This is a genomic window from Cronobacter sp. HA18006, from assembly GCF_011605445.1.
Classification (GTDB): domain Bacteria; phylum Pseudomonadota; class Gammaproteobacteria; order Enterobacterales; family Enterobacteriaceae; genus Cronobacter; species Cronobacter sakazakii.
In genome coordinates, this window is sequence record NZ_JAANQB010000021.1 from 114,773 (window position 1) to 228,133 (window position 113,361).

A 113,361-nucleotide genomic window follows, 5' to 3' on the forward strand; every position below is an offset into this window, starting at 1 on the left:
GCAAAATGCTGTTAACAAAGTGAGCCTTTTCTTATGACTGCAGCGCCATCCCGGCGAGCCTGCGCCAGTACCCGTTGCAGTCGCTGTGTGCGGCGAGCGGCAGCGGCGCGGTGCCGTTTTCGTTGGCCCGGAACGCGTCGAGCATCTCCAGTGTTTCGGGGCCCATCGGCGAGAGACGCACCATATCCACCAGCCCTGCCATCGACGACAGCTCATTGCCGAGGTTATAGACATAACCGCTCATGGTCTGAATGCCGTTCAGCACAAATACCTGGCTGTTCTCCTGCGAGAGCATGCTGCGCCCGTTGGGGTATTTGATGCAGCAGGTTTCGCACTCGTCTTTCGGCCGGTCTTCTGAACGCGCGGTAAAGCAGCGGGCGGAGTAAGCGAGCGGCAGATGACCATAGCTCAGCACTTCCACTTCAAACTGATGGCGGATACCCAACGCGTCGCACTGATCGAGCAGATTCACCAGCCAGTCGCGGGACAGCTCCACCGGCATACACCAGCGCGTCATGCCGTCTTTCAGCAGCAGACGCAGCGTAACGGCGTTGTAGCAGTTCAGCGCATGGCCCGCGACGAACGGCAGCTTGCGCTCGGCCGCCAGCCCCACCGCGCCAAAATCGTTGGCCTCAATCAGAAACTCGCCGTTATCAATATAGCGCTTCAGCTCGGTCAGCTCCGAGGGTGCCTGCACGAGCGCCAGCGTTGAGATAACCACCTGTTTGCCGCTGGCCGCGAGCGTTCTGGCAAGCGCCAGCCAGTCGGCGGCTTTAGTCTCGCGCCGTTTGCTGCACACCGCCTCGCCGAGATAAATCACATCGGCGCTGCTCTGCGCCGCAGCTTCGTAAAAGCTCTCAAGCGTCGCTTTCGGCCAGTAGTACAGCACCGGCCCTAATGCGTATTTCATTCTGCTCTCCTTACTGCCATTTGCGGTGGTACGCGCCGAGCGTTGTCTGGGTGCCTTCAGCCATCGCGCCGAGCGCGTCCATCCAGGCCGGTTGCGGCGCAAAGCGCTGCGGGTCGGCTTTACAACGGTCGATAGCCTGACGCCAGACTTTCGCCACCTGGCTGACATAAGCCGGGCTGCGCTGGCGGCCTTCGATTTTCACCGAGGCGATATTGGCCGCCAGCAACTCCGGCAGCAGCTCCAGCGTATTCAGGCTGGTGGGCTCTTCGAGCGCGTGATAACGCTGCCCGTCCACCAGATACCGGCCTTTGCAGAGCGTCGGATATCCGGCGTTTTCGCCTTCCTGGTAGCGGTCAATCAGCACATCGTTCAGGCGCGATTCCAGCCCCTGTTCCGTCTGCTGCCAGCGCACGAAGCGCGCAGGCGAACAGGCGCCTACGGTATTGGGCGATTCACCGGTGAGGTAAGAGGAGAGATAGCAACGGCCTTCCGCCATGATGCACAGGCTACCGAAGGCGAACACTTCCAGCGGCACCGGCGTCACGCGCGCCAGTTGTTTCACCTGATGAATGGATAACACGCGCGGCAGCACCACGCGGGCCACGTCGAAATGGCGCTGGTAAAAGCGAATGGCAGCTTCGTTGGTGGCGGACGCCTGGACCGACACATGACGCTCCACGTGCGGATAGCGGGTAGTGGCGTACTCCAGCATCGCGACATCGGCCAGGATCAGCGCGTCGGCGCCGAGCTGGGCGGCCATATCCACCGCGCGTTCCCAGCGTTCATAGCCGTCAGGGTGCGCGAAGGTATTAATGGCGATGTGCAGTTTACGGCCGTGCTGATGCACATAACTGACCGCTTCCTGCAATTTCTTCTCGGTAAAGTTGAGGCCAGCGAAGTGGCGGGCGTTGGTATCGTCTTTCAGACCGATATAGACCGCATCCGCGCCATTATCGATGGCCGCCTTCAGAGCCGGAAGGTTACCGGCCGGGCAAAGCAACTCCATAGCGTGTCCTGAAAATAAAAGCAGGCCGAATGCGGCCTGGCGCGCTGCATAAAGGCAGCGAAATTGTTAACGAACGGCGATTTTAGTTAACCCGTCCGCGACAATTTTTGATTTAAGGCAGCTAATGTCGTATTGATGGCATCTATAAAGGGGTACCTGCGAAGGCGCAAAGCTTGATTTGAGCCGCTATCTCGCCTGGCCGATATGGCACAATAACGGCCATTGTGATCTGGCAAGGAGAAAAGCCCGTGTTGAATAATCTGCGTTCCTGTCTGGTACATCTTGGCCCTTCGCTTCTGAAAACGCCGGTGGCGCTCGCGCCGTTTGCGCTCAAGCGCCAGGTGCTGGAGCAACTGCTCGGCTGGCAATTCCGTCAGGCGCTGGCGGATGACGAACTGGCGTTTCTGGAAGGCCGCTGGCTTGGCATTGAGGTGCGCGATATTGGCCTGCGCTGGTTCACGTCGGTTGAGAATGACAAGCTCATTGTGCGCGAACAGGCCGAGGCTGATGTCACCTTCCGCGCGGACGCCGCCGATCTGCTGATGATCGCCGCGCGCAAGCAGGATCCCGATACGCTTTTCTTCCAGCGTCGTCTGGTGATTGAAGGCGATACTGAATTAGGGTTATATGTGAAGAATCTGATGGACGCCATTGAGCTCGACGCGATGCCAAAACCGCTGCGCGTCATGTTGCTGCAACTGGCGGACTTCGTTGAAGCGGGGCTTGCCGTCTCGCCGCTAACCAAAGCAACCTCCATAGGTGAACCATGCTGATTCGTGTAGAAATCCCCATTGATGCGCCGGGCATCGACGCGTTACTTCGCCGGGCGTTCGGTCGCGCCGACGAGGCGGAGCTGGTGCACGCGCTCCGTGAAGACGGACTGCTGACGCTGGGGCTGGTCGCAACGGATGATGAAGGGCAGGTGGTCGGTTATGTCGCATTCAGCCCCGTCACCGTGGCGGGCGAAGAGCGTCAGTGGCTGGGGCTTGCGCCGCTCGCGGTCGACGAAGAGTGGCGCGGGCAGGGGATTGGCCGTCAGCTCGTGTACGAAGGGCTCGATTCGCTCAATGAGTTCGGTTACGCGGCGGTCGTCACGCTGGGCGCGCCGGAGTTTTACAACCGTCTGGGCTTTGAGCCCGCCGCCCGTTACGATCTGCACTGCCGCTGGCCTGGCGCTGAAGCGGCGTTCCAGGTACACCGTCTCGCTGATGACGCCCTGAACGGCGTGCACGGCCCCGTGGACTACCACGAACATTTTAACCGTTTCTGATCTCAGGGCGTTTGCGGTGCGCTTTTCATCGCCTCAAACGCCAGCTCGCCTGCGACCAGTTGCTCTTTCTGCCGTTTCGTCAGCTGCTTGATGCGGTATTCGGCGCGCAACGCCTCGGAGCGATTGCCCGCGGGCGCGCTGAAAACCAGCGTCAGCTCGCCTTTACCGCGCAGCGCTTTGGCGCCCTTGCCGCGCTGATGCTGGGCGAAGCGGCGCGCCACATCAGTGGTGATGCCGGTATAAAGCCGGTTATCGGGGCAACGGATCAGATAAAGAAACCATTCTTCCATAATGAATATCAGCGGCAGTCACATCTGGCCGCACCTTACCATGATTATCCCCGACAGGAGAAACAATGGACGCTCTCGACGCCATCAGCAAATGGCTCGCTAAACAGCATGTCGTCACGTATTGCGTCGGCAATGGAGAAGCGCTCTGGTGCGCGAACGCGTTTTACCTTTACGATCGTGAACGGGTGGCGTTTTATCTGTTAAGCGATACCGAAAGCCGACACGGCAAAATGGCAGGCAAGCTGGCGCCTGTCGCGGGTACGGTTAACGGGCAGACCAAAACCGTAGCGCTTATCCGCGGCGTGCAGTTCTCGGGAGAATTACGGCTGGTGGAAGAGCCGGAAAGCGAGGCCTTGCGCGAGCGCTATAACCGCCGCTTTCCGGTGGCCAGGGTGATGTCCTCCCCGCTGTGGGAGATCCGTCTTGATGAGATCAAATTTACTGACAACACCCTGGGGTTTGGTAAAAAACTCGTCTGGTTACGCGCCGAGCAGGCGTAACGCCTCACGGTTAAACGCAGGCAAGTCTTCCGGCGTGCGGCTGGTTACCAGCTGGTCTTTATCGACGACCACTTCCTGATCGTGGAACTCCGCCCCGGCGTTTTTCACGTCAATCACGATAGGCTTAACGGCGGTCAGCTTACGTCCGCGGATCACATCGGCGCTGATTAACAGCTGCGGTCCGTGGCAGATAGCGAACACCGGTTTGCCGGTATTGACGAAATCGCGGGTAAAGGTGACAAAACGGTCATCGCCGCGCAGGCTGTCCGGCGAATGGCCGCCAGGCAGCAGCAGGGCGTCAAAATCTGCCGGGCTTACCTCGTCGATCGCCTTATCAATGGTGACTTTCGCTTCGCCCTGTTTACCGGTGACGGTTTTACCGGCCTCTTTCTCGATGGTGATCACTTCATGTCCGGCTTTGCGGTACTCAGCCGCCGGGGATGTGAATTCGGAATCTTCAAACTCATCAGTGATTAAGACTGCAATCTTCTTGCTCATTACGCCTCCCTTGGTGTCTTTAACAGAACGGTGATGTGCAGTAATGGCTTTTGCCAGAAATGGTAAATACTTAAACCACACAGACTATTAAGCCTGGTTCAGGGTGCTGACATTGCAAGGCAGAAGATTCTGCAAAGGAGCGATCATGAGTCGAGTATTGATAACGGGTGCCAGCGGTCTCGTGGGCAGTCATCTGCTGCGGATGCTGGTTGATGAGCCGCGCGTGACGTCGATTATCGCACCAACGCGCCGCCCGCTGCGCGTGCCGATGCATAAAGTGGAAAACCCGTGCGACCCGCAGCTCTCCGATGTGCTGACGCAGCTCAGCGCGCCGCTGGATATCGTTTTTTGCTGTCTTGGCACCACGCGGCGCGAGGCGGGCAGCAAAGAGGCGTTTATTCTGGCTGATTACACGCTGGTAGTGGACACCTCGCTCGCCGGGCTGCGCCTTGGCGCAAAGCATATGCTGGTGGTCAGCGCGCTCGGCGCGAACCCTAATTCGCCGTTTTTCTATAACCGGGTGAAGGGCGAGATGGAAACGGCGCTGAAGGCGCAGGGCTGGCCGCGGCTGACGATCGCGCGCCCATCGCTGCTCATCGGCGATCGCGAAAAGCGCCGCGCCGGGGAATCTTTTATGGCGCCGCTGTTTCGCCTGCTGCCAGGTAAGTGGAAAGCCATTGAGGCGCAGACCGTGGCGCAGGCCATGATGAATGCGGCGCTGTCGCCTGCACAAGAAGATGTCGCGGTGCTTGATTCAGCGCAATTGCGCGAAATAGCCGCACAAACGGCGCGCTGAACCGCGTTTCAAAACGCGCCCGGCGGGCGTACTATTGACCGGCAAAAATTTACCCCCTGTTTTCCAGAGGAATGTTATGGCTGGTCAGTCTTCATCTCTGGCGCCGAAATCCCCCGCATGGTGGAAACCCGCGCTGTTTTTTCTCGTCCTGTTTATTGGCCTGTGGTACGTCAAATGGCAGCCCTATTACGGCAAAGCCTTTACCGCGGCACAAACGCACAGCATCGGCAATTCTATTCTCGCGAATGCGCAGGATAACCCGCTGCGCGCGGCGCTCGATTACGCCGGTATCTATTTTCTCGCCGTCTGGAAAGCCGCCGTGCTCGGCGTGCTGCTGGGCTCGCTGATTCAGGTGCTGATCCCGCGCGACTGGCTGGTGCGCACGCTGGGCCAGCCGCGTTTTCGCGGTACGCTGCTTGGCACGCTGTTTTCACTGCCGGGCATGATGTGTACCTGCTGCGCCGCGCCGGTTGCCGCCGGGATGCGCCGTCAGTCGGTGTCGATGGGCGGCGCGCTGGCGTTCTGGCTCGGCAACCCGCTGCTGAACCCGGCAACGCTGGTGTTTATGGGCTTCGTGCTGGGCTGGGAATTTACGCTTATCCGCGTGGCGGTGGGGCTGGTGATGGTGATTGGCATCGCGTCGCTGGTGCAGCGGTTCGTGGCCGATACGCCAGCGCCTGCGCTGCCAGAGGCGGTTCAGCCCGCAGAAGCGCCGCAGGGCAGCTTTATGGCGCGCTGGTTCCGGGCGCTCTGGACGCTCTTCTGGAATACGATCCCGGTCTATTTGCTGGCGGTGCTCGTGCTGGGTGCCGCGCGCGTCTGGCTGTTCCCGCACGCCGATGGCGCGGTGGGCAATACGCTGTTCTGGGTGCTGGCAATGGCGATTGCCGGTTGTCTGTTCGTGATCCCGACCGCCGCGGAAATCCCGATTGTGCAGACGATGATGATGGCGGGCATGGGCGTTGCGCCGGGGCTGGCGCTGCTGGTGACGCTGCCGGCGGTAAGTCTGCCTTCGCTTATCATGCTGCGTAAGGCCTTCCCGGCGAAAGCGCTATGGCTGACCGGCGGGATGGTGATGCTGGCGGGCGCGGTGACAGGCGCGCTGGCGCTGGTTTTTTAATACTGGAAAGGTGGGTGCGCTTCGCTTACCCACCCTACAAAAGCAAAAAGCATCCCCTTACTGTAGGGCGGGTAAGCGAAGCGCACCCGCCATCGTCATAAGTGTAAGGATGTTACAGAAGCCCTCTCCCCGGCGGAGAGAGGGCGGGATGAGGGAATTACTTAATGTAGGTAAACGCGGTCGTCACGTGTTTCACGCCGCTTACGCGGCTTGCGGTATCCGCTGCCGCGCGGCCTTCACGCTCGGTCACCAGACCCAGCAGGAACACTTCGCCGTTCTCGGTCGTCACCTTCACGTTAGACGATTTCACCTGATCGCTGCCAAGCAGCTGGGAGCGCACTTTGGTGGTTATCCAGGTATCCGACGACGCGGTGCCCAACCCAATCGGCTGACCGTTGCGGATCTCGTTAAACACTTCCGTCGCACCTTCCACGCCCATCGCTATCTGTTTCGCGCGGGATGCCAGTTCCGGGTTCGGCGACTGACCGGTCAGCAACACTTTACCCTGATAGGCGGTCACGTTAATCCGCGCTTCTTTCTTCAGCTGTTGATCTTTGCCAAGCGCGGTATTCACGCGCAGCTCCAGCGTCCCGTCATCAACCTGAGTACCCACACTGCGCGGATCGGTGGCGGCCTTGGTGCCGACGGCCGCGGTTCCGACGACGGCTGCCGCAACGCAGCCCTGTAGCACTAGCGCGGTCATCACCACCGCAAGGGGTTTAATGGCCTTCATGAGCACTCCTTAATCATCCTGGTGTGGAAACAATGTGTTATCGATAAGATCACACAGGCAGTTGACCGTCAGCATATGCATCTCGTGAATACGCGCGCTGCGATGGGAAGGAATACGGATCTCCACATCCTGCGGCCCCAGCAGGCCCGCCAGCTCACCGCCGTCGTAGCCCGTCAGCGCCACGATAGTCATATCGCGGGTGACGGCCGCTTCTACGGCTTTCACGATGTCGCGGCTGTTACCACGGGTAGAAATAGCCAGCAGGACATCCCCGGCGTGACCCAGCGCGCGTACCTGTTTGGCATACACTTCTTCATGCAGCCTGTCGTTGGTTATCGCCGTTAAGACCACATTATCGGTATTTAGTGCAATGGCAGGTAAACCGGGCCGTTCGGTTTCATAACGATTGATCATGCTGGCCGCGAAATGCTGCGCGTTGGCGCCGGACGTGCCGTTGCCGCAGCAGAGGATTTTGTTGCCGTTAAGGAGAGACTGAACCAGGGTCATGGCCGCACGTGAAATCGCATCCGGGAGTGCTTCCGCCGCCGCAATCTGGGTTTGAATGCTTTCCGTAAAGCAGACTTTGATTCTTTCTAGCACGATTATCCTTTGAGCGTTACGTCAGTTCAGGCGTGGAGCGAAAAGGCGTTCGCTATCCACTCGGTTTCATTGCCGGTGAAGGCTAACACATCGAACCGGCAATCCACAGTATCAAAGCTCCCATTGTGGCGCGCGAGCCACAATCGGGCGGTGTGTAACAATTTTTGTTGTTTGCTGCGGGTGACGCTGGCGGCCGCGCCGCCATACAGACTGGCGCGGCGGTAGCGCACTTCGACGAACACCGTCACGCCCCGGTCATCCATGATGAGATCGATTTCGCCGCCGCGCTCATGCACATTGGCGGCGATAAAGCGCAGTCCCTTACGCTCAAGAAAGGCGCGCGCCTGGGCTTCCCAGGCGGCACCGGTCTCTTTGCGGCTTAGTTGGCCGGAACCAACTGTCCTTGCTGGTATTTGAGCCACGTTAACTTCCTGTTAATGACGCAGTCCTGTGTTGCGCTAAGCGCGCCGGTATTACCGCTGAGCTGGAAGCCCGGCACCTGACGCATCTGGGAGAAATGGTTCGCCAGCGACCAGGCATCCACGCCCATCGCATACAGACGCGCCAGCGAATAGTCGTTATTCACCGCCGCGAGCGCCTGCTGCATCAGCGCCGGGTTGCTGCCGGTAAGCATCGGGATATCGCTGAACTCCAGGCCTTCCATTTCGAGACGGAAATCCGGGCCGGAGCCGCCCTGAGCGCTGCGCGAGCTGGCATACAACGTCGCCCCGCTGTGGCTGCCCGCGCGCATGGCGATCATTGGCTTGATCAGCGCAATTTCAGACGGCGTGGCGAGAATGTAAACGGCGTCGACATTGCCGCTGGTGCCTGCGGTAATTTGCGCGTCGGTCGGCGGTGCCGGAATGGAGAGGCCGCCAATGGTCACAGGCTGCTGCTGCGGCAGGCTGGCCGCGACAGGCGAACCTGTCAGCGCAATACCCGTACCGCCGTTGATGTTCATTTTCAGCTCGTTGACGGAGCCAAATTTCTGCTGCAACACCGTACCGCCGCCAAGCTGCGTCCAGCGGTCAGCGAAGGCTTTCGTCACGCGATCGCCGAGCGCGCTGTAAGGCACCAGCAGCAGCGGTGCGCGTTTGCCTTCCTGCCAGATATGGGCAGCGGCGTCAGCGGCTTCATCTTCCGGCGACAGCGCGAAATAGCAGACGTTCGGGCGGTTCTGCACCGTCTCCGGCTGGTTAAGCGCGAGCACGTTCAGCGGCGTGCCGCTTTTCAGTACGCCGTCCACGCTCTCTTTCAGGAGCGGGCCGACGACCAGGCTTGCGCCATCCTGCTGTGCCTGCGCCAGGATCTGCGTGATGGACTGCGAGCTGGTGTCATAGATTTTAATTTCCGCGGCAGGGTTCGCGGGGGCCGCGGCGACAGGCTGGGCATCAACCGGTTGCTGTGCGGGCTGGGTGTTTTGCGGCGCGTCCGGCTGTGCGGCCAGATCGTCGACCGGCGCGGCAGCGGGGCTTGCCACGCCATCGGTCGGCTGAGGCTGGGTGCTGTCCGTAGGCAGCGCGGCGTTATCCGCCTGTGCGGGCGCTGGCGTTGACGACTGCGCCGCGACCGGGCTGGTGCCCGCGTTTTTCGCCGCTTCAAAACCCTGCTGAATGGCGCGGCCAAACACGGCCGCCTGGCCATTTAACGGCAGCAGCAGCGCGATTTTATCGGCAGAGGCAGGCTTGTAGTTTTGCAGGTTGGCAAGCTGCGACGGCAGCATTTTCGCGCCCGGATTCTGCGGGTAGCGCGTCTGCCAGTCTTTCACGCCTGCCTGAAGCATTTTCGGATCGTTGCGGTTGTCGAGCCAGACGCGCTGGAGATCAAGCCAGCCCTGGAGCGTGTTTTCATCGGCGTTGATAACCAGCGCTTTTGCCTGATCCGCAGACATCTGCGACAGCGCCTGCCAGGTGGCGTCGATATTTTTCTGCTTCGCAGCGCCCTGTAACAGCGGCTCCTGGGCGATCAGAGCACGCAGCAGTTCCAGCGACGGGCGGCCCTGACTTGCATCGATTTTCGCCTGCCAGTAACGGGCTTTCTGTTCGTCGTTCAGATCCGTCGGGCTGATTTTATCGAGCAGCGCGGCGGCGCCCTGATAATCCTGCTGCGCCAGTTTGATTTGCGCCTCCAGCAGCGACGCTTCGCGACGCTGGATGTCCGTCAGGTTTTGCGGCAGCTCGCCGTAGAGCGTGATGGCGCGCTCGCGTTTGCCTTCACTGAGCAGTGCACGTATGGCGAGTAATTGCCAGTTGGTCTTGCTATCATCACGGCTTTGTTCCATCTGGTGCAGATAAAAGCCGGAGTCCGCTTTGGCTTCGCCCTGCAGATGCGCAGTGCTTTGATCAGGCGTCTGCGTGCCGCAGCCTGCGAAAAACAGGGCTGCCAGCAGGACAGGCAGACAACGCGCGGCTTTAGAGCCGGAAAATTTTGAAGGTACCATACTGTATCCAGTGGTTTTTTCTGGTGAATGTTCAATTTTAAATCGGCAATACGGACGAAACAATGAAACAAAACGATTCGGCGCAGAATTCTCAGGGCCAGCTCTATATCGTCCCGACGCCTATCGGCAATCTCGGCGACATCACGCAACGCGCCCTGACAGTATTGCAGTCCGTCGATCTTATCGCCGCTGAGGATACCCGTCATACCGGTCTGCTGCTGCAACATTTTGCTATCAGCGCCCGGCTTTTTGCGCTGCACGACCATAACGAACAGCAAAAAGCGGAAACCCTGATAGCCAAACTGCGCGAAGGGCAGAACATCGCGCTGGTCTCCGACGCCGGTACGCCGCTGATTAACGACCCTGGCTATCACCTGGTGCGCGCCTGCCGCGAAGCCGGGCTGCGCGTGGTGCCGCTGCCGGGGCCGTGCGCCGCTATCGCTGCGCTTTCCGCCGCGGGTTTGCCCTCTGACCGTTTCTGCTATGAAGGTTTTTTACCGGCCAAATCCAAAGGCCGCCGCGACGCGCTGAAGGCGCTGGAGCAGGAGCCGCGCACGCTGATTTTTTATGAGTCTACTCATCGCCTGCTGGAAAGCCTGGAAGATATGGTGGCCGTCTGGGGCGAATCCCGTTACGTGCTGCTGGCGCGCGAGCTGACCAAAACCTGGGAAACTATTTACGGCGCGCCGGTGGGCGAGCTGCTCGCCTGGGTGAAAGACGATGAAAACCGCCGCAAGGGCGAAATGGTGCTGATTGTCGAAGGGCATAAAGCGCAGGAAGACGCGCTGCCGCCTGACGCGCTTCGCACGCTCGCGTTGCTGCAGGCCGAGCTGCCGCTCAAAAAAGCGGCAGCGCTGGCGGCGGAAATCCACGGCGTGAAGAAGAACGCGCTTTATAAATATGCGCTGGAACAGCAGGACTGACGGCGCGATAAACCGTGATCGGGCGTGACAGCGGCGGGCAAACCCTCTATACTCCGCGCCGAAGCTGACCAGACAGTCGCCGCTTCGTCGTCGTCCTTTCGGGGAGACGGACGGAGGGGAGGAAAGTCCGGGCTCCATAGGGCAGGGTGCCAGGTAACGCCTGGGGGGCGCAAGCCTACGACCAGTGCAACAGAGAGCAAACCGCCGATGGCCCACGCAAGTGGGATCAGGTAAGGGTGAAAGGGTGCGGTAAGAGCGCACCGCGCGTCTGGCAACAGTTCGCGGCACGGTAAACTCCACCCGGAGCAAGGCCAAATAGGGGTTCACAAGGTACGGCCCGTACTGAACCCGGGTAGGCTGCTTGAGCCAGTGAGCGATTGCTGGCCTAGATGAATGACTGTCCACGACAGAACCCGGCTTACCGGTCAGCTTCACACATTAGAAAACCCCGCTCCGGCGGGGTTTTTGCTTTTTGGGGCGGGATGAAGATGAATGACTGTCCACGACGCTTTCCATGAAAAGAACGCGGCTTACCGGCAAGCTTCACACATTAGAAAACCCCGCTCCGGCGGGGTTTTTGCTTTATGGGCGGGGTAAAGATGAATGACTGTCCACGACGCTTTCCATGAAAAGAACGCGGCTTACCGGCAAGCTTCACACATTAGAAAACCCCGCTCCGGCGGGGTTTTTGCTTTATGGGTGGGGCAAAGAGGAATGATTGTCCACGACGCCTTCTATGAAAAGAACGCGGCTTACCGGCAAGCTTTACATTTTAGAAAAACCCCGCTTCGGCGGGGTTTTTGTTTTATGGGCGGGATGAAGATGAATGACCGTCCACGACGCTTTCTATGAAAAGAACGCGGCTTGATGTTCGGTATCAACGGGGATGTGAAAAACAAACGCAGACAGGCAAATACAGATGCAGAGAAAGGCGAGCCATCCGGCCCGCCCGGTGAGCGTACGTCAGGCGGCATCTTCCTCGGCCAGGCGCACTTCGGCTTCAGCGATAATGGCTTCCAGCTCGCTGAGCATGCAATCGTAGGTAAATTCTTGTTGCGCTCCGGCGCGTGTATGCGCTTCCTGCAGGGCGGGTGAAGCAGTCAACTGCGTGACTTTATTTTGCTGTGTGATGGTACTCATTTTATGACTCCTGATGCAGCGTTCTGCATCTTCTGTTACACCGGCAAATCTACCAGCAAAGCGCGCAGCGGCGAATCCGCAATAAGGGTTATGTTAGCCTCGTCACGAATAAACGCGCCGTCTCCGCAGGTTAATGCCTCTTTGTCTTCCGTTTCGGTCTTCACGTGGACCGTGCCGTGGATCGACTGTAAATAGGCGCGTGGCCCGTTAAGGGGCATACTGACCGATTCCCCTTCATTCAGCGCGATATGCCACAACCACACCTGCTGGCGCAGTTGCAGGCTGCCATCCGCGCCATCCGGCGAGGCGAGAAGCTGGCGCGCCTGCGGGCCGACCGCGATTTTCTGCACCGTCGGGTTTTCCCGCTCCGGGCAGGCGTCGAGCCAGAGCTGCATCCGCGTCAGCGAATGGTCTTTGCTCAGGTTATGCTCGCTATAGCTCACGCCCGGCTGGGTCGCGAGCAGCAGCGCGTCGCCCGTTTTCGCGCGCAGGTGATTGCCGTCGCTGTCGCGGTATTCCGCTTCGCCGTCGAGAATCAGGTTCAGGATATCGACTTTCGGATAGGTACGCGGCTGGAACGCGGCGCCGGGCGCCAGCACTTCCTGGTTCAGTACGCGCAGTGAGGCGTAGCCCAGCAGTTTCGGATCGAAGTAGTGGCCAAAGGAAAAGGTATAGCGAGCCTGCAGCCATCCATAGTCAGCTTGCCCACACTGTTTGGCTGTTCTCGTAATAATCATAATTTTACCTCTCTTGACAGGCTTTTATGTTAAGGGTGTGGACGCTGCATTGTTAGCCAGTTAATCTGCTGGGTATATTCAAATTTCCTGAACGAGAACCTGATGGCTAAAGAAAGGGCATTGACGCTTGAGGCGCTGCGCGTGATGGACGCTATCGACCGGCGCGGCAGTTTCGCCGCCGCGGCCGACGAACTGGGCCGCGTGCCGTCTGCATTGAGCTACACCATGCAGAAGCTGGAAGAAGAGCTGGATGTGGTGCTGTTTGACCGCTCCGGGCACCGCACTAAATTCACCAATGTCGGGCGCATGCTGCTGGAGCGTGGACGCGTACTACTGGAGGCGGCGGATAAGCTCACCACGGACGCCGAAGCGCTGGCGCGCGGCTGGGAGACGCACCTGACTATCGTCGCCGAGGCGCTGGTGCCTACGCCGTGCCTGTTCCCGCTGGTGGATAAACTCGCCGCCAAAGCCAACACGCAGCTCTCGTTCATTACCGAAGTGCTGGCGGGTGCCTGGGAGCGGCTGGAGCAGGGGCGCGCCGATATTGTCATCGCGCCGGATATGCACTTTCGCTCGTCGTCGGAGATCAACTCCCGCAAGCTGTATACGCTGATGAATGTCTATGTAGCCGCGCCGGATCACCCGATTCACGACGAGCCGGAGCCGCTGTCAGAGGTGACGCGCGTGAAGTATCGGGGCGTGGCGGTGGCGGACACCGCGCGCGAACGCCCGGTGCTGACGGTGCAGTTGCTGGATAAACAGCCGAGGCTTACGGTGACGTCCATCGAAGATAAGCGCCAGGCGCTCCTTGCCGGGCTTGGCGTGGCGACGATGCCGTATCCGCTGGTGGAAAAAGATATCGCCGAAGGGCGGCTGCGCGTTGTCAGCCCGGAATCCACCAGCGAAGTGGACATTATCATGGCCTGGCGTCGCGACAGCATGGGCGAGGCGAAAGCCTGGTGCCTGCGCGAAATCCCCAAACTCTTTAACGTGAAGCGTTAATCCGCCGGATGACGCCATTGCAGCGTGGCCGGAAGGTAACGCTGCAGCGGCGTCGGTTCTTTGTCATCCACCAGTTGGGTGATCATCTCAAAGCAGTCCAGCGCCAGCTGGCGGCAATCCTGCTGCACGGTGTCGATGCGCACCGACAGCGAATCATAGAGATAGTGATCGTCAAAGCTCGCCAGATGGATATCGCTTTCCAGCAGGCGATGCTGGCTCATGTAGCGCAGCACCCCTTCCAGCAGGCCGCAGGCGGCGGTAAACAGCGCTTTCGGCGGGCGTCCCAGCCGGGCGCAGAGCGCGGCGAACATCTCATAGCCGCTGCTCGGATGATAATTGCCGTGAATGATCCACTCCGGGCGTAACTCAACGCCCGCCCGCGCCAGCCCTTGTTTGAAACCTTCCAGACGATCGCGGGTCGGCGAAAGACGCGGCTGGCCACCGAGAAAATAGAACTCGTCCGGGTGCTGGCGGGCGATGCGCTCCACCAGATCGGCGGTTGGCGTAATGGAATCGGTGATGACCAGCGGCAGTTGGGTGTCGTTCATATGGCGGTCGAACAGCACCACCGGGAGCTGTTCGCTGAGCTTCACATAGTCGCTGTCGCTCAGCATGCTGGAGGCGACGATAAGCCCGTCCACCTGGCGTGATACCAGGTTATTCACCACCACCGTCTCCTGACCCGGATTTTCATCGGTACAGGAGATAAGCAGCTGTAGCCCCGCCTCGCGGCACAAGGTTTCCAGCTCGTAAGAAAACACCGCGAAACCGTAGTTGGTTATCTCCGGCACCACCAGGCCCAGCGTATGGCTGCGGTTGTCGCGCAGCAGACGGGCGTGGATGCTCGGCTGATAATGATGCTGCTGGGCGATAGCCAGAACGCGCTCGCGCGTCTCCTGCGCCACGCGCAGCTCTTTGCCTCGTCCATTGAGCACCAGGCTGGCGGTGGCTTTGGAAACCCCCGCCAGGGCGGCGATATCACTGATGGTAACGCGTTTGGTTTTTCGCACGGCTTCGGTTCGGTGAGTGGTCAAACCTTCATTCTACCATGCAGGCGCGTAACGACCAGTAGCGCAGCCGGAGATGCGCGTCGCCTTCAAAACCAAGCGTCACGTTGGCCGCCGGGAAATAGCGGCTGCTCATCACGCCTTCGCCGTCGTTAATGAATATCTCAACGCTGGAACGGTCGCACAGAATATGCAGGCGGCGGGCGTCGCCCTGCCAGTAGCGATACTGCCATTCGCCGGTGGCGAGGCTCCGGCGTGAAAGCCGCAGGCCGTCGCGCGTCCACTCAAGACGCAGGGTGGCGGCGAAATCGAGCGTGACGTCGCCCTGCGCCTCCAGCATCAGCTCCAGGCTTTCCGCCGCGAGCGGCGAGAGCGTGGCGGCCACGCCCTCCAGGCGCTGTTCCTCGCCGCGCAGCGCGGCAAGTTCGCGTACCGGCTGCTGGCTGAGTTTGCCGTCGCGAAGCGAGAGTTCGCGCGGGCAGGTCATCTGATGGATCCAGCCCTGCGCCACCGTTGGCTGCAACATCTCTTCGCCGTCCGGCACGCCCATCCAGCCGATGAGTAACCGGCGGCCATCGTCGGCGAGCGTGGTTTGCGGCGCGTAAAACTCAAAGCCGGCGTCCAGCTCTGTCAGCGTGCCGTGACGAAATTCCGGCGTGTCGTAATCGAGATCGCCGCACAGGTACGCGCTCGGATAGGTGTTGAGATAGCGCTTTTCTTCGCGCGTTACGCCCTGCGGGCAGGCGATCAGAATCGCTTTGCCGTCCAGCATGAAAAGGTCCGGGCACTCCCACATGTAACCCGACTCGCCAAGCCCGCCGAGCGTGCTGCCGGCGATCTCGCCCAGGTTTTCCCAGTTCCACAGATTGTCGGAGCGCAGCAGCAGCACTTTGCCCTGCAATTCCAGATCCTGCGCGCCCAGCACCATGTACCAGTGCTCGCCGTGACGCCAGACTTTCGGGTCGCGCACATGGCCGGTATAGCCGCCGGGCAGCGGCATCACCGGGCCGAGCTTGTCGAAACCGCCATCCGCGTTCTGCACCGCCAGACACTGCCAGGCGGTGCGGGTGCCGTCGTCAAATTTCACGTTGCCGGTATAGCAGAGCGTCAGTCGCCCGTTGTCATCCACCGCGCTGCCGGAATAACAGCCGTTTCGGTCATACTCTTCATCCGGCATCAGCGCCAGCGGCTCGTGTTGCCAGTGCGTCAGATCCGCCGAGCTCCAGTGCCCCCAGCATTTATGCTGATGCGCACAGCCCAGCGGGTTCCACTGATAAAACAGGTGGTAGCGCCCCTGAAAATGGATAAAACCGTTCGGGTCGTTCATCAGGCCCGTCACCGGGGCCAGGTGCCAGCGCGGGTAGTGGCGATCGCCAAGCGCGACCGGCTGGCCTTTCATCACAGCCTGTAAAATGGCAGGCAGCAGCGTGCGGGTGGTCATTATTCAGCGTCCGTTTTGTATTTCCACAGGTAAGAGACCGCAAAGGCGATACAGAAGGCGATCGCCATGCCGATGACATAATTCAGCAGCGAGCTGGCCTGAACAATCGCCATACCGGGAATCCCGGTCAGGCCGACCGCCGTCATGCCGACATGGGTGGAGACAACCCACGCGCCGCCCGCCGCACCGCCGATAAGCCCGGAGATAAACGGCTTCACGAAGCGCAGGTTGACCCCGAAAATGGCCGCCTCGGTAATGCCGAGCAGCGCCGAAAAACCCGACGGCAGCGTAATGGCTTTGACTTTGGCATCTTTGGTTTTAAACCACACCGCCAGACACGCGCCGCCCTGCGCCACGTTCGCCATCGCCCAGATGGGCAGCAGGAAATTAACGCCAATAGACGGGTTGCCAAGCAGCCCGGCTTCAATCGCATGGAAGCTGTGATGCACGCCGGTAATTACAATCACCGAGTAAAGCCCGCCGAACAGCAGCCCCGCGAGCCAGCCCGCGTGGGTAATCAGCGTGCTTAACACCAGCGAGATACCGTCGCCCAGCGCGCGGCCCGCCGGGCCAATCACCAGCAGCGCCACGAAACCGGAAATAATCACGGTAAAGAAGGGGGTCAGGATCAGATCCAGCGCGTCCGGGATAATCCGGCGCAGCTGTTTTTCCAGAATACTCATAAACCACACCGCCAGCAGGACCGGGAAAACCGTGCCCTGGTAGCCAATCATCGCGACTTCTATCCCGAAGAAATTCATGGTGTGGAAGCCTGCGGCCACGCCCCAGGCGTTGGTGAGCGCCGGGTGGGTGAGGATGCCGCCAAGCGTCGCGCCCAGATACGGGTTGCCGCCAAATTCCCGCGCGGCGGTAAAACCAATCAGGATAGGGAGAATGATAAACGCCGCCGAGCTGCACATATCCAGCATGATATAGAGCGCGTTATCCGGGCTGACCCAGCCATAGGTTTTCACCATGCCGAGCAGGCCCATCAGCAGGCCGGACGCCACAATCGCCGGAATGATCGGCACAAAGATATTAGAGAGCAGGCGGGCGATGCGCTGGAACGGGTTCAGCTTGCGTGCCGCCACGCTTGCGGCTTCCGATTTGCTCGATTCGCTGATCCCGGCGACTGTGATAAACGCGGCATAGACTTTATTGACCACGCCCGTGCCGAAAATAATTTGCAGCTGGCCTGCGTTGCGAAAACAGCCTTTCACGCCCTCGACATTGCCGATGGCGGCGGTGTCGGCTTTGGCGTCATCTACCAGCACCAGCCGCAGGCGCGTGGCGCAGTGGGCGGCGCTGGCGATATTCTCTTTGCCGCCGAGCAGCGGCAGGAGCGAGCGGGCAATCTGTTCAAAATCCATAACAACCTCAGTCTTGTGGTTTTTTATGTTGTCAGCAATACGCAGGCCCCCGCGCAGCAGGGGCCGTTTTATCAGAACCAGGTTTCCATCTGTACGCCGAAGTTCCATTCGCCGCCGGCGGTAAAGCCGGTGCTGCCGAAGGCATCATTACTGGCGTAGTTATCCAGGCGATGATCCCAGTCCATCCAGGTGGCGAACAGGCGCAGTTCAGGACGCTTGAGGAATTCGCCCACGTCGCCCGCTTTCAGCGTCGGCGCAAAGGTCAGCTTATAGAAGTTGCCGCTGACCGCGTTGCGGTCGTTGTAACCTTTCGGGCGCAGATCCATGTACTGATAGCTGCCCTCATACTGCAGCTCAAAGTTCTGGTTAATCTCCTGAATGAGGCGCAGGTTGGCGGTCGCCCACTGGTAGCTGTCGCCTTTGACGTAGCGATCTTTACTGCTCTGCGCCAGCACTGCCGGTGCGATATGCCAGCCACCGCCGAGCGGTGTCATGCCGTAGGTCGCGAGACGCCAGGTATCGGCCTGCGGCAGCAGCGCGCCATCGGAGCCGATGGATTTCACTTCCGCGCCCAGGCCATGGCCATACAGCAGTGCGGTTTTCGAGGAGCCGTCGCTCAGACCGTAGAAGCTGTCGTTATGCAGGCCGAGCAGCGCATGCACGCCATCTTCCGCCGCGTCTTTCTTCACGCGATTACCCTCGATATCCACGCGGTCTTCGTTATCTTTGGCACGCATCCCGCTCACCATCAGCTGTACCGGCCCGACGTAGTTATTAAGCGTCAGGATATAGTTCTGCGCGGTGTTTTCGCTGTTCTCGATATCGCCGAAGGTGCGGCCATACAGCGAGAAGTTACTGCGGGCGTTATCGCTCCAGCGCATGTCGTAGATACCCGCACCCGTACCGGCGAGGAACACCACGTCGGAGTCAATCCAGTGGATATCGAAGTTATCACGATCGAAGCGTTTACCGGCCCAGACGGTGGCATCTTTAAACGCGCCGGTGAAGGTTGGCAGGTGACCGAGTTCGGTAAACGCCTGGCGCACGTTGAGATCGCTGGTGGAAGCCGTCCAGTCGTTATAGCTGCGCTGACCGTCAGCGACCATCACTTTAAAGCGCGTGGTGGCGCCGTTCGCCAGCGTCTGTTTGTGCTCCAGGTTCATCTCAAGGTAAGTGTCCGGCTCATTGCCGAGACGCCCGACGTGACCGCCGGTTTCACCTGCTGGCGTAAAGGACGGGCCGCCCTGCGTTTTCGCGGCGGAATCGTTCATCAGCAGGCCCGAGCGGGCGTAGCCGTGGAATTCAAACCCGCTGTTATCCGCCGTTTGCGTGGAGGGCTGCGGTGCAGGTTGCGCGGCGACAGGCTGAACCGGCGGCTGCGCTTTTTGCTGCGCGGCAAGCGCCTGTGCCTGACGCTCTGCGGCTTCAGCGCGGGTTTCCGCCGCGCTGGCGCGCTGTTCAGCCGCCTGAAGACGTTGTTCCAGCGCGGCGAGACGCGCCTCAATGCTGGACATATCGCTGTCGGCAAAGGCGGCGGGAGTACCGGCCATTAAGCCAAGGGTAAGGGCAAGCGTACTTTTTTTAATCATGGTATGGCATCCCTGAGAAGGCGTTATCATCATTATGCAGACTTGCTAAACCGGTTTAGGCGGCAATCATAATCACGGCTTATTTTTACTGGCAATGAAATTAGCTAAACCGGTTTAGTGATTGTGATGAGGTTCGCAAAACGAGCCGCGGCAGCGGCTCAGAGGATCAGGCGAGGTGTGGTTGTAGATCGATAAGGCGGGGCAGGGCGGTCATCGCGCCTTTGGCAGTGGTCGCGAGCGCGCCGCAGGCCTGGGCTGCAGCAATCACGGGCGCAAGCTGAGCGACGGTCTGTGGCAGGCCTTGCGCGGCAAGGCTCCAGAGCATCCCGGCAACGAAAGCGTCGCCCGCGCCGGTGGTATCGACGCACTCGACCGGCACCGCCGGGTAGTGGTGGTGTTCGCCGTTAAAGCAGGCATCGACGCCTTCTGCGCCGCGGGTGATCAGCAGCAGCGGGATCGCGTGGCGGCGTGCCAGCGCCAGGGCGCTTTCTTCGTCATCCGCTCCGGCAATAAACGCCAGCTCTTGCAGTGAGAGTTTCACCACATCTGCCAGTGCCAGCGCGCGCTCAATGCATTCACGCAGCTGCGCGGTATCCGGCCAGAGATCTTCACGGATATTCGGATCGAAACTGACAAACCCGCCCGCACGCTTAATGCGCGCCATCGCCTCAAAGGCAGTATCGCGCGACGGCTGGGCGCACAGCGCAATCGAGCAGACGTGCAGCCACTCGCCAGCGCCGAACGGCGGTAAGTCGTCGGCGGTAAGAAACAGATCGGCGGACGGGCGCACCATAAAGGTAAACGAGCGTTCACCGCGGTCATCCAGTGCCACCACTACCGTCGAGGTGCGGTGCGCCGGGTCCTGATGCATGGCGCAGGTATCGACATTTTCCTCTTTCAGCGTCTGCGTCATAAATGCCCCAAACGGGTCGTGCCCGACGCGACCGATAAATCCGCTCGCGCCGCCAAGCCGCGCCACGCCGACCACGACGTTGGCAGGGGCACCGCCAGGGCATTGCAGTAAACGGCCGTGGCCGTCGGGCAGCAGATCCACCACGGCATCTCCAAGCGCCCATACTTTTGCTGACATGCGTATCTCCTTCGATTCATCCTGCGCTAAACAATAGTTAAACCGGTTTAGCTAATCAACACTCTTTATGCGCTTAGGGGGCGGCGATGTGGAAGAAGAGCAGAAACGTGCCGCGCCGGAACGCGGCCAGAGGATCAGTGATGATGTTTCGGGTCTGGGCCGAAGCGGTTTTCGCCGTGGGTGCCTTCCTGGGTGTTGAAGGCAAGGATCATCAGCCAGCCGATAACCGGGATCAGCAGGACGAACAGCCACCGCGCGGTGCGGTCTGTATCATGCAGGCGGCGGAACTGTACCGCCAGCGCGGGCAGCAACACGGCCAGCCCATAAATCAGCGTGAGCAGCCCTTGTTCGCCGATAACGCGCAGCCCAAGTATGGTATCGAGCGCCACCATGACGCCCGCCAGAATGAGATTTACCAGGGTGAACATCCAGTACTCTTTACGACGCGCCCGGCCGGTAAACCCGAGGTAATTTCTAAACGCTTTTATGTACCAGTACATCTGTTCTCGCCTCCCTTGCCATCAATCACTTGTTTTTAAAGCGATCGCTTAACTAAATGCTAGCTGTCGGAAAGGGAAACGGCCTGAGGGAAAATGCAAAGTGTGAGCGCCGTCGGAACGGCGCATTTTTCAGAAGAGGCTTAGGGCGAAGCGGATTAGCGGAAGCGCTCATCGCGCCCGTGCGGCTCATTAAGATCCTGCCAAGGGCCGATGGAGATAATACCGGTCGGGTTAATGGTTTTGTGGCTGCAAAAATAGTGGTGGCGGATATGCCCGAAATCCACGGTTTCCGCGATGCCCGGCATCTGGTAAATCTCGCGCAGGAAGCCATGCAGGTTCAGATAATCGCTGATGCGATGCTTGTCGCATTTGAAATGCGTCACGTAGACCGGGTCAAAACGCACAAGCGTCGTCCACAGGCGAATATCGGCTTCGGTGAGCTGGTCGCCTGCGAGATAACGCTGCTGACCGAGGATCTGCTCAAGCCGGGACAGCGAGGCGAACACCTGTTCCACCGCTTCGTCATACGCCTGCTGGCTGGTGGCGAAGCCCGCTTTATAGACGCCGTTATTCACCGTGTCGTAAATCCAGCCGTTCAGCTCGTCGATTTCTGCGCGCAGGGCCTGCGGATAGTAATCGCCCGCACGTGCGCCGAGTGCGTCAAAGGCGCTATTGAACATACGAATGATATCGGCGGATTCGTTACTGACGATGGTCTGACGCTCTTTATCCCACAGCACCGGCACGGTGACGCGCCCGGTGTAGTGCGGATCGGCCTGGAGATAAAGCTGATAGAGAAAATCGTGCTGATACAGTGTGTCGCCGGTCGCTGCCGGGAAATCGTCGCCGAAGGTCCAGCCGTTTTCCAGCATCAGCGGGTGCACGACCGAGACGGAGATAAACGACTCCAGCCCTTTCAGCGCGCGCAGAATTAACGTGCGGTGCGCCCACGGGCAGGCGAGTGAGACGTAAAGATGGTAGCGATCTTTCTGCGCCGTAAAGCCGCCTTCGCCTGTCGGGCCTGGTTCGCCGTCCGGAGTGACCCAGTTGCGGTACGCCGCCGAGGAGCGCTTAAAGCGGCCGCCGGTGGATGTGGTGTCATACCAGGTGTCGTGCCAGACGCCGTCAATCAGTTGTCCCATGATGCTCTCCTGTCAGAATGCTTTCCTCAGTATGGCAAAAAGGCAGGCGGTGAGGGCCGCCTGCCGTGAAATCAGTTACCAGTTTTTCTTCAGCAGACGATCCAGGCTGTACGCGCCAGGACCCATCAGCGCCAGCAGCAGATAGCCACCCGCGATAGAAAAGTTCTTCATAAACATAATCGAGTTAACGCCTTCCGCGAAGTTACTGTGGAACAGGAATGCGGTGAGCAGCGTAAACACAGCGGTAATCAGCGCCGTGGTACGGGTCAGAAAACCGAAGAGAATCGCCAGACCGCCGCCGAACTCAAGCAGGATAACCAGCGGCAGAATAAAGCCCGGCACGCCCATCGCTTCCATATACTGCTGCGTGCCCGCATAGCCGGTAATTTTGCCAAAGCCGGAGACGATAAACAGAATCGGCATCAGAATACGTGCCACCAGTACGCCAACATCTTCGAATTTTTTCATTTTACTCTCCAGAAATCCCGCTTCATCACGCAAGGGTAATTGTCTTTAAAAGGTTGCATTCCGCGGGGTTATCCGCGTTCCGCCGTTGATGGAAAGCATCATAGGGTGGGCGTAGTGGGAATGTAAGCAAGGAAAACTGGCAGATTTGTTCAAAAATTTTGATTTCAGTGTAAAGCGATCACGTTTTGGATAGCTTTATTATTTAACAAGATTAACCACAAATTGATAACGATAAATTAAGATAACTCCTTCAGTATTTCTAAAGGAATAATTTAGATGTAATTACTTTATAAATATAAAGTCGACAATTATTATTTCTATGAATTCATAAAAAGAAATCTTTTTTTAGAAAACTATGACCATCTTGGGGTTTAAAGTCTTTTTATTAAGAGATGTCTTAAATAAGACAGACTTTTTTATGACTTCAATAGGTGTGTGTCGGTAAAATATCATTCATTGATCGTTTAAAGTGATCAATTGAAAGCGATGAATTTACAGACTTTCATCTGTTTTTTTGATGCACATCGTAAACTACCTGTTTACGATAATTTAACCCTAGTAGCTTTCTTGTCCGGCACGTCTCTGTACCGGGAACTAAATAATGGATGGAATAATGAAAAAGACTCTTCTGGCGGTCGTGCTGGCTGGTATCACATGTCATGCAATGGCGGCGGATTCAACGGATTTAACAGTTAAAGGAGTACTGGTTAATGCTGCATGTACACCAACCCTGGATAAAAGCGAAGTGAACTTCGGTCATATTCCTGTAGCCAGTCTTGATGCGACCAATGCAAACCAGCTGGGCTCCAAAGACGTCACGCTGACTATCACTTGCGATAGCGCCATGGTGATGGGCTGGACTACCGTCGATGGCCGTACCGATTCCCTGCAGTCGCTGAGCCTTACCAGCGCTGGCGCGGACGACAGCAGCGTGGCGGATGCCACTACAGAGTATGGTCTGGGTAAAGCGGGCACCGTCAACATGGGCGCGTATGCTATTGCCGCTAAAACGACGGGCGTCACTTATGACGGCACCGCGGGTGATCTGCTGGAAGCCGATAATGTCGGTAACGGCAATGCGACGGCCTGGAAGAAAAGCACTACGGGCGTAACGAAACCGGGTGCGCGTACTTTTACCACCGCAGTGACTGGCGAAGTCGCGCCGAAAGCGTTCAAAGTGGGCGTATTCCCGCTGAAAGTGACCGCTGCGGTACAGGGTACCGATATTCTGAAGATTACCGACGATACTGACCTGGATGGTCTGGCGACGATTTCGCTTAGCTATATCTAATCCAAAAGCTGGCGGATAAATACAGATGTTAAACCGCAATGTATTGTCCTAAGGGTAAATACTTTAAAAACGCCAGAATACCCTGGCGTTTTCTAAGGCTGTATTAATACGTAATAGGCAAGGAAATTAACAGTGTTTAATAAGACATTATTAATTGGGGCTGGCCTGATGGCAATGGTTAGCGCAGCGCACGCAACCGACTCTACGGATTTAAAAGTCACCGGTAAACTAATTAATGGATCCTGCACGCCATCACTGGAAAATGGGGGCGTGGTCGATTTTGGTAATATTCCGTTGGGCAATCTTAATACCACGCAAACTAACCAGCTAGGTACGAAGACAACTCATCTGAGCATCCAGTGCACCAATGCGATGCAGGTGGCCTGGGTGATAACTGATAACCACAATGATTCGGTTGCCAGTGTTGATATTTCTGATGCTCAGGGAACAGTCACGCAAGCTAATCAAAAGTTTGGTTTGGGGAAAACGCTCGATAACATCAATCTCGGTGCCTGGTTTGTGCGTGTAAGCGGCGTTCAGCAATACGATGGTATTAATGGAGACACGTTATATATTGACGGTATTCAAAATTATGTACCTGATAGCGCCTGGGCAACGACAACTTCAGGTGTACCTTATAACGATGGGAGCCGGGGTTATACGCTAGGCGAAAAAGGAACAAAAGAGCCGGCCGCTGCAACTCTCTTTTCTTATACATTAAATATTTCTGCTGCTATTCAGGGCACCGATACGCTAGCTATTAGCGATAAAACGAACCTTGACGGAGCAGCCACAATTTCTCTGGTTTATCTGTAAGGTAATGCCGCGTCATTTTATTAATGCCGCACATCGTCATGCCATTTACGGCGTTTATGGAGTAAACAATGTTTAATAAAGCGATTTTGACAAGCGCCGTAATCATGGCGCTGGCAGGCACTGCTCAGGCAGCGGATTCGGTTGATCTTAATGTGAAAGGTACGCTGGTGAATGGCAGCTGTACGCCATCGCTGGAAAATGGTGGCGTGGTTGATTTTGGGCATATTCCGCTGGGTAATCTTTCTAAAACCGACACCAATCGCCTGGGGCAAAAAAACATTGTATTGACGATTACTTGCGATACTGAAATGCCTGTGGCTTTCGACGTAAAGGATAACCGTAGCGAGTCTACCGTTGATCTGACCGTTAACAATGCGTTTTATGATGGCAGTAGCTGTAGCGCGTCCTTAAATAAATTTGGTCTGGGAAAAACCGCAGAGAATGTAAACATTGGCGCTTACTGCGTAGGTGTCAACGTTCCTGAAGCGACTATCGATGGCACGTCTGGCGATGTCATTTATAAAAACCTGGGTAATGCCGCAAATGATTGGAGCAAAACGGGAGATGGGTCTGTGCGTAACTTTTCCCCTAATGACCGTTATTTGACGATTGCTGACGCGGGTACCGTTATTCCTAAAGCGGGTAAAAACTTTACTTTCCCGTTAATCGTGACCGCTGCTATTCAGGGCACGGATGTCCTTGCGATTACAGATAACACCAACCTGGATGGCTCTGCCACTATTTCCCTGGTGTATATCTAAATAATGACTGCGCCATTTATGAGTGGCGCAATTGTATCAATCTGTTGTTAGTGTTTATGGAAAAAACCATGATTAACAAAATAGTTCTGGCAGGCGTCGTAATGACAGCGCTGGCAGGTGCTGCGCATGCGGCAGATTCTGTCGAGCTAAAAGTAAAAGGTACGCTGGTCAACGCCGCGTGCGATATTTCACTCGATAAAAATGAGATTAACGTAGGCACCATTCCGGTAAAAAATTTGACGTATAGCGAAAGCGAAAATGCTTACTGGACGCAGCACTATGGTGCAACGCTGTCGATTACCTGTGGCGCGGCGATGCCTGTTGCCTTTATGACAACGGATAATAATCCGGATTCCAGAATTTCGGTGAATAGCGCGGTCGGTGTTTTTGGCCTGGGTAAAACCGAGGCGGGTGACAATATAGGTGTCTACACGGTTTTTGCTAACAAGAAACCGGCGTCGGTCAACGGTGAAGAGGCCTCGGTGCTTTATTCTACCAATAGCGGCTCTACCTGGAATGGCGGCACTACCGGGCTGACTGCATCGCCTAATGATTATTATACCGTGGCGAAAAAAGGCGCATCCACGCCTGAGCCGCTGACCACGGCGACAATTCCGCTGGATGTTCAGGTAGCGTTCTCAAAAGCGATGGCAGACAAAATTAGCGACTCACAGGCTTTTTCTGGTTCAACAACCTTTACGTTGAGATATATCTAAAAGCGGGATGTGATTCAATTTCGCTGTAGTCATTATTAAATTAACAGACGCGCAGTTAAATTGCGCGTCTGTTAGCCTGCTCGCTATGTCATATTATCGCAGAGGGAAAAACATGTTCAAATTTATTACGCTGCTGGCGGGCTTTTTGTCTGTGCTATCCGGCGTGTCATATGCCAGCGATAGCGTGGATCTTAAAGTTACCGCGACGCTTGAGGCGGCAGCCTGTACACCCACATTATCCGATGGCGGCGAAGCGAAATTTGGCCATATCCCGGTGGGAAATTTAAGTGAAACGCAAACGAATCAGTTAGGCTCCCGGTTTCTGACGTTAACTATTGCCTGTTCTGAATCTACGCCCGTTGGCTGGTTTATTACGGATAATAAAAAAGACAGTGTGCAGGCGCTAACTATCACAAATCCAAAATTTAATGGCGAAGATTTATCCGATGCCAGTTACGAGTTTGGCTTAGGAAAGACGGCTGCGGGCGTGAATATCGGGGCTTACGCCATTTATGTCGATAAAAGTAACGTAACAGCGGATGGCAATAAAATCAGCATGTTATATAAGCCAGGGTCTGGCAGTTGGTATGCTTCGGGGGCGGGTGAAATCAAAAACGACAGCAGCTATATCTATGCCGCAGAAGCGAGCGGAGCAACGGATGCCACTATCGTCAGCGCTCAGACCTTTGTCTGGCCTTTAAAGATCACTGCTGCCGTTCAGGCCACCAATACGCTGAACATTAGCGATGACACCTCACTCACTGGCTCTGCAACGATCACGGTAATGTATCTGTAATCTGCTGTTTTTGATGGGCTTAATTAATAAATATCATGAATGAATAAAGCTTAAAGCGTATTTAAATTTTCTGAAATTGTGGCGGCGACACAATCCGGTAATCATGTCAGCAACTTAAGCGGGACGTGCTGAGCGTCTTTGGGTTTAATATTACATAAAGGTGATTCATGAAACTGCAAAAAGGCTTGTTCTTATTATCCATCGTCGCAATGGCGCTTGGCCACGCCGCTACTTCTCAGGCAGCCGGAATGGTACCTGAAACGTCGTTGTTAATTATTAATGAAGCCGATCAGGGCGGCAGTATTAATATTAAAAATACCGATGATAAACCAGAGTTGCTGTATACCAATATTGTTGACCTGCCTGACGATAAAGAAGGCCATCTGGTCGTCACTCAACCGGTAATTCGTGTCGAAGGCGGACAAACACAGCATTTGCGTTTTATTCTCCAGACCGCCTCGCCGATGAAAACGGAACATCTCAAACGTGTTACGTTTGAAGGTATTCCTCAAAAAATGCCAGGCAAAAATAAAGTTGGTTTTAATATTCGTCAGGATATTCCTGTGCTTATTCATCCAGCGAATCTGCCAGTGGTAAAAGATGCCTGGACTCTGCTGGAATGGAGTGCGAGCGGGAATAATGTGACCGTTAAAAACCCAAGCCCGTATGTCGTACGCCTGGCGCCACAGATTGAATTGCTGCCAGGGCATGTGCCAGCGTTGCTGAAGAAAAGCTATATTCTGCCGGGCGAATCTATCACCGTGGCAGCCAAAAGTAGCGCTTCAGGAAATAACCAGGTGCGATTTGTTCCTGCAAGCCGTTACGGTATTCAGGTTGAAAGTTACAACGCGCCATTAAATAACCATTAATTTCTACTCTGAGTTTAGAAGATGCCTATTCGCATTAAGCGGGTTTCCGCTCTTGTCAGCCTTTGTCTGGCTCAGGCGGCGTTTTGCCCTTTGATGGCCCTAGGCCAGGAGGCGCAATTCGATATGGATATATTAAAAAACCGTGGACTGGACACAACGCTTGGTAATTATTTTGCCGACGCAGCGAAATTCCTCCCAGGACGCAGACCGGTTTCATTAACCATTAACGGTAAAGAAAAAGGTACGGTAACGGCCCGTTTCGGCGATAAAGGGCAACTTTGTGTCGACCGCGCTTTTTTACAGAGCGCGGGGTTACAGGTGCCGTCTGCATTGCGGGGCGATAAAACGGATGAGTCCGGTTGTTATGATTATCAGAAAGATTATCCGTCTACGGTTATCACGCCGTTGCCTGGTGAAGAAAGCCTCTCCATCGTTGTGCCGCAGGAGGCATTATCTAACGATATCGTGATGCCGGAAAATATGACGCATGGCGGTACGGCCGCGATGCTGAACTATTCGCTGATTTCATCACAGTATCGCTACGGAGATGGCTCAAGCCGCTACGATCAATTGTCGCTTGAGAACGGTTTTAACTTTCATGACTGGCTGTTGCGCAGCCGTCAGTCGCTTTCACGCACTGACGGCAACACGCAAAACGATGTGCTCTATACCTACGTTCAGCATACGTTCGAAAGTAAGAAAACTTTAATGCAGGCGGGGCAGATCAACATCAGCAATACGCTGTTTTCCGGCGCGTCGATAAGTGGCGTGCAGTTTATTCCGGAGAGCAGTCTTGCTGGTACATCTGGCAGTGGCGTGACGGTAACCGGCATGGCGCACTCGGCGCAGGCGCGCGTAGAGATTAAGCAGAATGGTCGCGTCATTCACTCCACGCTGGTTCCCGCCGGGCCGTTTACGCTTGATGACGTTCAGGTGATTTCTGGTACGTCGCCGCTTGATGTCACAGTGACTGAAACCGACGGCTCACAAAGCCATTACACCATCGCCGCCGACGCGCTGCGTGGTAATACGCTTTCGCGTCCGCAGGGTTTGGCCATCGCGATGGGACGCACGCGAGACAAAGGCGATAACGATCGCCAGCCCTGGCTTGCGACCGTATCAGACGGATGGCACCTGAAGCCGTGGATGAATCTGAGCGCTGGCGCAATGACCGCGCAGCAGTATAACGCACTGGCGACGCAGCTTGATGTTCAGGCGCTGCCTGGCCTGATGGCTTCCGCAACCCTGCGTGCATCGCAGGATAGCTACGGCGATAACAAAGGGCACAGCACGACGCTTAATATTGGTTATAGCGCGGCGAATAACCTGTCATTCTCCGCGTCCGCCACGCGTTACAGCGAGGGCTATCGTGAATTAACCGATACGCTGGATGACGATTTCAGCCAGTACGCGGGGCAATACAGTGTGAACACGTCGTGGAGCCACCCGTGGTTAGGCTCTTTCTCGTTGGGTTATAGCCTCGATAAAGGGGCGGATGGCGATCGTGATTCCCGTTATGTCAATGCCTCCTGGGGGAAAACCTTCCGCTGGGCGACCGTATCCGTGAACTGGCAAAACTTGCTTAATCCGGCTCACGATGACAGCCATCGCGATAACCAGAACTATGGCGACATGCTGTACGTCAATGTCTCTGTACCGTTGGGCTCTCAGCGTATTTCGGCCTATACCCACCAGCGTGATGACGAAACGCGCAACGGCCTGAACCTCTCCGGGGATCTTTCCCGTAATACCTATTATTCCGTCTCCGTGGAGCGGGATAAGGAAGAAAGCCAAAACAGCTTTAACGGCTCGGTGAACAGCAACCTGCACTACACCCAGCTCGGTCTGAGCGCCGGCAAAGATGGCACGGACAACACCAATACCAGCGTAACGCTCAATGGCGGCATCGTAGCGCACAGCAACGGCGTGACGTTCTCGCCGTATGCCATCCAGGACACGTTTGGTATCGCTTCCGTTAACGATCACGTCAGCGGCGTTGAGATTGAAACGCCGGATGGTCCGGTCTGGACTGACCATTGGGGGCAGGCGGTCGTGCCTTCGCTGCCGGCGTATCAGCCTGCGCGGGTCGAAATGAACACAGAAACGTTGCCGAAAAATATCGATGTGAACAACGGCATCTCGATGGCGGCTGCCGGACATGGCGCGGTGAGCAATATTAGCTTCAGCGTGCTGAATGTTCGTCGCGCCATGCTGAATGTCACGATGAGTGATGGTCGCCCCGTACCGAAGAACGGCACGCTGGTTGATGGTGAAGGCAACTATGTGACCACGGTTGTTGATGACGGACTGGTATTCCTTAATGACGTCGACAGCATCAAGTCATTGATTCTTGTGAACGAAGACGGGCAGCGCCAGTGCGAGATCCATTATCACCTGGCGGAAAAAGGGCATCAGAACGAGCTCTATGAACAAACGAAAGGGGTATGTCAGTGAAACGGTTAACCGGCGCGCTTATTTTCGGGCTCTTTTGCGCAGGGCTCGCCCACGCGGAGTGCCAGCTTACGCTTTCCCGCCCGGAGTTGAATTACGGCAAGGTGCATGAAAAAGATTTTTCAGGCCAACATAAACGCTGGAAAACGCTGCATGAGCGGGAAGTGCGGATCACCGCGCTTTGCGACGCGCCGACCAAAATGGCCATTTTCGGGCAGGGCGGGGCGAATGATGACGGGTTCCGCATGGCGTCTGACAGCCTGATGCTGGTGAAAGCCTCGGATGCTTCGCTCGACGGAAAACCGGTGCTGCTGGGTAAAACTCACAGCCATTCGGCGTTTGTTCCCGAAGGCAGCGGCAGCGATAAAAAACTCTGGCGCGATAACGAAGGCCTGCTGCCCATGAGCGGTGCGGGCGTGGCGGAAGGGAAAGAATTTTCGATGACCCTGACGATACTCCCGGCATTAAGCACGCGCGATACGCAAGTCACCGATAAAACGACGCTGGAAAGTAACCTGCATTTTACGGTCGAAACCCAGCAGTAATACACCATCCCCGCCTTGCTGTGAAGATACACAGTAACGGGGAATGACGGAGCTACGGAGACGGTTGCCCGCCAGAGTATCGGGGATATTGACTTTTTATTAAGGAACATACAGATGAAAAAACTTGCATTAGCCAGTGCACTATTAATGGCTGCGGGTATGAATGTTTATGCCAGCGACAGCGTCGATTTAAAAGTGACCGGCACGCTGACATTAACCGCCTGTAATCCAACGTTTGAAAATGGTGGCGTGATTAATCTTGGTCATATTCCTATTGGTAATATGACCACTACCGATAATGACAAGGCCTATGAGGCTGTTTCTGTCCAGCATAAGAAAGTGGATTTAACCATTACCTGTACTGCAGACACTGCGCTTGGTTTTACCATTACGGATAATAAAGAAGGCACCATTCCTGCTTCATTGGTTTCGGACTACGGCGGTGCTTATGGTTTTGGTAATACAGCAGATAACAAAGCCATTGGCTTATACCAACTGTACGAGAACGCAGAAACTATCGACGGTGCGGCTGCTTCTCTGATTTATTCTACAAACGGTGGCGAAGGCTGGAGCAAGGCCCGCGCATTGAACCATATTAATGTTATCTATTCTTTTGCCAATAAGGATGAAGTTGTTCCTAAGAGCGGCAAAGAATTTACATTAAAATTTGATACAGCTTATTACTTTGAAAAGTCTGTTGTAGAAAGCGTAGTAGATGAAATGGATTTCCAGGGCTCGGCAACGTTCTCTCTGGTTTATCTGTAATTTTATTAAGGAGTAAAAAATGAAAAAGTTAGTCTTAGCCAGTGCGCTGATGATGGCTTTTGGTATGAATGCCTATGCCAGCGACAGTGTCGATTTAAAAGTAACGGGCACGCTGACATTAACCGCCTGTAATCCGACGTTTGAAAATGGTGGCGTGATTGATCTTGGTCATATTCCTATTGGCAATATGACCACCACAGATAATGATAAAGCCTATGAAGCGATTTCTGTTCAGCATAAGAAAATAGATTTAACCATTACCTGTACTGCAGACACGGCGGTTGGTTTTACCATTACCGATAATAAAGAAGGCACCATTCCTGCTTCATTGGTTTCGGATTACGGCGGTGCTTATGGTTTTGGTAATACAGCAGATAACAAAGCCATTGGCTTATACCAACTGTACGAGAACGCAGAAACTATCGACGGTGCGGCTGCTTCTCTGATTTATTCTACAAACGGTGGCGAAGGCTGGAGCAAGGCCCGCGCATTGAACCATATTAATATTATCTATTCTTTTGCCAATAAGGATGAGGTTGTTCCTAAGAGCGGCAAAGAATTTACATTAAAATTAGACACGACTTACTATTTTGAGAAAACAGTTGTAGAAAGCGTGACAGATCAACTGGATTTCCAGGGCTCGGCAACGTTCTCTCTGGTTTACCTGTAATCAACGGTATTTGCCAGTCGCTCTGCGCATGCTGGCCTGTGATGACTACACAAAATAAAACACCCTGTCGTCTTTAGCGCGGCAGGGTGTTTTACGTTTAGCGCGGCCAGAAACTGCGAACCATTCAGGGGAGCGGATGTTTCATGGTGGTTTTAATCAACCGCCAGGTGCTCCACGCGGCGAAACCGCGTTTAGCCCAGCGCAGCAGGAAATTAGGGTTCCTGATGCTCCAGATAGCCATCGCGCTACTGCCGACCAGCGCCCAGGAGCGCAGGCTCAGCAACGTGTTCCAGCCGCGGTCATAAGAGCCGGTTGCGGCAAGCCAGTCGCGACGACTCGCGGCCATATCCAGCCGCTGCTGCTGGATTTGACTGAGCAGCAGCGCTTTGCGCCTTTCGCGCTCGGCTTTGCTCATGCTCATGACTTGTCATCCTCCAGCAACTGACGATCGTTAGACAGCTCATGACGCGTGTGACGCAGCAGCGTCGACTGGCGCGATTTCCTGAGCGTCCAGATGCCGCCAATCAGCGCCAGCACAAACAGCGTGACGGTCGTGCCAATCATGACGTTAAGGCGATACTGCGGATCGACTGCCCAGATAAGCAGCACCATCAGACTCATCAGTCCAAAGGCGGCAAACAGCATCGTCAGGCCAGTCATCAGCAGCAGCTGAAAGAGATTCGCTTTCTCCTCTTCCAGCTCCACGACAGCGAGCCGTAAACGGGTTTCCACCATCTCTACAAGCACGGTGACGATACGTTGTCCGATGCCGAGAACGCTTTTACCCGGCCCTTGCGCGTGACGAGGCTCCGTCATAATCAGCGCCGCGTCAGGAGCACGCCCAGCACGACGCCAATGGCCGCACCAATACCCACGCCGGTCCACGGATTTTCACGCACATAATCTTCGGCACGCGCCGCGGCTTCGCGGGTCTGTTTGGCAATCACATCACCGGTTTCGGTTAAGTGATAACGGGTGTCTTTCAGCGCGCGCTCTGCTTTATTGCGCAGTTTGCTCATCTCTTCCTTCGATTTGTCCCCGGAGGCGGTCAGCACCTCTTCCAGCGTATCGGCAAGCGATTTCAACTCAGCGCGCAGGTGGTCGGTATTTTCTTTTGACATAATGCTCTCCTGATAAGTGAGGGTTATCCATAAGCTCAGTAATCTTGAGCTTTCAGCGCCTTAAGCTCTTGCTCGGCTTCTGCGAGCTTGTGGCGACGTTTGGCAATTTTTTCAGCATCGCCTTTCTGCGACGCTTCATGCAATTCGGCGCGGCGCTCGGCCACTTCCGCCTGTTTCTTCGCCACTTTCTGCCGGTGCTCGGCGAGCACATCGCCGTCACGGCAGTTGGCTCGTACCTGACTTAGCGCTTTTTTCAGCCCGTCGATGCGCCCCTGATTATGGTGCTGCTCGGCGTAGCGGATCTCCTTTTCAATCTCCTGCGCTTTTTCTTCGCAAGGGGAGGCGGCAAGCGCTGCGGCATTCCAGGAAAAAAGGGCTAAGGCCAGTACTGTGCGGTAATTCATGATTAAACCTTCCATTGTGTTGCGTAAGGCCACAGGCGATACGCGATTCCGGTTGTGTTGCGCGGACAGAACAATGGGTTGCGCTTACTCAAGCATAGTAAGTAATAACGCAAACCCCAAAGTCCGTGAAAAGATTCAGATTCCTGGAAGGGTTAACCCAGGCGTTGAATGTCATGACGCAGGCGAGTGAGCCAGGCGGGGGTGAGGCTTTTTTCTTCCTGCTGGGCGATAACAAAACCGCGCGGCAGCGAGCGATAGAGCACTTTGCGGGCTGCTTCGCTCTGATCGCTGGTATCGAACTTGATAAGCAGAATGTCATCCTGCGGCGTAATGCTTTTAAAACGGATACCGTTGGCATCGAGATGGTGCCAGACGGAAAAACCATCCGGGATAGTCGCACCCTGCGACACCGCGCGTATCTCAAGCGTGGTTTCATGTTTTTGTAGCGCGGCCCAGCAAAGCAGCATGGCGGCCAGCAGCGCGCCTGCCGAAAGCATTAGCGTAAGACGACGAGAAAGCGCGCGTGTGAAAGCCATCCTTTAGCTCCGGTTTCCATGTTTTTTCTTCCATAACACCACGAGCGATCCTATCAGGCCGATAACCAGCAGCACGACCGGCAGCAGCATCAGACAGGACATCAGGGCGTCTTCATATTTAAGAAACACCGGCGTTTTGCCAAGTAAATAGCCAAGCGTGGTGAGAATGACGACCCAAAGCAGGCCGCTCATCCAGTTAAAGAACTGGAAACGGGCGTTATTGAGGCCAGAAAGCCCGGCGATGGTCGGCAGCAGCGTACGCACAAAGGCGATAAAGCGGCCCAGCAGCAGCGCGGACAACCCATGTTTATGAAACAGATGATGCGCCCGCTGATGGTAATGCGCGGGCAGATGCGACAGCCAGTTCTGTACGATGCGCGTATTGCCGAGCCAGCGCCCCTGGATATAGCTCACCCAGCAGCCGAGGCTTGCGGCCGCGGTCAGCAGCAGCACCGTTTGCGGATACCCCAGCGCGCCTTTGGCGATAAGCACGCCCACCAGCACCAGAAGGCTGTCGCCCGGCAGAAACGCGGCGGGCAGCAGGCCGTTTTCCAGAAACAGGATCATAAACAGCACAAAATAGAGCATGCCAATCATGCCGGGGTTGGCCAGCGTTTCGAAGTCCTGGCTCCAGAGCGCAGTAAGTAATTGTGTCAAAAGTTCCATTCAGTGATCCTGGCACATCGGTTAAAGCCAATGGGGTAGAACAGATAGCATTGCGACATTTCTGCGGTATGAAGGACGTCAACAGCGCTCTGTGCGTTCCTGGCGCTGGCACGGCTCCGTGTGCAATGAGAGAAGTAAGCAAGCGCTAACTTTTCACCAGGAAATGCGTCTAATTGTAACAAAGCTCTGCCTGATGCGTCACAGAAATCGTGCTTTGTTGAAGGTTGATTTTGCTTTCCGGGAATAAGGCTGGCGAGGGTATTTACACACGCTGACACTATATATGGTTTGCTTACCCTCGCGGTAAGAAGAGTATTACTTTCCGCCGTTTGCCGCCGCGTCGAGATGGACCACCGGATTTTCGGCAAAAAGATAGCGGTCGGCGTTAAATTCAAAGTCGTCGCTGGTTTCGTTAAACAGCATCTGTTTGGTGTTCTCCAGGTGCTGCCACATGGCGAGCTTCGCCCCGTGTGGATCTTTGCGAATCAGTGCCTTAAGGATTTTGTCGTGATCGTCGCACCAGTTATCGACGGTACGCGCGTCGATATGCTCATGCAGCTTTTTCCAGTACGGGTTATGCACGCGCTGGGTCCACATTTTTTCGACTATCGCGGCAAGCGCGCTGTTTTGCGTGGCGAGTGCGACCTGCACGTGAAACTGTAAATCCCATTCGGAGTCGCGGAAGAATTTCTCGTTGCGCGCTTTCTCCTGAATTTCCATCAGTTTAATGATGTCTTGCTTGGTTACCTGGGTGGCGGCGAACTCGGCGATATTACTCTCGATAAGCTGGCGGGCCTGTAGCAGCTCGAAGGGGCCGTAGCTTGCGAATTCATATTCCTGCTCAGGGGCCGGGGCGTGATGTTTTGCCTGGTTGGCGATGACATGGATACCGGAACCTTTGCGCACTTCAACATAGCCTTCGACTTCCAGCATGATGATGGCTTCACGCACGACCGTGCGGCTGACGTTTTTCTCGTCGGCGATAAAGCGCTCGGCAGGGAGCTTTTCTCCCACCTGGTAAACGCCTTCTTCAATGCGTTGCTTAAGCTCAGCGGCCAGTTGTTGATACAGACGGCGCGGTTCTGCGATTTCCATGTATGACTCCAGTGAACACAATACTGCTTAGATTTGTTATACCACTTTTCGGGGGAGCCCTCCACTCGACGCCCATGAAAAAGCCGCCCGCAGGCGGCTTTCAGGATAAGCGATCAGTGTTGTGTGACGGGCGCGCCACTTCGCGTCTCTCGCTCCAGTTCGCTGGCCGGTTTGTTTTTCAGCACCGTCCAGATAACCAGCGCGCCCAGCAGGTCGAACACGGCCAGCACAGCGAACAGCGGGCTGAAGCCAATGGTGTCGGCCAGCGCGCCGACCACCAGAGCGAACAGCGTGCTCGCGGTCCAGGCCGCCATACCAGTCAGGCCGTTGGCGGTCGCCACTTCATTACGACCAAACACATCAGAGGAGAGCGTAATCAGCGCGCCGGAGAGCGACTGGTGCGCGAACCCGCCGATGCACAGCAGGGCAATCGCCACATAGGGGCTGGTGAACAGGCCAATCATGCCAGGGCCAATCATCAGTACCGCGCCCAGCGTCACCACCATTTTACGGGAAACGATAAGATTCACGCCAAACCAGCGCTGGAACAGCGGTGGCAGATAACCGCCGACGATACAGCCGAGATCCGCGAACAGCATCGGCATCCAGGCGAACATCGCGATCTCTTTCAGGTTAAAGCCGTACACTTTGAACATAAACAGCGGGATCCAGGCGTTAAACGTACCCCAGGCCGGTTCCGCCAGAAAGCGCGGCAGCGCGATGCCCCAGAACTGACGGGTGCGCAGGATCTGCCACGGCGACATTTTTTTACCGTTATTGGTCTGATGCTGCGCCTCCTGGCCGCCAATAATGTAATCGCGTTCTTCTTCGGTCAGTTTTTTCTGGTCGCGCGGATGTTTGTAGAAAATCAGCCAGGCCATCGCCCAGGCGAAGCTCAGCACGCCGGAAATAATAAACGCCAGTTCCCAGCTATGCATGACAATAGCCCATACCACCAGCGGCGGGGCTATCATGGCACCGATAGACGAGCCCACGTTGAAATAGCCTACGGCGATGGAACGCTCTTTCGCCGGGAACCACTCGGAGCTGGCTTTAAGACCCGCCGGGATCATCGCCGCTTCCGCAGCACCCACGGCGCCACGTGCCAGCGCCAGGCCGCCCCAGCTGCCTGCCAGCGCCGTTGCGCCGCAGAACACCGCCCATGTCACGGCAAAGAAGGCGTAACCGATTTTCGTGCCGAGAATATCCAGCACGTAGCCTGCCACCGGCTGCATGACGGTATAAGCCGCGGAATAGGCGGCGATAATATAAGAATATTGCTGGGTGGAGATGTGCAACTCTTCCATCAGGGTGGGCGCTGCGGCCGCTACGGTGTTACGGGTCAGGTAGCCCAGCACGGTGCCCAGCGTCACCAGCGCAATCATGTACCATCGTAACCCTTTAATTTTACGCATTGGAAACCTCATCGTTTAATCGTTCGCCGCGCAGGCAGGCATGTTGCCAGGCTTGCGCGATGCTCATTCAGTAACGGGAGGCGCGCCGGAGGTCTTGTCGGTGCCGTCCACGCCCTGCCATACCGTGTTTATGGGACAGGCCGGTATCCGTTCCGGCTGATGGGGTGAATCACACCCTCTAAAACATTCCGTGGGTTTATATGTTGCGACGGCAGAACGATAACTTGTCATACAGCTTTAAAAGTTGAATGCCATCACAAAAGCATTTTTATTTGTAAGGTTACGTCAGGGGCGACACGAAGCCAGACGTGGCGCGGGCTGGCGCGGCGTTTACTTCGGAACGGGGTGATTATTTGTGTGCTTTTATTGATCTGACTCACGAAAATAGCTTCGGTCGCTGGAAATTGGTGTGATAACTTTGACAGCATCATGCTAACGCATCTGAAATACTGGCTCAGAGGAAGCATAAAATGACCCCGTTCATGACCGAAGATTTCCTGCTCGACACCGAATTCGCCCGCCGCCTGTACCACGACTACGGTAAAGACCAGCCGATTTTCGACTATCACTGCCACCTTCCGCCGCAGCAGATTGCCGAAAATTACCGCTTTAAAAACCTGTATGACATCTGGCTGAAAGGCGACCACTACAAATGGCGCGCGATGCGCACCAACGGCGTGCCGGAGCGTTTGTGTACCGGCGATGCGAGCGACCGCGAGAAGTTTGACGCGTGGGCGGCGACCGTGCCGCATACCATCGGCAACCCGCTGTACCACTGGACGCATCTGGAGCTGCGCCGTCCGTTTGGCATTACCGGCAAACTGCTGTCGCCGAAAACCGCGGATGAGATCTGGAACCAGTGCAACGATCTGCTGGCGCAGGATGCGTTCAGCGCCCGCGGCATCATGCAGCAGATGAATGTCAAAATGGTGGGCACCACCGACGATCCGATCGATTCCCTGGAGCATCACGCGACCATCGCGAAAGACAGCGCCTTCACCGTCAAAGTGCTGCCGAGCTGGCGCCCGGACAAAGCCTTCAACATTGAACAGCCGACCTTTGCCGACTACATGGCGAAGCTTGCGGAAGTCTCCGATACCGATATCCGCCGCTTTAGCGATCTGCAAACGGCGCTGACCAAACGTCTGGATCACTTTGCGGCTCACGGCTGTAAAGTGTCGGATCACGCGCTGGATGTGGTGCTGTTTGCCGAGGCGAGCGAAAGTGAGCTTGATGGCATTCTGGCGCGCCGTCTGGCGGGCGAGGCGCTCAGCAGCCATGAAATCGCGCAGTTCAAAACGGCGGTGCTGGTCTGGCTTGGCGCAGAATACGCGCGTCGCGGCTGGGTGCAGCAGTACCACATCGGCGCGCTGCGTAATAACAACCAGCGCCAGTTCAGACTGCTCGGGCCGGATGTCGGTTTCGACTCCATCAACGACCGCCCGCTCGCGGAAGAGCTTTCAAAATTGCTCAGCAAACAGAACGAAGAAAATCTGCTGCCGAAAACCATTCTCTACTGTCTGAACCCGCGCGATAACGAAGTGCTGGGCACTATGATCGGCAACTTCCAGGGCGAAGGGATGCCAGGCAAGATGCAGTTCGGCTCCGGCTGGTGGTTTAACGATCAGAAAGACGGCATGGAACGTCAGATGACCCAGCTCGCGCAGCTCGGCCTGCTGAGCCGTTTTGTGGGGATGCTGACCGACAGCCGCAGCTTCCTCTCTTATACCCGTCATGAATACTTCCGCCGCATTCTGTGCCAGATGATTGGCCGCTGGGTGGAAGCCGGCGAAGCGCCGGGGGATATCGATCTGTTAGGCGAGATGGTCAAAAACATCTGCTTTAACAACGCCCGCGACTACTTCGCCATTGAACTCCACTAAGGCCCTTTGAGGTTGATATGCAATACATCAGGATCCATTCGCAGGATAACGTTGCGGTAGCGCTGGCGGATCTGCCTGAAGGCACGGTGATCGCCATTGACGGGCTGTCCGTCATGCTGTTGCAGCCGGTGGCGCGCGGGCATAAGTTCGCACTGCGCGCCATCGCTCAGGGAGAGAACGTGGTGAAATATGGCCTGCCGATAGGCCATGCGCTGGCGGATATCGCGCCGGGCGAACATATTCACTCCCACAATACCCGCACCAATCTCAGCGATCTGGATGAGTACAGCTATCAACCCGAAGCGCCGTTTACCGGCGAGCAGATGGGCGATCGCGAGGTGCAGATCTACCGTCGCGCCAGCGGCGAGGTGGGGATCCGCAATGAACTCTGGATCCTGCCGACCGTCGGCTGTGTCAACGGGATCGCGCGCCAGATCCAGAACCGTTTCCTGAAAGAGACGAACGACGCCGAAGGCACCGACGGCGTGTTTCTCTTCAGCCACACCTACGGCTGCTCGCAGCTCGGCGATGACCACATCAACACCCGCACCATGCTGCAAAACATGGTGCGCCACCCGAACGCCGGGGCGGTGTTGGTGATTGGTCTTGGCTGTGAGAACAACCAGGTGGACGCGTTTCGCGAGACGCTCGGCGATTTCGACCCGGCACGCGTACATTTTATGGTGTGCCAGCATCAGGATGATGAAGTGGAAGCGGGGCTTGAGCATCTGCACGCGCTTTATGACGTCATGCGCCACGACAAACGCGAGCCGGGCAAACTCAGCGAGCTGAAATTCGGGCTGGAGTGTGGCGGTTCAGACGGGCTTTCCGGTATTACCGCCAACCCGATGCTTGGCCGTTTCTCGGATTATGTCATCGCCAACGGCGGCACCACGGTACTGACCGAAGTGCCGGAGATGTTTGGCGCAGAGCGCATTCTCATGAGCCACTGCCGCGACGAAGCGACGTTTGAAAAAACCGTCACCATGGTGAACGACTTCAAACAGTACTTCATCGCGCACAATCAGCCGATTTACGAAAACCCGTCGCCGGGCAACAAAGCGGGCGGCATCACCACGCTTGAAGAGAAATCGCTCGGCTGCACGCAGAAAGCGGGCGCAAGCCAGGTTGTCGACGTGCTGCGCTATGGCGAGCGCCTGCATACGCCTGGCCTTAACCTGCTGAGCGCGCCGGGTAACGACGCTGTCGCCACCAGCGCGCTGGCGGGCGCGGGCTGCCATATGGTGCTGTTCAGCACCGGGCGCGGCACGCCCTACGGCGGTTTCGTACCGACGGTGAAAATCGCCACCAACAGCGAGCTGGCAGCGAAAAAACCGCACTGGATAGACTTCGACGCCGGTCAGCTGCTGCACGGCACCGCGATGCCGCAACTGCTGGAAATGTTTGTCGATAAGATTGTGGAAATCGCCTCCGGCAAACAGACCTGCAATGAGAAAAACGATTTCCGCGAGCTGGCCATCTTTAAGAGCGGCGTGACGCTGTAGGCCCCGGACAACGTCATCATCAGACGGCGTTTCATTTATGAAGCGCCGTTTCTTTTTGAGAGGGACGCTTTATGACCGCGTATTGGCTGGCCCAGGGCGTTGGGGTCATCGCCTTTCTGATTGGCATCACCACCTTTTTCAACCGCGACGAGCGGCGCTTTAAGCTGCAACTGGCGCTTTACAGCGCCGTCATCGGCGGGCACTTTTTCCTGATGGGCGCGACGCCTGCGGGCATGAGCGCGGAGCTCAACGCGCTGCGCACGGTGATTTCGCTACGCACCCGCAGCCTGTGGATTATGACGCTGTTTATCGTGCTCACGCTGGCGCTCGGGCTGGTGAAGCTGCATCACGCCATTGAGCTGCTACCGATTATCGGCACCGTCGCCAGCACCTGGGCGCTGTTTCGCTGCACGGGGCTTACCACCCGCTGCGTGATGTGGTGCTCCACCGCCTGCTGGGTCACGCATAATTTCTGGATTGGCTCGATAGGCGGGACGCTGATTGAAGGCAGTTTTCTCATCATCAACGGGTATAACATTCTTCGTTTCTGGCGGATGCAACAACGCGGCATCGATCCGTTTAAGGTCGAAAAAGAGATAGTGCAGAAGCGATAAAAAACGGCGGCCCGCAGACCGCCGGAGAGGGATTAATTACGCAGCGCGTGGCTCGCAAGACGCGCATCTTCCGCCTGGCACGCCGCCGCGGTGAAGAGCACGTCGGTGGAGGAGTTCAGCGCGGTTTCGCAGGAGTCCTGCAACACGCCGATGATAAAGCCCACCGCCACCACCTGCATGGCGATATCGTTCGGGATACCGAACATATTGCACGCGAGTGGAATCAGCAGCAGCGAACCGCCCGCCACGCCCGACGCGCCGCAGGCGCACAGCGACGCCACCACGCTCAGCAGCAGCGCGGTCGGCACATCCACCGCGATCCCGAGCGTATGGACCGCCGCCAGCGTCAGCACCGTAATGGTGATCGCCGCACCCGCCATGTTGATGGTCGCACCGAGCGGGATAGACACCGAGTACGTATCGCGGTCCAGATTCAGCTTCTCGCACAGCGCCATATTGACCGGAATATTCGCCGCCGAGCTGCGGGTAAAGAACGCGGTCACGCCGCTTTCGCGCAGGCAGGCGAACACCAGCGGGTACGGGTTACGACGGATTTTCGCAAACACAATCAGCGGGTTTATCACCAGCGCCACCAGCAGCATACAACCGACCAGCACGACCAGCAGTTGCGCGTAGCCCCACAGGGTATCGAAACCGGTAGTGGCGAGGGTGGACGCGACCAGGCCGAAAATCCCGATGGGCGCGAAGCGGATCACCAGTTTCACCATAAAGGTGACGGCATCCGACATATCATTCACCAGATTTTTGGTGGTGTCGTTGCCGTGACGCAGCGCGAAACCGAGACCCACAGCCCAGACCAGAATGCCAATGTAATTGCCTTTCAACAGCGCATCAATCGGGTTCGCGACCATGCTGAGCAGCAGGTCGCGCAGCACGCCGACAATGCCGGTCGGCGGCGTAATATCCGTCGCGCCTGCAACCAGATGCAGCGTGGAAGGAAAGAGAAAGCTGAACAGCACGGCGGTCAGCGCCGCGGAAAACGTGCCCAGCAGATAGAGCCAGAGAATGGGGCGGATATTGGTTTTCTGCCCGTGTTTATGGTTGGCGATAGAGGCCATTACCAGCATCAGCACCAGTACCGGCGCCACGGCTTTCAGCGCGCCGACGAACAGCGTGCCGAGCAGCCCGACCGCGATAGCCGCGGGTTTGGAAAGCCAGGCCAGCAGAATACCGAGCACCAGTCCCACCAGAATCTGTTTTACCAGACTGCCCTGTGCCAGGCGGTGTAGCAGGCCGCCGCCCTGAGATTGCGTAGTCATACTATTTCCTTCAGAAGTGATGTGGTTGCATCCCGCGCCATGTTCTGTGCCACGTTGCGTCAGGATGTAACAAAAGTTTGCACAGATGAGTATAAGGATTTGGCTACGCGGAGAAAGGGGATAGTGCTGGATTTTCTGAATTGCTCCCGTTTTTTAACTATCTCTTAACGTTATTGTGACAATATCGGCAATTCCGTCATCGGGCGCGTTGCAAAAGCGCGGGGAGCGAATAACCCATAAAAAAACGCCGCCCGCAGGAGCACGGGCGGCGTCAAAGCCATGACGGCAAAATCCTTATTCCGCCAGCTTTCTCTTGTCGTTGCGGTGGTTAACCCAGGCGTTAATCACAAGCGTTGTCACCAGAATTCCGCCGACCATGCCAAGCGAAATGGCGATTGGAATATGATAGAAATCGACAATCAGCATCTTGATACCGATAAATACCAGGATCACCGATAGCCCATATTTCAGCATCGAGAAACGCTCCGCCACGCCCGCCAGCAGGAAGTACATGGCGCGCAGACCGAGGATCGCGAAGAGGTTAGAGGTCAGCACGATAAACGGGTCGGTGGTGACGGCGAAAATCGCCGGGATGCTGTCCACCGCGAAAATCACGTCGCTCAGCTCCACCATAATCAGTACCAGCAGCAGCGGGGTGGCGTACAGCAGGCCGTTTTTACGCACGAAAAAGTGCTCGCTCTCGATGCTGTCCGTCATGCGCAGATGCCCGCGCAGCCAGCGCACCAGCGGTTTATCGCCGATCCCGCCTTCATCTTCTTTCGCGAGCGCCATCTTCACGCCGGTAAAGAGCAGGAACGCGCCGAACACATACAGCAGCCATTCAAACTGCGTAATAAGCCAGCTACCGGCGAAAATCATAATGGTGCGCAGCACGATAGCGCCCAGCACGCCGTAAATCAGTACCCGGCGCTGGAGCGCCGGCGGTACGGCGAAATAGCTAAAGAGCATCAGCCAGACGAAGACGTTATCGACCGCGAGCGCTTTTTCGATGAGATAACCGGTCAGGAAGGCGAGCGCCTGGGTATCCGCCACTTCACGCCCGGCGGTGCCGGTGAGATACCACCAGAAGGCCGCGTTAAACAGCAGGGACAGCGAAACCCAGACGATGGACCAGGCGGCCGCCTGCTTCATGGTCATCGCGTGCGCGCCGCGTCGCCCCTGAAGCAGAAGGTCGATAGCCAGCATAATCACCACGATGACGGCGAAGCCGCCCCACAGCAAGGGAGTGCCGACAGTATTCATAAGCGAAATCCTCTAAACAAAAACGGCTAACGTCAGAAGACGTCAGCCGCTTTGCTTAAGAGCACCGCACAGACCTCGCCTTCCGGCAAGGTCTCACTTACAGCCGCCGCGTTATCATGTAGATAACAGGCTGACTGCCCGACGACCGGATGCATGGCATCGTAATGACGACCGTCGGCGTTAGAAGTTACTCCCCTTTGCAAGTAACAAACTATTACAAAGCATTTATGCGGTCAATAACTCACCGTAGCGCTTTTACAAAGCTTTACGCCGGAAGCGGCGTGCTCACGTCATCTGCCGGGAATGTCACGCCCGTCTGGGCGCGGATCTCAGTGAGCAATTTCGCCGTCGTGCGGCTGACCGCGAGGCCCGGATGATTCACTTCGTTTGCCTCGACCAGGCGCGCAAAGGTGTCCGCTTCATAGAGCATCGTATTGATGTGCTGCGGCAGCGTCAGCTCCTGCGGTTTGCCGCCGCGCGGGATAAACGTGATGCGCTGGCACTCGGAGAGCTTTTCAATCACCAGCGAGCCCGCCTCGCCCTGAATTTCGCTCGGAAGCGTTGAGTCGCTCACTTTGGAGTGCAGCAGCGTGACGTCGAAATCGCCATAATTCATCTCAACCACGCCGTGCGCGTCCACGCCGCTTGCCAGCAGGCTGGCGGTGGCTTTCACTTCATGCGGCTCGCCCCACAGCGCAACGGCGCTGGCGAGCGTATAAAAGCCGATGTCCATAATCGAGCCGTTGGAGAACGCCGGATTAAACGTATTCGGGTTCTCGCCGTTGAGGTAACGCGGGTAGCGCGACGAATACTGGCAGTAGTTAAACAGCACTTTGCGAAGCGTGCCCACTTTCGGCAGCGCCTGTTGCAGCGCGATAAAATTCGGCAGGCTGGCGGTTTTAAACGCCTCGAACAGCACCACCTGATTTTCACGCGCGCAGGCGATCGCCGCTTCCACTTCGCGCAGGTTAGAGGCCAGCGGCTTTTCGCAAATCACATGCTTTTTATGGTTCATAAACAGGCAGGACTGGGAAAAGTGCAGGGCGTTGGGGCTTGCGATATAGACCGCGTCGATGGCGTCGCTTTCGGCCAGCGCCTCCAGCGACGTGAAGAGATGCTCCACCGGGTAGTCGCTCGCGAACGCCTGCGCCTGTTCAAGGCTGCGGGAGTAGATCGCGGTCAGGGTAAATTTGCCCGTCTCGTGGGCGGCATCGACAAACTGGCGCGTAATCCAGTTTGTTCCAACAACGGCGAAACGTATCATAAAGGCGTGTCTTCTCCGACAGTGAATATCTTTTCAGAGTAACACGCGAAAATGACAAAACCAGTGCGCGCGGGCGCAGATTGTTATGGTGTTGGGGCGTAAATGTTGCAGCCGCGCGGCGCGTCTTTTGGGCCGATTTTCACCTGAGGCCCAAGAAAGTGCGGTTCGCGGCGAAGCAGACGCGCATCAAGCAGCGCCCGTACGCGGGCGAATCGTTTGCGCAACAGCGTATATTGCGTATGACGCAAGGCCGGATCTTCGGCGTTAAACCCGATGGCGTCGATGCCATAATGTTGCGCCAGGTAGATGGCGCGCTGATTATGAAACGCCTGCGAGATAATGGTAATGCGGTTTTCCTGAAAGACTTCCCGCGCGCGCACGACGGAATCGAGCGTTGAAAACCCCGCGTAGTCACAGAAAATCGCGGCAGCGGGTACGCCGCGGCGGTTAAGCGCTTCGGCCATTGCCGTCGGCTCATCGTAATCAGCGCGGCTGTTATCGCCGCTCACCAACAGCCAGGAGACTTTCCCGGCGTGATAAAGCCCGGCGGCGGCCTCGATACGGCGGTTGAAGAAGCGGTTGTCAGGGCGTGCGCCGAGCACCAGCCCCACTTTGCGGGCAGGAATATTGTCGACCGTGTCATACAAGCGGCCAGCCGCGGCGTGCGTAACCGCGCGGTCGGCACCGATAATGGCCATCACCGACACCAACGCGCCAGTCAGGATAATCACGGCGGCGAGAGTTAAGCCGCGTTTTGAGCGAGAGGAAAATTTCACGTTGCGTCCTTGCAAAAGCGGAGGTTAAGCCGTCTGCCCGCCATTTTGCGTCAGCGCAAGCTGGGTCAGCCACAGGCGGGTGTCGAATTCGAGCTGATGATACTGCGGTTCCATATGGCAGCACAGCTGATAAAAGGCTTTGTTGTGTTCCTTTTCTTTAATATGCGCCAGCTCATGCACCACGATCATCCGCAGGAAATCTTCCGGCGCCTGGCGAAACACCGTGGCGACGCGAATCTCCGCCTTGGCTTTCAGCTTGCCGCCCTGCACGCGGGAGATTGCGGTATGCAGCCCGAGCGCGTGCTTCATCACATGGATTTTATTGTCATAGGCCACTTTATTGAGCGGCGGGGCGCTGCGCAGATAGCGGTTTTTCAGCGCCTGCGCATAGTCATAAAGCGCTTTATCGGTGGTTATCAGATGCTTGTGCGGATAGCGCTTCTCAAGGACGTCGCCGAGGCGGTTCTGGTCAATCAGCGTGCGCACCTGGACAAGCAGCGATTCCGGGTAGCCCTGGAGATACGTCAGTGTGGTCATCACGGCCTCAGCGGGTGAAAAAAAGGTTTACTCAGGGGTGTAATTAAGGGATAAAACGCGCGGATTTTACCATTCGGGAGGGCCGATGAGCCAGGTGGAGTTACTTAATCAAACACTGACGCTGCAGCGTTTTCCGCCGATGCCGGAAGAGACGCCGCTGCAGGCCTGGGAGGCAGCGGATGAATACCTGCTGCAACAGGTCGAACAGCCCTCCGGCCCGGTACTGATTTTCAACGACAGTTTCGGCGCGCTCGCCTGTGCGCTGGCGGATGTACGTCCGGTCAGCGTTAACGATTCGTTCATCGCCCATCAGGCCACGCGCCACAACCTGCGCCTGAACGATATCGACGACGCTCTCGTGACGATGCAGGACAGCCTTAGCCCGCTGCCCGACGCACCCGAGCTGGTGCTGATGAAAATCCCGAAACAGCTCGCGCTGCTGGAGCAGCAGCTGCGCGCGCTGCGAAAAGTAGTAACGCCGCAGACGCGCATTATCGCCGGTGCCAAAGCGCGCGATATTCACACCTCAACGCTTACGTTGTTTGAGAAAATTTTAGGGCCGACCACCACGACGCTCGCCTGGAAAAAGGCGCGCCTGATTCACTGCGCCTTCAGCGCCCCGGCGCTTGCCGACGCGCCTGAAACCTTAAGCTGGAAGCTCGACGGCACGCCGTGGACGATTCACAACCACGCCAGCGTGTTTTCCCGCACGAGTCTCGACATCGGCGCGCGCTTCTTTATGCAGCATCTGCCGGAAGCGGTGGAAGGCGAGATGGTCGATCTCGGCTGCGGCAATGGCGTGATCGGCCTGACGCTGCTGGCGCAAAACCCGCAGGCGAAGGTGCGGTTTGTCGACGAGTCTTATATGGCGGTGGCTTCGAGCCGTCTGAACGTTGAAACCAATCTGCCGGAGGCGATGGAGCGCTGCGAGTTTCAGGTGAATAACGCGCTGACGGGCGTGGAGCCGGAAAGCTTTCACGCGGTGCTTTGCAACCCGCCGTTCCACCAGCAGCATGCGATTACCGATCATATCGCCTGGCAGATGTTCCAGGACGCCCGCCGCTGCCTGAAATGGGGCGGCGAGCTGCGCATCGTTGGCAATCGCCATCTCGATTATTTCCGCAAGCTGAAGAAGATTTTCGGCAACTGTACGACCGTCGCGACCAACAATAAATTTGTGGTGTTGAAGGCGGTGAAGTTGCGCAAGAGCCGCTGAGAAGGGCGGTTAACGCGAAGTTTGCGGGGCGGTGGGTGCGCTTCGCTTACCCACCCTACATAATTTGAGGGTGTCTCAATCGTAGGACGGGTAAGCGCAGCGCACCCGCCATCACAGAACGTAAAAGGACCGGTGAGGCAGGGTAAATATATCAGGGTAGGGAACGCGTTCCGTTCGCCATACTGTCTTTTTTATATGGACGCTTTCCTCACGCGAACGTGCAAAGGGGGCTCGCCGCCGCCCCCTTTGCAATCCCGGCTCCCGGCGGAAATCGGCCCTCATGGGCCGATTTTTTTTAGCCGGAGTAAAACCATCCACCTTGCCGTCCGCGTTGTGGCCGGGGAAAAACGGTGGGTGCGCTTCGCTTACCCACCCTACACGTATGTTGCTGGTTTGCGGGGCGGTGGGTGCGCTACGCTTACCCACCCTACACGTATGTTGCTGGTTTGCGGGGTGGTGGGTGCGCAACGCTTACCCACCCTACATAATTTGAGGGTGTCTCAATCGTAGGGCGGGTAAGCGAAGCGCACCCGCCATCACCATCGCACCCGCCATATGCCTTAAATTGCCAGCGCCAGCTGCGTTCCCTGGGCGATGGCGCGGCGGGCGTCGAGCTCCAGCGCCACGTCGCAGCCGCCAATCAAATGCACCGGCTTGCCCATCGCGCGCAGCGGCGCCGCGAGCGCCTGTTGCGGCTCCTGGCCCGCGCAAATAATCACGTTATCTACTTCCAGCACCTGCGGTTCGCCGTTGATCAACACATGCAAACCACGATCGTCGATACGCTGATAACTCACCGCCGGGATCATCTTCACGCCGCGCGCCAGCAGCGTCGCGCGATGGATCCACCCGGTCGTTTTGCCAAGCCCGTCGCCCGGTTTCCCGGCGCGGCGTTGCAGCATCACTATCTGGCGCGGGCTCTTCGGCAACACCGGCCCTTCGGGGCGCAGGCCGCCCGGCGCGTTAAGGCTGGTGTCGATGCCCCATTCCACGCAAAACTCCGCGATATTCTGGCTGGTGGCTTCTCCCGGCTGGCTTAAATACATCGCGGTATCAAAGCCGATGCCGCCGCAGCCGATAATCGCCACGCGCTGCCCGACCGGCGCTTTATCGCGCAGTACGTCGAGATAGGTCAGCACGCTCGGATGATCGATGCCTTCGATATCCGGCACGCGCGGCACAATGCCCGTCGCGAGCGCCACCTCGTCAAACGCCGCCAGCATCGCGGCCTCGACGCGCGTGTTAAGCGCGAGCGTCACGCCGGTCACTGCCAGCATCCGGCGGAAATAGCGCAGCGTCTCGTAAAACTCCTCCTTGCCAGGGATCTGTTTGGCGATAGTAAACTGCCCGCCAATCTCCGCGCTGGCGTCAAACAGCGTCACCACGTGCCCGCGCTGTGCGGCATTCACCGCAAACGAAAGCCCCGCGGGGCCCGCGCCTACCACCGCCAGCTTTTTCGGCATGCGGGCAGGCACAGAGACCATTTCGGTTTCATGGCAGGCGCGCGGGTTCACCAGACATGACGTAATTTTGCCCGCGAAAATCTGATCGAGGCACGCCTGGTTGCAGCCGATGCAGGTATTAATTTCCGCCTCGCGCCCGCTCGCGGCTTTGGATAGCAGCTCGGCATCGGCCAGAAACGGCCGCGCCATCGAAACCATATCGGCATCGCCCGCGGCGAGAATCGCCTCCGCCACATGCGGGTCGTTAATGCGGTTGGTCGTCACCAGCGGCAGACGAGTCAGCCCGCGAAGTTTACGCGTCACCCAGGTAAACGCGCCGCGCGGCACCGGTGTGGCAATCGTCGGAATACGCGCCTCGTGCCAGCCAATGCCGGTATTCAGCAGCGTCGCGCCCGCCGCCTCAATGGCGCGGGCAAGCTGCACGGTTTCATCGAAGGTCGAGCCGCCCTCAACGAGATCCAGCATCGAGAGACGATAAATAATGATAAAGTCCTGGCCCACGCGCTCACGCACCGCGCGCACAACGTCAACGGCGAAGCGCATCCGGCGGGCGTAATCGCCGCCCCATTCGTCCTCGCGATGGTTGGTGCGCGCCGCCAGAAACTGGTTTATCAGATAACCTTCCGAGCCCATGATCTCCACGCCATCATAGCCAGCCTCGCGCGCCAGCGACGCGCACCGCGCGAAATCTTCAATCAGCGCGAGTATTTCGTCATGGGTCAGTTCATGGGGCGCAAAGCGGTTGATCGGCGCCTGTAAGGGCGACGGCGCGACCGGGTGCGGCTGATAGCTGTAGCGCCCGGTATGCAAAATCTGCAGCGCGATTTTGCCGCCTTCGCGATGCACGGCGTCGGTAATGACACGATGATGGGGCAGGTGATGCGCGTCATTGAGCACCGCGCCGCCCTGAATTGCCACGCCGGAGGGCGACGGCGCCACGCCGCCGGTGACAATCAGCGCCACGCCATGTCGGGCGCGCTCGGCGTAAAAGGCCGCCAGTCGCCGCGCGCCGTCCGGGTGCTCCTCAAGCCCGGTATGCATCGAGCCCATCAGGACGCGGTTTTTCAGCGTGGTAAAGCCAAGATCGAGCGGGGCGAACAGCGACGGGTAGCTCATGATTGCACTCATCCAGTGTAAAATAATTGTTATGTGGTCGGATGAGTTAATGATTAAGCGATCGACGGCCAAAAGGGAAAGAGACAATCCGCTGATTGTGATGGCAATCAAATTTCAGACGCGGGGGAAAAGGCGACGCGCCTTCGCCGGATGAGAACGAAGACGCGCGGCCTGAGGGTTAGCTTTCGGTGGCGACCGCCGTTGTGCTCTGGGCGGTGCTGAGGGTTTCAAGCGCCTTGCGTGCGGCAGTGAGCACCTGCTCGCACTGCTCAATGGTCAGCGTCAGCGGCGGCTCAATGCGGATCGTTTTGGCGTTGTTGAGCGTGCCCGCCACCAGCACACGCTGGCGGAACATCTCGCTTGCGAAGCGGTAGCCGGTTTCGTTATCGACAAACTCAATAGCCATCAACATCCCGCGTCCGCGCGCCTCCTGCACCAGATGCGGGTATTCACGCGCCAGTTGACGGAAGCCGTCCAGCAGCATGTCGCCTTTCTGCTCCGCCTGGGCGGGCAGGTTTTCTTCCAGCAGGACATGAATAGTGGCGAGCGCCGCCGCGCAGGCGAGCGGGTTGCCGCCAAACGTGGTGGTATGCAGGAACGGGTTGTCGAACAACACCGAGAACACCTCTTCTGTCGCCACCGTCGCGCCAATCGGCATGACGCCGCCGCCAAGCGCTTTGGCAAGACAGAGAATATCCGGCTGCACGTTTTCATGCTCACAGGCAAACATCTTGCCGGTGCGGCCCATGCCGGTCTGCACTTCGTCGAGGATAAGCAGCGCGCCGTACTCATCGCACAGCTTGCGCACCGCCGGCAGATACCCCGGCGGCGGCAGAATAACGCCGCCTTCGCCCTGAATCGGCTCCAGGATCACCGCCGCCACGTCATCGCCGGTTTTCTTGCACTCGCCAAGCAGCTCGCGCAGCGCGTCGATATTGCCGAACGGCACATGACGAAAGCCGGGCAGCAGCGGCATAAACGGTTTGCGAAACGCCGCTTTGGCAGTGGCGGAGAGCGCGCCGAGCGATTTACCGTGGAAAGCGCCGCTCGCGGCCACAAAGGTGAATTTGCCGCGCGGCGATTGGTACGCTTTGGCGAGCTTAATCGCCGCTTCGACCGATTCCGTTCCGCTGTTGCAAAAGAAGCTGTATTTGAGTTTGCCGGGCGTCAGCGCGGCGAGGGTTTTGGCGAGCATCGCTCTTAGCGGGTCGAGCAGCTCCTGGCTGTGCAGAGGCTGTTTCGCGAGCTGATTTTCTACGGCGGATACAACAACTGGATTACGGTGCCCCACGTTAAAAATGCCAAACCCACCCAGGCAATCAAGGAACTCCTGTCCCTGGGTGTCGACAAGCGTATTAAGACCTCCCGCCTGCCACTCTACGGCTCCGTAATCCCCGCCAGCGGTGACTGATTTTCGATACTCTAAGAACCCTGGATTGACATGCTGCTGGAAGTAGTCGTGGACCTCCCGGTTAAGTGCTTTCATCTCCTCATGCGTCAGCGTGCGCTTTTCGATGAGATTCAGTGCGTGCGCGGTACAGGCAAGAGCCGAGGCGCTGTTAGGTAACCTGTTCAAAATGTGCCCCTTTGGATCGCGTATCACATGATACCGATGTTAAGTATTGCAGCCTTTACGCCACATCGGTGAGGGGCATGAAAATCGGGATAAACCGCTGTGAAGCCGCGGGGGGGGCGGCACGAAATCATTCTTAAAAAGGCATAGCGGCGCTAAATGCTACCGCCGCGCAAAGCGTCGGGGCGGGCCTGACGACGCGTTGCACCATAACAGGGCGGGTGTGCGCGGCGGCGGCGCATCTGCGAGCAGTTATTTCATCGAATGTGTTTCTGTATATAATTCACAAAAAATATATTTTACCGGCGTTATTACGCGATTTACTGATTTGCCGCCAGGTTATTTTTCACGCGCCTCTTTATTCTTGCGCGTATTCCTGATAGCCAGGGCGGTTATTGTTTTATGAGGTTAGCATGGATTTGCAACAGATAGATTTATCGTTAAAAGAATTAAACCACGCCGTTAAATTACACTATGAGTGGAGCGGCAAATTTTTAGAACTCGTATTATTAGGCAGCGAACCTGATAACACCTTTATACATCCGCAGTCTCATCTTTATTGCCGTTTTCACCATTGGGTTGTCTCGTGCGATAATATTCCTTCCCGCTACGCTCGCTTTATTGGGAATATTAGCGAAACGCATAAAGCGATGCATGACTATGCGCGCACGTTAATTCAGTCGATTGCCAGTAAACGGGTGGATTCTGATGAACTCTATGCTTACCACGACGCACAGCAGCAGTTCGTGGCAAGCGTTGATGACTATCGCCAGCAGCTGATCTCACTACGCAACCGTCATGACACGCTTACCGGGTTGCCGCTGCGCCAGTTAATGTATGAAGATTTCGCTTTCCTGCACGCCCATGCGCGCGAACAGACGCTATGGCTGCTGATAATTGATATTGACCGCTTTAAAAAGGTCAATGATACGTATGGGCATAACGCGGGCGATGACGTGCTGCGTGAGGTGGCGCAGCGGTTAAAGACCGAAGCGCGCAGCGGCGAGCGGGTGTATCGCTTTGGCGGAGAAGAGTTCATCGTGCTGCTTGACGCACATACGTCGCAAGCCGCGCGTGAGGCGGGGTTACGGTTCTGCGGCTCTCCTGGTCGGCGTCCGCTGAGGCTCAATGGCGAGACGCTAACGGTGACGGTTACAGGCGGCCTGACATGCGTACGACCGGATGAAACATTGCATGAGGCAATTGGTCGTGCGGACGATGCCATGTATTTCGGGAAAAATAATGGACGTAACCGCTGTATTCTGACGCTCGACGGGCTGATGCGGGAAACGCTGAAATAACCCAGGTGTATTATTCACTGTGGTAAATAATCGCGGATATAAATTATCGGCAGCGTGCATAAAAAAATGACCGCGAAATGTTTAATTTGCGAGCTGAATCGTATTTAACAGCTAAAGATAATTTATATATCGCCGACATAACAAGGCAGAAAAAAGATTAACAATTGGATAACCTGCCTAAGGACGCCGTTATGTCTTCTCCGCCGTTCGTGACGCAGCGTGAAGTTACGCTTGCTAACGACACTACGCTTATGTCTACCACCGATCTGCAAAGCTATATCACCCATGCCAACGACGCTTTTATCGAGGTAAGCGGATATACCTCAGAGGAACTGACCGGCAGCCCGCACAATCTGGTGCGTCACCCCGATATGCCCAAAGCGGCTTTCGCCGATATGTGGTACACGCTGAAGCAGGGCGAGCCCTGGACCGGCATTGTTAAAAACCGCTGTAAAAACGGCGATCACTACTGGGTGCGTGCCAACGTGGCACCGATGGTGCGCGGCGGAAAAATAACCGGTTTTATGTCGATTCGTACCCGAGCCAGCGCGGAAGAGATTGCGGCGGTAGAGCCGCTTTATAAAGCGCTGCGTGAAGGGCGTAAACCGCGCCGTCTGTTCAAAGGGCTGGTGCTGCGCAACGCCTGGTGGGGCAAACTCCCGGCGGTTCCATTGCGCTGGCGTCTGCGCGGTGTGATGGCGGCGCTGTTTGTGGCCTGGATGGCAGTGATGGCCTGTACGGGCGCACCAATGCTGATTCCGGCGCTCGCGGCGGCGGTGATGTTGCTTCTCGGCGGCGCGGCGCTGGAGTGGCAGATTGTGCGCCCGGTTGAAAATGTGGCGCGCCAGGCGCTGCGCATCGCGACCGGCGAATCGCAAAGTATTACGCATATTAACCGCGTTGATGAGGTCGGCGTGACGCTGCGCGCGGTCGGCCAACTGGGGCTGATGTGCCGCTGGCTGATGAATGATGTCTCAGGGCAGGTCAGCAGCGTGCGCAGCGGCAGCGAGACGCTGGCGCGCGGCAATGACGATCTTAACGAACGTACCCGCCAGACAGTGGTGAATGTGCAGCAAACCGTCACCACCATGAATCAAATGGCGGCGTCGGTGCAGAACAACTCCGCCACCGCGGCGGCGGCCGATAAACTCTCCAGCGAGGCGAGCGACGCGGCGCGTCTCGGCGGTCAGACGATGGAAACCGTGGTCAATACGATGGACGAAATCGCCGACAGCACGCAGCGTATCGGCTCCATCACGGCGCTGATTAACGATATCGCCTTTCAGACTAACATCCTGGCGCTTAACGCCGCTGTGGAAGCGGCGCGGGCAGGCGAGCAGGGTAAAGGTTTTGCCGTCGTGGCGGGCGAAGTGCGTCATCTGGCCAACCGCAGCGCGAACGCGGCCAACGATATCCGCAAGCTGATTGACGCCAGCGCCAGTAAAGTGGCGTCCGGTACGGTGCAGGTGCATGAAGCGGGGCGCACCATGCAGGATATCGTCAACCAGGTGGAAAACGTGACGCGTCTACTGGGGCAGATAAGCCAGGCCACCACCGAGCAGGCCGACGGCCTTTCGGATCTCACCCGTGCGGTAGCCGAACTGGACGCCATCACTCGCAAGAACGCGGCGCTGGTGGAAGAGAGTGCGCAGGTTTCGTCGATGGTGAAACACCGCGCTGGACGCCTGCAGGATGCCGTCACGGTACTGCATTAATTTTGGTTAAAGGCGGCGCAATGCCGCCTTTTTCTTGCTGGATGACGCTGTAAAATTTGTCAATTTGTGCCCTTTTTACGGTGTGTTATATTGTTGGGTTAATGTTAAAAATAAATTAAATAAATGTATTTAATATAAACCCTTCATTTTAAATTGTTTTTCCCATCTTCCTGAACCCACACATAAAAACGTTTCCGCTTCGTTGTAATTAATTGCGCGATTAAGTGATCTGGCGCACATTTGGCCGATCAATCGCCGCTTATTAATAGCCAATGACTATTGTTTTAATGGTTTCTAAAAGAGAAAAACGATCAAACTCATAAAGTTACAAAACGGCCGGACGATAACGACCTTTGTCGATCCCCGCAGGTTCGGCGGATCACGTTATCCATCGCTGCGATTTCCGTTTCGTCAGCGCAAAATAACCCGTTCAACGGAGTGAATATGTCCATCCGCGATATTAAAATCCGCACAAAGCTTATTTTCGCTTTTGCTTTTTTTATTGTTTTATTACTTATCAGCGCCGGTTTATCACTCGGTAGTCTGAGCCAGGCCAATAATAATATTCAGCAGGTTATCGCTGAGGATTATCCCACGACCGTAAAAGCCAATCAGCTTATTGAAAATTTCCAGAGCTTCGTCAGTACGCAGCAATTAATGCTGATGGACGAAAACCAGCGCTGGACGCAGCAGTCAGAAGCGCAGCTCAGCGCCATTAGCGGGCGTATTGGCGCGCTGCTGGCCGATCTCAATAAAACGCTGACCGATGACGCTTCGCGTCAGGCGCTGGCGCAGATAGCCGAGGTGCGTAAGCAGTACCTGGCGTCGCGGTTTCGCATTCTCGATGCGGTAAAACGCAACGATCGTAATGCGGCGCTGGAGGAGATGATGTCCACCACGGTGGCGCTCCAGAACGAGTACAAATCGCGGGTTCAGGCGCTGATTAAAATTCAGGATAATCATATGCGCGAGGCAGGCGTGACGGTGGCGAAGGATTTCAGTAGCAACCGTGCGCTGACAATTGGCCTGACGCTGTTATGCGTGGTGCTGGGTTCTCTGATGGGCTGGCTTATCGTGCGTGCCATTACGCGCCCGCTCGAGCAGGCGGTGCGCTTTGCCGGCGCGATTGCCGAGGGCGATCTCACTCGTTCGGTGGACGTGCAGTCGCGCGATGAAACCGGCGTGTTGCTGAATGCGCTGATGGATATGAAGCAGCGTTTGCAGGCCATTGTGCAGGAGGTGCAGTACAGCGCCGAAAGTATCTCCAGCGCGGCGTCGCAGATTGTCGCGGGTAACCAGGATCTGGCCGCGCGCACCGAAGAGCAGGCAAGTTCCGTTGAGCAGACTGCCGCCTCGATGGAGCAGATCACCTCGACCGTGAAAAACACCGCGGATAACACCAGCGAGGCGACGAAACTGTCATCCGAGGCTGCCGATGTGGTGAAACGCAACGGCGAAATGATGCAGCAGGTGACGGACAAAATGCGCGTCATTCGCGGCACGTCGGATCGTATGTCAGACATCATCAACCTGATCGACTCCATCGCGTTCCAGACCAACATCCTGGCGCTGAACGCCGCCGTCGAGGCAGCGCGCGCGGGCGAGCATGGCCGTGGTTTCGCAGTGGTGGCGGGCGAAGTGCGCCAGCTGGCGCAGAAGAGCGCGTCATCGGCAAGCGAGATCCGCGCGCTTATCGAGGACTCCACAGGCCAGACCCGTGAAGGTATGGAACTGGTGGAAAAAGCGAGCGGCCTGCTGAATGGCATGGTGGCGAACGTCGGAGAAATGGACACGATCCTGCGAGAAATCGCGCAGGCCAGCCGTGAACAGACCGACGGCATTTCGCAGATCAACAGCGCCATTGGCATGATTGACACCACCACGCAGCAGAACTCCGCGCTGGTGGAAGAATCGGTCGCGGCGGCCTCGTCGCTCAATGACCAGGCGCATAACTTAAAAGAGATGATTAAAGTGTTCCGTCTCAGCGCCTGATAAACCGCGGCGGTGGCCTGCCACCGCCGTTATTGCTAGTCGAGCTGGGAAATTTCCAGCGCCGCGCGATCGATAATCCCGATAATCTGTTTTAACGTCTCCGGGCTGATTTCCGCCTGATTCACTTTCAAATCCAGCACCGCTTTCATGTTATCAAGCGCCCGTTTCATCTGCGGATCTTTACGCAGCTTATGCCCGATGGCGCGCGCCCGCATCCGCGCCTGAATATGATCCAGCGCCTCGCGGTTCTCCCCAAGCCACGCGCGGCCCGCGTCGGTAATCGCGATTTTCTTCCGGCCATTTTCTTCGTCGTGCAACACTACAAACCCCTGCGCCTCCAGCGCGTCGAGCGTCGGATAGACCACGCCGGGGCTTGGCGCGTAGTGGCCTGCGGTCAGCGTTTCGATGGCTTTGATAAGTTCATAACCGTGGCTCTCGCCGGCGCACAGGATATCCAGCATCACCAGGCGCAGTTCGCCGTTGCCGAAAAAGCGCGGGCGGCGATGGCCGTCCGGTCCGTGTCGGCCTTCACGGCGTGGGGATGAAGCGTGGCGGTCGTCTGAGCGCATGGGTAATCTCCGGTTTAAAACGATATATCTTAACTATATCTTTTTTGCTTAAAAATGTCGTTATTAAAACGCCATTAAACTTAAGTTAATGTTTAATAAATAATAAAAATAGACCTTTTACGTGTAGTGCGGTTTTTGCTCAGTCTATCGAAAAAGTGCTTGCCATTTCTGTTGTTGGCAATCATTATCATTTACGACAATTTAGATATATCGAATTTACCGTTTACGTTGGCAGGTTGATGATGAATCAGAAAACTCCATTCCCGCAGCGCGTACGCAACGAACTGCGTTTTCGTGAAATTACCGTGCTTAAAAGCGAGCGCGTCAGCGGTTTTCAGCGCATCGTGTTTGGCGGCGACGCGCTGGCGGGCTTTAGCTCGCGCGGCTTCGACGACCATATCAAAGTGTTTTTCCCGCAGGACGGCGCGCCTTTCGTGCCGCCTGAAGTGACCGATGAAGGCATCGTCTGGGCAGGCGACGTGCGCCCGCCGTCGCGTGACTACACGCCGCTGTTTGACGAGGCGAGCCAGCAGTTGACTATCGATTTTTACGTGCATGAGGCTGGTGTGGCAAGCGACTGGGCCGTGGCGGCTAAACCCGGCGACACGCTCTGCATCGGCGGGCCACGCGGCTCGTTAGTGGTGCCGGAAGATTACGCCTGGCAGCTCTATGTGTGCGATGAATCCGGGATGCCCGCGCTGCGCCGCCGCCTGGAGGCGCTCCGCGCGCAGGCGAAACCGGTGCAGGTAGAGGCTATCGTGACGGTGGCGGATGAAGCGCTGAAAGGGTATCTGGCGCACCTCGGCGAATTTAAGATCCAGTGGGTCATCGGCCACGACGCGCAGGCGGTGGAAGCGAAACTGGCGGCGCTGACGGTGCCCGAGGACGATTACTACCTCTGGATAACCGGCGAAGGCAAAGTCGTTAAGCGCTTAAGCGAGCCGTTTGAAGGGCGTGTGGATCCCCAGCTGATGCGCGCCGCGGCGTACTGGCACCGCAAGTAATCATGGCGTGTGCGGGAAAGGGCGCTGGCGCTTTTTTCCGCAGAATAACCCTTCTTTTTTTGTTGCTTCCGGACGTATAATCGCCGCCCTTTGTCGATTCTTTTGCCTTTTTCCGGAAGCACTATGAGTTCCCTGAGCCTGATCCAGCCGGATCGCGATCTGTTCTCCTGGCCCCAGTACTGGGCCGCCTGTTTTGGGCCTGCGCCCTTTTTACCGATGTCGCGCGAGGAGATGGACCAGCTCGGCTGGGACAGCTGCGACATTATTCTCGTTACCGGCGACGCCTACGTCGATCACCCGAGCTTCGGCATGGCCATTTGTGGCCGCATGCTGGAGGCGCAGGGTTTTCGCGTCGGGATCATCGCGCAACCGGACTGGACGACCAAAGACGACTTTATGCGGCTTGGTAAACCGAACCTGTTTTTCGGCGTCACCGCCGGGAATATGGATTCGATGATCAACCGCTACACGGCGGATCGCAAACTACGCCATGACGACGCCTACACGCCGGATAACGAAGCCGGGAAACGCCCGGATCGCGCATCCCTGGTCTATACCCAGCGCTGCAAAGAAGCCTGGCGCGACGTGCCGGTGGTTCTGGGCGGTATTGAGGCGAGCCTGCGCCGCACCGCGCATTACGATTACTGGTCTGATACCGTGCGCCGCTCGGTACTGGTGGATGCCAAAGCCGACATGCTGATTTTCGGCAACGGCGAGCGTCCGCTGGTGGAAGTGGCGCACCGTCTGGCGATGGGTGAGCCCATTACGTCTATCCGCGATGTACGTAACACCGCGATTATGGTGAAAGAGGCGCTGCCAGGCTGGGCGGGTGTGGATTCCACGCGTCTCGACACGCCGGGGCGCATCGATCCTATCCCGCATCCGTATGGCGACGATCTGCCGTGCGCCGATGGCAACACTCCGGAAAAACCGACGGCGAAAGCCGTTACCGTTCAGCCGCCGCGCCCGAAGCCGTGGGAGAAAACCTACGTCCTGCTGCCGTCGTATGAAAAAGTGAAGAGCGACAAAGTGCTGTATGCGCACGCCTCGCGCATTCTGCATCACGAAACCAACCCCGGTTGCGCCCGCGCGCTGATGCAAAAGCATGGCGACCGTTATATCTGGATCAATCCGCCTGCGATCCCGCTCTCCACCGAAGAGATGGACAGCGTTTTTGCGCTGCCGTACCAGCGCGTGCCGCACCCGGCTTACGGCACAAAACGCATTCCCGCTTATGAGATGATCCGCTTTTCGGTGAACATTATGCGCGGCTGCTTTGGCGGCTGTTCGTTCTGCTCTATTACCGAGCACGAAGGGCGCATTATCCAGAGCCGCTCGGAAGAGTCGATCATTAATGAGATAGAAGCGATCCGCGATTCAGTGCCCGGCTTTACCGGCATTATCTCCGATCTCGGCGGGCCGACGGCCAATATGTATATGCTGCGCTGCACGTCGCCGCGCGCCGAGCAGACCTGCCGCCGCCTGTCGTGCGTTTACCCGGAGATCTGCCCGCATATGGATACCGATCATACGCCGACGATCAATCTCTACCGGCGTGCGCGGGATCTCAAAGGCATCAGGAAGATCCTGATCGCCTCCGGGGTGCGCTACGATCTGGCGGTGGAAGATCCGCGTTATATCAAAGAGCTGGCGACGCACCACGTTGGCGGTTATCTGAAAATTGCCCCGGAGCATACCGAAGAGGGGCCGCTGTCAAAAATGATGAAGCCCGGTATGGGCAGCTATGACCGCTTTAAAGCACTGTTCGACACCTATTCAAAGCAGGCGGGTAAAGAGCAGTATTTGATCCCTTATTTTATCTCCGCGCATCCCGGCACGCGTGATGAAGACATGGTGAATCTGGCGCTGTGGCTCAAGCGCCACCGTTTCCGGCTCGATCAGGTGCAGAACTTCTATCCGTCGCCGCTCGCCAGTTCAACCACGATGTATTACACCGGCAAAAACCCGCTCGGGAAAATCGGCTACAAAAGTGAAGATGTGGTGGTGCCGAGAGGCGATCGCCAGCGCCGCCTGCATAAGGCGCTGCTGCGCTATCACGATCCGGCCAACTGGCCAGTTATTCGCGAGGCGCTGGAGGCGATGGGCAAAAAGCATCTGATTGGTTCGCGCCGCGATTGCTTAGTGCCTGCGCCGACGATTGAAGAGATGCGCGCGGCGAAGCGTCACTACCGCAACACGCAGCCCGCGCTGACCAAACACACGCCAGTGAACGTTTCGCGCCAGAGCCCACCCAAAGCGAAGAAAACGGCGCGCTGAGCCCATAAAAAAGCACCGCTCGCGGTGCTTTTCTTTTACGTCAGACGCGATTAGCGACGTACGGCGATCGCTTCGATTTCGATTTTCACATCTTTCGGCAGACGCGCCACTTCCACGCAGGAGCGTGCCGGGAAGGTCGCGTTGTGTTCGGTGAAAAACGCTTCGTAAGTGGCGTTAACGGTCGCGAAATCGTTCAGATCTTTGACGAATACCGTGGTTTTCACGATATCACCGACTTTAAGGCCTGCGGCTTCGATAATCGCTTTCACGTTATCCAGCGACTGACGCGCCTGGGCGGCGATGTCGTCCGGCACGCTGCCGGATTTTGGGTCAACCGGGATCTGACCGGAGGTGATAACCATGTTGCCCAGATCGACGGCCTGAACGTAAGGGCCGATAGCGGCAGGGGCATTTTCCGTGGCGATAGTGCGGGACATAATTTCTCCTGAAGTTAACAGCGGTAAGGCTCCCGCTCATTATAGGGAGCCGTAAGGCCATTGCCAGCCACAATTAATCCGCCAGCACGACGTGACGGGCGAACTCTTTCTCGCAATATTTGCACTTGAGCTGCACCGCGTCGCCGCGCGTTTTCACGGCAAAGCTGGAGGAAACCGGCTCGATACGGCTGATGCAGTTACCGTTCGGGCAGACCAGCACGTTCTCGATGCGATCCGGCAGGCTTGGTTTGCTTTTGCCTACCACTTCATAATCGTCGATGCGGTTCACCGTCGCCTGCGGCGCATACAGCGCGAGCTGGTTCACCTGCTCGTCGGTCAGGAAGGTGTTTTCAATCTTGATCAAATCTTTGCGGCCCATTTCGCCGGAAGGCAGGTTCAGGCCGATGGTGATACGCTGATCCGTTTCGGTAAGCTTAAACAGGGAAAGCAGTTTGAAGCCGACCTGCGCCGGAATATGATCAATCACCGTACCGCGACGGATGGCTTCTACCTGAAGTTTATTATCATGGGTCATGGGCTTCTCCTTACAGCGCTAAATCGCGATTCAGTACCAGTGCCAGCAGCGCCTGACGGGCGAAAATGCCGTTGCCCGCCTGCTGGAAATACCAGGCGTGCGGCGTTTTATCCACATCGGTTGTGATCTCATCAATGCGCGGCAGCGGGTGCAGCACTTTCATATTCTCGCGCGCGCCCTGCAAATCGGCGGCGCGCAGCACAAACTGGGCCTTCACGTTGGCATATTCCGACGGGTCGAGACGCTCTTTCTGCACGCGGGTCATATAGAGGATATCCACCTCCTGCACCACGTCTTCAATGGCGCTGTGCAGGCTCCACGGAATGCCTTTCTCATCCAGCATATCGAGGATGTACTGCGGCATCGCCAGCGCGTCGGGGGCGATAAAGCAGAAGCGGTTGCCGTTGAATTTCGCCAGCGCCTGCGCCAGTGAGTGCACCGTACGGCCATATTTCAGGTCGCCGACCATTGCGATGGTGAGGTTCTCAAGACGCCCCTGAGTCTCCTGGATGGTAAAGAGATCCAGCAGCGTTTGCGTCGGGTGCTGGTTGGCGCCGTCGCCTGCGTTCAGCACCGGCACGCCGCCGGAAAACTCAGTCGCCAGACGCGCCGCGCCTTCCTGCGGATGGCGCATCACAATGGCGTCCACATAGGTGCTGATAACCGAAATGGTATCCGCCAGCGTTTCGCCTTTTTTGCCAAGCGAGGTGTTGCTGCTGTCGGAGAAGCCGACCACCGCCGCGCCGAGGCGGTGCATGGAGGTTTCAAACGACAGGCGGGTGCGGGTCGAGGCTTCAAAAAAGCAGCTGGCGATCACTTTGTGCTTCAGAAGTTCTGGCTGCGGGTTCGCTTTCAGCTTCGCCGCCGTCTCCAGCACCAGCTCTAACTCGGCGCGGCTGAGATCGTTGATGGAAATAATATGTTTTTGATAAAGCGGATTAGCCATTTTTGTCTCCTCTTCAGGCCGGCGGACAAACGCTGGACAAAAAAAAGCCCCTCATTGAGGGGCTTTTAACAGCAATTCTGGAACGGAAAGAGCAACGGTCTGGCCGTCAGCTTTCTGACGACGCGGTAAGACAAACTGTCGAACATACTGGACCATGCTTCCTCCGGCAAATTGTCCGGCATTATACGCATGTGCGGTTAGCTGACAAGCAGGAAATGCACACTTTCGCCACGGGAATCGATTGCTGTGAATATTAATGCATTTGAAGTAAATAATTAATGCGCTTGTGTACCAGCGCGGTGCGCTTCACATCGCGCGGCGCTATCCAGACGATGCTGCTGCCCGCCACCACGCCTAAGATCTCCGGCAGGGCGTGATAATCCAGCACTTTCGCCACCGCGCGGCCATATCCGGCCACCGTATGGACAAGGATAAATTCGCTGTTATGTTCAACGCTCACCACCATTTCTGAGATAGAGCGCGCGGCGTCCGGCGCGGGCTGCAACAGCGGATTTAGAGAATAAATTTTTTGTCCTTTGGCGTTGCGGATTTTAATCACGCCCAGCAGTTTCAGCAGGCGTGAGACGGAGGACTGGCTGATATTGTCAAACCCCTGGCGCTGCATATCGCGCCGGATCTCCTCCTGAGAGCAGTAGGTTTTATTGCTGATAAGCCGCTGGCACACCGCCATTTGCTCCTGCTCTTTCCCGGAATAATCACCGTAATCCTTCATGGACCGTCACTCCTGCGTTGATGAAAGTTGAAGAAAAACGATATTGTTTTCCCGGCCCGCGTCCAGGGAAACCACAATCACCTGGCGAGGCGCGGGCTTTTCCAGAAATGGGAGGCGTTTCATGCGGCGCGATGCCCCTGATTGACAGCGCCGCAACGCCATGTATGGCTAAAACAGCGCGCCGAGGCTGAGCGCTGCCATGTTCAGCACCGTCAGAATCAGTATGAGCGGCGCGACCCATTTCAGATAACGAACGTAAGGCACGCGGGCGATAGCGAGCCCGCCCATCACCACCGCCGAGGTGGGCGTAATAAGATTCACGATGCCGGAGGCGGACTGATAGGCGGTGACGACCAGGTCGCGGCCCACGTGGGCGAAATCGGCGAGCGGCGCCATAATCGGCATGGTCAGTACTGCAAGGCCGGAGGACGACGGCACCAGAAACGAGAGCACCACTTCAATCCAGTACGTCACGTTAATAAACACCGTGGTGGAAAGCCCCGAAACCAGGTTTTCCGCGCTGTGCAAAATGGTGTGGGTGATCATGCCGTTATCCATCACCACCACAATGCCGCGCGCGATACCGATGATCAGCGCCACGCCGAGCAGATCCCGCGCGCCGTCGATGAACGTGCTGGTGAACGCCTCTTCGCTCATGCGCGCCACCACGCCGGTGATAATGGCGGCGGCCAGGAACACGCCGGAAATCTCGCCCATCCACCAGCCGCGCACCGCCACGCCGTAAATCATTACCGCAAACGAGGCGGCGAAGATAACCAGGATGATTTTGCGCGTCATGGTGAAGGGGAGCATCTCGCCGGAGCGGCTGCCGAGAAAGTGCGCGCGGTTAGCTTCCCACTGGTCCGCCACCACAGAACGCGACGGATCCTGACGCACGCGGCGGGCGTAACGCATTACCCACAGCACGCAGATAACCCAGCCAATCACCAGCAGCGCCACGCGCAGCCAGATGCCGCTGGTGAACGGAATGCCAGCGGCGTTGGCGGCAATCACCGTCGCAAAGGGGTTAATGGTGGAGCCGAGCGTGCCGATGCCTGCGCCGAGCAGCACCGTGGCGGCGGCGACCAGCGGGTCGAAGCGCGCGGCCATCATCACCGGCACCAGCAGCGTATAAAACGGCAGCGACTCTTCCGCCATACCGTAGATGGTGCCGCCCGCGGCGAACAGCGCCATCAGTATCGGGATCATCCACTCTTCTTTGCCGTGCAGCCGCTCGGTGACGCGCTCAATCCCGGCATCAATCGCGCCGGTTTTGTTCACCACGCCCAGAAAGCCGCCGATGATCAGCACAAACAGCGCCACGTCGATGGCACCTGCGGTGTAGGTCACATGGTTGTAAAGGCCATCCACCGGGGCCAGCAGAATGGCGGTAATGCCCTGCGGATGCGCCTCGACGGGCGCGTACGTGCCCGCGACCGGCACCTCTTTGCCAAGCGTCTCGTTCATCGCCATCTGGTATTTCCCGGCAGGCACGACCCAGGTAAGCGCGGCGACCAGCGCGATCAGCACAAATAAAATGGTGTAAGCGGAAGGAAATTTGAACCTGTGCATGAGGGTATCTCCGAAGCGGCGGGCGCACTGGCGGCGCGCCCGCAAAGGTTATTCGCCAAGCGTCGCCACCATCACGGCTTTGATGGTGTGCATACGGTTCTCCGCCTCATCAAACACAATGGAGCAGGGGGACTCGAACACGTCATCGGTCACTTCCAGCCCCTTCAGGCCGTAAGCGGCTTCGATCTCGCGCCCGACGGTGGTGTGCTCATTATGAAACGCGGGCAGGCAGTGCATGAATTTGACGTTCGGGTTGCCGGTCGCTTTCACCACCGCCTGGTTGACCTGATAGGGTTTCATCAGCGCGACGCGCTCGGCCCAGGCCTCTTTCGGCTCGCCCATCGACACCCAGACGTCGGTGTACAGGAAATCGACACCGTCCACGCCTTCATCCACATGCTCGGTGAGGATGATACGCGCGCCGGTTTCCGCCGCGATGGCGCGGCACTGTTCGACTAACGCCTCTTCCGGCCAGAAGGCTTTCGGGGCCACCAGGCGGATCTCCATGCCCATTTTCGCGGCACCCACCATCAGCGAATTGCCCATGTTGTTGCGCGCGTCGCCAAGATACGCAAAGCGGATCTGCGGGAGCGTTTTGCCTGGCGAATGCTCCAGCATGGTCATCAGATCAGCCAGGATTTGCGTCGGGTGAAACTCATTAGTGAGGCCATTCCACACCGGCACGCCCGCGAATTCGCCAAGTTCCTCGACGATCGCCTGGCCGTAGCCGCGATATTCGATGCCGTCATACATGCGCCCCAGTACGCGGGCGGTGTCTTTCATCGACTCCTTATGGCCAATCTGCGAGCCGCTCGGCCCGAGATAGGTCACCTGCGCGCCCTGATCGAACGCGCCGACTTCAAACGCGCAGCGGGTACGGGTGGAGGTTTTTTCAAAAATCAGCGCGATGTTTTTACCCACCAGCGTTTTCTTCTCACGCCCGGCTTTTTTATCGGCTTTCAGTTGCATGGCGAGATCGATGAGGTACTGGATCTCCGCCGGGGTGTAGTCGAGCAGTTTCAGGAAGTTGCGGTTTTTCAGGTTGATAGTCATGGTGAAATCCTTGTTGCGTGAAAGCGGTGAGAAAACTTACTGGCGGATCAGCGTGCCTTTGTCGCCCGCGAGAATGGCGAGACCGTCGCCCAGCGCGCCGATGCCTGCGATGCCGCCGCACTGCTCAACAAAGGCGCAGCAGGCGGCCACTTTTGGCCCCATCGAGCCTGCGTCGAAGCGCAGCTCCGCCAGCTGTGAAGGCGTTACTTGCGTGAGCGGACGCTGGGTCGGCTTGCCCCAGTCGGCGTACACCGCGTCGGCGTCGGTCAGGATCAGCAGCGCGTCGGCGTGTAACTGACGCGCCAGCAGCGCGGCCGAGAGATCTTTATCGATAACCGCCTCGATGCCGTGGTAGCCGTCGGCGTTGTCCACCACCGGCACGCCGCCGCCGCCGTTGCAAATCACCAGGTGGTCGCGCTCGATAAGCGCCTGGATGGCATCGCTCTCGATAATCCGCTGCGGCTGGGGCGAGGGCACCACGCGGCGGAAGTAAGGCCCGTCGGCTTTCATCGTCCAGCCTTTGTCGGCGGCGAGCTGGTCGGCCTGGGCTTTGTCATAGACCGGGCCGATGTATTTGGTCGGGTTCTTAAACGCCGGATCGTTGTCATTCACCGCCACCTGCGTCAGCAGCACGCTAACTTCGCGATCCGGCAGCTGATTTTTCAGCGACTGTTGCAGCAGGTAGCCGATCATTCCCTGGCTTTCGGCGCCCAGAATGTCGAGCGGATAAGGCGTCACGTTCTGGTAAGCGCTGTTTTGCAGCGCCAGCAGCCCGACCTGCGGGCCGTTGCCGTGCACCAGCACCACGCGCCACTGGCGGGTGAGCTGAGCGATGGTGTGAGCCGCCAGTTCGACGTTATGACGCTGAATATCGGCCTCCAGCGGTTCGCCGCGTTTCAGCAGCGCGTTGCCGCCAAGCGCCACCACCAGCGTGGGTTTCTTCTCCATGGTCTTCTCCTTAAATGCCGTCGCGTTCCATCGGGCAGCTCATGCAGCGCGCGCCGCCGCGTCCGCGGCCCAGCTCGTCGCCAGGGATCGGCAGCACGGTGATGCCGGCCTTGTCATATTTCTCGTTGGTCCAGGTGTTGCGCTCATAGCCAATCACCACGCCGGGGCGCACGGTCAGCACGTTGTTGGCGTCGTTCCACTGCTCGCGCTCGGCCTCAAACGCATCGCCGCCGGTGGTGATGAGCCGTATCTGATCGATGCCGAGCGCCTGTTCCAGCGCATAAACCAGCGTTTTCTCTTCGGTACGCGCGATGCCGCCGCGCCCGTCCGGCGTTAAGGTCCAGCACTTCACATCGGGGCGCACCACTTCGGGGTAGACGGAGAAGGTGTCGATATCGATATGCGTCATGACGGTATCGAGGTGCATGCAGGAGCGGTGTTTCGGCAATTCCACGGCGATAACGCGCGTCGCCTGCTGGTGTTTAAACAGGGCGCTAGCCAGGAATTCCACCCCCTGCGGCGTGGTGCGTTCAGACATGCCGATTAATACCGCGCCGCGGCCAATGACTAATACATCGCCGCCTTCCAGCGTGGCGTGGTCGTAATTAATATTCTGGTCGCCGAAATATTTAATAAATTCGCCATCGGCAAATGCCTGATGCCAGCGATAAATCGCACGCAGATTATTGGTTTCACGCTGGCGAGCCGGTTTTGCCATCGGATTTATCGACACGCCGTTATATATCCAGCAGGAGGTGTCGCGCGTAAATAAATGATTAGGCAGCGGCTCCATAATAAAATCATTAGCGCCGTGCGTATCCACCACCATATTATGAATCGAGGCCGGGATTTCACTAAACGTCAGCCCGCCGCTTAAGCGCCGCGCCAGCTCCCGATGCGGCAGGTCGGCAAGCCAGCCGCGCACATCGGCGGCAAAAGAGGGGCCAAGGCGGTATTCAGAAACCTGCGTCTCCAGCAGCCAGTCTTTCGCCTCCGGGATATCCAGCGTGCGTGTCAGGAGATCCGTCAGTAATAATACTTCCACACCCTGATCACGCAGGGTGCGTGCAAAAATATCGTGCTCTTCCCCCGCTCGCTCGACCGATAATACATCGTCAAACAGTAATTCCTGGCAATTAGACGGCGTCAGTCTTTTCAGGCTTAAATTAGGGCGGTGCAGCATAACGCTGCGTAATTGACCTATTTCCGATCCCACGTAATGCTTTTCCATATTTATTCCTTGGCTGATTTTCAGAATAAAAACGGCGGCATTATGCGACGCGTGTTCGCATAACGAGTTACCGTGCAGATTGAATTCGAAATAGATAGTAATGGAGCGCTGATTTGATTGTGTGATGAATATCACGAGCGATGCAGTGATTTTATTATTCCGCCGTAATAATGATTTATTTCATGGAAAGTTTAATTAATTTATCGGGCTATATGAATCACTACGCAGAATAGACGGCGCTTATTCCGTGTTGTTAAAAATCTGTTTTTGGACAACAAATAAGCAAATTATTAATTAATTGAAAATTAAGCGTTTTATTTTTTAAAAAAGATGATTATGCAGTTATGGCGCGCGTTTATTTTTGAAGCTCAGGAATAAAGCAAATAATTATGGTGCTGCCGTGCCTGTTTGTGAGGTAAACGAAACGTGATGGTGCCGTCTTTTTTCATTTTCTCGCTGATAAAACAAACACCTACAGCGATGCTGTCAATAGTATTCGCCAGGGTTATGCATAAAACCTGCATAAACGTCTGGCGGGGATTAACAAGCTGGTAACGCGCCGCACGATAACCATGCGCCAGAACAGATTTTACCGAGAAAGCAGTAGCGCCCCGGCACGATAGCTCGTATAACACAATAAAATGAAACGCTGTTTTATATAAGGAGAAGGCATGATTATCGGTAATATTCACGCGTTGGGCGAATGGCTGCCCGCGCCTTTTCGCGAGGCGATTGAGCAGGTGAAGCAGCAGGTAACGCCGCAGACCGCGCCGGGCAAGTACGAACTGGACGGCAATCGCCTCTTTTTTCTGCTTTCGGAAGACACAACCGAGCCGCTGGCGGACCGCCGCGCCGAGTATCACGCGCGTTATCTGGATATTCAGATTGTGCTGGCGGGCCGCGAAGGGATGACCTTCAGCACGTTACCGCCGGGCGCGACCGACACCGACTGGCTGGCGGATAAAGATATCGCATTTCTGCCCGAAGGCGCGCAGGAGAAAACCGTGGTGCTGGAGGAGGGCGATTTCGTGATTTTCTGGCCGGGGGAAGTGCATAAGCCGCTGTGTGCGGTGGGCGACCCGGCCCCCGTGCGCAAAGCTGTCGTGAAGATGTTGATGGCGTGAGGGAGTTGTAGGGTGGGAAAGCGTAGCGCCTTATTAACCACCATCAGCAAGGCGGGTGCGCGGTGCTTACCCGCCCTACGGTGAGCGTTGTTTTGTAGGGTGGGTAAGCGAAGTGCACCTACCGTTCAATTATCGGCAAGGCGGGTGCGCGATGCTTACCCGCCCTACGGTGAGCGTGGTTCTGTAGGGTGGGTAAGCGAAGCGCACCCACCGTTCAATTATCGGCAAGGCGGGTGCGCGGTGCTTACCCGCCCTATGCTAAGCGTTGTTCTGTAGGGTGGGTAAGCGCAGCGCACCCACCAACCGACCACCAACCCACCACCCGCCCCGCAAGCTTACTCAGACAGCGTCGCCACCATTACCGCTTTGATCGTATGCATCCGGTTTTCGGCCTGATCGAATACGATACTGTGCGCGGATTCAAACACCTCGTCGGTCACTTCCATGCCGCCTTTCAGGCCATACTCCTGCGCCATCTGCTTGCCGAGCGTGGTCTCGTCGTCGTGAAATGCCGGCAGACAGTGCAGGAATTTCACGTTCGGGTTGCCGGTCTGCGCCAGCATCTGGCTGTTAACCTGATATGGCCGCAGCAGCGCGATACGCTCCGCCCACTTCTCTTTGGCTTCGCCCATCGACACCCAGACATCGGTATAGATGAAATCCGCGCCCTTAACACCGGCGGCGATATCCTCGGTGAGCGTGATCCGCCCGCCGGTTTCTTTCGCCATTGCCTGGCATTCGGCTACAAGCTCGGCGGCAGGCCAGCAGCGCTCAGGCGCGACCAGGCGCAAATCCAGCCCCATCAGCGCGGCGGCTTCCAGCATTGAATTGCCCATGTTGTTGCGCGCATCGCCCGCATACACCAGCGTCATCTCGTTAAACGCTTTGCCCGGCAGATGCTCCTGCATGGTCAGCAGATCCGCCAGGAGTTGCGTCGGGTGAAACTCATCGGTCAGGCCGTTCCAGACCGGCACGCCTGCGTACTGCGCCAGCGTTTCGACGATTTCCTGGCCAAAACCGCGATACTGAATGCCGTCATACATGCGGCCCAGTACGCGGGCGGTATCCTTAATTGACTCTTTATGCCCAATCTGACTGCCGCTCGGGCCGAGATACGTGACGCGCGCGCCCTGATCATATGCGGCAACTTCGAAAGAGCATCGCGTGCGGGTTGAGTCTTTTTCGAAGATGAGCGCAATATTTTTTCCGGCAAGCTTTTGAACTTCAACGACATTTTTCTTATCGCTTTTAAGCTTTGCGGAAAGCTCCAGCAGCAGGTGGATTTGAGCGGGCGTAAAATCGAGCAGTTTTAAAAACGATTTCTGGTACAACGCAGACATAATTTTCCTCGCTGGCTGACGCCACTTATTGAATTAATATTCAACATATATGTATGAATATTCATTTGCAACCCCCGATGTTAAAACTTTGCGGTGAAAGGTGGAGGCATTCCCGCGGGTGTGTGAAAATAGAAGGTATCTGCCACACACTGAGGAACGAGCCATGGCAAACCCGGAATTACTGGAAGAGCAGCGCGAAGAGACGCGTCTGATTATTGAAGAGCTGCTTGAAGATGGCAGCGATCCTGACGCGCTGTACACCATTGAACACCATTTCTCGGCAGACGATTTCGACACGCTGGAGAAACTGGCGGTGGAAGTGTTTAAGCTTGGCTATGAAGTGACGGACCCGGAAGAGCTGGAGCTGGAAGAGGGCGGTGAAACCGTCATCTGCTGCGACGCGCTGAGCGAGTGCGCGCTGAACGCCGAACTTATCGACGCCCAGGTTGAACAGCTGATGAACCTGGCGGAGAAGTTTAACGTCGAATATGACGGCTGGGGCACTTACTTTGAAGACCCGGACGGCGAAGAAGACGAAGACGACGACGGCATGGATGAAGACGACGACGGTGTTCGTCACTAAGTCGCAGTTTGCGGCAGCGCTGCGCTGCCGCATTTCAGGAACCCCGCATGAATTACGACGCACTCCTCCTCCCCGTTAAAAATTTCCTTCACTGCGCCACTCCGCAAGCCTGGATAGATGAAGCCAGAGCGCCGGAAAACTTACCGCTGCTGCTGACCGACCACATGATTTGCGAGTTAAAAGCCGCGCAAACCGCAATGCTGCTCATTCGCCGCTATGTGGCAGATAAAAGCGGTTCTGACGAACTGCTCGGCTGGCTACAGCCCTATGAAGATTTCACCTATCGCGAAGGGCCGGAGCCCGATTTCCTGGCGCTGCATAAGCGCATCGGCAAGAGCGTGATGCCGCACACCGACGATCCGTGGGGCCAGACGCTGATCGATAGCATGGTGCTGCTCATCAAAGAAGAATTACACCACTTCTGGCAGGTGCGCGAAATGATGCAGGCGCGTAACATCCCGTATGTCAAAATCACCGCCAGCCGCTATGCGCGCGGGATGCGACGCGAAATGCGCACGTATGAGCCTGCGACGCTTGTCGATAAACTGATTTGCGGCGCGTATATCGAAGCCCGCTCATGCGAGCGTTTCGCGGCGCTGGCGCCGTATCTGGATGATGATTTGCAGAAGTTTTACCTGTCGCTGCTGCGCTCGGAAGCGCGCCACTATCAGGATTATCTGTCGTTGGCGCAGCAGATTTCGCCCGAGGACATCGCGCCGCGCGTGCAGGCGCTCGGCGAGGCGGAAGCGCGGTTGATTAATCAGCCTGACACCGAATTCCGCTTTCACAGCGGCATACCGGTGCGCGCGTGAGCCGGCGGGCTTTATAAAAACTATCAATACCAAAGGGATAAAGGATGAACTGGAATCATGTCATGCTCTCCGCGCTGGTGGGCATTGTGCTCGCTGTGGTGGCGTCTGCGCTCTATAAAAAAGGCAAAGTGAATAAACTCGCGGCCGTCGCGATTTTTGTCGTCGGCATTGTGCTGTGGAATATCGCGGACATCGCGTGGCTGAGAAACGCGAACACGTCGCCGGAGCAGGGCTTTGACGAGGTGTTTAACAGCATGCCGTTGTATAAACTCATTAAAGAGAAAGATCCGGCGTTCTACGCGCGCCTGCGTGGTCAGGCGCTGGAAATGGCGAAGCAGGGCAAAACGCAGCAGGATATTATCGACGCGATGCAGGCGAATATGGCCGAGCTTGAGATGCAGCGCATCCAGTTCGCGCCGGATGAAGATGTCATCGCGTATATGCGCGTCAATATGGAACAGACCCGCGAAATGCAGCAGCACAGCGACGACGCCTGTTTCCGCTTCCTGATGCCGCAGGTGAAAGGCGGCGTGAATCCGGTTCAGATGCTGTCGAAAGACGTTATCGCGAAGCGTATGGATGTCGAAACGAAGCTGCTGTCGGCAAGTTACAGCCAGAACGCGCACAAGGTGACGCCGCAGGAGCAGAAAATGGCGGAAGAGACGCTGGCACCGATTGGTCAGTCGCTGGCGGCGAAATATGGCGACACGATTGAGGTCTTTACCGATCCGCAAAAAGGCGTCGGTCAGGAAAAACAGGTCTGTAATATGGTGCAGGATCTCTGGCATGACGTGCTGGCGCTGCCGCCGGAAAAAGCCGGGCCGGTTATCCGTATCTCCATGCAGCAATAATAAAAAAGCCGGGTCAGCCCGGCTTTTTTATTTCACGCGTTTACACTCAGAGCGTTTTTAACATTCGCACTTCGCAATCCACATGGCCGGTGCAGCCGAGCGGCTCGGAAATATGCGCGAAGCCCAGGCGTTCATACAGCGCAATCGCCTCTTTTAAAAAGGCGGTGGTTTCGAGATAGCAGCGGCGATAGCCTTGCGAGCGGGCGAAATCCATCGCCTGTAACGCCAGCTTTTTCGCAAGCCCTCTGCCGCGCGCGACGGGCAGAAAATACATTTTCTGCAGCTCGCAGATGTCCGTTTCGCTACAGGCCAGCGGTGCAATACCGCCGCCGCCCACGACTTCACCGTCTAATTCAATCACCCAGTACGCATGGCCTGGCTTGCTGTATTGCGTATACAGCACGTCGAGATTGGGGTCTGCGACGGTGTAGCCTTTATCCGCCGTCAGGCCATATTCCGCGGAAACCTGGCGGATCACTCTGGCGACCGTCGCGTTATCCGCGGCCGTCATCCTGCGCATAATAATGTCTACCGGCGCCTCAACATTCATCATTTACTCTGATGTCATCTGTTCAACATAGTGTTGTGCTTAATACCACTACAGGAAGAGTGACGCAAGCCCAGGAATATTGGCTGCTATTATTCTTTCCGGGGCTTTATTACACTAAAGTACGCACTGGATTAACCCTAAGATATTAACGGTTATAACGGCGCTTTTTTCTTTTTTACAGAATAAGGATTGTTATGTCGGACGATAATAAATTCCTGGCAGGGAATAAGACACACGCATTCTCGTTTCAGGGCAGCGGCGGCGGATATTTCCCCGTCTGGCTGGTCAACATACTGTTAACGGTGTTCACCGCCGGGCTGTTTTTACCCTGGGCGATGGTGCGCGCACGCCGTTATTTTTACGAAAATACCGAACTGGCAGGCGCACGTTTTTCTTATCACGCCACAGGCGGCGCGATTTTCGTCGGCTGGATCTGCCTTGCGCTTCTCTACGTTGTATTTGTGATTAATGCAGTCTATGAAAATACCTTTTTAACCCTCTGCATGGTGCTGCTGTTTATCGCGTTTGCGCCGTTCCTTATTATGCAGGGCCTGCGCTACCAGCTGCTGATGACGAAGCTTAACGGCCTGCGTTTTAGCTTTAAAGCCAGCCCGCTGCGCGCCTGGTGGGTGATGCTCGGCTGCCCGCTGCTGATTGCGATTCTGGTGACAGCCGTGATGGGGCTGGTCTTTACGATTGCGGGTTCCAGCCAGAGTATGACCGGTATTATTGTCGGTATTGTGCTGTCGGTTCTGGTGGGGCTTGTGGGTACCGCGCTGATGCAGGGTATTTACGCCGCGCAGTGGTACGGCCTGCTGGTCAATAACCTGCAATATGGCAAACACCGTTTTGCGATTAACCTGAATGTAAAAACCTGCACCTTTATTTATCTCAAGGCGATGCTGCTGTTTGTGCCGTTTATCGCGGTAGCTTTGATTATGCTGGCGCCAGTGATGACTCAGATGTTGCATTACAGTGTATATGGTATGAATAGCCAGGAAGAAATGCTTAGCTTTTTGATATCGCTTATTATGAGCGTTTTACTGCCGTATTTCATTTATATGGTTGGCATTCTGGTCTGCTTTAGCTTCGCGTTTGTGAAACTGCGTAACTACGCCTATCAGCAGATGTCGCTGGAAGGCGGTATTACCTTCCGCTCCACCGCGAGCGTCGGTTCTTTTGTCTGGATCATTCTGAGCAATTTCATGGTCTGCGGTATCACCTTTGGTCTGGCGTGGCCGTGGGCGAAAGTGCGCCTGACGCGCTACCTGCTGGAAAACACCCATGTTGACGGCGAGCTGGACAACCTGGCGCTGGTCGATCACGACGAACAGCCGCGTAACGATCCGGCAAGCGTGCTGGGCCGTGGTTTCTCCATTCTGCCTTTCGCACTCTGAAAATAAGCTCAGGGCTTCGGCCCGCTAAAAGCATAACGGCGCTCAGTTGAGCGCCGTTTTTTTGCGAAATACCGCCATAAAAAAAGCCGGGTCGCCCCGGCTTTTATTCAACTGACTTACAGTGCGCTAATGACGCCCTGCTGTTCTATCAGTTTGGCTTTCGCCTCATGATAGCCCGCCAGTTTTTCGCGCTCTTTGGCGATAACGGCTTCCGGCGCGCGGGCCACAAAGCCTTCGTTACCGAGTTTGCTTTCGATGCGGCCGATTTCGCCTTCGATTTTGGCCACTTCTTTCGCCAGACGCGCCAGCTCGGCGTCTTTATCAATCAGCCCTGCCATCGGGATCAGCAGCTCTGCACCGTCGATGATTTTGGTCACCGACACCGGGCCTTTGTCATCGGCAGGCAGCACTGTGATGCTTTCAAGGCGCGCCAGCGTCTGCAGGAAGCCGCGGTTGTCGTTAACACGACGCTGCGCGTCCTGGCTGCAACCGCGCAGCAGCAGCGCCAGCGGTTTGCCCGGCGCGATGTTCATCTCGGCGCGAATATTACGCACGGCGATAATCGCCTGCTTCAGCCACTCGGTATCCGCCAGCGCCGCGTCGTCCACGCGGGAAGCATCAAACGCCGGGAACGGCTGGAGCATAATGGTGTCGGCATCGATACCGGCGATAACCTTCACGCGCTGCCAGATGGTTTCCGTAATGAACGGGATGATCGGATGCGCGAGGCGCAGCAGACCTTCCAGCACGGTCACCAGCGTGTTGCGGGTACCGCGCAGTTCAGCTTCTGAACCGCCGTTCATGACCGGCTTGGTCAGCTCCAGATACCAGTCGCAGAACTGGTTCCAGGTGAATTCATACAGGATGCCCGCCGCGATATCGAAGCGGAAATTATCCAGCGCTTCGCGGTACGCTTTTACGGTCTGGTTGAATTCCGCCAGGATCCAGCGATCGGCCAGCGACAGCACTTTCTCGCCGCCGTTAAAACCGCAATCCTGATCTTCGGTGTTCATCAGCACGAAACGGCTGGCGTTCCACAGCTTGTTACAGAAGTTGCGGTAGCCTTCGAGACGCTTCATGTCCCAGTTGATGTCGCGACCAGTAGAGGCCAGCGCCGCCAGCGTAAAGCGCAGGGCGTCGGTGCCGTGCGGCTCGATGCCTTCCGGGAACTGCTTCTCGGTGCGCTTGCGGATTTTCTCCGCCAGCTGCGGCTGCATCATGTTGCCGGTGCGTTTCTCCAGCAATTCTTCCAGCGTGATGCCGTCGACCATATCCAGCGGGTCTATCACGTTGCCCTTGGACTTGGACATCTTCTGGCCTTCGTCGTCGCGGATAAGACCGGTCATGTAGACGGTCTTGAACGGCACCTGCGGTTTGCCGTTTTCATCTTTGATGAAGTGCATGGTCATCATGATCATGCGGGCAATCCAGAAGAAGATGATGTCAAAGCCGGAGACCATGACGCTGGTCGGGTGGAACTGACGCAGCGCGTCGGTGTTTTCCGGCCAGCCGAGGGTGGAGAACGTCCAGAGCGCGGAGGAGAACCAAGTGTCCAGTACGTCGTCGTCCTGGCGCAGCGCGACGTCCGCGGACAGGCTATTTTCCTGACGCACTTCCTCTTCGCTGCGACCTACGTAGACATTGCCTTCGGCATCGTACCAGGCCGGAATGCGGTGGCCCCACCAGAGCTGACGGGAGATACACCAGTCCTGAATATCGCGCATCCAGGAGAAATACATGTTTTCGTACTGCTTCGGCACGAACTGGATATCGCCGTTTTCTACCGCTTCCACCGCCGGTTTCGCCAGCACGTCGGCGCGGACGTACCACTGGTCGGTCAGCATCGGTTCGATAACCACGCCGCCGCGATCGCCGTAAGGCACGGTCAGATCGTGCGGTTTGATCTCTTCGAGCAGGCCGAGTTCATCGACCGCCGCCACGATCGCTTTACGCGCGGCGAAGCGTTCCATCTTCTGGAACTGCGCCGGGATCTCGTTTGAATAAACGTCAGATTCGTTGCCTTTGGTGTCGTAGACTTCCGCGCTTTCACGGATATCGCCGTCAAAGGTCAGGATGTTGATCATCGGCAACTGATGACGGCGACCCACTTCGTAGTCGTTGAAATCGTGCGCTGGCGTTATCTTCACGCAGCCGGTGCCTTTTTCCATATCGGCGTGTTCGTCGCCGACGATCGGGATGCGGCGGTTAACCAGCGGCAGCACGACATATTTGCCGATCAGATCTTTATAACGAGGATCTTCCGGGTTTACGGCAACGCCAGTATCGCCCAGCAGGGTTTCCGGACGGGTGGTGGCGACCACCAGGTAATCTTTGCCGTCGGCAGTTTTCGCGCCGTCCGCCAGCGGATAGCGGATATGCCACATCGAGCCTTTTGACTCGCGGTTTTCCACTTCCAGGTCAGAGATGGCGGTACGCAGTTTCGGGTCCCAGTTCACGAGACGCTTGCCGCGATAGATCAGATCTTCTTTATAAAGACGGACGAACACCTCTTTCACCGCGTTGGAGAGGCCTTCATCCATGGTGAAGCGCTCGCGCTCCCAGTCCACCGAGTTGCCCAGACGACGCATCTGGCGCGTGATGGTGCCGCCGGATTCCGCTTTCCACTCCCAGATTTTGTCGATAAAGGCGTCGCGGCCGTAGTCGTGGCGGGTTTTCCCTTCTTCAGCGGCGATTTTACGCTCGACGACCATTTGGGTCGCGATACCGGCGTGGTCGGTGCCGACCTGCCACAGGGTATTTTTACCCTGCATGCGCTGGTAGCGGATCATGGTGTCCATGATGGTTTGCTGGAAGGCGTGACCCATATGCAAACTGCCGGTGACGTTCGGCGGCGGGATCATGATGCAGAAGCTTTCCTGGCTCTCGTCGCCGTTGGGTTTGAAATAGCCCTGCTGCTCCCAGTGCTCGTAAAGCGGCTGTTCGATATCTTGGGGGTTATATGTCTTTTCCATTTCTACTGTGTCGTTCCGGGCGCCGTGAAGGTGGCCGTGGTCAAGTGGAAACCGGCGGCGCGATAGGCTTTGTAGCGTTCGCGCGCCAGTTGTTTCTGGGATTCGTCGTAAGGTACGAAGTCTACCACTTCATAGAAAGCAGTGGCAAAAGCTGCGAATTCCGGCAGCAGGCTTATCAGAAGCTCCCGCGGGCTGCTGCCGCGTTTTTGCGGCCAGGCTATTTCCACCGGCGCGCCGCCGCGCGGCCCTTCACCTGCGAGATTGTGCGGCACGAAGCTGTCCGGGTCGCGCTTCCAGAGCGCTTCGTCAATGCGGGTGGCCTGGGCTTCGTCGACGCAGGCAATCAGGATGCGTTTCCCTGCGCGCCAGCGCGCAGCGGCAACGTCGCACACCAGTTGTTCGACGGCGCTCAGGCCGTCGGCGGTGTCGTCGTTGTCCAGCAGGTAAAACGTTGCGTTCTTCATAAGCGATACCCGTGGTGTTTCACGTTGCCTCGTTGTTGGCTGCAAACGTCGCCCTGATTCGGGTAGGGCGAGTTGTTGTCGGGAGATGGCGGGTGGCGCTACGCTGACCCGCCCTACGGGGTTTTGCCCCACCGCCAGCGTACATAAATGTTTGGTAGGGTGGGTAAGCAAAGCGCACCCACCGTTTACCGTATCGCCAGCATACCTGACGGTGTTTGGTAGGGTGGGTAAGCGAAGCGCACCCACCGTCTGTCAGCGTCTTACTCTTCGCCGTTGAACCCGGCGCGGTTTAGCAGGAACTGCGACAGCAGCGCAACCGGGCGGCCAGTCGCGCCCTTCGCCTTGCCGGAGCGCCAGGCGGTGCCGGCGATATCCAGGTGCGCCCAGTTATATTTACGCGTAAAGCGCGACAGGAAACACCCGGCGGTAATCGCGCCGCCAGGACGTCCACCGATATTCGCCATATCCGCGAAATTCGACTCCAGCTGCTCCTGGAACTCGTCCGCCAGCGGCAGACGCCAGGCGCGGTCGCCCGCCTGCTCGGACGCGCTGATAAGCTCATGCGCCAGCGGGTTGTGGTTCGACATCAGCCCGGTGATGTGATGGCCAAGCGCAATCACGCACGCGCCGGTCAGCGTCGCCACATCGATGACCACTTCCGGGTCGAAGCGCTCGACATACGTCAGCACATCGCACAGCACCAGACGGCCTTCAGCGTCGGTATTCAGCACTTCCACCGTCTGGCCGGACATGGTTGTCAGCACGTCGCCCGGACGATACGCGCGTCCGCCTGGCATGTTTTCACAGCCCGCCAGAATACCGGTCACGTTCACCGGCAGGTTCAGCTCAGCCACCATGCGCATCACGCCGTACACCGCCGCCGCGCCGCACATGTCATATTTCATCTCGTCCATCCCTTCGGACGGTTTAATCGAGATGCCGCCGGAGTCAAAGGTCAGCCCTTTGCCCACCAGCACAATCGGACGGGCATCCGGCTCGCTGCTGCCTTTATATTCAATTACCGACATCAGGGATTCGTTCTGCGAGCCTTCGCCCACCGCGAGGTACGAATGCATGCCCAGCTCTTTCATCTGCTGTTCGCCAATCACGCGGGTGACGACGTTTTTGCTAAAGGAGTCGGCCAGCTGGCGCGCCTGAGAGGCGAGGTAGGCGGCGTTACAGATGTTTGGCGGCATATTGCCCAGATCTTTGGCCGCTTTAATACCGGAAGCGATCGCCAGACCGTGCTGGATCGCGCGCTCGCCGCTGGTGAGTTCACGGCGGGTCGGCACGTTGAACACCATTTTGCGCAGCGGACGACGCGGCTCGCTCTTGTTCGTCTTAAGCTGATCGAAGCTGTAGAGCGTCTCTTTCGCCGTCTCTACCGCCTGGCGCACTTTCCAGTACGTGTTGCGGCCTTTAACGTGCAGCTCGGTCAGGAAGCAAACCGCTTCCATCGATCCGGTATCATTCAGAGTATTAATGGTTTTCTGGATCACCTGCTTATACTGACGCTCATCCAGCTCGCGCTCTTTGCCGCAGCCGATAAGCAGGATACGTTCTGACAACACATTCGGAACGTGATGAAGCAACAAGGTCTGGCCCGGTTTGCCCTCCAGCTCACCGCGACGCAGCAAGGCGCTGATATAGCCGTCGCTGATTTTATCGAGTTGTTCGGCGATGGGAGAGAGACGGCGCGGCTCAAAGACGCCTACAACAATGCAGGCACTGCGCTGTTTTTCCGGGCTCCCGCTTTTTACACTGAACTCCATGCACTACGCTCCTGAATCTTAAAGACAACGGCGGCGGCTACAGATAGAATTGACCACTTCGTAACTCTTGCTCCGCTGTTGCGATGACTTCGTGTTAATCTTAACGAATGTTGTTTTGGTTTCGGCTCGTCAGCAACGCTTGAAGCGCGAAGCCGTTAAGATAAGTAATCTTAGCGATCTTTTCGACGACTCAAGAGAATAAATGACGTTTAAGCCATGAAACAAGCGATTTTCCTGCAAAAAGACTCGTATTCACAGGCGTATTTAATGTGATAATCATAAGATATCTGGTTCGGGAGACGCTCAAAAGCCAACTGGCGATTTTGTTCATCCTGCTGCTGATCTTCTTCTGCCAGAAACTGGTGAGAATTCTTGGCGCGGCGGTGGACGGCGATATTCCGACAAACCTCGTGCTTTCGCTCCTTGGCCTGGGCGTGCCCGAAATGGCGCAACTCATCCTGCCGTTAAGCTTGTTCCTCGCGCTATTGATGACGCTTGGCAGGCTCTATACCGAAAGTGAAATCACCGTCATGCACGCCTGCGGGCTGAGTAAAGCGGTGCTGGTGAAAGCCGCGATGGTACTCGCGCTGCTGACCGGCATTGTCGCTGCGGTGAACGTGATGTGGGCAGGGCCGTGGTCGTCGCGCCATCAGGACGAAGTGCTCGCGGAGGCGAAAGCCAACCCCGGCATGGCGGCGCTCGCGCAGGGGCAGTTCCAGCAGGCGACCGACGGTAACGCGGTGCTCTTTATCGAAAGCGTGAACGGCAGCAAATTCAATGATGTCTTCCTGGCGCAGCTGCGCCCGAAAGGCAACGCGCGTCCTTCTGTGGTTGTCGCCGATTCCGGCGAACTCTCGCAGCGTAAGGACGGCTCGCAGGTGGTGACGCTCAATCAGGGCACCCGCTTTGAAGGCACCGCGATGCTGCGCGATTTCCGTATCACGGATTTTAAAGATTATAAGGCGATCATTGGCCACCAGGCCGTCGCGCTGGACCCGGACGACGCCGAGCAGATGGACATGAAAACGCTCTGGCAGGCTAACTCCAAATCGGCGCGCGCCGAGTTTCACTGGCGTCTGACGCTGGTGTTCGCGGTCATCGTGATGGCGCTGATGGTCGTGCCGCTCTCGGTGGTCAACCCGCGTCAGGGCCGCGTGCTCTCGATGCTGCCCGCGATGCTGCTTTATCTTATCTTCTTCCTGCTCCAGACTTCGCTGCGCTCCAACGGCGCGAAAGGCAAGCTTGATCCGCTGATCTGGATGTGGGCCGTTAACCTGCTTTATCTGGCGCTGGCCGTGGCGCTGAACCTGTGGGACACGGTGCCAATGCGCCGCATCCGCGCCCGCTTTGCTCGTCGGGGAGTGATCGATGCTGGGATTTAGCGTTCTCGACCGGTATATCGGCAGAACAATTTTCAACACCATAATGATGACGCTGTTCATGCTGGTGTCGCTGTCGGGCATTATCAAATTCGTCGATCAGCTGAAAAAGACCGGCGAAGGCAGCTACACCGCGCTTGGCGCGGGGACATACACGCTGCTGAGCGTGCCGAAAGATATCCAGATCTTCTTCCCGATGGCCGCGCTGCTTGGCGCGCTGTTGGGGTTAGGGATGCTGGCGCAGCGTAGCGAGCTGGTCGTTATGCAGGCCTCCGGCTTTACCCGTATGCAGGTGGCCGCCTCCGTGATGAAAACCGCCATTCCGCTGGTTATCTTCACGATGGCTATCGGCGAATGGGTGGCCCCGCAGGGCGAGCAGATGGCCCGCAACCTGCGCGCGCAGCAGATGTATGGCGGTTCGCTGCTCTCCACCCAGCAGGGGATGTGGGCAAAAGACGGCAATAATTTTGTGTATATCGAACGCGTAAAAGGCGAAAACGAGCTGGGCGGTATCAGCATCTACGCCTTTAACGACAAGCGTCGTCTGGAATCGGTCCGCTACGCCGCCAACGCGAAGTTTGACGCTGAACACAAGCTATGGCGTCTGTCGCAGGTGGATGAGTCAAACCTGAAAAACCCGCAGCAGATAACCGGCTCCCAGACGCTGACCGGCACCTGGAAAACTAACCTGACGCCGGACAAGCTCGGCGTCGTGGCGCTGGATCCAGACGCGCTGTCGATAAGCGGGCTGGGTAATTACGTCAAGTATCTGAAGGCGAGCGGCCAGGATGCCAGCCGTTATCAGCTCAACATGTGGAGCAAAATCTTCCAGCCGCTCTCTGTGGCGGTGATGATGCTGATGGCGCTGTCGTTTATCTTCGGGCCGCTGCGCAGCGTGCCGATGGGCGTGCGCGTCGTAACGGGTATCAGCTTCGGCTTTATCTTCTACGTGCTGGACCAAATCTTCGGGCCGCTGAGCCTGGTGTACGGCATTCCGCCGATTATCGGCGCGCTGCTGCCGAGCGCCAGCTTCTTCCTGATAAGCCTCTGGCTGCTGATGAAACGCGCCTGATGCCTTGCGCACTCCCTCGCTCGGGGGAGTGCGGTTCCTCTCTTTTCACGTTTGCCGGGAAGCCATGAAAAGACTCGCCTCGCTGTTCCTCCTGTTCTTCGCCCATCTCGCCTTTGTGCCTGAGGCGCTCATCCTGATTCTGATAGTGGGCGCTTACTTTTATTTTCGCGATCCGCTGTCGTGGCTGGCCTTCGAGGGTGGCGTGTTCGCCGTGCTGGCGCTGCTTTTCACGCTGCTCGCGCGACATGTGGACCGCCGCAGCCTGGCGGTGGGCGTGGTGACCGCCGGTTCCCCACAGGAGAAAGAGGCTGACGAGGTGCTGCGCCTGTTCTCGCTTGGCGAACACCTTCTCTTTGCGATAACCAGCGCCACGCTGCCGTATTTCATCCTGAGCTTTTTTATCTTCGACGGGCGCGTCGCCTTCTGGCTGCACACCGCCTTTCTGGCTGCTGTGTTAGTGGGCGTTCACTTTGCTGGCCGCTGGCTGGATCGCCTGCAAAAGCGGCGCGGTTACGGCGAATACGGGCTCTGACCGCCGCTTGCCTGCGAAACGGCTATGCTTTTCATACCGTTCACTGATTCGCAGGAAACCATGTCCAGATTCTTTTTTGACGACCGTAAACGCCTTATCAACGACGCCGTTGACGGGCTTATCCTCAGCGCCCGCCACCAGAACCTCACCCGCCTTGATATCGACCCGGCGATCCGCATCGTGGCCCGCCGCGACTGGGATAAAAGCAAAGTCGCGGTGATCTCAGGCGGCGGCTCCGGCCATGAGCCCGCGCACGCAGGTTTTGTGGGTAAGGGAATGCTCACTGCCGCCGTCTGCGGCGATCTCTTTGCCTCGCCGAGCGTGGATGCCGTACTGAACGCCATTGTGGCGGTAACGGGCGACCACGGCTGTCTGCTCATCGTGAAAAACTACACCGGCGACCGGCTGAACTTCGGCCTGGCGGCGGAGAAAGCCAAACGCCACGGGCTGAAAGTGGAAATGGTGATCGTCTCCGACGACGTCGCGCTGCCGGATAACAAACAGCCGCGCGGCATCGCCGGCACGGCGCTGGTGCATAAAATCGCCGGTTTCGCCGCCGAACAGGGCAAATCGTTAAGCGACGTGCGCGCGCTGGCGCAGCAGGCGAGCGACGCGGTGAAAAGCCTCGGCGTGGCGCTGCAGACCTGTAGCCTGCCGGGAAGCACCGAAGACGGGCGTATCAAACAGGGCGAGGCGGAACTGGGGCTTGGCATTCACGGCGAGCCCGGTGCCAGCACTATCGGCACCCAGAACAGCCGGGAAATTGTGGCGACGCTGGTGGAGCGCCTGATGGCACAAGTGCCCGCCGACGCGCGTCTCGCGGTGCTGATTAATAACCTCGGCGGCACGTCTGCGCTGGAGATGGCGCTGCTGACGCGCGAGCTGTCGCGCTCGGCCCTGAAAGACCGCATCGACTGGCTGATCGGCCCTGCGCCGCTCGTGAGCGCGCTCGACATGAAAGGTTTTTCGCTCTCTTTGTTGCCGCTCAATGACATTTTCACAGAGGCGCTGAACGCGCCGGTGGAGGCCGCAGGCTGGCTGGTGCCGGTGGCGTTCGGCGAGCCGCACGCGCAGTCGCTCCCGCTGGTGCGTGACAGCGTGGAGGCCGCGCCTTCCGATAATCCACACGTGCGCAGGCTTCTTGAGCGCGCCACGGCCGCGCTTATCGCGCAGGAAGCGCACCTGAACGCGCTTGATGCGAAAGTGGGCGACGGCGATACCGGCTCCACCTTTGCCGAAGGCGCGCGAGATATCGCGCAGAAGCTTGCGAATAATCAGTTGCCGCTGAACGACGCCGCCGCGCTGTTGCAGCTCATCGGCGAGCGTCTTGCGACGGTGATGGGCGGCTCCAGCGGCGTGCTGATGTCGATTTTCTTTACCACCGCCGGGCAGAAGGTGGCCGATGGCACAGCGCTGCCCGACGCGCTGCTGGCGGGCCTTGCGCAGATGAAGCATTACGGCGGCGCGGCCCCAGGCGATCGGACGCTCATCGACGCCCTGCAACCGGCGCTGGAAGCGTTAAGAGACAAAGGGATTGCCGCCGCCGCGCAGGCCGCGGAGCAGGGCGCAAAAGCCACCGCGCAGATGGGCCAGGCCAGGGCCGGGCGCTCGTCTTATGTGGGGAGCGATAACCTCGCAGGGGTGGAAGATCCGGGCGCCGTGGCGGTCGCGGGCGTGTTTAAGGCGATAACCCAGGGGGGTTAAGCTCTGGCGTTAAGGCGGGTGCGCTTCGCTTACCCGCCCTACAGTGAGCCCAGGGTTTTATAGGGTGGGTAAGCTTCGCGCTCCCACCATGAACCCATCGCCACTTCCCGTGTAGGGTGGGTAAGCTTACGCACCCACCATGAACCCACTGCCACTTCCCGTGTAGGGTGGGTAAGCTTCGCGCACCCACCACCTCAATCCCCACCACTGCAATACCTACTTCCCCACCAGAATCAGGAGCATAGCCTTGCGCCTCGCTATGCTACCATTCCGCCTCTTCCCCCTTAAAAAGCGACGAGCGGCCCACTCTGACGGCGGCCTGCATTTTGACGGGTCATTTCGCCTGAGGAGATATCATGAAAGACGCCTGGCTTGCCGCCTGCGATACCACCATCCAGAACTTCGTCCGCGACTCCACGCGCCTTGAGCCGGGTGAGCTTAGCGTCGTGCCTGTCGACTATATCGATTTCCACTACCAGATAAGCCTGCGGCTGATTTTTAATGTCCGCACCGACACGGCAACCCAGGCGGGGCGGGTCTCCGCGGGCCTTAATACTGATGTCTGCCACTCGCGCACGGAGTACGAGCGCGCCTTACAGGCGCAGACCAGCGCCATCCTCGCCCGCGATAAAACGCTGGATGACGCGCGGGCGTCGCTGCTCTCGCGGCCTTACGGCGACTGGAAGAGCGAAGAGATGGTCTATCTTCACCCAATGCAGGTCTGCCTGACGGAAAACTGCAACAACTGTCACGGCAGCGGTTCGGTCAACTGCGGCCAGTGCCACGGTTCCGGAAAAACGTCCTGCTATGGTTGCGGCGGCAGCGGTCAGGTGATGCGCCAGCGCAGCTATTACGACCATTACACCAAACAAAACCGCACCGAAAACTACTACGAGAGCTGCCCCACCTGTTACGGCGGCAGGGTGACCTGTAACGGCTGCGGCGGCTCCGGCAACAAACAATGCTCACCGTGTAGCGGCACAGGGATGATTTCACACATTACGTCGCTGAAAGCGACCGCCACGCCGGACTACCAACTCGTTTACCCGCAGGCCGACGTGCCGGAGTATATCCGCGAGGGATTATACAAGGCAGGCGTACCGTCGCTCGGCAGTTACGGCCCCGTTGCGCTGACGGATAACGATGTCGATTACGCGCGCCGCGACGTGCATGTTCTCTATGAGGCTAACGTGCCCTTTGGCCGAATGGAGAGCCCGTTGCCGGAAGCGGGCGAAGAGCCGATTCGCTGGATCCTCTACGGCGTGACGCCGCATATTCTCGACGCCGGGCATGTATTGCAGGCGCTGCTGAAAAACGATCTCGATATGCTGGTGCGCCAGGCGACGCCGGGCAAACGGCGCAACCCGCGGGTAGGGGCCGCCAGCCGTAAAACGGTGCAGACGTTTATGGAATCGGAAGCGCACCAGGCGATGCTTATCGAACATAGCCGCGGCAAGCGGGGCGACGCGCTGCGTGAAGCGCTCAACCGCGCCTTCGCCACGCCGTATCTTAACGAGGCGATCGAAAGCCTTGGCAGCCTGGTCAGCGCGGTGCAGCGCTGGTCGCTGGCGAAGTGGAGTCTATTTACCGCGCTGATGATGTATCTGCTGCTGCCGGTAGTAACGACCTGGCAGCGGCAGGGAATGATGAACTTTGATACCGGGCGCATTTACCTGACGGCACCCGGCCATATCAATGGCGTGTGGAACATGGAAGCCGGGCTAAAGGGCATCGCCATGGTGCATGGCATACCAATGCTATGCATCGCGCTGGTGGGCACGCTGGTGGGGTATCTGTGGCGAAGCAGCTGGTTGAACCGGCAGTTCGGCAAGCCGCTCACCGCGTGGGGCAAGCAGCAAGGGCGGTTGCGTAGCCGATGGCTGCTCGGCGCGGTGCTGTCGATAGCTATCGCCACCGCGCTGCTGCTGGTGGCTCCGGTCTGGATCTCGCAGGACGAGATGCTCTATGGCGTGGTGCCGGTGCATGAGTTGATTCAGAAAGTGGCGGAGTTAAGACAGTAAGCGCGTTGCCGGCGGTGGCAGTAATGGCGGGTGCGCTACGCTTACCCGCCCTACGAAGGACATGCGTGGGTTGGGTGGCGGGTGCGCGTTGCTTACCCGCCTACGGAAAAACATGCATGGGTTGGGTGGCGGGTGCGCTTCGCTTACCTGCCTACGGAAAAACATGCATGGGTTGGGTGGCGGGTGCGCTGCGCTTACCCGCCCTACGGGAAAACGTGCATGGTTTGGGTGGCGGGTGCGCTTTGCTTATCCGCCCTACGATGAGGCCAGGGTTTTGTAGGGTGGGTAAGCGAAGCGCACCCACCATGAAATCCGCAGCCACACCCACCCTGGAAAATCTCTCGCGAACCCACTATCTACAACGGTTAAAAAAGGTGCCCTGCGGCGCCTTTGCTTTTTACGCTTACTAATCAGAAATCTGCTTTCAGCACCACGCGGTAGCGCGCTTTACCGTCGCGCACGTGTTGCAGCGCCTCATTGATACGCGACATCGGGAACTCTTCGGTTTGCGGTGCCACTTTGGCGCGCGCCGCCAGCTTCATCAGCGAGCGCAGCTCGTGCGGCGAGCCGGTCGCGGAGCCGGTGACGCTGCGATCGCCCATAATCAGCGAAAACGCCGGTACTTCGAACGGCTTCATCACCGCGCCGACGGTATGGAAATTCCCGCCCCAGGCCAGCGCCTGGAAATACGGCATCCAGTCGAGCGACACATTCACCGTGTTGATAATCAGATCGAACTGACCGGCCAGCGCCTGAAGCGCTTGCGGATCGCGGCTGTTCACCACTTTATCCGCGCCCATCGCCAGGATCTCTTGCTCTTTCGACGGATTCGAGCTGAACGCCGTCACTTCGCAGCCCATCGCGCGCAGCAGCTTGATGGCGATATGGCCGAGACCACCGATGCCAATAACGCCGACGCGGCTGGTGGCGGTAATGTGATGCATCAGCAACGGTTTGAACACCGTGATGCCGCCGCACAGCAGCGGACCGGCGGACGCGGCGTCGATGCCTTCCGGCATCGGGATCACCCACTGCCAGTTCGCGCGAATTTTATTGGCGAAACCGCCGCGGTTCAGAATGGTCGGCACGCTGCCGTGCTGACAGTTCACCTGATTGCCGCTAATACAGGCATCGCAATGTTCACAGCTTGACGCCGTCCAGCCGATGCCGACGTGCTGGCCCACTTTCAGGCCCTTGTTCTGCGCGCTGCCACCCAGTGCACTGACGCGGCCAATCACCTCGTGGCCCGCAATCAGCGGATACGCCGAAATGCCCCATTCGTTATCGATCATCGAGAGATCGGAGTGGCAGATGCCGCAGTACTCAACCTCAACCTCCACATCCTCAGGCTTCAGTTCGCCTGCGTCGTACTCATAGAGCTCAAGCTCTGCGCCAGCTTTATGTGCGGCGTAACTTTTGATGATGGTCATCGCGGTTTCCTTTGTTGTGAACACTAGCAAGGAGTGTAGTCATTCCACTGCCCCGATGCAGCCCCGCGCGGTTTTGACCGCTCATATCGTTAACATTCGAACGATTAACCGGGACTATACCCAATGGCATGGGCCGTTTTCCTGCTTCAGCGCCCGCCATCCGGCGAATATGTCGCCGGTTTGCCCCCCGGTAATGTGGCTCCTGCGAATTCGCATCGCGACGTACTTACACACTCACAGGAGTAAGCATTATGGATTCTCAATTTATCGGATCGGTCATTAATGCGCTGCCGCTGGAGCACATGATTGGCGGGCCGCTGCAGGCCATGATCAAAGCGCAGGTGCAGGCCAGCAAAGCGTATGCCGACTTCCTGCTTTCCGTCTGTATCAAAGACGGTAAAGCGGAGGCGGTGCAGTTCGACTACGACGAAACCGTGGTTGATGAAAAAGGCGTGATTCAGGGCGTGGTGAAAAAAACCATGCGCATCCCGCTGCTGGCGGCGATTTCTCACCCGAACATCAGTATTGAAGAAGGCACCATCGACTTCGAGCTGGAAGTTTCGCAAAGCGAATCCAGCAACAGTGAAACCGCGGCGGAAGCGTCGCTGGAGGCGTCGGTGGGCTGGGGGCCGTTCAGCGTGAAAATCAGCGGGCGCGTCTCGCATAAAGCGCAGCAGACCCGCTCCACCGATACCCGCGCGAAATACAGCATCCACACCCAGGTGAAACGCCAGCCGCCGCCGGAAGCGCTGATGCGTGTGATCGACTTCCTGACCGACGCGGCCACGCGCCCGGCTATTTTGCCGTCCGAAGCCAAAAAGCTGGATGACAAAACGCTCGACGCCTACCCCGTCACGCCGGCAGCTCCTGCTAGCGCCAACGCTGGCGGTACGGGCGCAGCTAACCCTCGCTGACATTCAACCCTGAGGCTGCGTTGCAGCCTCATTTCTCACGGAGCGCACTATGTCACTGAAAGACTGGATACGCGGCAACCGGGAAGCGGGGGCGGGACGCAGCCAAACGCCGTTAAACGCGGCAAGCACGCAGGGCACCGCAGCGGTGGACCCGCCAGATGCGACTGCTCAGGATAGCGCCGTCGCGCCAGAGATCACGCCGCCGGACCATGTTCCGCCCGGTCCGCCACCGGGAGGCGGCACGCCGCCGCCATCAGGGCCATCACCGCGCGGTATGCCCATCACGCTTGCGGATATCACGCGCGGAATGCAGCACGCGGCGACCTCCGCAAACCAGCTCATCGCGCATCAGTATATGCAAGCGCTGGATCCGTTCTTCGAGCACAGCGATGACGGGCGGCTGGTGCCGAAAGTCATCGAAATGCAGCTTGACGATAACCACCACTTCAAACTGCCGCTGGTGGCGCTCTCCACGCCGCGCGGGCTGATGCTCGAAAAAATGAAAGTGTTCCTGACGGTGCGCACGGATGCGGTTGAACAGCAAAGCGCACCGGCGGGCGTCTCGGACGATGCGGTGGGGCGCTTTCACGTCAGCATGTCGCCGCAAAGCCGCGATAAAAACGGGCGCGACAGCGATCACGTGGATATCGAAATGCAGTTCACCGTACTGGAGCCGCCTGAAAGCGTGATGCGCCTGATTGAGGAATACACCAATCAGGTTCTCCCTAAACCGACAGACAGGAGTAACGACAATGGCTAATATCCCCACCAACACCGGCGTACCCGGCGTGGAATTAATTAAATCTTTTGAAGGGCTGCGCCTGGATAAATATCAGGACGCGATCGGTAAATGGACCATCGGCTACGGCCATCTTATTTTACCGAATGAAAACTTTCCCCGTTCTTTAACGCTGCAGGAGGCGGAAGATCTTTTGCGCGCCGATTTAGGCATGACCGAGCGCGGTATTCGCCAGATGGTGAAAGTGGATCTCAACCAGAACCAGTTTGACGCGCTGGTGAGTTTCGCTTTTAACGTCGGCCTCGGCAATCTGCAAAGCAGTACGCTGCTGCGGTTACTGAATCAGGGCAGTTATCGTGAGGCGGCGGAGCAATTTTTACGCTGGAATAAAGCGGGCGGGAATGTGCTGGCCGGATTAACCCGCCGTCGTGAAGCCGAGCGTCTGTTATTTCTGACTGCCCTCTAATGCGCTGATTTAAGGAATTACCTATGAAACATAGTAAATACATGCCGCTCGGCATGGGGCTTGCCGCATGCCTTTTTATCGTGCCGGGTTATGCCAGCCTGCCGGAATGCGATCTGGTGGTAAATAACGCGAATAAGGAACTGACGGCGCAAAATAAAAAGCCCGTTAAGGATGTCGCTAAACTCACCGGGCTATTACGCACGCTGAATAAAGACGACGTGCTGCCCCGTGAATATGTGACGCGAGAGGAAGCCCGAAAGCTTGGCTGGAGCGGTACTCCGCAGGATTCGCTGTGGAACGTCTGGGCGCTGAATAAAAAACAGCTCGGCGGCGATCGCTATACCGGCGCGCCGCTGCCGGAGCCCGGCGAGTGGTATACCGCCGATATCGACAGCGTGCGGGGCATTAGCAGTGGTCGGCATCTTATCTACAGCGCGCAGAGCATGACGCGCTACGTCTCGACGGATAACGATGCCAGCGCTGTGGTACTTCCTCCCTGCCAGTAACCGCCGCGGCCTTAGCGCCTTCTGCGCCGGGGCCGCTTTTTCGAGGTGCCGTTATGGCGGATCACAACATTCATGAGCTATTAAGCCAGTGCCTTGCCGCGCTCGCCGGATTATTTGGCGGGCTAAGCGTGTCGTTTTTCTGGCAACCCAAAAAGCTGCATCAACATGGCCGACTGGCGGCAGGCGTAATTATCGGCGCGATCAGCGTCAGTACCACGTTTACGCTGGGCGGGTTTATTTCGCACTGGCTCGGCATGAATTTCCGGGACAGCGATATCGCCATGGGCATCGGGTATTTTGTTGGCGCGCTGAGTGTCGGCATGATCGCCTGGGTCGCTAATTTTTTTAACCGTCGCGAAGGTCACGACATTTTGCAGGTCGCGGGCGAGCTTAAGCGCGTCGCCCGCGGCGTGGCGAAACGCGCGCCGGGGCGCAGACGCGCACCCCGACGCCCGAAATCAGGAGAGACATAATGCCATCGATTAAATTACTGTTTTGGGCCGTGACGCTGATTGATATTACCGTGGCCATCGTAATTTTTATCAGCGCGCTAAATACCCGGATGCTCTTAATTCCCGTGTGGTATCGGCTCGGGTTATTAGTCGCCGCATTTGGTTTTGCAGCCCAGAGCGGCCTCAATTTGCCCTATTTATTATTCGACACCAATATTATGGTACACACGCTACCGTTCTGGATATTAAAAGACATGGGCGTGGGGCTGGTGGCGATTTATTATTTCTGGAATATGATGTCGAGCCGGAAAACCGCATCGACTCCGCCCAAACGTAAAGCCGCTGCACCCGCCAGGAAAAAATCCTCACCGCGCACGCCACGAAAGAAAACGGCGCAATAATCGATTCCCGGAATAGCTGAAAAGGTTATTCCGGGGAAATGGCCCAGGCTAAACGACGCTGATTTTCCGCCACCTGGCAAATATGCCTGATACTCTCCTGAATTTATTTTATCCCTGCGAGTTCGCATTCCCTTTCATTTACTTGCAGGAGAGAGATATGTTTACTGTTAATCTGTTTTCAGGCAAAACCAAAACCCGCGTATTGTCCGGCGCTTTTGCTGCCACATTCATGGCCTTTTCCTTTAGTAGCTGGGCGTTAAATGGCCCGGCGTGTAATTTCCCGCAGGCGGGGGGAGAGGCCGCCTGGGCGGCGGCGCAGGATAATGCGGGCGGTCATCTGGTGCAGTGCCATATCGGGCAGAATCAGGCCTGGCTTACGCAGCGCGTTAATGGTGGCCAGCCAGGGTGCCCGCAGACGGCGACCGCGTCGGCATGGCTTTCGGCGCAGGCGATGTGGACGCAGGTGGGGGCTGATATTCAGGCGTTCTGCGCACAACAGGCTCTGAATCAGAACCGCTTTGTGATTAATACCCAGATGAACGGCAACGGTGCAGTCAATGTTGGACTGGGCGTTAATAACAATGGCGCGTTTAATATTGCCAATAACCGTACCGCGATTACCGTCATGCAAAATGTGAACGGTCAATGGCACGTGTTAACCAGCTATCCGCAGTAAACAAACAGGGGCATTATGCAGCGCATAATGCCCCTTAAATGTCTGCGTTAATTTATCCTGTGTCGTTAACCTGGGCGCAGGGATTTATTCATCTCCTGAATACATCATGGCCGCCTGAGTGCGATTGGTCACGTTAAGACGGCGGAATATCGATTCCAGATGGGCCTTCACCGTGCCAGCGCTGATATTCAGATGTCGGCTTATCTGTTTGTTTGATTCCCCTGCCGCCAGTAGCTTGAGAATTTCACGCTGGCGCTCGCTCAGCCGTGCCAGCGCGCCGGGGCCGCTGTCCAGCAGTGACACGCTCTCCTGCGGGAAGCAGAGCATCCCCATCGCAGCCGCGCGCAACGTCTGAACAATGGCTTCCGGCGGTGAATCGCGCCGCACGAACGCTGCCACATGATGACGCAAAAACAGCCGCAACAGCGCGGGCTGGCACTGATGAACCAGCAACACCACCGGAATGGCAGGGTGGCGTTGCGCCAGATCATCCAGCAAATCGAGGTTTACGTTTTTACCCGCATCACCATCCAGCAAAATCAACGAGGCCGGAAAATAACCGAGTGTGCTATCTATCTCATCCGGGTTATTTAACCCGCGGATGGTTATTTCTGGAATAAACTGCTTCAACACCGATGCCATTCCTTCAATAAATATCGATTGCTTGTCAATCATTAACACATTCATTGTTAATCTCCATGCAGTAGCGCTCGTTGGGAAGTCTATAAACTGCAAGAGTATTCAAAGGGACGAAAAAAATAAAAGAGGCTATTTGCCATAGGTCTTTTTGCCGATGGGTTCAGTGGCATAATTAAAATTCGAAAAAATTCTTAAGAAAATATCATATATAGCAGGGTGTTAATTTATGCATTCTTTATTTGTGGCTGATTTATATGGAAAGATAAAAGCACACACAGCCATTTATTGGTTATTAACAAATCCAGGCGCGGTTTTAAAAGCTCGCGGCATTATTCCACGGACAATATCAATAAACCAGGCCTGTGAATAACGTCACAATATTAAAATGAAGAGGGCTTTAGCGCTTTACAAGCAGCCCATTCAGCCACTGCTCGGTACGCTCCGGGCGTTTATCCTGCGTTACCCATAATGCCTGCGGCGACAGCTCAGGAAAGGCGGCCAGCAGCATCGTCAGGCGGGCTTCGTTCATATCGGTAAAGCGCCGCCCCTGCTGTTCGCGCTCGCCCTCGCCATATTTAAACGAGAGATACCAGACGCCGCCGGGCTTCAGCGCGGTCGACAGCTTTTGCATGGCAGCGGGCAGTTCATCATGCGAGAGATGCAGCAGCGACGCGCAGCACCAGATGCCGTCGTAGCGTTCCACCGCAGCAAGATCGCTAAAGGTCATCTCCTTCACCGGCAGGCCGCTGTGCGCCCGCGCCAGCGCGACCAGTTCGCCGCAGGCGTCGAACGCCTCGACCTCGTAGCCCATCTGACGGAACGCGAGCGCATCGCGCCCGGAGCCGCAGCCTGCGTCCAGAACGCGCCCGCCCGCAGGCAGGTGCGGGATGAATGCGTCATATAAGGAGGACATATCGACCGCGACGGTGCCCTCGAAAAATTCATGCGCGTGGGCCTGGTAATAGTTCTGCGTCATCAGAAAATCAGCTCCTGTTGTGGCTCGGGTGCCCACTGCCGCAGACGGTTCGCAAAGGCGGCGTTCCAGGCATCCTGCAAAAAGGTTTTACGCTGGCGCTCATTATTACCCGTCTGGTTAATGATTGCCTCATGCAGCGGCAGGCGGCTGTTAATAAAGTATTCGTTACGGGCGTGCAGCCGCGCCAGTAGCGCAAGCGTCGGGACGCGGGCGGATTTGCCGTTTTCGCCGCGGTTACAGCTGTGACACGCAAGCACCAGATTCCAGACGCCGTTCAGGTTAACGCCCGGCAGTTGAGCGGCAAGCGGCAGAAAGTGGTCGATATCGGCAAGCGTTGGGTGGTGTTTCTCAAGGCTGATGGGCGCGTTGCAGTAAAAACAGTGGCCCTTCTGGTAGCCGTTCAGGCTGTTGCGACAGCTCGTCAGCGCGATGCGCGATGAGCTTAAGCGGGTGAAGAGGGTTTCCTGCTCGGGGTCGTAATGGACATCCAGCAACTGCGGCGGCAGGTTCATCTGCCAGGCTTTTTCGACCAGCCGCCAGCGAGCGTCGGTTTCATGCGTAAGATTCGCGAACTGCGTGGTTTCCGTGAGGCGATAAAAGTCATCGGTCAGGCGAATGGCTTTGTGGGCGCGCTGTTCGTTGATGAAAAACGGTTTCGCGATCGGCCCGCCGCTGACATTGTGAAACGCCTTCAGCACGACGTTAAACCCGTGTCTGACCGTCGCCTCGATAAGCTGCCCCTGCGTTATCTCCTGCTGGTTAAACTGCTGACAGGCAAGGATGAACTGACCAGGACGCTTTATGTTGAGGATTTGCTTAGGCGCTTCTTTCAGGTGAGCGCAGATATGCGCGCTGAACGGCAGCGCCAGCTCTTCGAGCTTCACGAGACTGTTTTCGCGCTTCACCTCATACAGCGCCTGCGCCAGCGCGAACTTGTACGTGGCGAAGTTGTTTCCAAAAAGGATCACGCCGCGCCAGTAGTTTTCCGGCGTGGGATCTTTCTCGAAAAAATCCATATGTTGTCCTGTCAGGGAGAAGAGGGCGAGCCGCATGGGTAGTGAAGCCCGTTACGTGATCACATAACAAATGAAAGGTGATGTAAACATGCAAATGATTGTTTTGATGAATTTGTGAGCGGGAAGAAGAACGAAAGGATGGAGAAAGGAGCATGCGTTATGCTGAAATTTTCAGCACTCGACAGGACGGCGCAAGAGCGCTGCTTGCATGGCGGCCCCTGACAGGTATAATCCCAACGTTTTCCGCATCCCTTCCGTGCCGGAGTGGCGAAATCGGTAGACGCAGTTGATTCAAAATCAACCGTAGAAATACGTGCCGGTTCGAGTCCGGCCTTCGGCACCAAGTCACTAAACTCCTTACAATACAATTGATTAGACAATGAAATCTGTCTCTTTTGCCTGTAAGAAATGCTCTGTTATGTCCCTTGAAAAAGCCGCTGTGGTTGATAGTGGTAATTGGGATGTTTACTCATAGCGGCGTGTAGTTCCAGGCGTCAAACACTTACTGACTCAACTTGAAAGCTATGACGTAGCCACCGTCTCTAAACAATCCCAAAAACTTTTAGTGAAGCACATTTTAGCCCGATGCCCCCGTTCTGTCGCCGTCGCGAGACGCCGCAGGGGATAAACAGGTTTATGGTGGTCACGGTACTTGCAGACCATATGCAAGCTCTGCCAGCGGTTCGGCCTCGCTCCCCTTGGGTACATGGTCATCCTGATAAGCCTCACTAACTGACATAACCCTGATGAAGTCGCCAGAGGCTCCGCTTGTCTGTACCACCAACGGGGCTTATAAGCGGTATTGTCAGCTGTCTGGACTGGCTTAAAAATAGGCTATAACATTGGCAACAAAATCTACCAAGGAGGTGGAAGGATGAGCACCAGAGCGGAAATACAGGATGGGGTGCAGTTCGACGTTTTGCGTAGGGGTATTGTTTATACTGAGGTGCTTGGCTGGGTTGACATGGGGCATGCTCGTGGTAGTGATATCATGGAGCTTAAAAGCCAGTTCATCGCGGGGGAGCGTAGCGGCAAGCCTTCCTACATAGCGATGTATCGGCAGGATATGCACTTTGTGAAATTCAACTCACAATTCGGAGTAGGCAAATTCTCCCGCTGGGAAATTAAGCGCGGGCGGAGTACCGAAGATATTAACAGAATCATGCTGGCGATGATGATGAGCACAGCAGCTCGATTTGAAGGGTTGCAAAGCTTGCGGGCTTTCTCTTGGTACACCGATAGCGGTTTCAGTGGTGAGGATTTAGTTTCTGACCTGTTCGGATTCCACCGAGCTATCATGCCGGGGCGTTATGGTTATCGCCTTAAACCTGTGAGTTACGATTCCGCTGTTCGCCGTTGGGATCATTACGGTGCTATAGGCTCCCATAAAAACCGTGGTTTCCGTCCGATTCTGTTCCCTGACCCGGATGATCCGTGCGTGCGTCACCAGTCGTACACAGGGAATCTCCCGCATTTTATGACATCGTTGAGGCCGTGGGACGATTTTACATCTGGGATTGTTAAAGTTATTACAGACAATGGGACGTCACTTGGTTACACAGGGGTGAAGTGATAATGCGTAAATTCTTTAAATGGAGCATCCTTGTATTAATTACGGTTGTTATCCTCTGCTGGTTATTTATCTATTTTATTGCCTCTGGTATCAATGAAACGACCACGTACACTGAAAAGGACTTTTTCAATTATCACTCCCTGACTGATAAAGATATTGCGAAGGCTCCGCGCATATCGAAAGATTATTACTTTGAATCACATCCCGGAGATGGATACGCCCCATCAAACACAATCATTTTTAGGGGAGTATCTGACGTCGAGCCGTTGAGAGCTTATTTGACTAAGCTGGGTTATACCAGACAGAAAGGCGGTTCGAGGAAGGCGGAGATATGGACGAAGCCAGAGCAGATGAATAGTGATCTCTTTTACCTACGCTCTAATGTTACCACTGGTGAAGTAGAACTAACCAAGGAATTGAATAATTGAGGGCTACTCGGTCGTTTCCATTGAGCTGACTTCTTCTGCAATCCCTGCCACACTCGGCTCTTAGGAACTTGTGCGCGTGGAGTAATGCGGTGGTACTGGGTATGTGCGCACAACCCTCTACAAGCCGCATTCTACCGTGAGCCTATAGCTGAATCCCCGGCTTGAAAAATTGCATGTTTTATAGTTCGGACTCCCTCAACTGTATAGCTCGCCCGCGCCCCCGTGCGTGCCCGCGCGTCAGGGGGCGCTGAGAAAACCCTAAGATTTTGCTCATCCGAGACAACCGTTGCAGGCGCGTGTTGCCGAGGGCACACTGCTAGTGTTTGATGGTGTCATCAATCGTTCATTTTATGCATCCAGAGCAGCAAGAAAGGTTTTTAAGAAGGCCAGGTTCCCGTTTGGTATAAAATTACCTACATGGTTAGGTGGTTATATACCATGGACAGCGCGTCGGGTAATGGTTCGCAATATCACGCCTTTTATTGGCCGGACTATTTCTTTGCTCGGTATTATTATTTTGTCGGCAGATGTCTCACAAATTATTTTCTGTACGATACGCGATTACAACACTATCGCCAGAGGAGATGACAAAATATGGCAGACAACCTCGAAAAGCAGATTTACAAACTCATTCGGCCTTACGCCGGTACGTATCTCTTCACGGGGAAGGAAGTCCCGTTGACGCCGGAAACGGATTTAGATACCGATCTGCAAATAGACGAGGCTGAAATAGAAGATTTGATGGATGCCTTTTTTACGACATTTAACGTTGATCGCGCCGGGTTTACGATTAAAACCTATTTTCCTGATTCACCTTTCTCATGGAATTTTTTTAAAAAACCGGAACCCATTCCGGTGCCGGATTTTACTATTGGGATGTTGATCGCCTCTGCTAGAGCTGGCCGCTGGTTGTATGATTAAACGAAAAATAGGTTCTTTCTTAAATCAGAAATAATTAATACTGTCTCCTTGTTCTGCACTCCATAAAAATCCCCGCCGCAGCGGGGATTTCCAGGTAAACACATTTCAAAACACAACTACTCGCCGCGCTTACTCCCACTCCTGCAAAAAGCGCTGGCCGTACTGGTCGGCGACCAGCAGCGCGGCATACACCTGCTCCGGCGACCCGCCACCCGGCATATTGTGAATGGTTTCGCCCTCCGCGCACGCCGCCTGCGCCACCAGGCGCATTTTGGTTTGCACATCCTCTTTAATATCAAGCTGCGCGAGCGTGATGGGCAGCCCGATGCTGTGGCAAAGCGCGGCAACCCTTTCTATCTCCTCTGACGGCGCATTTTCCAGCACCAGTTGGGTGAGCGTGCCGAAGGCCACTTTTTCGCCATGATAGTAATGATGCGCGTCCGGAATGGCGGTAAGCCCGTTGTGGATAGCATGGGCTGCCGCCAGGCCGCCGCTCTCAAAGCCCACGCCGCTCAGATATGTGTTGGCTTCGATAATGCGTTCAAGCGCCGGGGTGACGACGTGCCGTTCGGCGGCCAGCATCGCTTTTTCTCCCTGTTCAAGCAGCGTGTTATAGCACAGCTCGGCAAGCGCCAGCGCGGCCTGAGTGCATTTGCCGCCCGCCATGGTGGTCGCGCCGCTACGCGAGCAGGCGCGCGCTTCAAACCAGGTGGCCAGCGCATCGCCAATGCCGGACGCCAGCAGGCGCGCCGGGGCCCCCGCGACAACCTGCGTGTCGACGATAACAATATTCGGGTTGTGCGGCAGCATCAGGTAGCGGTCGAACTCGCCGCTGTCGGTATAAATCACCGAAAGCGCGCTGCACGGCGCGTCGGTGGAGGCGATGGTCGGCGCGATAGCGACCGGCACCGCCATAAAATGCGCCAGCGCTTTTGCCGTATCGAGCGTTTTACCGCCGCCGATGCCCAGCACAGCGGTACAGCTGGCGCTGTCGGCGAGCTTACGCAGGCGGTCAATTTCATTTTGCGAGCACTCGCCGCCAAACGGCGCGATTTCGACGCTAAGCTCCGCCTGTTTAAAGCTCTGGCGCAGCGTCTCTTCTGCAAAACCGAGCACGAATTTATCCCCGACGGCCAGCCAGCGTTCGGCCAGCGGTTTTAAATAGTCGCCGATGCGGGTGAGCACGCCCGCGCCCTGAATGTATTTACCGGGTGACTGAATAATGCGATCCATAACATTCCTCCTTCAGAGAGTGAGTTAACCTGCTGTGTTTCCTTGTCTTGCTCAGACTTCTCAGTCTCCGACTCTACTGCCGGGGGCGTGCGCATTTGTTGCGCTATATCTAAAGGAGGCGTGATCGAGATTATACCAAGTCCATTTCACTTCGGCTCTGGACGCTAATAGCGTCAGAATGCTGAATTCAGCCTCGTTAATTATCATTGTTTTCCCTTAATAACTGGTGACCTTGTTCTGATACGCGGTAACGGGGCTTCAAAGCGTTTTCGATATACACAGCCTCAACCATCCCATTATTAACAAGGCTGGCGACAATATTCGCAACATTGCTAAATCCTTCAATGCCACGAATGGCAAGAGCGCGATCCAGCATTATCCACGTCCAGTCGATTTCTTTTTCTGCCATGACTCTCAGGACATTAAATTCCGTATTGGTTATTTTCATTTCAGTGCGCCCGGATGGAATTAAACACGCTCTTTTAACACTGCGCGACGTCAGACCATGAATCAATTCCCTTCGCCACGCCCTCCGCTTGCGTTATGCTGCCCGTGATATCTCATCATTACTTCGCAATTTTAATTTAAGTGAAATTAACAGGGAAAGAAAATGAAGTGCATTCAGTGCAATGAAAACGAGCCGAACAAAGAGTCGGGATTATGTCACGCTTGCGAAAAAGCGGAAGCCAGTAAAATTAACGGGTTACTGTACTTGCCAGCCGCCGGGCTTATTTTCAGCCTGATCTTTCTGCCGGTAGAGTTTTTTGATCTGATCAGTGCGATAAGCGCGTACTTCAGCCGCTCGGGGATTATTACGTGGTATGCCGCAGGCGCGGTGGTGCTGTTAGTGGCGCTTATTGGCATCACGGCGTATGCGAGCTGGCATTTCTTTCAGCGTAAGCGGCACACGCCCCGCGCGATGGTTATCTACTATCTGGCGGGGGTGGTAAGCGCGCTGTGGTTCGCCGTACTGCCGGTGAGCCTGTTTGGCGCGAGCTGGGACAACAGCAGCATTCGCAGCGTCCTGTCGGCGTTTATCGGCGTCACATGCTGGCTTCCGTACTTTTTAAAATCCCGGCGCATCGCGCAGGTGTTCGTACGGTAATAACGGTTCAGAGCAGGCGGGGTATCTGCGACAACAGATACAGCACCAGCCCGATGGTGCCGCCGACCAGCGTGCCGTTGATGCGGATAAACTGTAAGTCTTTGCCGATGTTGAGCTCTATCTGCTGCGACATCTCGCGCGCGTCCCAGCTTTTTACCGTGTCGCTGATATGGCGCGTCAGGAATGTGGCGAACTCGGGCGCGACGGTAGTCGCGGCCTGTTCGAGATGTTCGTTGAACGAGGCGCGCAGGGCGCTGTCGGCCATCAGCGATTCGCCGAACCACTGCCCGGCATCGGCGATGCGCTGGCGGGTGCGGGAATCCTCCGCCTGCATGTCGTTCTTCAGCCAGCCGCGCACGTCACCCCACAGCTCCGCCAGGTAGCGGTTAAACGCCTCGTCCTCTTTCAGATACGCCTTGATGCCGTCGGCGCGCTCGGCCATCTCCGGGTCGCTTTTCAGCTTCTCGATGAAATCCACGGTGATGCGGTCAAAGGCCTGGCGCAACTGGTGCGCCTGGTCGTGGCTGATGTCGTCGAGCATGGAATTGACGGCGCTGGAAACCAGCTCGGCGCTGTGTTCGCCGAGCCACTCGGTAGGCAGGATTTTCGCTTTACGCGGGTGCTCGGTCTTCAGCCAGTGGACAATCTGGCGGGCGATAAAATCGCGCGTGCTCTGCTTCTGCACCAGGCGAATCAGTTTGCCGATAAGCGCATCCAGCAGCACCTGATGGCGGTTGTTTTTGGTCATGCTCTCCAGCATCAGCGCGCTGGTCTGGGTAAGATCGACCTTATCAATCGCCTTGTGTACGGCGCGCTTTAATAACCCCTGAATGCGGCTGTCGTCGGTGAGTTCCAGAAAACCGCTCATCACCTGCACCAGGTTCTGGCCCACGCGCTGCGCGTTGGCAGGCTGACTGAGCCACTGGCCGAGCAACTGCGCCGGTTCGTGGCGGCGGATCAGCGCGACCAGCGAATCGGTATCCAGGAATTTCTCCTGCACAAACTGCCCGAGGTTCTCGCCGATGCGGTCTTTTTTACGCGGAATAATCGCGGTGTGGCGCGAGATAAAAGGAATCGGCACACGGCGAAACAGCGCCACCACGGCGAACCAGTCCGCCAGCGCGCCCACCATCGCGGCTTCCGCGATAGCCTTAACGCCGCTCACCCAGAAACCAGGCGGTAAAAACAGCGTGGTGACAAATGTCGCCGCCGCCGTCAGCAGCAGGCCGAGCGCCAGACGCTTGGCGCGCTTTAATTCAGCTAATTTTTCCATGCGTTAAGCATATAACCCATGCGGCGGTTGCGACAGGGGATAACTCCGGAGTCTCAGCTCTCTTCCATGGCGTGATGCAGCGCTTCGCCAATCTGTTGCAGCGCCTCACGGTAATGCTCGCTGGCAGGCAGCGCGCAGTTGATGCGCAGGCAGTTGCGGTATTTGCCTGAGGCGGAAAAGAGCGAGCCGGGGGCGACACGAATTTCAAGGCGCGTTAGCTGACGCGCCACGCAGACGATATCGACGCTCTCCGGCAGTTCTATCCAGAGCATAAACCCGCCTTTAGGGCGCGTGACGCAGATGCCGCACGGGAAATATTCACGCACCCAGCAGGTGTAGGTCTCCATCTGGCGCTGATAGTGCTGGCGCATCCGGCGCAGGTGACGGTGATAGTGGCCGTCGCGGATAAACGCCGCTACCGCGAGCTGCGTGGCAGGCACGTTGGTGCCGCTGGCGGCGTATTTCATCTGCAGCACACGCTCGTGATAACGCCCCGGCGCTATCCAGCCCACCCGCAGGCCGGGGGCGAGCGTTTTCGTCACCGAGCTGCACAGTATGACGCGCCCGTCGATATCCCAGGATTTGATGGTGCGGGGACGCGGGTATTCGGTCGCCAGCTCGCCATAGATATCGTCTTCAAAAATGATGATGTCGTGGCGCTGGGCCAGCGTCAGCACCGCGCGCTTGCGGGCATCGGGCATGATAAAGCCGAGCGGGTTATTGCAGTTCGGCACCAGGATCACGCCTTTAATCGGCCACTGTTCCAGCGCCAGCTCAAGCGCTTCTACGCTGATGCCGGTCTGCGAATCGGTCGGGATCTCAATGGCTTTGATATCGAGGCTTCGCAGCAACTGCATGGTGCCGTAATAGCAGGGCGATTCCACGGCGACGATATCGTCGGGCTTGCAGACGGCCAGCAGAGCGACAGAGAGCGCGTTGTGGCAGCCGCTGGTGATGATAAGTTCGTCGGCGCTGATGTTCGCGCCGCCATCCAGCATCAGGCGGGCTACCTGCTGGCGCAGTTCCGGGCGGCCCGCCAGGTCGTCATAGCTAAAGACATCCAGCTGATTGTGTTGCACCACACGGCTCATCTCGCGCCAGAGCGGCTTAAGCGTGGGGTGGGTGATATCCGGCGCGCCGCCGCCGAATGTGGTCAGGCTTTTATTGCCGCGCCCGTCGAGGAGCGTCATTACTTCATCCCATTGCGTCACCTCGACCGGGCGCTGTACCGGGCGCGTCATCGCAGGCACCGGCGGCTGCATTTTACGCGGCGCGACAAAATACCCCGAGCGCGGGCGCGGCACGATGAGCTGCTGGTTCTCCAGCACCAGATACGCCTGCTGTACGGTGCTGATACTGACGCCATGCTCCTGGCTCAGGCTGCGTACCGACGGCAGTTTTTCACCGTGGCGATAAAGGCCCTGTTCGATACGCTCCGCCAGCAGGCAGGCGAGGTGCTGATAACGCGTCATGCTGTATGCTCCATTAATACAGTACAGATCACAAAACCGGTACAGATAACGGCACAATACGCCTTTCAGCCGCGTATGTCGCGCTTCTGTATGGTTAACAAATAGATTTTGTGAATCTGTATTGTTACCGGCGATCCCGGCCATCATAAGGCTCAGCCTGATACAGGAGAGCGACGATGGAATTTCACGAGAACCGACCCCGCAGACCGTTTATTGGCTTCATACTGATCTGGCGCGCCTGGAAGGCCTGGCGGCTGCGCGCGCAGACCCGAAAAGTGCTCAGCAGAATGAACGAGGCGCAGCTGCGCGACGTCGGGCTGCGACGCGACGATACGTATTAAACCCCGGCGCGGGCGGCATGTTGCCCGCGCGCATTCACACCCGCTTTTTACGCTTGCCGGCGATCACCTCGATAAACTCCTGCACCTGCTGTTGCTTGCGCACCGACAGCTTGCAGACGCGGCGCAGGGATTTTAGCAGCGGCGGATCTTCCGGCTCCGGCGCGCGCGCCGTAATGACAATACAGCCGGGCATCACCCGCACATCTGCATCGGTGCCGGTAGGGAAACCGGCTTCCTCCAGCCATTTGCCGCGAAGCGTCAGCGCGGCAAGGCTCACGCCGTCATGAAAGCGGCTGGCGTAGCTCACGCGGATGCGGCGCGGCTCGGTCAGCGCGGCGGGCGCGGGCAGCGCCTCGGGTAAAACTTCAGGGAGCACGGATAATGTCGACATAGTTCCTCCTTAAACGGGCAGCAAAGCCAGCCTGCAAAATACTGGTATTATATACAGTAATTAGGGGAAGGAACCTTTGTGAAATCCGAAAAGCGGCGGGAAAATCGTCGGCCCCCCCGGGCCGACGCAGGAGAAAATTAGTGCGCGTGCGGGACGTCGGTTTCGGCGCTGATACGCAGGCCGTCGGCGTCAAACACCATACAGTCGCGCGGGTTAAAGCCCACTTCCACCGCCTGCCACGGGCTGAAATGCACGTCGCCCGGCAGCAGAATTTTCATGTTGTCATGCCCGTAACACTGGCCAAACAGGTAGGTGTTGTTGCCAAGGCGCTCCACCACTTCGCAGTTAAAGGTTAACGAGGCTTCCGCCTGCGCGCCGGTGGAGAGATGCTCCGGGCGAATACCCAGCGTCACCGCATCGCCTTGCTTCAGCGGCGCGGTGTGAATGGCGAGCCGCAGCGTTTTGCCCTGCGAGAGCGTGACCTCCAGCGCGCCTTCTTCCCAGCGCGCCACGGTGGCTGGCAGGAAATTCATCTTCGGCGAGCCGATAAACCCGGCCACGAATTTATTCACCGGGTTGTAGTAAAGCGCCATCGGCGAGCCCATTTGCTCCACTTTGCCGTAATTCATCACCACGATTTTATCGGCGAGCGTCATCGCCTCGACCTGATCGTGCGTGACATACACCATCGTGGTTTTCAGCTCCTGGTGGAGCCTCGCGATATGCAGACGCATCTCAACGCGCAGTTCAGCGTCAAGGTTCGAGAGCGGCTCGTCGAACATAAACACCTGCGGGTTACGCACAATAGCGCGGCCAATCGCCACGCGCTGGCGCTGGCCGCCGGAGAGCTGTTTGGGTTTGCGGTCCAGCAGGTGCGAGAGTTGCAGCGTCTTCGCCACCATTTCCACCTGATGACGGATCTGATCTTTCGGCACTTTATTGACCTTCAGCCCGTAGCCCATGTTCTCCGCCACCGTCATGTGCGGGTAGAGCGCGTAGGACTGAAAGACCATCGCCACGCCGCGGTGCGCAGGCGCGACATCGTTCATCACCTCATCGCCAATCAGCACCTCGCCGTCGCTCACCTCTTCAAGGCCCGCGATCATGCGCAGCAGCGTGGACTTTCCGCAGCCGGACGGCCCGACGAACACCGCAAATTCGCCGTCGGCAATATCGAGATTGATATTGTGCAGGGTTTCGGTTTTCCCGAACCGTTTGGTGACATTCCTCAGTCTTATGCTGGACATCAGGGTTCCTCGAAAGTGTAAGCCGTGGTGGCCGCGGGCGTTTCTGACGGGTGCCGAACCTTATTTTGTATTACGTGTAACAATTCAGCGGAGTGATACGCAACGGCTTTAAATCAGTGTCATGACTATAACTTCCCCAGATTTCGCCCCCTATCGCCGGTTTTCATTTCTGTAACGACGATCACACAACGCACAGTTTTTTGTAGAGTTATCAGGGTTGGCAGCGTAGCGTATAACAAAATGGAAACGCGCTGAGTAGGCTTTTGCAGGCTGCGTGGTTACAGCGATTGAGTTTTAAAACAGAAGCGAAGCACTTAATAAAAACAACGTAATTGTTATACCTTCACATGAGGTTGATAATGAAAAAGAACATCCTTACCGCCCTGGTTCTCTCCGCTCTGATGGTCAGCGCTGGCGCCAGCGCGGCGACCCGACAGCTTAACGTGTGGGAAGACATTAAAAAATCCGCCGGAATTAAGGATGCCGTGGCGGCATTTGAAAAGCAGTACGACGTGAAAGTGAACATGCAGGAGATGCCGTTCGCCCAGCAGCTGGAAAAACTGCGTCTCGACGGCCCGGCGGGGATCGGCCCGGATGTGCTGGTGATCCCAAACGATCAGCTGGGCGGCGCGGTGGTGCAGGGGCTGCTATCGCCGCTGACGCTTGATAAAGCGCAGACCGACGCTTTTACGCCATCGTCCATTGCGGCGTTCCGCATGGATAACGCCCAGTACGGCGTGCCGAAAGCCGTTGAAACGCTGGTGCTTATCTACAACAAAGATCTGGTGGAAAAGCCGTTCGACAGCCTGCAGGCCTGGTATGACTTCTCCAAAGCGCAGCGCGCGAAAAACCAGTACGGCCTGCTCGCCAAGTTTGACCAGATTTACTACAGCTGGGGCGCTATCGGCCCGATGGGCGGCTACATCTTCGGGAAAAACGACAAAGGCGGCTTTAACCCGCTGGATGTCGGCCTCAACAAGCCCGGCGCGGTGGAAGCCGTCACCTTCCTGAAAAAATTCTATGCCGACGGCGTCTTCCCGGCCGGGATCATCGGCGATAACGGCCTGAACGCCATTGATTCGCTGTTTACCGAGAAAAAAGCGGCGGCGGTGATTAACGGCCCGTGGGCGTTCCAGCCTTACGAAGCCGCAGGCATTAACTACGGCGTGGCGCCGCTGCCGACGCTGCCGGACGGCAAACCGATGAGCTCGTTCCTCGGCGTGAAGGGCTACGTGGTCTCCACCTGGAGCAAAGACAAAGCCCTGGCGCAGCAGTTTATTGAGTTCATCAACCAGCCGCAGTATGTGAAAACGCGCTACATCGCGACCCGCGAGATCCCGCCGCTGGTGGCGCTGATGGACGATCCGGTAATTAAAGGCGACCAGAAAGCGAGTGCGGTGGCCGTACAGGCGGCACGCGCCAGCGCGATGCCGGGCATTCCTGAAATGGGCGAAGTGTGGGCGCCTGCCAACGCGGCGCTGGAGCTGAGCGTCACCGGCAAGCAGGAGCCGAAAACCGCGCTCGATAACGCGGTGAAACAGATAACCATGCAGATCGAAGCGATGCAGGCCAGTAATCAGTAAGCCGTACCCGGCGGCGTCTGCGGGCGTCGCCGGATGAACCGTTAAAAGCGGGAGGGGCGCCTCCCGTTTTCAGAAGGAGCCGTGTGTGATTATCAGTCCCAGCGAAAAGATGCCCGTTGCCCGAGGGGCGGGCCGACACGCCTGGTGCGCGCTGCTCTGCGCTCTGTTGCCGGGCGTGGGCCAGTTTTATAACCGTCAGTGGCTAAAAGGCGTCACCTTTCTGGTGTTGCTCGCAAGCTTTCTCGGGGTGTTTCACGATTTCCTGCGTGTGGGGCTGTGGGGGCTTTATACGCTCGGTGAAGAGGTGCCGCGCGACAACTCCATCTTCCTGCTGGCAGAAGGGATTCTGAGCCTGCTGGTGGTGGGCTTTGGGCTGACGGTCTATTACTTCTCGCTGCGCGACGCGTGGGTGAACGGCAAGCGCCGCGACGAAGGGCTGACGCTTAACAGCGTGCGTAAACAGTACCAGCTGCTGCTCTCGGACGGCTTTCCGTATCTGATGATTGCGCCCGGCTTTATTCTGCTGGTGTTCCTGGTCGTATTCCCGATCCTTTTTGGTTTCGCCATCGCGTTCACCAACTACAACCTCTACCACACGCCGCCTGCGAAGCTAGTGGACTGGGTGGGGCTTAAGAATTTCGTCAATATTTTCACGCTCTCCATCTGGCGCTCGACATTCTTTGACGTGTTGCAGTGGACGGTGGTCTGGACGCTGCTCGCCACCACATTCCAGTGCACCGTGGGCGTGCTGCTGGCGATTCTGGTGAACCAGAAAGATCTGCGCTTTAAGCCGCTTATCCGCACCATTTTTATTCTGCCGTGGGCGGTGCCGGGCTTTGTCACCATTCTGGTGTTCGCCGGGATGTTTAACGACAGCTTCGGGGTGATTAACAACGCGATCCTGGCGTTTTTCAACATTGCGCCGAAACCCTGGATGACCGATCCGTTCTGGACCAAAACCGCGCTCATCATGATGCAGACGTGGCTTGGCTTCCCGTTTGTCTTCGCGATGACCACCGGCGTGCTGCAGGCGATCCCGGATGATTTGTATGAGGCCGCAAAAATGGACGGGGCCAGCACCTGGACGCGCCTGCGCACCATTACGCTGCCGCTGGTGCTCTACGCGATTGCGCCCATCATCATCACGCAATACACGTTCAACTTTAACAACTTCAACATCATATACCTGTTTAACAACGGCGGGCCTGCGGTGGCCGGCTCCAACGCGGGCGGCACCGATATTCTGGTCTCGTGGATCTACAAGCTGACGATGTCTTCGTCCCAGTACGCCATCGCCGCGACGATAACCATCCTGCTCTCCATTTTTGTGGTGGGGCTGGCGCTGTGGCAGTTCCGCGCCACGAAGTCGTTTAAAAATGACGAGACGGCATAAGGAGACACCATGGCTAAAAGACAAAGCATGAAACAGGAAAAGTGGCTGCGGCTCTCGCTGTCGTGGCTGCTGATCCTGACGGTCAGCACGATCATTATCTATCCGCTGATCTGGACGGTGGGCGCGTCGCTGAACGCGGGCAACAGCCTGCTCAGCAGCTCGATAATCCCGGAAAACCTCTCGTTCCAGCACTACGCCGATCTCTTCAACGGCCAGGTGAATTACGTCACCTGGTACTGGAACTCGATGAAAATCAGCTTCCTGACGATGGTGCTGACATTAATCAGCGTCAGTTTCACCGCCTATGCGTTCTCGCGCTTTCGCTTTAAGGGCCGCCAGAACGGGCTGATGCTGTTTCTGCTGTTGCAGATGATCCCGCAGTTTTCCGCGCTGATCGCCATTTTCGTGCTCTCGCAACTGCTCGGGCTGATTAACAGCCACCTGGCGCTGGTGCTGATTTACGTCGCCGGGATGATCCCGATGAACACGTACCTGATGAAAGGCTATCTGGACGCTATTCCGAAAGACCTCGACGAATCCGCGCGCATGGACGGTGCCAGCAACTTCCGGATTTTCATCGAAATCATCATGCCGCTCTCTAAACCGATTGTGGCGGTGGTGGCGCTGTTCTCTTTTACCGGGCCGCTCGGGGATTTCATTCTCTCCAGCACCATTTTGCGCACGCCGGATAAATACACGCTGCCGATCGGGCTTTATAACCTGGTCGCGCAGAAGATGGGCGCGAGCTACACCACCTACGCCGCGGGCGCGGTGCTGATTGCGGTGCCGGTCGCGATTCTCTATCTGGCCTTACAAAAATACTTCGTCTCCGGTCTGACCTCCGGCAGTACCAAAGGATAATCTGATGAAACTGTGTAAACCCGCACTGCTTGCTGTCTCGCTGGCCTGCTGTTTTTCCGCTTTCGCCGCCAACATGACGCAGATAACGCCAAAGCCGCTTAACCTCCCGGCGGATTTTATCAAGGGCGCGGATATCTCCACGCTGCCGGAGCTGGAGCGCCAGGGCGCGAAGTTCTACGACGCTGACCACAAGCCACAGGACGCGCTGACCATTTTGCGCGAGAACGGCGTGAACTACGTGCGCCTGCGCCTGTGGGTTGACCCGAAAGACAGCGCGGGCGCGCCTTACGGCGGCGGCACCAACGATCTCGCCACCACGCTTGCGCTGGCAAAACGCGTGAAAGCGCAGGGGATGCGCCTGTTGCTCGATTTCCACTACAGCGATTTCTGGACCGACCCTGGCAAGCAGTTCAAGCCGAAAGCCTGGGAAAACCAGAATTACGACCAGCTCAAAACCACGATCCACGACTACACCCGCGACACCATCGCCGAATTTAAAAAGGCGGGCGTGCTGCCGGATATGGTGCAGATCGGCAATGAAATTAACGGCGGCATTCTGTGGCCGGAAGGCAAAAGCTGGGGGCAGGGCGGCGGCGAGTTTGATCGTCTTGCGGGCCTGCTGAACGCCGCCATCAGCGGCCTGCGCGAAAATCTGACTCAGGGCGAGCAGGTCAAAATCATGCTGCATCTGGCCGAAGGCACCAAAAACGACACCTTCCGCTGGTGGTTCGATGAAATCACCAAACGCCAGGTGCCGTTCGATGTGATTGGGCTCTCGATGTACACCTACTGGAACGGCCCCATCAGCGCGCTGAAAGCCAACATGGACGACATCAGCAAGCGCTACAACAAAGATGTGATTGTGGTGGAAGCCGCCTATGCGTACACGCTGGAGAACTGCGACAACGCCGAAAACAGCTTCCAGCAGAAAGAGGAAAAAGAGGGCGGCTACCCGGCGACGGTGCAGGGCCAGTACGACTACGTGCATGACCTGATGCAGAGCGTGGCGAACGTCGAAAACCATCGCGGCAAAGGCATTTTTTACTGGGAGCCGGCCTGGATTGCCGTACCGGGGAACACCTGGGCGACGCCTGCGGGCATGAAATATATCCATGACGAATGGAAAACCGGCAACGCCCGCGAAAACCAGGCGTTTTTCGATTGCCACGGCAACGTGCTGCCATCGGTAAAAGTCTTTAATTAATCCTTTTTATTCCATTTATACCCTGATGCTTTACCCGGCAGGCTGCGCGCCCGCCGGGTGACGCGGGACGGGTATGCCGTATCAGGAAGCCTGTAAATGAACAAATTTGCGCCTTTAAGTCCGAAGGTCAGCGCCCTTTTGCACGGTGCGGACTATAACCCGGAGCAGTGGGAGAACTACCCCGGCACGGTAGAGAGCGATATCGCCATGATGCAGCAGGCGAAATGCAACGTGATGTCGGTGGGTATTTTTAGCTGGGCGAAGCTTGAGCCTGAAGAGGGCGTGTTTCGCTTCGAGTGGCTCGACGAGATTATCGACAAGCTGTATCAGGGCGGCATTCACGTGTTTCTCGCCACGCCGAGCGGCGCGCGTCCGGCCTGGATGTCGCAGAAATACCCGCAGGTGCTGCGCGTCGGGCGCGACCGCGTCCCGGCGCTGCATGGCGGCCGTCATAACCACTGCATGAGTTCGCCGGTCTATCGCGACAAAACCGCCACCATCAACCGCCTGCTGGCGGAGCGTTACGCGCACCATCCGGCGGTGCTCGGCTGGCATATCTCCAACGAATATGGCGGCGAGTGTCATTGCGATTTGTGCCAGGAGAATTTCCGCGGCTGGCTGAAAGCGCGCTACGGCACGCTCGATAAACTGAACGAGGCCTGGTGGAGCACGTTCTGGAGCCATACCTTTACCGACTGGTCGCAGATTGAATCCCCGGCACCGCAGGGCGAAAACTCCATTCACGGCCTGAATCTCGACTGGCGGCGCTTTAACACCGCGCAGGTCACTGACTTCTGCCGTCACGAACTGGCACCGCTGAAGGCGGTGAACCCGGAATTACCGGCCACCACCAACTTCATGGAGTATTTCTACGATTACGACTACTGGCAGCTTGCCGAACCGCTCGACTTTATCTCCTGGGACAGCTACCCGATGTGGCACCGCGATAAAGACGAAACCGAGCTTGCCTGCTACACCGCGATGTACCACGACCTGATGCGCACCTTAAAGCACGGCAAACCTTTCGTGCTGATGGAATCGACGCCGGGTACGACCAACTGGCAGCCCACCAGCAAGCTGAAAAAGCCGGGGATGCATATTCTCTCTTCGCTCCAGGCGGTGGCGCACGGCGCGGATTCGGTGCAGTACTTCCAGTGGCGCAAAAGCCGCGGCTCGGTTGAGAAATTCCACGGCGCGGTGGTGGATCACGTCGGTCATATCGACACCCGCATCGGGCGCGAAGTGGCGCAGCTTGGCGATATCTTAAGCCAGCTTGATCCGGTGGTCGGCGCGCGCGTGGACGCGCAGGTGGCGGTGATTTTCGACTGGGAAAGCCGCTGGGCGATGGATGACGCGCAGGGGCCGCGTAACCTGGGGCTGGAGTATGAAAAGACCGTCGCCGAGCACTATCGGCCGTTCTGGGAGCAGGGGATCGCGGTCGATATCATTAACGCCGACGCCGATCTGAGCGGCTATAAACTGGTTATCGCGCCGATGCTCTACATGGTGCGCGACGGGTTTGCGCAGCGCGCTGAAGCCTTTGTCGAACAGGGCGGCCACTTCGTGACCACCTACTGGAGCGGCATTGTCAACGAGACCGATCTCTGCCATCTCGGTGGTTTCCCAGGCCCGCTGCGTAAGCTGCTGGGCATCTGGGCGGAAGAGATTGACTGCCTTGCCGACGGCGAACGCAACCTGATTCAGGGGCTGGCGGGCAACGAGGCGGGCTTGCAGGGGCCATATCAGGTGCGCCATCTGTGCGATCTCATCCACACCGAAGGCGCGACGGCGCTTGCCACCTACCGCGACGATTTCTATGCCGGACGCGCGGCGGTGACGGTGAACGCGTTTGGCGCGGGCAAAGCCTGGTATGTGGCCTCGCGTAACGATCTCGCCTTCCAGCGCGATTTCTTCGGCAACATCATTAACGAGCTGGCGCTTGCGCGCGCGCTGGCGGCGGATTTCCCGCCGGGCGTCACCGCGCATGCCCGTCACGATGGCGAATCCGCGTTTATCTTCGTTGAAAACTACACCGGCGCGCCGCAGTCGGTGACGCTGCCGGAGGGCTGCGCCGATATGCTGACCGGCGACGCGCTAAGCGGCAGGCTATCGCTCGCCCCCTGGGGCTGTCGCATTCTGCGCCGCCGCCTCGCCTGAGTTGTTCCCTGCGCGCCCGTTCACCCGAACGGGCGCTTTTTTATTATCTGGTCTGAAAAAGGAGCCGCTATGGTTAGCCTGAAATCGTTTCTGCACCACGTGACCCGCCCGCAGCCCGCCACTACCCAGACGTTAACCGAAGAGGAGCGCGAGCAGATCGCGCGTCTGGTGGCGGATTTCGGCGGGCAGGAGAATATTGAGAGCGTGGACGCCTGCATGACGCGTCTGCGCGTCAAAGTCAAAGAGCTGACCCGCGTCGATACCGAGGCGTTGCAGTCGGAAGGGGCATTGGGCGTGATTATTCTCGGCCAGGAAGTCCATGCGATTTTCGGCAAGCAATCCGACGCGCTGCGCAAACTGCTGGATGAGCGTTTCAGAAACGCGTGATAAAAAAGCGGGATAACCCTGCATAAAAGGTTATCCCGCAAAAGGCAACGAGGGTGCATCAGCGGCAGTGACGCCTTGATGGCAGTGCCATAACTCAGAGATACAACGCTTACTTCTGCGTGTCGGTATCAGACAACGCCTGCGGGCAGCGGTTTCGGGCCGCCGCCCGCACAGCCTGACGCGTGGTTAGCGCCAGGGACTGCTTCTTACCACCAGGCTTCAACCTGAACGCCGAAGTTCCAGGTGTCGTCCGCCGTGCCGTCCTGCAGGGATTTACCGTTCTGTGAATCGTTCAGATAAGAGGCAAACACGCGCAGTTCCGGGCGTGACATAAATTCCGGGCCATCGGCGAGGCCAAGCGCGATAGTGTATTTTTCGCCGCTCTGCTTGTAATCCGTGCCGTTGTTATAGGTGTCTTTCTGCCAGAATCCGCCCACTTCCCCGATGAGGCGCACATACTGCGTGAACTGGTACTGGCCGCGGCCTACCAGCGAGAGCAGGCGTGATTTATCGGTCGTGGCGGTGATGTCGTCCGCCGAGCCCCAGGTCAGCACATGGTTAAACGAGAACTTGTCGGTGATCGGAATCAGACCGGTGTTGATCACGCGATAGCCGGTGGCGTCGTTAACGTAGTTCCACATGTCATACCAGCCGCCGCCCTGCGACACCATGTTCTGCGCGAGGCCCTTGTTGGCGTACTGCAATACCAGTT

Annotated in this window: 113 protein-coding genes, 1 tRNA gene, 1 other RNA gene and 1 pseudogene (1 of these 116 running past the window's edge); 57 read left to right on the forward strand and 59 right to left on the reverse strand. The window is 57.0% G+C overall.

The genetic code is table 11. The features are described from left to right. Positions 1–31 precede the first annotated feature (31 nt). Together G9X48_RS12710 and G9X48_RS12715 are read right to left on the reverse strand one after the other, a co-directional pair. On the reverse strand, positions 32–910 hold the full coding sequence (locus G9X48_RS12710; protein ID WP_097641489.1) for a U32 family peptidase: 879 nt from the start codon (positions 908–910) through the stop codon (positions 32–34). A gap of 10 nt (positions 911–920) precedes the next feature. Next, the gene (locus G9X48_RS12715) at positions 921–1,916 is read right to left on the reverse strand and encodes a peptidase U32 family protein (protein WP_097648074.1); all 996 of its coding nucleotides are present in this window, start codon (positions 1,914–1,916) and stop codon (positions 921–923) included. Between the two features lie 248 nt (positions 1,917–2,164). On the opposite strand from G9X48_RS12715, the gene G9X48_RS12720 reads away from it, so the two are divergent. Further along, positions 2,165–2,689 carry an SCP2 domain-containing protein gene (locus tag G9X48_RS12720; protein ID WP_007888591.1) on the forward strand — a complete coding sequence of 175 codons (525 nt, stop codon included), beginning with the start codon at positions 2,165–2,167 and terminating at the stop codon, positions 2,687–2,689. Next, the gene (locus G9X48_RS12725) at positions 2,683–3,186 is read left to right on the forward strand and encodes an N-acetyltransferase (RefSeq protein ID WP_004385047.1); all 504 of its coding nucleotides are present in this window, start codon (positions 2,683–2,685) and stop codon (positions 3,184–3,186) included. Before G9X48_RS12720 ends, G9X48_RS12725 begins: the two co-directional genes overlap by 7 nt. Positions 3,187–3,188: 2 nt before the next feature. Here the strand turns inward: G9X48_RS12725 and G9X48_RS12730 are convergent, their stop codons facing one another. Continuing rightward, entirely contained in the window at positions 3,189–3,476 is a 288-nt protein-coding gene (locus G9X48_RS12730) for a GIY-YIG nuclease family protein (protein ID WP_004385046.1), read from the reverse strand. A gap of 65 nt (positions 3,477–3,541) precedes the next feature. On the opposite strand from G9X48_RS12730, the gene G9X48_RS12735 reads away from it, so the two are divergent. Further along, positions 3,542–3,976 (forward strand): YhbP family protein, encoded by a 435-nt coding sequence (locus tag G9X48_RS12735; RefSeq protein ID WP_004385045.1) that lies wholly within the window; start codon positions 3,542–3,544, stop codon positions 3,974–3,976. Here G9X48_RS12735 and G9X48_RS12740 read toward each other — a convergent pair. Further along, entirely contained in the window at positions 3,956–4,474 is a 519-nt protein-coding gene (locus G9X48_RS12740; protein WP_004385044.1) for a type 1 glutamine amidotransferase domain-containing protein, read from the reverse strand. The two genes, G9X48_RS12735 and G9X48_RS12740, sit on opposite strands and share 21 nt — an antisense overlap. 145 nt (positions 4,475–4,619) lie before the next feature. Between G9X48_RS12740 and G9X48_RS12745 the strand changes: the two genes are divergently transcribed. Both G9X48_RS12745 and G9X48_RS12750 read left to right on the forward strand, forming a co-directional pair. Continuing rightward, entirely contained in the window at positions 4,620–5,270 is a 651-nt protein-coding gene (locus G9X48_RS12745; protein ID WP_038879339.1) for an NAD(P)H-binding protein, read from the forward strand. A gap of 76 nt (positions 5,271–5,346) precedes the next feature. After that, a complete protein-coding gene (locus G9X48_RS12750; protein WP_012125948.1) occupies positions 5,347–6,390 on the forward strand; it encodes a permease in 1,044 nt (347 codons plus the stop codon). Positions 6,391–6,547: 157 nt separating this feature from the next. Here G9X48_RS12750 and dolP read toward each other — a convergent pair whose 3' ends face one another. Genes dolP through G9X48_RS12770 form a run of 4 tightly spaced genes read right to left on the reverse strand, consistent with a single transcriptional unit; the run spans position 6,548 to position 10,163 of the window. Beyond that, the gene (gene dolP / locus G9X48_RS12755; protein WP_004385041.1) at positions 6,548–7,123 is read right to left on the reverse strand and encodes a division/outer membrane stress-associated lipid-binding lipoprotein; all 576 of its coding nucleotides are present in this window, start codon (positions 7,121–7,123) and stop codon (positions 6,548–6,550) included. A 9-nt stretch (positions 7,124–7,132) separates the two neighbouring features. Continuing rightward, a complete protein-coding gene (gene diaA, locus G9X48_RS12760; RefSeq protein WP_097641487.1) occupies positions 7,133–7,723 on the reverse strand; it encodes a DnaA initiator-associating protein DiaA in 591 nt (196 codons plus the stop codon). A 26-nt stretch (positions 7,724–7,749) separates the two neighbouring features. After that, positions 7,750–8,145 carry a YraN family protein gene (locus tag G9X48_RS12765; RefSeq protein WP_007896617.1) on the reverse strand — a complete coding sequence of 132 codons (396 nt, stop codon included), beginning with the start codon at positions 8,143–8,145 and terminating at the stop codon, positions 7,750–7,752. After that, a complete protein-coding gene (locus G9X48_RS12770; protein WP_097641486.1) occupies positions 8,103–10,163 on the reverse strand; it encodes a penicillin-binding protein activator in 2,061 nt (686 codons plus the stop codon). The genes G9X48_RS12765 and G9X48_RS12770 overlap by 43 nt, the downstream gene beginning before the upstream one ends. Before the next feature lie 62 nt (positions 10,164–10,225). Here G9X48_RS12770 and rsmI point away from each other — a divergent pair, with 62 nt between their 5' ends. Further along, positions 10,226–11,086, forward strand: a complete 861-nt coding sequence (gene rsmI, locus G9X48_RS12775) for a 16S rRNA (cytidine(1402)-2'-O)-methyltransferase (protein ID WP_087600989.1) — start codon at positions 10,226–10,228, stop codon at positions 11,084–11,086. Between the two features lie 60 nt (positions 11,087–11,146). Beyond that, an RNA gene (gene rnpB / locus G9X48_RS12780) (RNase P RNA component class A) lies at positions 11,147–11,523 on the forward strand. Positions 11,524–12,049: 526 nt separating this feature from the next. On the opposite strand, the gene G9X48_RS12785 is transcribed toward rnpB, so the two are convergent. Both G9X48_RS12785 and G9X48_RS12790 read right to left on the reverse strand, forming a co-directional pair. Next, positions 12,050–12,226: a hypothetical protein gene (locus G9X48_RS12785; protein ID WP_004385841.1), complete on the reverse strand. Its 177-nt coding sequence runs from the start codon at positions 12,224–12,226 to the stop codon at positions 12,050–12,052. Positions 12,227–12,261: 35 nt separating this feature from the next. Then, positions 12,262–12,963 (reverse strand): pirin family protein, encoded by a 702-nt coding sequence (locus G9X48_RS12790; RefSeq protein WP_007896607.1) that lies wholly within the window; start codon positions 12,961–12,963, stop codon positions 12,262–12,264. A gap of 102 nt (positions 12,964–13,065) precedes the next feature. On the opposite strand from G9X48_RS12790, the gene yhaJ reads away from it, so the two are divergent. Beyond that, on the forward strand, positions 13,066–13,965 hold the full coding sequence (gene yhaJ, locus G9X48_RS12795; protein WP_004385839.1) for a DNA-binding transcriptional regulator YhaJ: 900 nt from the start codon (positions 13,066–13,068) through the stop codon (positions 13,963–13,965). Here the strand turns inward: yhaJ and G9X48_RS12800 are convergent. The 8 genes from G9X48_RS12800 to G9X48_RS12835 all read right to left on the reverse strand — a co-directional run bounded on the left by G9X48_RS12800 (position 13,962) and on the right by G9X48_RS12835 (position 22,572). Beyond that, on the reverse strand, positions 13,962–14,975 hold the full coding sequence (locus G9X48_RS12800; protein ID WP_004385838.1) for a LacI family DNA-binding transcriptional regulator: 1,014 nt from the start codon (positions 14,973–14,975) through the stop codon (positions 13,962–13,964). The two genes, yhaJ and G9X48_RS12800, sit on opposite strands and share 4 nt — an antisense overlap. 28 nt (positions 14,976–15,003) lie before the next feature. Beyond that, entirely contained in the window at positions 15,004–16,413 is a 1,410-nt protein-coding gene (locus G9X48_RS12805) for a sucrose-6-phosphate hydrolase (RefSeq protein ID WP_097641485.1), read from the reverse strand. Further along, entirely contained in the window at positions 16,413–17,783 is a 1,371-nt protein-coding gene (locus tag G9X48_RS12810; protein ID WP_007780533.1) for a sucrose-specific PTS transporter subunit IIBC, read from the reverse strand. Before G9X48_RS12810 ends, G9X48_RS12805 begins: the two co-directional genes overlap by 1 nt. A gap of 71 nt (positions 17,784–17,854) precedes the next feature. Continuing rightward, entirely contained in the window at positions 17,855–19,372 is a 1,518-nt protein-coding gene (locus G9X48_RS12815) for a carbohydrate porin (RefSeq protein WP_097641484.1), read from the reverse strand. 166 nt (positions 19,373–19,538) lie between these two features. Further along, positions 19,539–20,462, reverse strand: a complete 924-nt coding sequence (locus tag G9X48_RS12820; protein ID WP_097641483.1) for an aminoimidazole riboside kinase — start codon at positions 20,460–20,462, stop codon at positions 19,539–19,541. Between the two features lie 134 nt (positions 20,463–20,596). Further along, positions 20,597–20,962: a DUF805 domain-containing protein gene (locus G9X48_RS12825; RefSeq protein ID WP_004385834.1), complete on the reverse strand. Its 366-nt coding sequence runs from the start codon at positions 20,960–20,962 to the stop codon at positions 20,597–20,599. 155 nt (positions 20,963–21,117) lie between these two features. Next, on the reverse strand, positions 21,118–22,104 hold the full coding sequence (locus G9X48_RS12830) for a glutathione S-transferase family protein (RefSeq protein WP_097641482.1): 987 nt from the start codon (positions 22,102–22,104) through the stop codon (positions 21,118–21,120). Positions 22,105–22,179: 75 nt separating this feature from the next. After that, positions 22,180–22,572, reverse strand: coding sequence for a DoxX family protein (locus G9X48_RS12835; RefSeq protein WP_012125935.1), 393 nt, complete (start codon positions 22,570–22,572; stop codon positions 22,180–22,182). Positions 22,573–23,185: 613 nt separating this feature from the next. Between G9X48_RS12835 and G9X48_RS12840 the strand changes: the two genes are divergently transcribed. The 10 genes from G9X48_RS12840 to G9X48_RS12885 all read left to right on the forward strand — a co-directional run bounded on the left by G9X48_RS12840 (position 23,186) and on the right by G9X48_RS12885 (position 32,252). Then, positions 23,186–23,863, forward strand: coding sequence for a DUF1120 domain-containing protein (locus G9X48_RS12840; protein WP_004385831.1), 678 nt, complete (start codon positions 23,186–23,188; stop codon positions 23,861–23,863). 132 nt (positions 23,864–23,995) lie between these two features. Next, positions 23,996–24,679, forward strand: a complete 684-nt coding sequence (locus tag G9X48_RS12845; RefSeq protein ID WP_088276911.1) for a DUF1120 domain-containing protein — start codon at positions 23,996–23,998, stop codon at positions 24,677–24,679. Positions 24,680–24,747: 68 nt separating this feature from the next. After that, positions 24,748–25,440: a DUF1120 domain-containing protein gene (locus tag G9X48_RS12850; RefSeq protein WP_069682146.1), complete on the forward strand. Its 693-nt coding sequence runs from the start codon at positions 24,748–24,750 to the stop codon at positions 25,438–25,440. A gap of 68 nt (positions 25,441–25,508) precedes the next feature. Further along, positions 25,509–26,156 carry a DUF1120 domain-containing protein gene (locus tag G9X48_RS12855; RefSeq protein ID WP_097641481.1) on the forward strand — a complete coding sequence of 216 codons (648 nt, stop codon included), beginning with the start codon at positions 25,509–25,511 and terminating at the stop codon, positions 26,154–26,156. A gap of 112 nt (positions 26,157–26,268) precedes the next feature. Continuing rightward, positions 26,269–26,952, forward strand: coding sequence for a DUF1120 domain-containing protein (locus G9X48_RS12860; protein WP_097641480.1), 684 nt, complete (start codon positions 26,269–26,271; stop codon positions 26,950–26,952). A 167-nt stretch (positions 26,953–27,119) separates the two neighbouring features. After that, entirely contained in the window at positions 27,120–27,821 is a 702-nt protein-coding gene (locus G9X48_RS12865) for a fimbria/pilus chaperone family protein (RefSeq protein WP_007854179.1), read from the forward strand. Positions 27,822–27,914: 93 nt separating this feature from the next. Next, complete coding sequence (locus G9X48_RS12870; RefSeq protein ID WP_007866220.1) at positions 27,915–30,275, forward strand: fimbrial biogenesis outer membrane usher protein; 2,361 nt, start codon at positions 27,915–27,917, stop codon at positions 30,273–30,275. Beyond that, complete coding sequence (locus G9X48_RS12875) at positions 30,266–30,817, forward strand: hypothetical protein (RefSeq protein ID WP_012125928.1); 552 nt, start codon at positions 30,266–30,268, stop codon at positions 30,815–30,817. The genes G9X48_RS12870 and G9X48_RS12875 overlap by 10 nt, the downstream gene beginning before the upstream one ends. A 114-nt stretch (positions 30,818–30,931) precedes the next feature. Further along, on the forward strand, positions 30,932–31,582 hold the full coding sequence (locus G9X48_RS12880; protein ID WP_004385823.1) for a DUF1120 domain-containing protein: 651 nt from the start codon (positions 30,932–30,934) through the stop codon (positions 31,580–31,582). A 19-nt stretch (positions 31,583–31,601) separates the two neighbouring features. Beyond that, entirely contained in the window at positions 31,602–32,252 is a 651-nt protein-coding gene (locus G9X48_RS12885) for a DUF1120 domain-containing protein (RefSeq protein WP_097648076.1), read from the forward strand. A gap of 124 nt (positions 32,253–32,376) precedes the next feature. On the opposite strand, the gene G9X48_RS12890 is transcribed toward G9X48_RS12885, so the two are convergent. From G9X48_RS12890 to G9X48_RS12925, 8 genes are all read right to left on the reverse strand, one after another. Continuing rightward, positions 32,377–32,673 carry a YqjK-like family protein gene (locus tag G9X48_RS12890; RefSeq protein WP_004385821.1) on the reverse strand — a complete coding sequence of 99 codons (297 nt, stop codon included), beginning with the start codon at positions 32,671–32,673 and terminating at the stop codon, positions 32,377–32,379. Continuing rightward, positions 32,670–33,068 carry a phage holin family protein gene (locus G9X48_RS12895; protein WP_004385820.1) on the reverse strand — a complete coding sequence of 133 codons (399 nt, stop codon included), beginning with the start codon at positions 33,066–33,068 and terminating at the stop codon, positions 32,670–32,672. The genes G9X48_RS12890 and G9X48_RS12895 overlap by 4 nt, the downstream gene beginning before the upstream one ends. Positions 33,069–33,070: 2 nt before the next feature. Continuing rightward, entirely contained in the window at positions 33,071–33,373 is a 303-nt protein-coding gene (locus G9X48_RS12900) for a YqjD family protein (RefSeq protein WP_004385819.1), read from the reverse strand. Positions 33,374–33,408: 35 nt separating this feature from the next. Next, positions 33,409–33,777, reverse strand: a complete 369-nt coding sequence (locus G9X48_RS12905; protein WP_007854187.1) for a DUF1090 domain-containing protein — start codon at positions 33,775–33,777, stop codon at positions 33,409–33,411. Positions 33,778–33,929: 152 nt separating this feature from the next. Next, complete coding sequence (gene mzrA / locus G9X48_RS12910) at positions 33,930–34,313, reverse strand: EnvZ/OmpR regulon moderator MzrA (protein ID WP_004385817.1); 384 nt, start codon at positions 34,311–34,313, stop codon at positions 33,930–33,932. Between the two features lie 3 nt (positions 34,314–34,316). Next, positions 34,317–34,979: a DedA family general envelope maintenance protein YqjA gene (gene yqjA / locus G9X48_RS12915; RefSeq protein ID WP_004385816.1), complete on the reverse strand. Its 663-nt coding sequence runs from the start codon at positions 34,977–34,979 to the stop codon at positions 34,317–34,319. A 315-nt stretch (positions 34,980–35,294) separates the two neighbouring features. Then, entirely contained in the window at positions 35,295–36,074 is a 780-nt protein-coding gene (gene exuR / locus G9X48_RS12920; RefSeq protein ID WP_004385815.1) for a transcriptional regulator ExuR, read from the reverse strand. A 113-nt stretch (positions 36,075–36,187) separates the two neighbouring features. Then, a complete protein-coding gene (locus G9X48_RS12925; RefSeq protein ID WP_007872954.1) occupies positions 36,188–37,489 on the reverse strand; it encodes an MFS transporter in 1,302 nt (433 codons plus the stop codon). Between the two features lie 470 nt (positions 37,490–37,959). Here G9X48_RS12925 and uxaC point away from each other — a divergent pair, with 470 nt between their 5' ends. The 3 genes from uxaC (at position 37,960) to G9X48_RS12940 (ending at position 41,491) form a co-directional block, all read left to right on the forward strand. After that, positions 37,960–39,372 (forward strand): glucuronate isomerase, encoded by a 1,413-nt coding sequence (uxaC, locus tag G9X48_RS12930; RefSeq protein ID WP_097641477.1) that lies wholly within the window; start codon positions 37,960–37,962, stop codon positions 39,370–39,372. Between the two features lie 17 nt (positions 39,373–39,389). Beyond that, the gene (locus G9X48_RS12935; protein WP_097641476.1) at positions 39,390–40,877 is read left to right on the forward strand and encodes an altronate dehydratase family protein; all 1,488 of its coding nucleotides are present in this window, start codon (positions 39,390–39,392) and stop codon (positions 40,875–40,877) included. A gap of 71 nt (positions 40,878–40,948) precedes the next feature. Continuing rightward, positions 40,949–41,491: a YgjV family protein gene (locus G9X48_RS12940; RefSeq protein WP_097641475.1), complete on the forward strand. Its 543-nt coding sequence runs from the start codon at positions 40,949–40,951 to the stop codon at positions 41,489–41,491. Positions 41,492–41,523: 32 nt separating this feature from the next. Here G9X48_RS12940 and sstT read toward each other — a convergent pair whose 3' ends face one another. The 5 genes from sstT to G9X48_RS12965 all read right to left on the reverse strand — a co-directional run bounded on the left by sstT (position 41,524) and on the right by G9X48_RS12965 (position 46,611). Continuing rightward, positions 41,524–42,771 (reverse strand): serine/threonine transporter SstT, encoded by a 1,248-nt coding sequence (gene sstT, locus G9X48_RS12945; protein WP_004385810.1) that lies wholly within the window; start codon positions 42,769–42,771, stop codon positions 41,524–41,526. Between the two features lie 294 nt (positions 42,772–43,065). Next, positions 43,066–44,034, reverse strand: coding sequence for a TerC family protein (locus G9X48_RS12950; RefSeq protein ID WP_097641474.1), 969 nt, complete (start codon positions 44,032–44,034; stop codon positions 43,066–43,068). A gap of 265 nt (positions 44,035–44,299) precedes the next feature. Next, a complete protein-coding gene (locus G9X48_RS12955; RefSeq protein ID WP_097641473.1) occupies positions 44,300–45,298 on the reverse strand; it encodes a Gfo/Idh/MocA family oxidoreductase in 999 nt (332 codons plus the stop codon). 83 nt (positions 45,299–45,381) lie between these two features. After that, positions 45,382–46,074 (reverse strand): ElyC/SanA/YdcF family protein, encoded by a 693-nt coding sequence (locus tag G9X48_RS12960; protein ID WP_105629581.1) that lies wholly within the window; start codon positions 46,072–46,074, stop codon positions 45,382–45,384. A gap of 24 nt (positions 46,075–46,098) precedes the next feature. Then, positions 46,099–46,611, reverse strand: a complete 513-nt coding sequence (locus tag G9X48_RS12965; protein ID WP_014729717.1) for a M48 family metallopeptidase — start codon at positions 46,609–46,611, stop codon at positions 46,099–46,101. Positions 46,612–46,696: 85 nt separating this feature from the next. On the opposite strand from G9X48_RS12965, the gene rlmG reads away from it, so the two are divergent. Beyond that, positions 46,697–47,827: a 23S rRNA (guanine(1835)-N(2))-methyltransferase RlmG gene (rlmG, locus tag G9X48_RS12970; protein WP_063265471.1), complete on the forward strand. Its 1,131-nt coding sequence runs from the start codon at positions 46,697–46,699 to the stop codon at positions 47,825–47,827. Positions 47,828–48,387: 560 nt separating this feature from the next. Here rlmG and G9X48_RS12975 read toward each other — a convergent pair. Further along, complete coding sequence (locus G9X48_RS12975; RefSeq protein WP_165770549.1) at positions 48,388–50,406, reverse strand: NADPH-dependent 2,4-dienoyl-CoA reductase; 2,019 nt, start codon at positions 50,404–50,406, stop codon at positions 48,388–48,390. A 178-nt stretch (positions 50,407–50,584) separates the two neighbouring features. Continuing rightward, complete coding sequence (gene ygjG, locus G9X48_RS12980; RefSeq protein ID WP_054624551.1) at positions 50,585–51,982, reverse strand: putrescine aminotransferase; 1,398 nt, start codon at positions 51,980–51,982, stop codon at positions 50,585–50,587. 410 nt (positions 51,983–52,392) lie between these two features. Here ygjG and G9X48_RS12985 point away from each other — a divergent pair, with 410 nt between their 5' ends. From G9X48_RS12985 to G9X48_RS12995, 3 genes are all read left to right on the forward strand, one after another. Beyond that, positions 52,393–53,280 (forward strand): diguanylate cyclase, encoded by an 888-nt coding sequence (locus G9X48_RS12985; RefSeq protein ID WP_097641471.1) that lies wholly within the window; start codon positions 52,393–52,395, stop codon positions 53,278–53,280. Between the two features lie 191 nt (positions 53,281–53,471). Then, a complete protein-coding gene (locus G9X48_RS12990; RefSeq protein WP_004385797.1) occupies positions 53,472–54,995 on the forward strand; it encodes a PAS domain-containing methyl-accepting chemotaxis protein in 1,524 nt (507 codons plus the stop codon). Positions 54,996–55,439: 444 nt separating this feature from the next. Further along, positions 55,440–56,987 carry a methyl-accepting chemotaxis protein gene (locus tag G9X48_RS12995; RefSeq protein WP_097641470.1) on the forward strand — a complete coding sequence of 516 codons (1,548 nt, stop codon included), beginning with the start codon at positions 55,440–55,442 and terminating at the stop codon, positions 56,985–56,987. 35 nt (positions 56,988–57,022) lie between these two features. Here G9X48_RS12995 and G9X48_RS13000 read toward each other — a convergent pair whose 3' ends face one another. Continuing rightward, complete coding sequence (locus G9X48_RS13000) at positions 57,023–57,556, reverse strand: PadR family transcriptional regulator (RefSeq protein WP_007780593.1); 534 nt, start codon at positions 57,554–57,556, stop codon at positions 57,023–57,025. A gap of 239 nt (positions 57,557–57,795) precedes the next feature. Here G9X48_RS13000 and G9X48_RS13005 point away from each other — a divergent pair, with 239 nt between their 5' ends. Next, a complete protein-coding gene (locus tag G9X48_RS13005; protein ID WP_097641469.1) occupies positions 57,796–58,560 on the forward strand; it encodes a siderophore-interacting protein in 765 nt (254 codons plus the stop codon). Positions 58,561–58,683: 123 nt separating this feature from the next. Next, positions 58,684–60,837: a YgiQ family radical SAM protein gene (locus tag G9X48_RS13010; protein ID WP_097641468.1), complete on the forward strand. Its 2,154-nt coding sequence runs from the start codon at positions 58,684–58,686 to the stop codon at positions 60,835–60,837. A gap of 50 nt (positions 60,838–60,887) precedes the next feature. On the opposite strand, the gene ridA is transcribed toward G9X48_RS13010, so the two are convergent. The 9 genes from ridA to G9X48_RS13055 form a co-directional block, all read right to left on the reverse strand. Further along, entirely contained in the window at positions 60,888–61,274 is a 387-nt protein-coding gene (gene ridA / locus G9X48_RS13015) for a 2-iminobutanoate/2-iminopropanoate deaminase (RefSeq protein ID WP_004388683.1), read from the reverse strand. Positions 61,275–61,347: 73 nt separating this feature from the next. After that, entirely contained in the window at positions 61,348–61,809 is a 462-nt protein-coding gene (gene pyrI, locus G9X48_RS13020) for an aspartate carbamoyltransferase regulatory subunit (protein WP_007891315.1), read from the reverse strand. A gap of 10 nt (positions 61,810–61,819) precedes the next feature. Next, positions 61,820–62,755 carry an aspartate carbamoyltransferase gene (gene pyrB / locus G9X48_RS13025; RefSeq protein WP_004388681.1) on the reverse strand — a complete coding sequence of 312 codons (936 nt, stop codon included), beginning with the start codon at positions 62,753–62,755 and terminating at the stop codon, positions 61,820–61,822. Between the two features lie 253 nt (positions 62,756–63,008). Beyond that, positions 63,009–63,488, reverse strand: a complete 480-nt coding sequence (locus G9X48_RS13030; RefSeq protein ID WP_007780604.1) for an ArgR family transcriptional regulator — start codon at positions 63,486–63,488, stop codon at positions 63,009–63,011. Positions 63,489–63,656: 168 nt separating this feature from the next. Continuing rightward, entirely contained in the window at positions 63,657–65,060 is a 1,404-nt protein-coding gene (locus G9X48_RS13035) for a YfcC family protein (protein ID WP_063265478.1), read from the reverse strand. A gap of 48 nt (positions 65,061–65,108) precedes the next feature. After that, the gene (gene argF / locus G9X48_RS13040; protein ID WP_054624545.1) at positions 65,109–66,113 is read right to left on the reverse strand and encodes an ornithine carbamoyltransferase; all 1,005 of its coding nucleotides are present in this window, start codon (positions 66,111–66,113) and stop codon (positions 65,109–65,111) included. A gap of 36 nt (positions 66,114–66,149) precedes the next feature. Continuing rightward, the gene (gene arcC / locus G9X48_RS13045; RefSeq protein WP_004388677.1) at positions 66,150–67,061 is read right to left on the reverse strand and encodes a carbamate kinase; all 912 of its coding nucleotides are present in this window, start codon (positions 67,059–67,061) and stop codon (positions 66,150–66,152) included. A 10-nt stretch (positions 67,062–67,071) separates the two neighbouring features. Beyond that, on the reverse strand, positions 67,072–68,292 hold the full coding sequence (gene arcA / locus G9X48_RS13050) for an arginine deiminase (RefSeq protein ID WP_097641467.1): 1,221 nt from the start codon (positions 68,290–68,292) through the stop codon (positions 67,072–67,074). 368 nt (positions 68,293–68,660) lie between these two features. Next, the gene (locus G9X48_RS13055) at positions 68,661–68,984 is read right to left on the reverse strand and encodes a hypothetical protein (RefSeq protein ID WP_097648085.1); all 324 of its coding nucleotides are present in this window, start codon (positions 68,982–68,984) and stop codon (positions 68,661–68,663) included. Here G9X48_RS13055 and G9X48_RS13060 point away from each other — a divergent pair. Continuing rightward, positions 68,964–69,416: a YhcH/YjgK/YiaL family protein gene (locus G9X48_RS13060; RefSeq protein ID WP_097569651.1), complete on the forward strand. Its 453-nt coding sequence runs from the start codon at positions 68,964–68,966 to the stop codon at positions 69,414–69,416. The genes G9X48_RS13055 and G9X48_RS13060 overlap by 21 nt on opposite strands. 335 nt (positions 69,417–69,751) lie before the next feature. Here the strand turns inward: G9X48_RS13060 and argF (G9X48_RS13065) are convergent, their stop codons facing one another. Then, complete coding sequence (argF, locus tag G9X48_RS13065; protein ID WP_097641656.1) at positions 69,752–70,756, reverse strand: ornithine carbamoyltransferase; 1,005 nt, start codon at positions 70,754–70,756, stop codon at positions 69,752–69,754. Between the two features lie 163 nt (positions 70,757–70,919). On the opposite strand from argF (G9X48_RS13065), the gene rraB reads away from it, so the two are divergent. From rraB to G9X48_RS13080, 3 genes are read left to right on the forward strand one after another with little or no spacing between them, the layout of a single operon-like run. Further along, positions 70,920–71,339: a ribonuclease E inhibitor RraB gene (gene rraB / locus G9X48_RS13070; protein ID WP_007854269.1), complete on the forward strand. Its 420-nt coding sequence runs from the start codon at positions 70,920–70,922 to the stop codon at positions 71,337–71,339. A 47-nt stretch (positions 71,340–71,386) separates the two neighbouring features. After that, the gene (locus G9X48_RS13075) at positions 71,387–72,151 is read left to right on the forward strand and encodes a tRNA isopentenyl-2-thiomethyl-A-37 hydroxylase MiaE (RefSeq protein ID WP_088276953.1); all 765 of its coding nucleotides are present in this window, start codon (positions 71,387–71,389) and stop codon (positions 72,149–72,151) included. Positions 72,152–72,195: 44 nt separating this feature from the next. Beyond that, a complete protein-coding gene (locus tag G9X48_RS13080; protein ID WP_012125895.1) occupies positions 72,196–73,002 on the forward strand; it encodes a hypothetical protein in 807 nt (268 codons plus the stop codon). 46 nt (positions 73,003–73,048) lie between these two features. Here G9X48_RS13080 and G9X48_RS13085 read toward each other — a convergent pair whose 3' ends face one another. Then, the gene (locus G9X48_RS13085; protein WP_015387054.1) at positions 73,049–73,552 is read right to left on the reverse strand and encodes a GNAT family N-acetyltransferase; all 504 of its coding nucleotides are present in this window, start codon (positions 73,550–73,552) and stop codon (positions 73,049–73,051) included. A 194-nt stretch (positions 73,553–73,746) separates the two neighbouring features. Between G9X48_RS13085 and G9X48_RS13090 the strand changes: the two genes are divergently transcribed. Further along, positions 73,747–74,949: a DUF898 family protein gene (locus G9X48_RS13090; RefSeq protein WP_029039488.1), complete on the forward strand. Its 1,203-nt coding sequence runs from the start codon at positions 73,747–73,749 to the stop codon at positions 74,947–74,949. Positions 74,950–75,065: 116 nt separating this feature from the next. Here the strand turns inward: G9X48_RS13090 and G9X48_RS13095 are convergent, their stop codons facing one another. The 3 genes from G9X48_RS13095 to pepA all read right to left on the reverse strand — a co-directional run bounded on the left by G9X48_RS13095 (position 75,066) and on the right by pepA (position 80,157). Next, on the reverse strand, positions 75,066–77,921 hold the full coding sequence (locus G9X48_RS13095; RefSeq protein ID WP_097641657.1) for a valine--tRNA ligase: 2,856 nt from the start codon (positions 77,919–77,921) through the stop codon (positions 75,066–75,068). A 2-nt stretch (positions 77,922–77,923) separates the two neighbouring features. After that, entirely contained in the window at positions 77,924–78,385 is a 462-nt protein-coding gene (locus G9X48_RS13100) for a DNA polymerase III subunit chi (protein ID WP_014729699.1), read from the reverse strand. 260 nt (positions 78,386–78,645) lie between these two features. Then, the gene (gene pepA, locus G9X48_RS13105) at positions 78,646–80,157 is read right to left on the reverse strand and encodes a leucyl aminopeptidase (protein WP_007780838.1); all 1,512 of its coding nucleotides are present in this window, start codon (positions 80,155–80,157) and stop codon (positions 78,646–78,648) included. 269 nt (positions 80,158–80,426) lie between these two features. Here pepA and lptF point away from each other — a divergent pair, with 269 nt between their 5' ends. From lptF to G9X48_RS13130, 5 genes are all read left to right on the forward strand, one after another. Beyond that, positions 80,427–81,539, forward strand: coding sequence for an LPS export ABC transporter permease LptF (lptF, locus tag G9X48_RS13110; protein WP_007891270.1), 1,113 nt, complete (start codon positions 80,427–80,429; stop codon positions 81,537–81,539). Then, positions 81,526–82,608, forward strand: a complete 1,083-nt coding sequence (gene lptG / locus G9X48_RS13115; protein ID WP_097641658.1) for an LPS export ABC transporter permease LptG — start codon at positions 81,526–81,528, stop codon at positions 82,606–82,608. Before lptF ends, lptG begins: the two co-directional genes overlap by 14 nt. Positions 82,609–82,672: 64 nt before the next feature. Then, positions 82,673–83,140, forward strand: a complete 468-nt coding sequence (locus tag G9X48_RS13120; protein ID WP_097641659.1) for a hypothetical protein — start codon at positions 82,673–82,675, stop codon at positions 83,138–83,140. 60 nt (positions 83,141–83,200) lie between these two features. Beyond that, entirely contained in the window at positions 83,201–84,844 is a 1,644-nt protein-coding gene (locus G9X48_RS13125; RefSeq protein ID WP_097641672.1) for a dihydroxyacetone kinase subunit DhaK, read from the forward strand. 356 nt (positions 84,845–85,200) lie between these two features. Beyond that, the gene (locus G9X48_RS13130; protein ID WP_097641660.1) at positions 85,201–86,865 is read left to right on the forward strand and encodes a hypothetical protein; all 1,665 of its coding nucleotides are present in this window, start codon (positions 85,201–85,203) and stop codon (positions 86,863–86,865) included. 410 nt (positions 86,866–87,275) lie between these two features. On the opposite strand, the gene G9X48_RS13135 is transcribed toward G9X48_RS13130, so the two are convergent. Continuing rightward, complete coding sequence (locus G9X48_RS13135; RefSeq protein WP_097641661.1) at positions 87,276–88,295, reverse strand: NAD(P)-dependent alcohol dehydrogenase; 1,020 nt, start codon at positions 88,293–88,295, stop codon at positions 87,276–87,278. 251 nt (positions 88,296–88,546) lie between these two features. Here G9X48_RS13135 and G9X48_RS13140 point away from each other — a divergent pair, with 251 nt between their 5' ends. From G9X48_RS13140 to G9X48_RS13170, 7 genes are all read left to right on the forward strand, one after another. Beyond that, positions 88,547–89,209, forward strand: a complete 663-nt coding sequence (locus G9X48_RS13140) for a DUF2589 domain-containing protein (protein ID WP_097641662.1) — start codon at positions 88,547–88,549, stop codon at positions 89,207–89,209. 49 nt (positions 89,210–89,258) lie between these two features. Then, positions 89,259–89,969 (forward strand): DUF2589 domain-containing protein, encoded by a 711-nt coding sequence (locus G9X48_RS13145; protein WP_032994211.1) that lies wholly within the window; start codon positions 89,259–89,261, stop codon positions 89,967–89,969. Continuing rightward, complete coding sequence (locus tag G9X48_RS13150; protein ID WP_007850548.1) at positions 89,962–90,414, forward strand: lysozyme; 453 nt, start codon at positions 89,962–89,964, stop codon at positions 90,412–90,414. The genes G9X48_RS13145 and G9X48_RS13150 overlap by 8 nt, the downstream gene beginning before the upstream one ends. 23 nt (positions 90,415–90,437) lie before the next feature. After that, positions 90,438–90,920: a ribonuclease gene (locus tag G9X48_RS13155; RefSeq protein WP_097641664.1), complete on the forward strand. Its 483-nt coding sequence runs from the start codon at positions 90,438–90,440 to the stop codon at positions 90,918–90,920. 53 nt (positions 90,921–90,973) lie between these two features. Continuing rightward, complete coding sequence (locus tag G9X48_RS13160) at positions 90,974–91,393, forward strand: hypothetical protein (RefSeq protein WP_015387049.1); 420 nt, start codon at positions 90,974–90,976, stop codon at positions 91,391–91,393. After that, entirely contained in the window at positions 91,393–91,773 is a 381-nt protein-coding gene (locus G9X48_RS13165) for a hypothetical protein (RefSeq protein WP_038879416.1), read from the forward strand. Before G9X48_RS13160 ends, G9X48_RS13165 begins: the two co-directional genes overlap by 1 nt. A 157-nt stretch (positions 91,774–91,930) precedes the next feature. Continuing rightward, positions 91,931–92,449: an RNase A-like domain-containing protein gene (locus G9X48_RS13170; protein ID WP_069681742.1), complete on the forward strand. Its 519-nt coding sequence runs from the start codon at positions 91,931–91,933 to the stop codon at positions 92,447–92,449. An 84-nt stretch (positions 92,450–92,533) separates the two neighbouring features. Here the strand turns inward: G9X48_RS13170 and G9X48_RS13175 are convergent, their stop codons facing one another. The 3 genes from G9X48_RS13175 to G9X48_RS13185 all read right to left on the reverse strand — a co-directional run bounded on the left by G9X48_RS13175 (position 92,534) and on the right by G9X48_RS13185 (position 95,080). Then, on the reverse strand, positions 92,534–93,136 hold the full coding sequence (locus tag G9X48_RS13175; protein WP_007780886.1) for a response regulator transcription factor: 603 nt from the start codon (positions 93,134–93,136) through the stop codon (positions 92,534–92,536). A 349-nt stretch (positions 93,137–93,485) separates the two neighbouring features. Further along, entirely contained in the window at positions 93,486–94,064 is a 579-nt protein-coding gene (locus G9X48_RS13180; protein ID WP_105629580.1) for a class I SAM-dependent methyltransferase, read from the reverse strand. Further along, a complete protein-coding gene (locus G9X48_RS13185; protein WP_097641666.1) occupies positions 94,064–95,080 on the reverse strand; it encodes an HNH endonuclease domain-containing protein in 1,017 nt (338 codons plus the stop codon). The genes G9X48_RS13180 and G9X48_RS13185 overlap by 1 nt, the downstream gene beginning before the upstream one ends. A gap of 258 nt (positions 95,081–95,338) precedes the next feature. On the opposite strand from G9X48_RS13185, the gene G9X48_RS13190 reads away from it, so the two are divergent. The 5 genes and pseudogenes from G9X48_RS13190 to G9X48_RS13210 all read left to right on the forward strand — a co-directional run bounded on the left by G9X48_RS13190 (position 95,339) and on the right by G9X48_RS13210 (position 98,002). After that, a tRNA-Leu gene (locus tag G9X48_RS13190) sits at positions 95,339–95,423 on the forward strand. A 531-nt stretch (positions 95,424–95,954) separates the two neighbouring features. Continuing rightward, positions 95,955–96,653 (forward strand): hypothetical protein, encoded by a 699-nt coding sequence (locus G9X48_RS13195; protein ID WP_097641667.1) that lies wholly within the window; start codon positions 95,955–95,957, stop codon positions 96,651–96,653. 2 nt (positions 96,654–96,655) lie between these two features. Beyond that, the gene (locus G9X48_RS13200) at positions 96,656–97,081 is read left to right on the forward strand and encodes a hypothetical protein (RefSeq protein ID WP_012125883.1); all 426 of its coding nucleotides are present in this window, start codon (positions 96,656–96,658) and stop codon (positions 97,079–97,081) included. A gap of 343 nt (positions 97,082–97,424) precedes the next feature. Beyond that, a pseudogene (locus G9X48_RS13205) lies at positions 97,425–97,679 on the forward strand (STM2901 family protein); the annotation flags it as partial. Next, positions 97,676–98,002, forward strand: coding sequence for a DUF1493 family protein (locus tag G9X48_RS13210; protein WP_012125882.1), 327 nt, complete (start codon positions 97,676–97,678; stop codon positions 98,000–98,002). The pseudogene G9X48_RS13205 and the gene G9X48_RS13210, both read left to right, overlap by 4 nt. A 129-nt stretch (positions 98,003–98,131) precedes the next feature. Here G9X48_RS13210 and G9X48_RS13215 read toward each other — a convergent pair whose 3' ends face one another. Both G9X48_RS13215 and G9X48_RS13220 read right to left on the reverse strand, forming a co-directional pair. Then, a complete protein-coding gene (locus G9X48_RS13215; protein ID WP_097641668.1) occupies positions 98,132–99,235 on the reverse strand; it encodes a glycerol dehydrogenase in 1,104 nt (367 codons plus the stop codon). A gap of 196 nt (positions 99,236–99,431) precedes the next feature. Then, positions 99,432–99,683 carry a MarR family transcriptional regulator gene (locus G9X48_RS13220; RefSeq protein ID WP_165770554.1) on the reverse strand — a complete coding sequence of 84 codons (252 nt, stop codon included), beginning with the start codon at positions 99,681–99,683 and terminating at the stop codon, positions 99,432–99,434. 162 nt (positions 99,684–99,845) lie between these two features. Between G9X48_RS13220 and G9X48_RS13225 the strand changes: the two genes are divergently transcribed. Beyond that, positions 99,846–100,340, forward strand: coding sequence for a DUF2569 domain-containing protein (locus tag G9X48_RS13225; protein ID WP_004387110.1), 495 nt, complete (start codon positions 99,846–99,848; stop codon positions 100,338–100,340). A 7-nt stretch (positions 100,341–100,347) separates the two neighbouring features. On the opposite strand, the gene G9X48_RS13230 is transcribed toward G9X48_RS13225, so the two are convergent. Together G9X48_RS13230 and G9X48_RS13235 are read right to left on the reverse strand one after the other, a co-directional pair. Then, positions 100,348–101,613, reverse strand: a complete 1,266-nt coding sequence (locus G9X48_RS13230; RefSeq protein WP_097641669.1) for a DUF445 domain-containing protein — start codon at positions 101,611–101,613, stop codon at positions 100,348–100,350. Positions 101,614–101,666: 53 nt separating this feature from the next. Continuing rightward, the gene (locus tag G9X48_RS13235) at positions 101,667–103,085 is read right to left on the reverse strand and encodes a PLP-dependent aminotransferase family protein (protein ID WP_097641670.1); all 1,419 of its coding nucleotides are present in this window, start codon (positions 103,083–103,085) and stop codon (positions 101,667–101,669) included. A gap of 176 nt (positions 103,086–103,261) precedes the next feature. Here G9X48_RS13235 and G9X48_RS13240 point away from each other — a divergent pair, with 176 nt between their 5' ends. Beyond that, positions 103,262–103,426: a DUF1127 domain-containing protein gene (locus G9X48_RS13240; RefSeq protein WP_004387107.1), complete on the forward strand. Its 165-nt coding sequence runs from the start codon at positions 103,262–103,264 to the stop codon at positions 103,424–103,426. A 34-nt stretch (positions 103,427–103,460) separates the two neighbouring features. On the opposite strand, the gene symE is transcribed toward G9X48_RS13240, so the two are convergent. Continuing rightward, on the reverse strand, positions 103,461–103,817 hold the full coding sequence (symE, locus tag G9X48_RS13245; RefSeq protein ID WP_063265504.1) for an endoribonuclease SymE: 357 nt from the start codon (positions 103,815–103,817) through the stop codon (positions 103,461–103,463). Positions 103,818–103,954: 137 nt separating this feature from the next. Continuing rightward, positions 103,955–105,064 (reverse strand): sn-glycerol-3-phosphate ABC transporter ATP-binding protein UgpC, encoded by a 1,110-nt coding sequence (gene ugpC, locus G9X48_RS13250; protein ID WP_097641671.1) that lies wholly within the window; start codon positions 105,062–105,064, stop codon positions 103,955–103,957. A 359-nt stretch (positions 105,065–105,423) separates the two neighbouring features. Here ugpC and G9X48_RS13255 point away from each other — a divergent pair, with 359 nt between their 5' ends. From G9X48_RS13255 to G9X48_RS13280, 6 genes are all read left to right on the forward strand, one after another. After that, positions 105,424–106,647, forward strand: a complete 1,224-nt coding sequence (locus G9X48_RS13255) for an extracellular solute-binding protein (protein ID WP_007889385.1) — start codon at positions 105,424–105,426, stop codon at positions 106,645–106,647. 109 nt (positions 106,648–106,756) lie between these two features. Further along, a complete protein-coding gene (locus G9X48_RS13260) occupies positions 106,757–108,040 on the forward strand; it encodes a sugar ABC transporter permease (RefSeq protein ID WP_085958945.1) in 1,284 nt (427 codons plus the stop codon). Positions 108,041–108,049: 9 nt separating this feature from the next. Then, positions 108,050–108,901, forward strand: a complete 852-nt coding sequence (locus tag G9X48_RS13265) for a sugar ABC transporter permease (protein ID WP_004387103.1) — start codon at positions 108,050–108,052, stop codon at positions 108,899–108,901. A 4-nt stretch (positions 108,902–108,905) separates the two neighbouring features. Then, positions 108,906–110,105, forward strand: a complete 1,200-nt coding sequence (locus tag G9X48_RS13270; protein WP_097641980.1) for an arabinogalactan endo-beta-1,4-galactanase — start codon at positions 108,906–108,908, stop codon at positions 110,103–110,105. 96 nt (positions 110,106–110,201) lie between these two features. Continuing rightward, on the forward strand, positions 110,202–112,262 hold the full coding sequence (locus G9X48_RS13275) for a beta-galactosidase (protein WP_007889379.1): 2,061 nt from the start codon (positions 110,202–110,204) through the stop codon (positions 112,260–112,262). A gap of 69 nt (positions 112,263–112,331) precedes the next feature. Next, positions 112,332–112,649 (forward strand): glucose PTS transporter subunit EIIB, encoded by a 318-nt coding sequence (locus G9X48_RS13280; RefSeq protein ID WP_007780949.1) that lies wholly within the window; start codon positions 112,332–112,334, stop codon positions 112,647–112,649. A gap of 206 nt (positions 112,650–112,855) precedes the next feature. On the opposite strand, the gene G9X48_RS13285 is transcribed toward G9X48_RS13280, so the two are convergent. Next, positions 112,856–113,361: the end of a maltoporin gene (locus G9X48_RS13285; RefSeq protein WP_004387099.1), read on the reverse strand. Its footprint extends 763 nt past the window's final position; 506 of the gene's 1,269 nt are visible here — the last part of the coding sequence; its start codon lies beyond the right edge, outside the window; it ends in the stop codon at positions 112,856–112,858.

Bases quoted from the DNA above. Each gene is read 5' to 3' on its own strand.
- G9X48_RS12785 (WP_004385841.1), bottom strand. From the start codon at position 12,226: ATGAGTACCATCACACAGCAAAATAAAGTCACGCAGTTGACTGCTTCA.
- G9X48_RS12770 (WP_097641486.1), bottom strand. From the start codon at position 10,163: ATGGTACCTTCAAAATTTTCCGGCTCTAAAGCCGCGCGTTGTCTGCCT.
- G9X48_RS12935 (WP_097641476.1), top strand. From the start codon at position 39,390: ATGCAATACATCAGGATCCATTCGCAGGATAACGTTGCGGTAGCGCTG.
- G9X48_RS13060 (WP_097569651.1), top strand. From the start codon at position 68,964: ATGATTATCGGTAATATTCACGCGTTGGGCGAATGGCTGCCCGCGCCT.
- yqjA (WP_004385816.1), bottom strand. From the start codon at position 34,979: ATGGAACTTTTGACACAATTACTTACTGCGCTCTGGAGCCAGGACTTC.
- G9X48_RS13155 (WP_097641664.1), top strand. From the start codon at position 90,438: ATGAAACATAGTAAATACATGCCGCTCGGCATGGGGCTTGCCGCATGC.
- G9X48_RS13030 (WP_007780604.1), bottom strand. From the start codon at position 63,488: ATGAAGGATTACGGTGATTATTCCGGGAAAGAGCAGGAGCAAATGGCG.
- G9X48_RS13035 (WP_063265478.1), bottom strand. From the start codon at position 65,060: ATGCACAGGTTCAAATTTCCTTCCGCTTACACCATTTTATTTGTGCTG.
- G9X48_RS12950 (WP_097641474.1), bottom strand. From the start codon at position 44,034: ATGAATACTGTCGGCACTCCCTTGCTGTGGGGCGGCTTCGCCGTCATC.
- G9X48_RS12810 (WP_007780533.1), bottom strand. From the start codon at position 17,783: ATGGATTTTGAACAGATTGCCCGCTCGCTCCTGCCGCTGCTCGGCGGC.
- G9X48_RS12850 (WP_069682146.1), top strand. From the start codon at position 24,748: ATGTTTAATAAAGCGATTTTGACAAGCGCCGTAATCATGGCGCTGGCA.
- G9X48_RS13145 (WP_032994211.1), top strand. From the start codon at position 89,259: ATGTCACTGAAAGACTGGATACGCGGCAACCGGGAAGCGGGGGCGGGA.
- G9X48_RS12940 (WP_097641475.1), top strand. From the start codon at position 40,949: ATGACCGCGTATTGGCTGGCCCAGGGCGTTGGGGTCATCGCCTTTCTG.
- G9X48_RS13075 (WP_088276953.1), top strand. From the start codon at position 71,387: ATGAATTACGACGCACTCCTCCTCCCCGTTAAAAATTTCCTTCACTGC.
- G9X48_RS12715 (WP_097648074.1), bottom strand. From the start codon at position 1,916: ATGGAGTTGCTTTGCCCGGCCGGTAACCTTCCGGCTCTGAAGGCGGCC.
- G9X48_RS12860 (WP_097641480.1), top strand. From the start codon at position 26,269: ATGTTCAAATTTATTACGCTGCTGGCGGGCTTTTTGTCTGTGCTATCC.
- G9X48_RS12820 (WP_097641483.1), bottom strand. From the start codon at position 20,462: ATGTCAGCAAAAGTATGGGCGCTTGGAGATGCCGTGGTGGATCTGCTG.
- argF (WP_054624545.1), bottom strand. From the start codon at position 66,113: ATGACTATCAACCTGAAAAACCGCAACTTCCTGAAACTGCTCGACTAC.
- G9X48_RS13215 (WP_097641668.1), bottom strand. From the start codon at position 99,235: ATGGATCGCATTATTCAGTCACCCGGTAAATACATTCAGGGCGCGGGC.
- G9X48_RS13220 (WP_165770554.1), bottom strand. From the start codon at position 99,683: ATGAAAATAACCAATACGGAATTTAATGTCCTGAGAGTCATGGCAGAA.
- argF (WP_097641656.1), bottom strand. From the start codon at position 70,756: ATGTCTGCGTTGTACCAGAAATCGTTTTTAAAACTGCTCGATTTTACG.
- arcA (WP_097641467.1), bottom strand. From the start codon at position 68,292: ATGGAAAAGCATTACGTGGGATCGGAAATAGGTCAATTACGCAGCGTT.
- G9X48_RS12840 (WP_004385831.1), top strand. From the start codon at position 23,186: ATGAAAAAGACTCTTCTGGCGGTCGTGCTGGCTGGTATCACATGTCAT.
- G9X48_RS13140 (WP_097641662.1), top strand. From the start codon at position 88,547: ATGGATTCTCAATTTATCGGATCGGTCATTAATGCGCTGCCGCTGGAG.
- G9X48_RS12885 (WP_097648076.1), top strand. From the start codon at position 31,602: ATGAAAAAGTTAGTCTTAGCCAGTGCGCTGATGATGGCTTTTGGTATG.
- G9X48_RS13195 (WP_097641667.1), top strand. From the start codon at position 95,955: ATGAGCACCAGAGCGGAAATACAGGATGGGGTGCAGTTCGACGTTTTG.
- G9X48_RS12990 (WP_004385797.1), top strand. From the start codon at position 53,472: ATGTCTTCTCCGCCGTTCGTGACGCAGCGTGAAGTTACGCTTGCTAAC.
- G9X48_RS13275 (WP_007889379.1), top strand. From the start codon at position 110,202: ATGAACAAATTTGCGCCTTTAAGTCCGAAGGTCAGCGCCCTTTTGCAC.
- G9X48_RS13180 (WP_105629580.1), bottom strand. From the start codon at position 94,064: ATGACGCAGAACTATTACCAGGCCCACGCGCATGAATTTTTCGAGGGC.
- rraB (WP_007854269.1), top strand. From the start codon at position 70,920: ATGGCAAACCCGGAATTACTGGAAGAGCAGCGCGAAGAGACGCGTCTG.
- G9X48_RS13160 (WP_015387049.1), top strand. From the start codon at position 90,974: ATGGCGGATCACAACATTCATGAGCTATTAAGCCAGTGCCTTGCCGCG.
- G9X48_RS12955 (WP_097641473.1), bottom strand. From the start codon at position 45,298: ATGATACGTTTCGCCGTTGTTGGAACAAACTGGATTACGCGCCAGTTT.
- G9X48_RS12925 (WP_007872954.1), bottom strand. From the start codon at position 37,489: ATGCGTAAAATTAAAGGGTTACGATGGTACATGATTGCGCTGGTGACG.
- ridA (WP_004388683.1), bottom strand. From the start codon at position 61,274: ATGTCCCGCACTATCGCCACGGAAAATGCCCCTGCCGCTATCGGCCCT.
- G9X48_RS13210 (WP_012125882.1), top strand. From the start codon at position 97,676: ATGGCAGACAACCTCGAAAAGCAGATTTACAAACTCATTCGGCCTTAC.
- G9X48_RS12895 (WP_004385820.1), bottom strand. From the start codon at position 33,068: ATGACGGAGCCTCGTCACGCGCAAGGGCCGGGTAAAAGCGTTCTCGGC.
- G9X48_RS13095 (WP_097641657.1), bottom strand. From the start codon at position 77,921: ATGGAAAAGACATATAACCCCCAAGATATCGAACAGCCGCTTTACGAG.
- G9X48_RS13265 (WP_004387103.1), top strand. From the start codon at position 108,050: ATGGCTAAAAGACAAAGCATGAAACAGGAAAAGTGGCTGCGGCTCTCG.
- G9X48_RS12880 (WP_004385823.1), top strand. From the start codon at position 30,932: ATGAAAAAACTTGCATTAGCCAGTGCACTATTAATGGCTGCGGGTATG.
- G9X48_RS13010 (WP_097641468.1), top strand. From the start codon at position 58,684: ATGAGTTCCCTGAGCCTGATCCAGCCGGATCGCGATCTGTTCTCCTGG.
- G9X48_RS13185 (WP_097641666.1), bottom strand. From the start codon at position 95,080: ATGGATTTTTTCGAGAAAGATCCCACGCCGGAAAACTACTGGCGCGGC.
- G9X48_RS13125 (WP_097641672.1), top strand. From the start codon at position 83,201: ATGTCCAGATTCTTTTTTGACGACCGTAAACGCCTTATCAACGACGCC.
- mzrA (WP_004385817.1), bottom strand. From the start codon at position 34,313: ATGGCTTTCACACGCGCGCTTTCTCGTCGTCTTACGCTAATGCTTTCG.
- G9X48_RS13100 (WP_014729699.1), bottom strand. From the start codon at position 78,385: ATGAAGAACGCAACGTTTTACCTGCTGGACAACGACGACACCGCCGAC.
- G9X48_RS12750 (WP_012125948.1), top strand. From the start codon at position 5,347: ATGGCTGGTCAGTCTTCATCTCTGGCGCCGAAATCCCCCGCATGGTGG.
- G9X48_RS13225 (WP_004387110.1), top strand. From the start codon at position 99,846: ATGAAGTGCATTCAGTGCAATGAAAACGAGCCGAACAAAGAGTCGGGA.
- G9X48_RS12830 (WP_097641482.1), bottom strand. From the start codon at position 22,104: ATGGGACAACTGATTGACGGCGTCTGGCACGACACCTGGTATGACACC.
- exuR (WP_004385815.1), bottom strand. From the start codon at position 36,074: ATGGAAATCGCAGAACCGCGCCGTCTGTATCAACAACTGGCCGCTGAG.
- pepA (WP_007780838.1), bottom strand. From the start codon at position 80,157: ATGGAGTTCAGTGTAAAAAGCGGGAGCCCGGAAAAACAGCGCAGTGCC.
- G9X48_RS12870 (WP_007866220.1), top strand. From the start codon at position 27,915: ATGGCCCTAGGCCAGGAGGCGCAATTCGATATGGATATATTAAAAAAC.
- G9X48_RS12710 (WP_097641489.1), bottom strand. From the start codon at position 910: ATGAAATACGCATTAGGGCCGGTGCTGTACTACTGGCCGAAAGCGACG.
- G9X48_RS12790 (WP_007896607.1), bottom strand. From the start codon at position 12,963: ATGATTATTACGAGAACAGCCAAACAGTGTGGGCAAGCTGACTATGGA.
- G9X48_RS13260 (WP_085958945.1), top strand. From the start codon at position 106,757: ATGCCCGTTGCCCGAGGGGCGGGCCGACACGCCTGGTGCGCGCTGCTC.
- G9X48_RS12985 (WP_097641471.1), top strand. From the start codon at position 52,393: ATGGATTTGCAACAGATAGATTTATCGTTAAAAGAATTAAACCACGCC.
- G9X48_RS12875 (WP_012125928.1), top strand. From the start codon at position 30,266: ATGTCAGTGAAACGGTTAACCGGCGCGCTTATTTTCGGGCTCTTTTGC.
- G9X48_RS12865 (WP_007854179.1), top strand. From the start codon at position 27,120: ATGAAACTGCAAAAAGGCTTGTTCTTATTATCCATCGTCGCAATGGCG.
- G9X48_RS12905 (WP_007854187.1), bottom strand. From the start codon at position 33,777: ATGAATTACCGCACAGTACTGGCCTTAGCCCTTTTTTCCTGGAATGCC.
- G9X48_RS12815 (WP_097641484.1), bottom strand. From the start codon at position 19,372: ATGATTAAAAAAAGTACGCTTGCCCTTACCCTTGGCTTAATGGCCGGT.
- ugpC (WP_097641671.1), bottom strand. From the start codon at position 105,064: ATGTCCAGCATAAGACTGAGGAATGTCACCAAACGGTTCGGGAAAACC.
- G9X48_RS13240 (WP_004387107.1), top strand. From the start codon at position 103,262: ATGGAATTTCACGAGAACCGACCCCGCAGACCGTTTATTGGCTTCATA.
- G9X48_RS13080 (WP_012125895.1), top strand. From the start codon at position 72,196: ATGAACTGGAATCATGTCATGCTCTCCGCGCTGGTGGGCATTGTGCTC.
- G9X48_RS13270 (WP_097641980.1), top strand. From the start codon at position 108,906: ATGAAACTGTGTAAACCCGCACTGCTTGCTGTCTCGCTGGCCTGCTGT.
- G9X48_RS13175 (WP_007780886.1), bottom strand. From the start codon at position 93,136: ATGAATGTGTTAATGATTGACAAGCAATCGATATTTATTGAAGGAATG.
- G9X48_RS13000 (WP_007780593.1), bottom strand. From the start codon at position 57,556: ATGCGCTCAGACGACCGCCACGCTTCATCCCCACGCCGTGAAGGCCGA.
- G9X48_RS13165 (WP_038879416.1), top strand. From the start codon at position 91,393: ATGCCATCGATTAAATTACTGTTTTGGGCCGTGACGCTGATTGATATT.
- G9X48_RS12745 (WP_038879339.1), top strand. From the start codon at position 4,620: ATGAGTCGAGTATTGATAACGGGTGCCAGCGGTCTCGTGGGCAGTCAT.
- G9X48_RS12900 (WP_004385819.1), bottom strand. From the start codon at position 33,373: ATGTCAAAAGAAAATACCGACCACCTGCGCGCTGAGTTGAAATCGCTT.
- G9X48_RS13235 (WP_097641670.1), bottom strand. From the start codon at position 103,085: ATGACGCGTTATCAGCACCTCGCCTGCCTGCTGGCGGAGCGTATCGAA.
- G9X48_RS12725 (WP_004385047.1), top strand. From the start codon at position 2,683: ATGCTGATTCGTGTAGAAATCCCCATTGATGCGCCGGGCATCGACGCG.
- G9X48_RS13255 (WP_007889385.1), top strand. From the start codon at position 105,424: ATGAAAAAGAACATCCTTACCGCCCTGGTTCTCTCCGCTCTGATGGTC.
- G9X48_RS12805 (WP_097641485.1), bottom strand. From the start codon at position 16,413: ATGACCACCCGCACGCTGCTGCCTGCCATTTTACAGGCTGTGATGAAA.
- sstT (WP_004385810.1), bottom strand. From the start codon at position 42,771: ATGACTACGCAATCTCAGGGCGGCGGCCTGCTACACCGCCTGGCACAG.
- symE (WP_063265504.1), bottom strand. From the start codon at position 103,817: ATGTCGACATTATCCGTGCTCCCTGAAGTTTTACCCGAGGCGCTGCCC.
- G9X48_RS13090 (WP_029039488.1), top strand. From the start codon at position 73,747: ATGTCGGACGATAATAAATTCCTGGCAGGGAATAAGACACACGCATTC.
- G9X48_RS12730 (WP_004385046.1), bottom strand. From the start codon at position 3,476: ATGGAAGAATGGTTTCTTTATCTGATCCGTTGCCCCGATAACCGGCTT.
- G9X48_RS13135 (WP_097641661.1), bottom strand. From the start codon at position 88,295: ATGACCATCATCAAAAGTTACGCCGCACATAAAGCTGGCGCAGAGCTT.
- G9X48_RS12965 (WP_014729717.1), bottom strand. From the start codon at position 46,611: ATGACCACACTGACGTATCTCCAGGGCTACCCGGAATCGCTGCTTGTC.
- G9X48_RS13085 (WP_015387054.1), bottom strand. From the start codon at position 73,552: ATGAATGTTGAGGCGCCGGTAGACATTATTATGCGCAGGATGACGGCC.
- G9X48_RS12735 (WP_004385045.1), top strand. From the start codon at position 3,542: ATGGACGCTCTCGACGCCATCAGCAAATGGCTCGCTAAACAGCATGTC.
- arcC (WP_004388677.1), bottom strand. From the start codon at position 67,061: ATGGAGAAGAAACCCACGCTGGTGGTGGCGCTTGGCGGCAACGCGCTG.
- G9X48_RS13150 (WP_007850548.1), top strand. From the start codon at position 89,962: ATGGCTAATATCCCCACCAACACCGGCGTACCCGGCGTGGAATTAATT.
- uxaC (WP_097641477.1), top strand. From the start codon at position 37,960: ATGACCCCGTTCATGACCGAAGATTTCCTGCTCGACACCGAATTCGCC.
- pyrI (WP_007891315.1), bottom strand. From the start codon at position 61,809: ATGACCCATGATAATAAACTTCAGGTAGAAGCCATCCGTCGCGGTACG.
- G9X48_RS13120 (WP_097641659.1), top strand. From the start codon at position 82,673: ATGAAAAGACTCGCCTCGCTGTTCCTCCTGTTCTTCGCCCATCTCGCC.
- G9X48_RS13230 (WP_097641669.1), bottom strand. From the start codon at position 101,613: ATGGAAAAATTAGCTGAATTAAAGCGCGCCAAGCGTCTGGCGCTCGGC.
- G9X48_RS12855 (WP_097641481.1), top strand. From the start codon at position 25,509: ATGATTAACAAAATAGTTCTGGCAGGCGTCGTAATGACAGCGCTGGCA.
- G9X48_RS13200 (WP_012125883.1), top strand. From the start codon at position 96,656: ATGCGTAAATTCTTTAAATGGAGCATCCTTGTATTAATTACGGTTGTT.
- G9X48_RS13005 (WP_097641469.1), top strand. From the start codon at position 57,796: ATGATGAATCAGAAAACTCCATTCCCGCAGCGCGTACGCAACGAACTG.
- rsmI (WP_087600989.1), top strand. From the start codon at position 10,226: ATGAAACAAAACGATTCGGCGCAGAATTCTCAGGGCCAGCTCTATATC.
- G9X48_RS13130 (WP_097641660.1), top strand. From the start codon at position 85,201: ATGAAAGACGCCTGGCTTGCCGCCTGCGATACCACCATCCAGAACTTC.
- G9X48_RS12975 (WP_165770549.1), bottom strand. From the start codon at position 50,406: ATGAGCTACCCGTCGCTGTTCGCCCCGCTCGATCTTGGCTTTACCACG.
- G9X48_RS12890 (WP_004385821.1), bottom strand. From the start codon at position 32,673: ATGAGCATGAGCAAAGCCGAGCGCGAAAGGCGCAAAGCGCTGCTGCTC.
- rlmG (WP_063265471.1), top strand. From the start codon at position 46,697: ATGAGCCAGGTGGAGTTACTTAATCAAACACTGACGCTGCAGCGTTTT.
- G9X48_RS12995 (WP_097641470.1), top strand. From the start codon at position 55,440: ATGTCCATCCGCGATATTAAAATCCGCACAAAGCTTATTTTCGCTTTT.
- G9X48_RS13170 (WP_069681742.1), top strand. From the start codon at position 91,931: ATGTTTACTGTTAATCTGTTTTCAGGCAAAACCAAAACCCGCGTATTG.
- G9X48_RS12740 (WP_004385044.1), bottom strand. From the start codon at position 4,474: ATGAGCAAGAAGATTGCAGTCTTAATCACTGATGAGTTTGAAGATTCC.
- G9X48_RS12825 (WP_004385834.1), bottom strand. From the start codon at position 20,962: ATGTACTGGTACATAAAAGCGTTTAGAAATTACCTCGGGTTTACCGGC.
- dolP (WP_004385041.1), bottom strand. From the start codon at position 7,123: ATGAAGGCCATTAAACCCCTTGCGGTGGTGATGACCGCGCTAGTGCTA.
- yhaJ (WP_004385839.1), top strand. From the start codon at position 13,066: ATGGCTAAAGAAAGGGCATTGACGCTTGAGGCGCTGCGCGTGATGGAC.
- G9X48_RS12835 (WP_012125935.1), bottom strand. From the start codon at position 22,572: ATGAAAAAATTCGAAGATGTTGGCGTACTGGTGGCACGTATTCTGATG.
- lptG (WP_097641658.1), top strand. From the start codon at position 81,526: ATGCTGGGATTTAGCGTTCTCGACCGGTATATCGGCAGAACAATTTTC.
- pyrB (WP_004388681.1), bottom strand. From the start codon at position 62,755: ATGGCTAATCCGCTTTATCAAAAACATATTATTTCCATCAACGATCTC.
- G9X48_RS13280 (WP_007780949.1), top strand. From the start codon at position 112,332: ATGGTTAGCCTGAAATCGTTTCTGCACCACGTGACCCGCCCGCAGCCC.